The organism is Streptomyces sp. CoH27, assembly GCF_020181035.1.
GTDB lineage: Bacteria > Actinomycetota > Actinomycetes > Streptomycetales > Streptomycetaceae > Streptomyces > Streptomyces camelliae.
On the sequence record NZ_JAIQYY010000001.1, the window covers coordinates 1 to 95,706 of the forward strand.

Annotated in this window: 80 protein-coding genes and 5 pseudogenes; 50 read left to right on the forward strand and 35 right to left on the reverse strand. The window is 70.7% G+C overall.

What is annotated here, in order from left to right:
- The first annotated feature begins 79 nt into the window (after positions 1-79).
- Positions 80-1,189, forward strand: coding sequence for an NAD-dependent epimerase/dehydratase family protein (locus tag LE548_RS00005; RefSeq protein WP_225094481.1), 1,110 nt, complete (start codon positions 80-82; stop codon positions 1,187-1,189).
- 193 nt (positions 1,190-1,382) lie between these two features.
- Positions 1,383-1,835: pseudogene (locus tag LE548_RS00010) on the forward strand (flavoprotein); the annotation flags it as partial.
- 1,396 nt (positions 1,836-3,231) lie between these two features.
- Here the strand turns inward: LE548_RS00010 and LE548_RS00015 are convergent.
- The 3 genes from LE548_RS00015 to LE548_RS45880 all read right to left on the reverse strand — a co-directional run bounded on the left by LE548_RS00015 (position 3,232) and on the right by LE548_RS45880 (position 4,248).
- Positions 3,232-3,435: a hypothetical protein gene (locus LE548_RS00015; RefSeq protein ID WP_225094482.1), complete on the reverse strand. Its 204-nt coding sequence runs from the start codon at positions 3,433-3,435 to the stop codon at positions 3,232-3,234.
- 39 nt (positions 3,436-3,474) lie between these two features.
- Positions 3,475-3,753 carry a hypothetical protein gene (locus tag LE548_RS00020; protein WP_225094483.1) on the reverse strand — a complete coding sequence of 93 codons (279 nt, stop codon included), beginning with the start codon at positions 3,751-3,753 and terminating at the stop codon, positions 3,475-3,477.
- A gap of 171 nt (positions 3,754-3,924) precedes the next feature.
- Positions 3,925-4,248 carry a hypothetical protein gene (locus LE548_RS45880; protein ID WP_308029575.1) on the reverse strand — a complete coding sequence of 108 codons (324 nt, stop codon included), beginning with the start codon at positions 4,246-4,248 and terminating at the stop codon, positions 3,925-3,927.
- 313 nt (positions 4,249-4,561) lie between these two features.
- Between LE548_RS45880 and LE548_RS00030 the strand changes: the two genes are divergently transcribed.
- A complete protein-coding gene (locus LE548_RS00030; protein ID WP_225094484.1) occupies positions 4,562-6,175 on the forward strand; it encodes a glycosyltransferase family 2 protein in 1,614 nt (537 codons plus the stop codon).
- A 12-nt stretch (positions 6,176-6,187) separates the two neighbouring features.
- Here LE548_RS00030 and LE548_RS00035 read toward each other — a convergent pair whose 3' ends face one another.
- From LE548_RS00035 to LE548_RS46375, 3 genes and pseudogenes are all read right to left on the reverse strand, one after another.
- Positions 6,188-8,413 (reverse strand): bifunctional glycosyltransferase family 2 protein/CDP-glycerol:glycerophosphate glycerophosphotransferase, encoded by a 2,226-nt coding sequence (locus LE548_RS00035; protein WP_225094485.1) that lies wholly within the window; start codon positions 8,411-8,413, stop codon positions 6,188-6,190.
- A gap of 929 nt (positions 8,414-9,342) precedes the next feature.
- A complete protein-coding gene (locus LE548_RS00040; RefSeq protein ID WP_225094486.1) occupies positions 9,343-10,929 on the reverse strand; it encodes a Na+/H+ antiporter in 1,587 nt (528 codons plus the stop codon).
- A 340-nt stretch (positions 10,930-11,269) separates the two neighbouring features.
- A pseudogene (locus LE548_RS46375) lies at positions 11,270-11,575 on the reverse strand (hypothetical protein); the annotation flags it as partial.
- 147 nt (positions 11,576-11,722) lie between these two features.
- Here LE548_RS46375 and LE548_RS00050 point away from each other — a divergent pair.
- Together LE548_RS00050 and LE548_RS00055 are read left to right on the forward strand one after the other, a co-directional pair.
- Positions 11,723-13,333, forward strand: a complete 1,611-nt coding sequence (locus LE548_RS00050) for a hypothetical protein (RefSeq protein WP_225094487.1) — start codon at positions 11,723-11,725, stop codon at positions 13,331-13,333.
- Between the two features lie 277 nt (positions 13,334-13,610).
- Positions 13,611-14,288: a hypothetical protein gene (locus LE548_RS00055; RefSeq protein WP_308029747.1), complete on the forward strand. Its 678-nt coding sequence runs from the start codon at positions 13,611-13,613 to the stop codon at positions 14,286-14,288.
- Between the two features lie 407 nt (positions 14,289-14,695).
- On the opposite strand, the gene LE548_RS45265 is transcribed toward LE548_RS00055, so the two are convergent.
- The 4 genes from LE548_RS45265 to LE548_RS00075 all read right to left on the reverse strand — a co-directional run bounded on the left by LE548_RS45265 (position 14,696) and on the right by LE548_RS00075 (position 17,040).
- On the reverse strand, positions 14,696-14,761 hold the full coding sequence (locus LE548_RS45265; RefSeq protein WP_263635565.1) for a hypothetical protein: 66 nt from the start codon (positions 14,759-14,761) through the stop codon (positions 14,696-14,698).
- Positions 14,762-14,899: 138 nt separating this feature from the next.
- Positions 14,900-15,472: a hypothetical protein gene (locus tag LE548_RS45885; protein WP_225094489.1), complete on the reverse strand. Its 573-nt coding sequence runs from the start codon at positions 15,470-15,472 to the stop codon at positions 14,900-14,902.
- Positions 15,473-15,701: 229 nt separating this feature from the next.
- Positions 15,702-15,968, reverse strand: coding sequence for a hypothetical protein (locus LE548_RS00070; RefSeq protein ID WP_374115998.1), 267 nt, complete (start codon positions 15,966-15,968; stop codon positions 15,702-15,704).
- Positions 15,969-16,065: 97 nt separating this feature from the next.
- Positions 16,066-17,040 carry a magnesium transporter CorA family protein gene (locus LE548_RS00075; protein WP_225094490.1) on the reverse strand — a complete coding sequence of 325 codons (975 nt, stop codon included), beginning with the start codon at positions 17,038-17,040 and terminating at the stop codon, positions 16,066-16,068.
- Between the two features lie 141 nt (positions 17,041-17,181).
- Here LE548_RS00075 and LE548_RS00080 point away from each other — a divergent pair.
- The 3 genes and pseudogenes from LE548_RS00080 to LE548_RS00090 form a co-directional block, all read left to right on the forward strand.
- A pseudogene (locus LE548_RS00080) lies at positions 17,182-17,289 on the forward strand (MOSC domain-containing protein); the annotation flags it as partial.
- Positions 17,290-17,363: 74 nt separating this feature from the next.
- Entirely contained in the window at positions 17,364-17,720 is a 357-nt protein-coding gene (locus tag LE548_RS00085) for a hypothetical protein (RefSeq protein WP_225094977.1), read from the forward strand.
- A gap of 565 nt (positions 17,721-18,285) precedes the next feature.
- Positions 18,286-19,350, forward strand: a pseudogene (locus LE548_RS00090) (arabinofuranosidase catalytic domain-containing protein); the annotation flags it as partial.
- Between the two features lie 198 nt (positions 19,351-19,548).
- On the opposite strand, the gene LE548_RS00095 reads toward LE548_RS00090, so the two are convergent.
- Positions 19,549-20,814: a hypothetical protein gene (locus LE548_RS00095; RefSeq protein WP_225094945.1), complete on the reverse strand. Its 1,266-nt coding sequence runs from the start codon at positions 20,812-20,814 to the stop codon at positions 19,549-19,551.
- Between the two features lie 865 nt (positions 20,815-21,679).
- Entirely contained in the window at positions 21,680-22,771 is a 1,092-nt protein-coding gene (locus LE548_RS00100; RefSeq protein ID WP_374115999.1) for a LacI family DNA-binding transcriptional regulator, read from the reverse strand.
- Between the two features lie 303 nt (positions 22,772-23,074).
- Between LE548_RS00100 and LE548_RS00105 the strand changes: the two genes are divergently transcribed.
- Positions 23,075-24,133, forward strand: coding sequence for a glycoside hydrolase family 5 protein (locus LE548_RS00105; protein WP_225094491.1), 1,059 nt, complete (start codon positions 23,075-23,077; stop codon positions 24,131-24,133).
- Positions 24,134-24,155: 22 nt separating this feature from the next.
- Positions 24,156-24,281: a hypothetical protein gene (locus LE548_RS45275; RefSeq protein ID WP_263635549.1), complete on the forward strand. Its 126-nt coding sequence runs from the start codon at positions 24,156-24,158 to the stop codon at positions 24,279-24,281.
- Positions 24,282-24,644: 363 nt separating this feature from the next.
- Here LE548_RS45275 and LE548_RS00110 read toward each other — a convergent pair whose 3' ends face one another.
- Both LE548_RS00110 and LE548_RS00115 read right to left on the reverse strand, forming a co-directional pair.
- A complete protein-coding gene (locus LE548_RS00110) occupies positions 24,645-26,024 on the reverse strand; it encodes an MFS transporter (protein ID WP_225094492.1) in 1,380 nt (459 codons plus the stop codon).
- A 1,089-nt stretch (positions 26,025-27,113) separates the two neighbouring features.
- Positions 27,114-28,391: a permease gene (locus tag LE548_RS00115; RefSeq protein WP_225094493.1), complete on the reverse strand. Its 1,278-nt coding sequence runs from the start codon at positions 28,389-28,391 to the stop codon at positions 27,114-27,116.
- Positions 28,392-28,830: 439 nt separating this feature from the next.
- Between LE548_RS00115 and LE548_RS00120 the strand changes: the two genes are divergently transcribed.
- Together LE548_RS00120 and LE548_RS00125 are read left to right on the forward strand one after the other, a co-directional pair.
- Positions 28,831-30,051, forward strand: coding sequence for a metallophosphoesterase (locus tag LE548_RS00120; protein WP_225094494.1), 1,221 nt, complete (start codon positions 28,831-28,833; stop codon positions 30,049-30,051).
- 526 nt (positions 30,052-30,577) lie between these two features.
- On the forward strand, positions 30,578-30,940 hold the full coding sequence (locus tag LE548_RS00125; protein WP_225094495.1) for a DUF1304 domain-containing protein: 363 nt from the start codon (positions 30,578-30,580) through the stop codon (positions 30,938-30,940).
- Positions 30,941-31,433: 493 nt separating this feature from the next.
- On the opposite strand, the gene LE548_RS00130 is transcribed toward LE548_RS00125, so the two are convergent.
- The gene (locus LE548_RS00130; protein WP_225094496.1) at positions 31,434-31,604 is read right to left on the reverse strand and encodes a hypothetical protein; all 171 of its coding nucleotides are present in this window, start codon (positions 31,602-31,604) and stop codon (positions 31,434-31,436) included.
- Between the two features lie 371 nt (positions 31,605-31,975).
- On the opposite strand from LE548_RS00130, the gene LE548_RS00135 reads away from it, so the two are divergent.
- The 6 genes from LE548_RS00135 (at position 31,976) to LE548_RS00160 (ending at position 42,775) form a co-directional block, all read left to right on the forward strand.
- On the forward strand, positions 31,976-34,033 hold the full coding sequence (locus LE548_RS00135) for an alpha-L-fucosidase (protein ID WP_225094497.1): 2,058 nt from the start codon (positions 31,976-31,978) through the stop codon (positions 34,031-34,033).
- Positions 34,034-34,152: 119 nt separating this feature from the next.
- Positions 34,153-35,592, forward strand: a complete 1,440-nt coding sequence (locus LE548_RS00140) for a hypothetical protein (protein WP_225094498.1) — start codon at positions 34,153-34,155, stop codon at positions 35,590-35,592.
- On the forward strand, positions 35,504-36,976 hold the full coding sequence (locus LE548_RS00145; RefSeq protein WP_374116009.1) for an RICIN domain-containing protein: 1,473 nt from the start codon (positions 35,504-35,506) through the stop codon (positions 36,974-36,976). The genes LE548_RS00140 and LE548_RS00145 overlap by 89 nt, the downstream gene beginning before the upstream one ends.
- 905 nt (positions 36,977-37,881) lie before the next feature.
- The gene (locus LE548_RS00150) at positions 37,882-38,502 is read left to right on the forward strand and encodes a hypothetical protein (RefSeq protein WP_225094499.1); all 621 of its coding nucleotides are present in this window, start codon (positions 37,882-37,884) and stop codon (positions 38,500-38,502) included.
- The gene (locus LE548_RS00155; protein ID WP_225094500.1) at positions 38,499-40,634 is read left to right on the forward strand and encodes a bifunctional serine/threonine-protein kinase/ABC transporter substrate-binding protein; all 2,136 of its coding nucleotides are present in this window, start codon (positions 38,499-38,501) and stop codon (positions 40,632-40,634) included. Before LE548_RS00150 ends, LE548_RS00155 begins: the two co-directional genes overlap by 4 nt.
- 2 nt (positions 40,635-40,636) lie before the next feature.
- Entirely contained in the window at positions 40,637-42,775 is a 2,139-nt protein-coding gene (locus tag LE548_RS00160) for a bifunctional serine/threonine-protein kinase/ABC transporter substrate-binding protein (RefSeq protein ID WP_225094501.1), read from the forward strand.
- A 115-nt stretch (positions 42,776-42,890) separates the two neighbouring features.
- Here LE548_RS00160 and LE548_RS00165 read toward each other — a convergent pair whose 3' ends face one another.
- The 4 genes from LE548_RS00165 to LE548_RS00180 all read right to left on the reverse strand — a co-directional run bounded on the left by LE548_RS00165 (position 42,891) and on the right by LE548_RS00180 (position 45,566).
- Positions 42,891-44,069 (reverse strand): MAB_1171c family putative transporter, encoded by a 1,179-nt coding sequence (locus tag LE548_RS00165; RefSeq protein WP_225094502.1) that lies wholly within the window; start codon positions 44,067-44,069, stop codon positions 42,891-42,893.
- Entirely contained in the window at positions 44,062-44,598 is a 537-nt protein-coding gene (locus LE548_RS00170) for a ParH-like protein (RefSeq protein WP_225094503.1), read from the reverse strand. Before LE548_RS00170 ends, LE548_RS00165 begins: the two co-directional genes overlap by 8 nt.
- Positions 44,599-44,647: 49 nt before the next feature.
- Positions 44,648-45,106 carry an XRE family transcriptional regulator gene (locus tag LE548_RS00175; RefSeq protein ID WP_225094504.1) on the reverse strand — a complete coding sequence of 153 codons (459 nt, stop codon included), beginning with the start codon at positions 45,104-45,106 and terminating at the stop codon, positions 44,648-44,650.
- A gap of 121 nt (positions 45,107-45,227) precedes the next feature.
- Positions 45,228-45,566 carry a hypothetical protein gene (locus LE548_RS00180; protein ID WP_225094505.1) on the reverse strand — a complete coding sequence of 113 codons (339 nt, stop codon included), beginning with the start codon at positions 45,564-45,566 and terminating at the stop codon, positions 45,228-45,230.
- A 98-nt stretch (positions 45,567-45,664) separates the two neighbouring features.
- On the opposite strand from LE548_RS00180, the gene LE548_RS00185 reads away from it, so the two are divergent.
- From LE548_RS00185 to LE548_RS00200, 4 genes are all read left to right on the forward strand, one after another.
- The gene (locus tag LE548_RS00185) at positions 45,665-45,940 is read left to right on the forward strand and encodes a hypothetical protein (protein WP_225094506.1); all 276 of its coding nucleotides are present in this window, start codon (positions 45,665-45,667) and stop codon (positions 45,938-45,940) included.
- 30 nt (positions 45,941-45,970) lie between these two features.
- On the forward strand, positions 45,971-46,654 hold the full coding sequence (locus tag LE548_RS00190) for a hypothetical protein (RefSeq protein WP_225094507.1): 684 nt from the start codon (positions 45,971-45,973) through the stop codon (positions 46,652-46,654).
- A gap of 210 nt (positions 46,655-46,864) precedes the next feature.
- On the forward strand, positions 46,865-47,704 hold the full coding sequence (locus LE548_RS00195) for a hypothetical protein (protein WP_225094508.1): 840 nt from the start codon (positions 46,865-46,867) through the stop codon (positions 47,702-47,704).
- A gap of 108 nt (positions 47,705-47,812) precedes the next feature.
- Positions 47,813-48,358, forward strand: a complete 546-nt coding sequence (locus LE548_RS00200) for a PH domain-containing protein (protein ID WP_225094509.1) — start codon at positions 47,813-47,815, stop codon at positions 48,356-48,358.
- Between the two features lie 151 nt (positions 48,359-48,509).
- Here LE548_RS00200 and LE548_RS00205 read toward each other — a convergent pair whose 3' ends face one another.
- On the reverse strand, positions 48,510-49,280 hold the full coding sequence (locus LE548_RS00205; RefSeq protein ID WP_225094510.1) for a 3-hydroxybutyrate dehydrogenase: 771 nt from the start codon (positions 49,278-49,280) through the stop codon (positions 48,510-48,512).
- Positions 49,281-49,494: 214 nt separating this feature from the next.
- On the opposite strand from LE548_RS00205, the gene LE548_RS00210 reads away from it, so the two are divergent.
- Together LE548_RS00210 and LE548_RS00215 are read left to right on the forward strand one after the other, a co-directional pair.
- A complete protein-coding gene (locus LE548_RS00210; protein ID WP_225094511.1) occupies positions 49,495-50,970 on the forward strand; it encodes a PHB depolymerase family esterase in 1,476 nt (491 codons plus the stop codon).
- Between the two features lie 199 nt (positions 50,971-51,169).
- The gene (locus LE548_RS00215; protein WP_374116010.1) at positions 51,170-52,501 is read left to right on the forward strand and encodes a phosphatase PAP2 family protein; all 1,332 of its coding nucleotides are present in this window, start codon (positions 51,170-51,172) and stop codon (positions 52,499-52,501) included.
- A 33-nt stretch (positions 52,502-52,534) separates the two neighbouring features.
- Here the strand turns inward: LE548_RS00215 and LE548_RS00220 are convergent, their stop codons facing one another.
- The 6 genes from LE548_RS00220 to LE548_RS00245 all read right to left on the reverse strand — a co-directional run bounded on the left by LE548_RS00220 (position 52,535) and on the right by LE548_RS00245 (position 60,449).
- Positions 52,535-54,367 carry an RICIN domain-containing protein gene (locus LE548_RS00220; RefSeq protein ID WP_225094512.1) on the reverse strand — a complete coding sequence of 611 codons (1,833 nt, stop codon included), beginning with the start codon at positions 54,365-54,367 and terminating at the stop codon, positions 52,535-52,537.
- 82 nt (positions 54,368-54,449) lie between these two features.
- On the reverse strand, positions 54,450-56,186 hold the full coding sequence (locus LE548_RS00225; RefSeq protein WP_225094513.1) for an amylo-alpha-1,6-glucosidase: 1,737 nt from the start codon (positions 56,184-56,186) through the stop codon (positions 54,450-54,452).
- A 50-nt stretch (positions 56,187-56,236) separates the two neighbouring features.
- The gene (locus LE548_RS00230) at positions 56,237-57,061 is read right to left on the reverse strand and encodes a carbohydrate ABC transporter permease (RefSeq protein ID WP_225094514.1); all 825 of its coding nucleotides are present in this window, start codon (positions 57,059-57,061) and stop codon (positions 56,237-56,239) included.
- Positions 57,058-58,038: a carbohydrate ABC transporter permease gene (locus LE548_RS00235; protein WP_225094515.1), complete on the reverse strand. Its 981-nt coding sequence runs from the start codon at positions 58,036-58,038 to the stop codon at positions 57,058-57,060. Before LE548_RS00235 ends, LE548_RS00230 begins: the two co-directional genes overlap by 4 nt.
- 10 nt (positions 58,039-58,048) lie before the next feature.
- Complete coding sequence (locus tag LE548_RS00240; RefSeq protein WP_225094516.1) at positions 58,049-59,296, reverse strand: sugar ABC transporter substrate-binding protein; 1,248 nt, start codon at positions 59,294-59,296, stop codon at positions 58,049-58,051.
- 139 nt (positions 59,297-59,435) lie between these two features.
- On the reverse strand, positions 59,436-60,449 hold the full coding sequence (locus LE548_RS00245; protein ID WP_225094517.1) for a LacI family DNA-binding transcriptional regulator: 1,014 nt from the start codon (positions 60,447-60,449) through the stop codon (positions 59,436-59,438).
- Positions 60,450-60,746: 297 nt separating this feature from the next.
- Between LE548_RS00245 and LE548_RS00250 the strand changes: the two genes are divergently transcribed.
- Entirely contained in the window at positions 60,747-64,409 is a 3,663-nt protein-coding gene (locus LE548_RS00250; protein ID WP_225094518.1) for a LamG-like jellyroll fold domain-containing protein, read from the forward strand.
- 289 nt (positions 64,410-64,698) lie between these two features.
- Positions 64,699-66,393, forward strand: coding sequence for a hypothetical protein (locus LE548_RS00255; RefSeq protein ID WP_225094519.1), 1,695 nt, complete (start codon positions 64,699-64,701; stop codon positions 66,391-66,393).
- Positions 66,394-66,408: 15 nt separating this feature from the next.
- Here the strand turns inward: LE548_RS00255 and LE548_RS00260 are convergent, their stop codons facing one another.
- Positions 66,409-68,022 carry a PLP-dependent aminotransferase family protein gene (locus tag LE548_RS00260; protein ID WP_225094520.1) on the reverse strand — a complete coding sequence of 538 codons (1,614 nt, stop codon included), beginning with the start codon at positions 68,020-68,022 and terminating at the stop codon, positions 66,409-66,411.
- A gap of 21 nt (positions 68,023-68,043) precedes the next feature.
- Between LE548_RS00260 and LE548_RS00265 the strand changes: the two genes are divergently transcribed.
- Positions 68,044-68,982, forward strand: a complete 939-nt coding sequence (locus LE548_RS00265) for a DMT family transporter (protein WP_225094521.1) — start codon at positions 68,044-68,046, stop codon at positions 68,980-68,982.
- Positions 68,983-69,353: 371 nt separating this feature from the next.
- On the opposite strand, the gene LE548_RS00270 is transcribed toward LE548_RS00265, so the two are convergent.
- Together LE548_RS00270 and LE548_RS00275 are read right to left on the reverse strand one after the other, a co-directional pair.
- Complete coding sequence (locus LE548_RS00270; protein WP_225094522.1) at positions 69,354-69,635, reverse strand: hypothetical protein; 282 nt, start codon at positions 69,633-69,635, stop codon at positions 69,354-69,356.
- Positions 69,636-69,726: 91 nt separating this feature from the next.
- Positions 69,727-70,902: a hypothetical protein gene (locus tag LE548_RS00275; protein WP_225094523.1), complete on the reverse strand. Its 1,176-nt coding sequence runs from the start codon at positions 70,900-70,902 to the stop codon at positions 69,727-69,729.
- A 167-nt stretch (positions 70,903-71,069) separates the two neighbouring features.
- Here LE548_RS00275 and LE548_RS00280 point away from each other — a divergent pair, with 167 nt between their 5' ends.
- Positions 71,070-72,710: a rhamnogalacturonan lyase B N-terminal domain-containing protein gene (locus tag LE548_RS00280; RefSeq protein ID WP_225094524.1), complete on the forward strand. Its 1,641-nt coding sequence runs from the start codon at positions 71,070-71,072 to the stop codon at positions 72,708-72,710.
- A gap of 156 nt (positions 72,711-72,866) precedes the next feature.
- Here the strand turns inward: LE548_RS00280 and LE548_RS00285 are convergent, their stop codons facing one another.
- Positions 72,867-74,174, reverse strand: a complete 1,308-nt coding sequence (locus tag LE548_RS00285; protein ID WP_225094525.1) for a nitrous oxide reductase family maturation protein NosD — start codon at positions 74,172-74,174, stop codon at positions 72,867-72,869.
- A 121-nt stretch (positions 74,175-74,295) separates the two neighbouring features.
- On the opposite strand from LE548_RS00285, the gene LE548_RS00290 reads away from it, so the two are divergent.
- The 19 genes and pseudogenes from LE548_RS00290 to LE548_RS00375 all read left to right on the forward strand — a co-directional run bounded on the left by LE548_RS00290 (position 74,296) and on the right by LE548_RS00375 (position 90,313).
- Entirely contained in the window at positions 74,296-75,387 is a 1,092-nt protein-coding gene (locus tag LE548_RS00290) for a Dyp-type peroxidase (RefSeq protein WP_225094526.1), read from the forward strand.
- Positions 75,388-75,538: 151 nt separating this feature from the next.
- Positions 75,539-77,539, forward strand: coding sequence for an ATP-dependent zinc metalloprotease FtsH (ftsH, locus tag LE548_RS00295; RefSeq protein ID WP_225094527.1), 2,001 nt, complete (start codon positions 75,539-75,541; stop codon positions 77,537-77,539).
- A gap of 145 nt (positions 77,540-77,684) precedes the next feature.
- Positions 77,685-77,930 carry a hypothetical protein gene (locus LE548_RS00300; protein ID WP_225094528.1) on the forward strand — a complete coding sequence of 82 codons (246 nt, stop codon included), beginning with the start codon at positions 77,685-77,687 and terminating at the stop codon, positions 77,928-77,930.
- A 73-nt stretch (positions 77,931-78,003) separates the two neighbouring features.
- Complete coding sequence (locus LE548_RS00305) at positions 78,004-78,750, forward strand: PP2C family serine/threonine-protein phosphatase (protein WP_225094529.1); 747 nt, start codon at positions 78,004-78,006, stop codon at positions 78,748-78,750.
- A 199-nt stretch (positions 78,751-78,949) separates the two neighbouring features.
- On the forward strand, positions 78,950-79,234 hold the full coding sequence (locus LE548_RS00310; protein WP_225094530.1) for an SHOCT domain-containing protein: 285 nt from the start codon (positions 78,950-78,952) through the stop codon (positions 79,232-79,234).
- Between the two features lie 133 nt (positions 79,235-79,367).
- The gene (locus tag LE548_RS00315) at positions 79,368-79,763 is read left to right on the forward strand and encodes a hypothetical protein (RefSeq protein ID WP_225094531.1); all 396 of its coding nucleotides are present in this window, start codon (positions 79,368-79,370) and stop codon (positions 79,761-79,763) included.
- Positions 79,764-79,900: 137 nt separating this feature from the next.
- Positions 79,901-79,990: pseudogene (locus tag LE548_RS00320) on the forward strand (transcriptional regulator); the annotation flags it as partial.
- Positions 79,991-80,013: 23 nt separating this feature from the next.
- Entirely contained in the window at positions 80,014-81,750 is a 1,737-nt protein-coding gene (locus LE548_RS00325) for a SulP family inorganic anion transporter (protein WP_225094532.1), read from the forward strand.
- 28 nt (positions 81,751-81,778) lie between these two features.
- Entirely contained in the window at positions 81,779-82,192 is a 414-nt protein-coding gene (locus LE548_RS00330; protein ID WP_225094533.1) for an ATP-binding protein, read from the forward strand.
- A gap of 67 nt (positions 82,193-82,259) precedes the next feature.
- Positions 82,260-82,610: a zinc ribbon domain-containing protein YjdM gene (locus LE548_RS00335; RefSeq protein ID WP_225094534.1), complete on the forward strand. Its 351-nt coding sequence runs from the start codon at positions 82,260-82,262 to the stop codon at positions 82,608-82,610.
- A 100-nt stretch (positions 82,611-82,710) separates the two neighbouring features.
- Complete coding sequence (locus LE548_RS00340; protein ID WP_225094535.1) at positions 82,711-83,061, forward strand: metalloregulator ArsR/SmtB family transcription factor; 351 nt, start codon at positions 82,711-82,713, stop codon at positions 83,059-83,061.
- Between the two features lie 137 nt (positions 83,062-83,198).
- Positions 83,199-83,681, forward strand: coding sequence for an NADH-quinone oxidoreductase subunit B family protein (locus LE548_RS00345; protein WP_225094536.1), 483 nt, complete (start codon positions 83,199-83,201; stop codon positions 83,679-83,681).
- A complete protein-coding gene (locus LE548_RS45280) occupies positions 83,678-84,583 on the forward strand; it encodes a proton-conducting transporter membrane subunit (RefSeq protein ID WP_308029595.1) in 906 nt (301 codons plus the stop codon). The genes LE548_RS00345 and LE548_RS45280 overlap by 4 nt, the downstream gene beginning before the upstream one ends.
- On the forward strand, positions 84,544-85,710 hold the full coding sequence (locus tag LE548_RS00350) for a proton-conducting transporter membrane subunit (protein WP_308029597.1): 1,167 nt from the start codon (positions 84,544-84,546) through the stop codon (positions 85,708-85,710). Before LE548_RS45280 ends, LE548_RS00350 begins: the two co-directional genes overlap by 40 nt.
- Complete coding sequence (locus LE548_RS00355; protein ID WP_225094537.1) at positions 85,707-86,666, forward strand: respiratory chain complex I subunit 1 family protein; 960 nt, start codon at positions 85,707-85,709, stop codon at positions 86,664-86,666. The genes LE548_RS00350 and LE548_RS00355 overlap by 4 nt, the downstream gene beginning before the upstream one ends.
- The gene (locus LE548_RS00360) at positions 86,663-87,340 is read left to right on the forward strand and encodes a hypothetical protein (protein WP_225094538.1); all 678 of its coding nucleotides are present in this window, start codon (positions 86,663-86,665) and stop codon (positions 87,338-87,340) included. The genes LE548_RS00355 and LE548_RS00360 overlap by 4 nt, the downstream gene beginning before the upstream one ends.
- Entirely contained in the window at positions 87,340-88,104 is a 765-nt protein-coding gene (locus LE548_RS00365) for a hypothetical protein (protein ID WP_225094539.1), read from the forward strand. The genes LE548_RS00360 and LE548_RS00365 overlap by 1 nt, the downstream gene beginning before the upstream one ends.
- Entirely contained in the window at positions 88,011-88,826 is an 816-nt protein-coding gene (locus LE548_RS00370; protein ID WP_225094540.1) for a proton-conducting transporter membrane subunit, read from the forward strand. Before LE548_RS00365 ends, LE548_RS00370 begins: the two co-directional genes overlap by 94 nt.
- A 5-nt stretch (positions 88,827-88,831) precedes the next feature.
- Positions 88,832-90,313 carry an NADH-quinone oxidoreductase subunit C gene (locus LE548_RS00375; RefSeq protein WP_225094541.1) on the forward strand — a complete coding sequence of 494 codons (1,482 nt, stop codon included), beginning with the start codon at positions 88,832-88,834 and terminating at the stop codon, positions 90,311-90,313.
- On the opposite strand, the gene LE548_RS00380 is transcribed toward LE548_RS00375, so the two are convergent.
- The 3 genes from LE548_RS00380 to LE548_RS00390 all read right to left on the reverse strand — a co-directional run bounded on the left by LE548_RS00380 (position 90,282) and on the right by LE548_RS00390 (position 91,853).
- Positions 90,282-90,752, reverse strand: coding sequence for a pyridoxamine 5'-phosphate oxidase family protein (locus tag LE548_RS00380; protein WP_225094542.1), 471 nt, complete (start codon positions 90,750-90,752; stop codon positions 90,282-90,284). The two genes, LE548_RS00375 and LE548_RS00380, sit on opposite strands and share 32 nt — an antisense overlap.
- The gene (locus LE548_RS00385) at positions 90,749-91,246 is read right to left on the reverse strand and encodes a hypothetical protein (RefSeq protein WP_225094543.1); all 498 of its coding nucleotides are present in this window, start codon (positions 91,244-91,246) and stop codon (positions 90,749-90,751) included. Before LE548_RS00385 ends, LE548_RS00380 begins: the two co-directional genes overlap by 4 nt.
- Before the next feature lie 109 nt (positions 91,247-91,355).
- Positions 91,356-91,853 (reverse strand): HPP family protein, encoded by a 498-nt coding sequence (locus tag LE548_RS00390; RefSeq protein WP_225094544.1) that lies wholly within the window; start codon positions 91,851-91,853, stop codon positions 91,356-91,358.
- A gap of 215 nt (positions 91,854-92,068) precedes the next feature.
- Here LE548_RS00390 and LE548_RS00395 point away from each other — a divergent pair, with 215 nt between their 5' ends.
- The 3 genes from LE548_RS00395 to LE548_RS00405 all read left to right on the forward strand — a co-directional run bounded on the left by LE548_RS00395 (position 92,069) and on the right by LE548_RS00405 (position 94,179).
- Positions 92,069-92,863: a hypothetical protein gene (locus LE548_RS00395; RefSeq protein ID WP_225094545.1), complete on the forward strand. Its 795-nt coding sequence runs from the start codon at positions 92,069-92,071 to the stop codon at positions 92,861-92,863.
- 177 nt (positions 92,864-93,040) lie between these two features.
- The gene (locus tag LE548_RS00400; protein ID WP_225094546.1) at positions 93,041-93,499 is read left to right on the forward strand and encodes a cyclic nucleotide-binding domain-containing protein; all 459 of its coding nucleotides are present in this window, start codon (positions 93,041-93,043) and stop codon (positions 93,497-93,499) included.
- A gap of 26 nt (positions 93,500-93,525) precedes the next feature.
- A complete protein-coding gene (locus LE548_RS00405) occupies positions 93,526-94,179 on the forward strand; it encodes a CBS domain-containing protein (protein ID WP_225094547.1) in 654 nt (217 codons plus the stop codon).
- Positions 94,180-94,266: 87 nt separating this feature from the next.
- Here the strand turns inward: LE548_RS00405 and LE548_RS00410 are convergent, their stop codons facing one another.
- Both LE548_RS00410 and LE548_RS00415 read right to left on the reverse strand, forming a co-directional pair.
- Positions 94,267-94,854 (reverse strand): hypothetical protein, encoded by a 588-nt coding sequence (locus LE548_RS00410; RefSeq protein ID WP_225094548.1) that lies wholly within the window; start codon positions 94,852-94,854, stop codon positions 94,267-94,269.
- Positions 94,855-94,890: 36 nt separating this feature from the next.
- A complete protein-coding gene (locus tag LE548_RS00415; RefSeq protein WP_225094549.1) occupies positions 94,891-95,592 on the reverse strand; it encodes a CBS domain-containing protein in 702 nt (233 codons plus the stop codon).
- Between the last annotated feature and the right edge of the window lie 114 nt (positions 95,593-95,706).

A 95,706-nucleotide genomic window follows, 5' to 3' on the forward strand; every position in this document is an offset into this window, starting at 1 on the left:
GCGGCGCCGCCGATGTCGTTCTACGGTCGTGTATGGGGGACTTTCCACCTCCTCAGCCCCGGAAGGGCAGGCGAGATCCATGGCAGCTACCGGCATACGGGTCGTGGTCGTCGGAGCCACCGGAAACGTCGGAACCAGCGTTGTCCAGACGCTCGGCGCAGATCCGCAGATCGCATCGATTCTTGGGTTGGCCCGCCGCCTTCCGCAGTGGTCTCCGCCGAAGACCCGGTGGGCGAGTGTCGACATCGCGGACGACACCACCGATCTGGCCGGTCACTTCGCCGGCGCGGACGCCGTCGTCCACCTGGCATGGCTGTTCCAGCCCACGCATCACCCGGCGACGACCTGGCGCACGAACGTGCAGGGCAGCATCCGGGTCTTCGACGCCGCGGCCGCGGCCGCCGTTCCCGCCCTGATCTACGCGTCCTTCGTGGGGGCCTACTCGCCCGGGCCCAAGGACCGCGCCGTGGACGAGCTCTGGCCCACCGATGGCTGGCCGGAGTCGACGCTCTGCCAGGAGAAGGCCTACGTCGAGCGCGTCCTGGACACTTTCGAACTCCAACACCCCGAAATCCGGGTGGTGCGGATGCGGCCCGGCTTCATGTTCAAGCGGGAGGCCGCGTGCGAGCAGCACCGCTTGTTCCGCGGCCCGCTGATCCCCAAGCGCCTGACCCGCCCGGAGCGTATGCCCGCGATCCCAGCCATCCCGGGCATGCGGTACCAGGCCCTGCACACCGACGACGCGGCCGAGGCGTTCCGGCAGGCCATCGTGCGCGCGGTGCACGGGGCCTTCAACCTGGCCGCAGAACCCGTCGTGGACGCGCCCATGCTGGCAGAGATGTTCGACGCACGGACCATCCCGATGCCGGGCCGGCCGGTGAAGGCAGCGGTCTCCGCCGCCTGGCGGACGCATCTGCTACGTACTCCCCCGTCGCTGTTCGACGCCGTACTGCACTTCCCGATCATGGACACGTCGCGAGCACAGCGCGAACTGGAGTGGACTCCCCGCCACACCGTCCAGGAGGCGCTGCGGGAGTGGCTGGCCGGCCTCCGCGAAGACGCGGGCATGCCCACCCCGCCGCTGGCCTCTCCAACAGGACGCGCCGGTGAGGCCAAGACCACGGTCGGCNCGCGAAGACGCGGGCATGCCCACCCCGCCGCTGGCCTCTCCAACAGGACGCGCCGGTGAGGCCAAGACCACGGTCGGCACCTGATCCTGAAGCCGGGCCGACCCGGATATCAGGCCGAACCATCGATTCGACGGGCGTCGGCGGTAGGCGCTGAACGGGACCGAGGCGCGCAGCTGATTCGCGTATTCGGCCTGGGCATCTCGCTCTGTTCAGGAAACGAGGAAGTCGGCGCTGCTGGACAGTGGTGTGTACAAGGCCGCCGTCGAGGCCGGCCACGCCTCCACCGCAACCGGCTTCCGCATCCAGGCCGTGGAATGCGACGGCGATCGGCTCGTCCTTGTCGCCGAGGACGGCCACCAACGGGACCCGGTCGACAAGATCATCGTGCTCACCCGCTTCCGCCCCAACCTGTCCTGACCTCTCCGAGGTCCGCCTCGGCCCCGACGAACGCTTCCAGGCACCGGCCGCTCTGACCCGCCCCGACCTTCCTCGCCATGACCGGCTACGAGCAGGTCCGCTCCATCACCGCAGCCCTCGCCGCGTCGACCGCGAGGCCGCCGAACGCGTCGAACTCACCCTGCCGAGACCGGCGTATGCGACGACACCCCCGACGCCGCCCAGAGCAGCGACGGCGGAGGCTGCTGTGCGGCCCCGGCCACTCTGCAGATCGGTATCGGCGCTCCCGCCTCTTCGGGTGGCTGCTGACCCGCCGATGGACACCGTCCAAGCCAGCGAAGCTGCGATCGGTACGGGGACCAGTCACGGCCTCGCGCCGCCTTGCCTGCGCTCCGCGCCACGCAGAGCGCAGGGTAGCTTGGGCTTGGTCACCATCCCGGCCCACGCGCTCGCCCTGCGGGCCCCGTGGCCAGCGGCCCCGGCGCACCGCACCCGACACACCAGCGACAGCAGGTCAGCGGCCCGCAGCCGCACCTTCCTTCTGCTCGCCGCCACCTCACCCTCAACGGCTTCGCGATGTACTCCGTCGTCACCGCCCTTGTCCCGCTCCTGACTTGAACGCGGCGCGAGGTCGACGCCGCGGCTTGGGCTCTCGGTCTCGGAGGCGCGGGCCAGACCCCGGACCGTACGCCACCGCCGTACCGGCGTCACTCTCCGCACGGCCACGCTGATCACCGCAGGTGGCGCCACCACAGACGCCCTCGCGGCATACCGCGCCATCATCGCTTCCGGGCCCACGCCAGCACGGACGACGCGTCCCGTCTGATGGATCCAAGCCAGCTCAGAGACATCCTCTGCTCCCTGTGCACCAGGGACTTTTGCAGGGCAGCGGCCGGGTCCTCTGGATCAACGACCTTCTTCAGGAAACTGGTTGATCGCAACATCACGCTGGCCACAGCTGGCGTTTGACGGAAGCGCCGTGGCTATCAGCCCCCCGTCGTTTCACCCGTCGCTGACGCTCACGGCAGTTCGCCTACGGCAGACGGCCATGACTTGAGACCTGCGCGGACACCATGTCAACGTACGGGTGCTGGCAAAACCGCAGCTCAGCGAGAGGAGGATCGAGCGCGATGGACTGCTAAGCCCGAAATCGGCAGTCGCACATCAGCACCCCTGATGCAGCCAAAAACGCGCACTCCCACAATTTCCCGGTTTCACCAATGCTGGACTTCCCTGGACGCAACCGAAGACACTGAAGATCATGCAGTGGCCGCAGGTCACAGCATAGACCCTGTCCGCTGGCAGGATGCGTTCGAGGTCCTGATGTCCCGGATAGAGGTTCGGTTCACACGGTCGAGCCTGGCCTGCATCTGCATAGCCGTCATCCGCAGCCGGCCTCAGAGCCCACGCCTCCCAGTACACGGGCGCCCCCGGCCCGCCGCTCCCCGACAGACTCCGCGACGCTGCTGCGCGAGGCACTCGACTTGGTCCGCGACGCCGTGTAGGCCTGATTCGGGTGCAGCGCTGCCTTCCGTACCCTGGAACTCGGGGCGGTGCCGGCTCTGATCGTGCGGTCCGAAGGGCAGCCCCAATAGCATGCGAAGGTGGTCGGCAAGGGTGCCGGTGGCCCTGCCCGAAGCTGCACTGCCAGGAGTCCGTCCGGGACACACCGGCACACTCTGCGACCGGAGCCGTACGTCCTTCTCTACTCGCTGTAGGGAACGATGTGTTCGCCTGTGGCGTCGATTCTGTGCTTCCCGGTCGCCAGCTCACGTACGAGTTCTTCGTCTACTTCCATCTCCAGCACAGACTCCCCTTTGCCGCTCAGCACCGTTACCCGTGCATCGGGTGCGGGGCGCGCTACTGACACAATGCGACCGACCTCATCGTGCACGATCTTGACCTTCACAGTCGACATGATCGCCCTCCGCCTTCCGGAGATCCACGTTCACAGGGAATCGACTTGCGCGATTACGTGCACGTCGCATGAGTTAAACGGCGCGTTGTTCTGTATGTAGAACTTGTAGGCTTTCGTGCCATCGACGTGCTCAAACGACTCGCCTTGCGTGAGTGTCGCGTGTCCCAGCGGATTGGGCACGCCTTCGCCCTGCCCCGGGAAGACTATGATGCTGTACACGACTGATTGATTGGAATCCCAGCCGTGATTGAACCATGAGAGGGAGCCGTTGGCGGCTATGGTGGCCCACCCTATGTCTACCGCTGACATTTTCCCCAACCTCTCCGAGAGAGCTCTCGGTTGACCATTAAAACGCCCAGGAAGGTAACACCTTCCGAAAACGGCTGCCCGGCGCCACATATCGTGGGTCCATTGCATGCTCGCCTCTATGGCGGTGACTCCTCTACCGCCGAGCGGCAACCCCCATACCTTCCTCCATGGTTACTCCAGATGCAGGGCTACGCCACTTGGGGTTTCTGACCTGATTGGAATCTGGAAGAACTCCTCTTCTCTCGACAAGCCCTGCACCATATCCGAGACACCACGTTCGCCGAGGACGCCTCCCGACTGCGCGGAGGCAACACCCCCCGCGCCGGTCCCCCGGTGAGAGAGCATGACGTTCGCCGGTTTGATGTCCCGGAGGACGATGCCGTGGCGGCGGACATGATCGAGCGCCTCCACCACTCCGGCGGTGAGTTCCAGGGCGTGCTCGGGTCCGGTGTGGTCGCCCGCGTCGTGGACGGCGACGACGGACGGGAGCCCCAAACAGGGCCGCCGAGACGACCTCACGGCGGAAACGCGCCCAGACCCAGGACCTGTTCCGGCCGGTAGCGTCCGCCCAGACGATGTGAACGATCCAGGGTGCTCCCCCTCGTTGCCGACGTCCGCCGAGGCGCTGTAGGGGCGGTTCATGTGGGATCTCTGTGATCCGGGCAGACCCTGTTGCGGTGCCTTTGCCGAAAGTCGCTGGGTACGCCGATTCCTACGTAATGTAGGAGTTCATCGGGTGCCGCCCACCGGGTCCTCCGTTCCTCGACGGCGCGGGGTGCCTGTCACGACCGCGCGAACGGGAGCAGAGTTGTCCAGCGAGAACGACGGGGCGGTTACGGTGGTGGTCATCGCCTACAACGACGTGGAGCACGTCGCGGAAGCGGTGGCCTCGGCTCTCGCACAGGGCGATGTGGTCGGCGAGGTCGTCGTCGTGGACGACGCTTCCACCGACGGGACAGCTCACCTACTGGGACAGCTCGCAGCCACCGAGCCGCGCGTGCGCGTCGTACACCGTGCGGTCAACAGCGGCGGCTGCGGCACCCCGCGCAACGACGGTATCGACGCGGCCCGCCACCCATGGCTCGTCTTCCTCGACAGCGACGATGTGCTTCCGCCGAAGGCTGTGGACACGCTCCTCGCCGTCGCGCTCCGGCATGGCGCCGATGTGACGGCAGGCCTGTGCGTTCGGCGCGAGCTGCCCGGCGGACGTGAGATCCCCTGGCAGGAACACTTGTTCACGACGGAGTCGGTGCACGACGGGGTGGCCGGGCGCCCGCAGACACTGTGGGACACGCTGTCGGTGAACAAGATCTATCGCCGTGACTTCCTGCTGTCCCGGCGGATCCGATTCCCCGACGGCGCGGCGCACTACGAGGACTTCGTGTTCACCGCGCGGGTCTACGCGGCCGGGCCACGCTTCGCCGTCACTCCCGAAACCGTCTACATCTGGCATGTGCGCTATGGCACCGGCCGGGCGTCGATCTCGCTGCGCCGGGACCGGATCCAGAACTGGCAGGACCGGGTCACCGCCCATCAGCAGGTGGTGGAGATCATGCGGGACAGCGGCGACCAGGATCTGCTGATCGCCGCGCAGACCAAGTTCCTGGAGTTCGATCTCGCCGTTTACCTGAGCGAACTGCCGCAGCGTACGCCGGAGTACCAGGACGTCTGGTGGCGGATCACCCGCGAGCACGTGGGCGCCTTCGAGGCGGAGGCCGTGCGCCGGGCCACTCTCGCCGCCCGTTGGCGCACTGAGGTGCTGCTCGGACGCGAGCGACATGCCGTGGACATCCGGCGGCTCGCCGAGCTGGCGGCCGACCCGCCGCGGCTGACGCCGCCGTACGCCGGAGACGCGCGGCGACCGCTGTGGGACGAGGCGGATTCCATGCCCGAGGGAACAGGCGAGATCGTGCTCGACGGTCTTGCCGACGCCCCTGTCGCACTGCTGCCCTTCTACGTCCTCGGGAACGTCGGTGCGGGCCGCCGACTCGTGCTCGAACTCCGACTGGCCGACCTCTACGGCAGGACCGCGCACGCCGGCCCGGAGCGGGCGACCGTCGAGTTGCGGCACCGGGTGACGGGCGCGGCACACCGGTACGAGGCCGAGTGGGACGCCGAGCCGGACGGACACGGCTGGCGTGCCGTCATCACCGCGGACGTGGCGCCGCTCTGTGAAGGCGGCACGATCACCACCTGGGATGCCTGGGTGATCCTGACCTTCCGGGACGGCGAGTCGGCCACGAGGCCACTTCGTGCGGGATCCGGCCTCAGGCGGCTGGTGCGGATGGGCCGTCGGGGACGGGTGCTGTTGCTCCAGCCGTACGCCACCAACAGCGGCTGCCTCGCCGTGCGTGTCGCGGATGGCCTTTCCGGGGTGCGCCGCGTCGTCGCGGGACGGGTCGCCCGCCGCGTGCGGAGTTGACCGGCGGCGAGGTCAACTGCCCGCCTGCGATGGCCGGTTCTTGTCGGCCGACTCTCCCAGGAAGACGCTGCGCACCACGCGTTCGGCCGCGTGCCCGTCGTCGTAGGGGCAGAAGCGTGCCCGAAATCCGGAGCGCCGCTTGTCCATGTGCGGCCCCGTGTACTCGCCGCTGAGGAAGACCTCGGCGAGTTGCTCCTGCGTGGTGGCGACCACTCCGGGCGCCTCGGCGAGGAGGTCGAAGTAGACGCCTCGTGCGCGGCGGTACGCCTCCCAGTCGGGCGCGTAGATCACGATCGGCCGGTCCAGGGCGGCGTAGTCGAACATCACTGAGGAGTAGTCGGTGACCAGCACGTCGGCAGCGATGCACAGGTCTTCGATCGACGGGTGGGACGAGACGTCCACGACGCCCCGCGACGGGACGGCCTGTGGGGTGTCGAAGTAGTGCGCACGCACCAGCAGGACATGATCGTCACCGAGCTGATCGGCGAACCGCTGCACGTCGAGCAGGGGCGCCGCCTGGTCCTGGTGGTCGCGGTGGGTGGGCGCATAGAGGACGGCGGTCTGCCCAGGGGTGATGCCCAGTTCGTCCCGCACCCGGTTCACCTCGTCGAGCGAGGCGTTGACCAGCCGGTCGACGCGAGGATAGCCCGTCTGGAGCACCTCGTAGCCGCCAGGGTAGACCCTGGTGAACACCTCGGTGGTGTGCGGGTTCGGCGAGACCAGGAAGTCCCATCGCCCGCACTGCTCCACCAGCCGGTCGAAGTTCATGCCGCGTGCGGCTGCGGGATGTTCCCGCAGGTCGGTTCCCATCTTCTTCAGGGGGGTGCCGTGCTGTGTCTGCACCAGCACCGCGCCGCGCCGCTTGGGCAGCTCATAAGGGAAGTTGACGTTGTTGACCAGATACTTGGCCCGCGCCATGGTGCGCAGGCATCGAGCCGATCCGTCCACCACGTACTCGACCCCCGGGGGGATGGATCCCGTCCGGTCCTTGGCGACCACCCACACCCCGCGGATGCCGGGCGCGAGCTCGCGGGCCTTCTCGAAGACGGCCGCGGGGTTGCAGGCGTAACCGCGGCTCCAGTAGGCGGCGTAGACGGCAAGGCTGTCGTCGACGGGAAGCAGCAGACAAGCGCGGTGGTACGCCCGCCGCAGCGCCGTCGCCGCGAGCCGGGGTGCCCGCCGCGCCGCGCCGCGCGCCCGGCCGAGGCCGGTACGAAGTGACAGACGAAGCCTGTTCACCGGTTCCAGGGCCGCGTACGCGGAGTAGGCGCCCCGCTCCACCAGCCGGTACTGCAGGCCGCGCAGCCCGGACGGGTGGGAGTAGCCGCGTGGCCGGAATCTCCGGAAGTGTTCCGACGTCTTCCGGAAGAAGTCGCGCCGCATGTTCTCCGGCACGAGTCCGGGTGTGGCGAGCACCGTCGTCGCATGTCGTACGGTCCGGTCGAACACCGCCCTGCGGAAGGGCTCGGCGGTCTCGGCCTCACGGTCGATGAAGGCGAAGATCCGCTCGTACTGGCCGAAGAGATCGAAGTGCTTCGGGCTGGAGGTGTTGGTGATCGCTCCCGCACGCCCGCGCCGGTAGTGGTAGCAGACACGGTCGAGCATGCCGAGCCGGCGCGCGGCGAGCAGGACGGGGTAGGTGACGGAGATGTCCTCGTAGTACCCGTGCCCGAACTCCACGTCCAGGCCCAGCAGGAAGTCGCGGCGCAGTACCCTGCCCCACGCGGTCATGATGAGGTCCAAGGTGCCCGGGCGCTCCGCGAGCGTGAACGTCTCGGGTGCGTCCCGGAAGAGAGGCGCACGCACATTGCGCTCCATGCCCCCCTCCGGGTCGAGGAGGGCGTGGTCGACGAGAAGCACGTCAGGCTCGGTCCGCTTCAGCCGCTCTGCGACCGCAGCGAGTGCCCCGTCGGCCAGCCGGTCGTCACTGTCGACGAACCACACGTAGTCGCCGCGGGCCCGAGCCAGTCCCTCGCCGCGCGCTCGGCCGAGGCCGACGTTCTGCGGCAGGTGGACCACGCGCAGCCGCTGGTCCTGGGCAGCGTACTCGTCGAGAAGGGCGCCGCTGGCGTCAGGGGAACAGTCGTCCACGGCCACGACCTCAATGCCCTGAAAGGACTGCGACGCCCCGAGGACCGAGTCGAGGCACTCCGGCAGATACTCCTGCACCTGGTAGACGGGCAGGACAATACTGATGAGTACCTCTTCGGGCGGTTGCATGGCCGGGGTGTCAGTCATTACCACATGGTCTCCAGTCAAATGTCGGTGTGTCTGTGTTCCACGCCCGGCACCGATCCGATGACAGCGTTCCGCCGTACGCCTGAGGTCATGTCGCGCCACTTCGTGCCATGAAGGAACCAACCATCCTGGCCGGCGGCCCACCAAGGCGCCCTTCACAGGGGAACGCGGCTGCTCGTCTGGCACACAGTAGTCCTACATCATGTAGGACTACCAGTGCAGTCGTTCGTACGGGCTCTACGACTCACCCGCCGTCCGCACTGTCGCCCGCACGAGGCGAGGCGCCACTGTGGCGGCTCCGATCGTTGACGGTTTCGCGGAATTTCTCGGCGTCGGTCGTGCAGCAGCCGACGGTCCACACCCCTCTCACGCCGGCCGACACCATCGTGCGAGTCCGCCTACTGCCGGCCACTGCCACGGCCGGCCCGTCTGCAGCCGACTCGGCTGGGTGCCTGAGGCCCGGATGCTCACTCTCGGGTGGCGAGGAGGGACCGGTTGAGCAGTGGGCCCAGGGACGACCGCCTCGTGGACAGCGAGCCGGTGAGAGCTGAGCCCGGATTCGCCCACGGCGACGGCTCCGCCGACCGCAACCTCGCAGTACCCGGGAGACCGGGATGCTCGCCGAGCCCCGCTGCTCCGGCCGGCAGGTCTGGAACCGCCGGCGCACCGACCACCACCTGGTCGACCCCGCCGACACCACTCTCGGCCACCGTGACGTCGTGCGCTGCAACATCCCCCGCCGGGAGGCGCATCCGGACGCACCTACCTCCTGGCGGAGTTGCTGTGCTGCGGCGTCTGCGGGCGGCGCATGGAATCCCGGTGGACCCCCACCACCGTCCCGGCTACCGGTGCCGCCACGGCCACATCGGAGCCAACCGGCCCGACCCCGGCCGCGCTGCCCACGCCTGGCGGGGCTTCGGTGCAGCCCGTCAGTCGCGGGGGCGGAGGCTGGCTTCTTCGAGGTCGAGTTCGTGCTGGATCCGGCGCCGGGTGGCGTTGCTGATCTTGTTCGCTTCGTAGAGGCGCTGGAGCTCGGCCGCCTCGATGGCGATGAGTGTCCGGCGTATCTCGCGGTAAGCGTCGGCAGGACGGGCGTCCGGGTCGCTGTAGTGGGCGTCTTCGACCTGGTGGATGCGTGCTTCCAGATGACGACGGGCCTGTTTCAAGGCGGCCTCGGCGGCGGTACCCAGATCGGCGAGCTGATCCAGATCGCCCAGGAGTTTGAGCTCGTCGAGAGCGGCGTGGGCGATGTGTCGGCGGGTCTGGGCCTCCTCGCGGGCGGTGTGCTCCGGTTCCAGAGCGATGCCGGAGCGGCGGACGACGGTGGTCAGGGTGAATCCCTGGAATATGAGAGTGAGTGCGATGGTCCCGGTGGTGAGCGTGAGAATGAGCGCCCGGTGCGGCAGCGGCGCCCCTGTGTGGGTGACCAGGGGGATGGAGAGCGCGGCTGCCAGCGGCATGACGCCTCGGGTGCCCGCCCAGGACAGGACGGCCGGGACGCGCCAGGACAGGCGGTTGTCGCCCTCCCTGTGCCGGTGGTGGATCAGGGCGGACAGCGGGAAGATCCACAGCAGACGGATCGCCAGCAGGGTGAAGGCGATCACCGGCACCCACAGCGGCCAGCCGTGCTCGTCGCGCGCGAGATGTCGGACGGCCGAGGGAAGTTCGAGGCCGATCAGGGCGAAGACGACGCTCTCCAGCAGGAAGGTCACGGTCTCGTAGACGGCGTGGACCTGGAGGCGGACGGGGGCGTTGCCGAGCTTGTGGCCGGTGCTGCCGAGGACGACCCCGGCGACGATGACAGCGGTCACGCCGGAGGTGTGCGACTGCTCCGCTACGACGTACGAGGCGTAGGGAGTGACCAACGCGACGACGGTCTCCAGCATGGGGTCGTCCGTCCGTCTGCGAATCAGGGTCACCACCGCGGCGACCGCCGCCCCGATCAGGGCTCCTCCGCCCGCAAGGATCAGGAATTGCAGGACGGTCCCGGACACACTGATGGCGCTGCCGGACACCGCGGTGGCCACGGCGACCTTGTACAGGACCAGTGAGGTGGCATCGTTGAACAGGCTTTCCGCCTGCACCATGGCCTGCACACGCGGTGGAAGAGACAGGCGCCGGCCGAGCGCGGTCACGGCCACGGGGTCGGTACTGGCCAGGACAGAGCCGAGGATGAACGCGGTCGCGGCCGTGAGCGGGGTGATCGCGTGGGCCACGTACCCGACGGCGATGGCCGAGGCGAGGACCAGGCCGAAGACCAGGCCGGTCACAGGCCGCCACACGGTGCGCAGGTCGCGGACGGAGATCTCCCCAGCCGAGGCGTAGAGCAGCGGTGGCAGCACCAGCACGCTGATCACGTGAGGCGGCAGGCGCACCTCGGGAACCCAGGGCATGAGCCCCACGACCAGCCCCACGACCACGAGGAGCGAGGGGGCGGGCAGGCTCCAACGCCGGGCACCGGTCGCCACGGCTGTGGCCACGACCACCAACAGCAGGACGACGATCAGGCCGGTCATGGAGCGTCCTCGATGGGTTACGGCATGTTACCCCCCTGTGACCAGGTGCTTTACCAACGTAACCGACGTACGGCGGTGACGCAGCCGACGGTGAGCAGCGACCGCCCGGTGTCCCGGCCCCTTGTCCGAGCCCCGGAGGTGTCACCGGCAGCCCCGGCCGGCGATCCGGTGCAGGGTCAGCGCGGCGCCGAAGAGTTGGACGCTGCGGGCGGTGTGCGGGCCGGACGCCGGTCAACTCCCGCGGCGGCGGTGAGCCGCACCGAACGGGTGGCGCGGCCGAAGAGCTTGACCCCAGGTCCCGTTCGGGCAGCCGGATCTGCTGGCTGAACGCCGGCTGGGCGATGTGCGGACGCTCGGCGGCCCGCCCGAAGTGCAGTGCCTCGGCGACGGCGACGAACTGAGCCGCTGCGCCACGCAGCCCGGCCACGCGGCGTACCCCTGAGACCGCCGCCCAGCAACGCCGTGCGTGAGTTCCCCAGCCGGCGGACCACCTCGCCCGTGCAGTCACCCGGTGCCGCTCGGGACTCTCCTCCTGCCCTGCGACGAGACCAGCGTCGACATCGGCGGCTGTCACCAGGCCGGACTCCCGCTCGTTCAAGGTTCGGCAATGCCTGTGCGGCGGTTGAACATCCCGTGGGCTCGGCACGTACCGCAAGTGGATCCGTCTTGCCGGGTGATCGGGTTGGTCGTCCCTCCGTCGCGCCGAGAAGGGTCCGCGCTGTCATGACCGTCGTTGCGCCCGCGCCGCCATGGGTTACTCCCTGCGGAGGGGCGCACAGTGAGGAGCAGCTCAGTGGCCCGCAACACCTTGACACAGTCGTCGCGTACGTCGCGGCGGGAGCACGCCCAACGCTGGAAGCGGTCGAAGGTGTCACTCGCGTTCATCGGCGGGCCGATGATTCTCGCCGTCGTCGCGGGTTCGGTGTTCGCGGCCGAAGGCCGTGATCAGCACCGCCCGCTACAGCACCAGGAGGCCGCCGCGCAGCCCGCGGCGGCCCGCAAACCTGATCCGAACTGCACACTGCTGGTGCCGGACAACCCGCTCACCGCCAGGGGCCTGGCCACGCCGTACAGGCTCGTCGCGACCGATTCGGCACAGGGACCCTGCCACGAGGCCAACCCCGAGCAGTCGGCGTTCGTGGAAGCCGCGATCGTCACCCCGAGCGGCAAGCTGACCGTCTACAACCCATTGGTGATCGACAAGGGCACGAGACCGGCCGCGCGTACCGCACGGCCCTCGGTGCCACGCGGCTCGACCGTGGGCATCTGGTTCGGTTTCAACAGCTCAAATCTGACCTTGCGGACAAGCGGTCGTCCGGACAGTCTCACCCAGGGCAAGTGCGTCAACGGCCTGCCGGGATCGGTCTTCGGCCAGTTCGCGTACTGCAATGCGCCGGCCTTCTTCCGGGCCGCCAACGCCCAGATAGCCAAGAGGCACCTCAGGGTACCGACGCTCGGCACCGCCAAGGACGGCTTGCCCTGCCCGACCACTCGGGACTTCTCCGTCGTGGACCAGGACGGAAGCGACAACGTGGTGACCCACTACCTCACCGACGCGCACGGCCGTACCGCACAGAACAACGCCGCCGGCAGGGCCGCACTCAAGAAGGCCGCTCGTCTGACCAACCGCGGCGACCGGCACCACTGGCACAACGGCAGGGCCGCGTCGGCGACCACCAGCGCCCCCAGGGATCTGGCCAACGGCAGCGACAACCTGTTGCTGACCCAGTTCATGGACCCCGCTCTTGGCTGCAAGCCGTTCACCGCGCCCGACCAGTCCGGCGACGGCCGGGCCACGTCCGCCCTCGCGCTGGACGAACTGTCCGCCGCGGCGGACCAGAAGGCGCCGATCGCGCTGGTCCCGCGGAACGACCCGATGACGCTTGTCGACGGCCGTAGCAGTGTCGCGAAGACCGACGCGTACCGCACCGGGGTCGACATGCCCGCGGTCGGTGCCGGCGCCGATGGTGACGGAGCGGCCTTCTGTGCCACCCTCTTCCGCGATCCGGCCGGCGTCCAGCGCGTCTTCAAGGACAAGGCGCTCTTCGAGAAGGCGCCCTCGCCGGACCCGGCCATGGCGCCGGACCTCTTCGGTTTCCTCGCGGCACGGGCCAACCAGACGTTCACCAACCTGGGATGCGATCGGCTTCTCGGCACCGCCGACCCCGTCGCCCTCACCACGAACGCGGACGGCCTGGTCACCGACGCGGTGCTGACAGCGCTCGGCCGGAGGCCTTCCTCGGCCGCTCCCACGGCCGGCACGTCCCCATCAGTATCGCCGAGCACCCCGTCGGCCGGCACAAGCGCCAGTCCGACCGCCGCCGCCACCTTGCGGAGCAGCGCCTCCGCCTCCCCGTCCCCGAAAGCACAGCAGTCCCATGGAGGCCACCGCTCCGGCTCCTGACAGCGACGCCCGCCTTCATGTCGCCCGGCCGCACGGCTCGTGATCGTCAGATTGCCGTCGGGGCCGGTGGTGGCCTTGTCGCGGGCTGTTGCCTGCACGTCGGGGGCGGATGGGTGGCCAGGACGCCTCTGGCCCGGCCGTGGCCATGGTGCACCGCTTGCGCAGCGGGCATCCGGTGCGCAGGTCATGGAGAGAGCGGCCTTGCGTCACTGGCGCTTCCCGCTGAAATCGCGGAGGACGGCTGCTCAAGTCGCGGGCGGCGAATCCGGCCTTGAAGATGGAGGGGCGAATTTCATTCATCCCCTGGGACGGCAGCATGCTCGTAAGACGACTCACCGGCCCTGTAAAGGGCCAGCGCCGGATCGTGCTGCGAGGCGCTCTCGGAAGCCTTCTCGTTGCCAGTGCACTTGCCGGCTGCGGCAGCGGAACTGGTCAGCACGCCGGTTCCTCACCCCAGCCCAGTGCTTCCAGTATGCCGAATGCCTCATCCTTCTCCGGAACACCACCGTCGGCGCTGGCCTCAAAAGCGTCCGCAGCGGTCAGCTCGGCCCGGGCTTCCGCATCTGCGGCAGCGTCGTCGGCCTCGGCACGCGCCTCCGAATTCGAAGCATCGGTGGACGCCGAGACCCAGCGAAGGAGCGCGGCAGCGGAAAAGGAACTGAAAGGCGTCAAGGATCGAGGCAACGCACTCTCCGAGGTCGCCATGACAGGTATACCGAGAGCGCAGACCGGCGGAGTACTCGCTGTCCTGGTCACAATCACCAACAAGACCCGCAGCGAAGCCTCCTACGCCGTGCAGATCAACTTCACGAACTCGGCCGGCGACGTCGTCGAGACGCGGTACGTCGGCGCGGAACATCTCCAGCCTGGAAAGAAGGAACAGCCGATTGCCTTCAGCCACGAACCGCCGGAGCCGAAACTGACGGCTGTCCTGGCCAAGGCACAGCGTTACTGAGGCCGCCCCCTGGGCGGCTGGTCCCAGCGCTGCGAAGGTGAAGCCGGGGCCGGTAGTGGCCGATGGAGGAGGATGTGCCGGGATGCGACGGGGACGGCGGGCCGCCGGGCTGGTGGAGATCGGGATGCGTTGCGGCACCGACATACAGTCGCCCTCACCTGCCGATGGCTCGCAGGGGCCCTGGCCTGCGTTTTCGGTAGGGCCGGGGGCATCGCATGCACGTGCGCACGCGGAAGCGACCGAGGAGGGCCAGGCGGATGCAGTGGCACAGGCGGCCATGCTGCGATCGGCCCGGTGCAGCGGGAGCGTCATGCCCAGTTCCCGCGTGGCGGTGGCGGGCGGGAAGCCTTCGGAGCGTTCGGTCTTGCAGCCCCTGACATGGGCTGCGCGGGCCCGGGGCGGTGGCTTCAGCGGGGGTGCCGTTGGCGTAGAAGGCCATGGGGCCGGCTGTCGCGGTCGTGAGGCGGGAGCAAGAAGACGCGGCGGCGGAAGGTGCCGGAAGCGCGGGAGAGTGCCGGGCCCAGGAGGGAGCACCGACCCTGCGGCCGTCGCGGTGGTGGGCAAGGCGGCTCTTGCGGGTGGGCAAGTCGGCCCAGGCCAGGATCTGCCTGTCAGCCCGTCATGGCGGACTTCTGGCCGGTCGGGGTGACGGCGTACCACTGCCTGCCCTTGCCCTGGCCGTTCATCTGCCCGGCCTTGGTGTCACCCATGTACCGGTAGAGCGGCCAGCCGCCGAGGGTGACCTGTTTCATGCCGTTGCGGTGAACCGTGCCGAGAAGCCTTTTCTCCACGCCCATGGTCCGTACGGAGTCCTGCACCAGGACGGGCATCCACGTCTTCGTGCACTCACCGGCGCACGTCCACTTGGAGGGGTGCGCCTGGTCCTTGTCGGAGCGGTAGAGCGTCAGCCCCTTGTCGTCGGTGACCACAGTGCCCATCCCCTTCACCGCCTTGGCCATCAGCATGGTGGTCGTGGCCATGTGCCCGCTGCCGGAGTTGCCGCTGTCCGCAGGTGCGGAGGCGGCCGGTGCGGAGGTCGCGGGATCCGACGCAGCCGTGGCGACGGGGGCGGCGTTGCCGGGGTTCGTGCTGGAGGCGTTGTTGTTCGAAGAGCTGCATGCCGCCAGCAGGAACGCGGACACGAGCCCTGCGACCGAGGCGAGGACGATGCGTTGCGGGATCACGAGGTTGCCCTTCGTCAGGAGTCGCCGTCTGCTTCCTCCCTCAGTACGACGGACAACTCCCGCCCTCTCAGCCACCGATGCCACATGGCGAAGTCTTGACCATCGGCCGGACTCGGGGCACCGAACCGCCGCCGATACAGCAGCCCAGGTTGCCATCATGTTCCCCGGTTGCATCCGCGCGGCCATCCCTCACGCGGGGCAGCCTGCCCGTCGGGCACGGCGAGCTGCGTCAGGTGGTCGTGGTGGCGGACGACCATCGGGCCTTCCGGCTCTCCCGCCACCCACGCCCGGAACAGCTCGGCGGTTTCTGCCTCGTCGTGCGCCGTGCGCGGCCGGTCGCCGTGACCGGCCGCATCCATGACCGCGCGCCGTGGAAGCCGCTGCGGGCCACGAGGAGGCGGGCGCGGCCGACCATCGCCGCATGCTCCTGGGCGGGGAACTGTACCTCGCTCTCCCCGAGTTCGACCTGCCCGTCGATGTCCTCAGTCGCCTGCAATTTCCGGACACCCCACTGGTCTCGTCACGCGACGCCGGAAGCGGCAACTACATAAGCTTCCCGTACGTCCGGAAGTGGCTCCCACGAGGGTGAGGGATCATATCCAGTCCTTACGTTTGAAGGCCCAGTAGAGCAGCACGGATGCGACGACCATGACACCGGTGGAAGTGAGGAAGCCCACCTGGGTGTTGACACCCGGATAGGGCACGTTCTGTCCGTAGAAACCGGTGACGGCCGTGGGCACGGCCACTATCGAGGCCCAGCTGGTGACCTTCTTCATGATCAGGTTCAGGCGATTGCCCTGAACGGTCAGATTGGTCTCCATGATGGACGTGATCATGTCCCGAAGTGACTCGGTCCACTCGGTGGCCCTGAGGACGTGGTCGTACACGTCCTGGTAATAGGGAAGCAAGGGCTCGGCGACGATGTGGAGGTCGCGTCGGAGAAGGCTGTTGACGATCTCCCGCATCGGCAACACCACGCGGCGCAGCTTGGTGAGGTTCTTGCGCAGCGCGTAGGAGTCCCGCTGGACGGAGTCCATCTGCTCGCGCCCCTCGTCGAAAAGCAGATCTTCCACCGCTTCGATACGGTCGTCGAGGTCCTGCACGGCGGCGAAATGCCCGTCGACTATGTGGTCCAGCAGTCCATGCAGCAGGAATCCCACTCCGTACTTGGCGAGATCGCTGTTGTTGTCCCACCGTTCGACGACCTTCTCGATATCGAACCGATGGTCGGGACGGATGGTAATCAATGCCGTCGGCGTTACAAATACGGATAGTTCACTCGCGGTCAGCTGCCCATTGATCTCGTCCGCGCTGACAGCATAAGCACTGAGGAAGGCATGGGTGCGGTAGCGGTCCAGCTTTGGCCGCTGATGCTCGTGACGCGCGTCCTCCACCGCGAGCTCATGCAGACCGAACTCCTCGCTGATCATCGCGAAGTCGGCGGAGCATGGATCACACAGGTCGAGCCAGACCGCCACGTCCGGATCGTTCACGTATTCCGAGATGTCAGCGGTCGGAAAGTCCTCCAGGATCAGGGAGCCGTTGCGGTAGAGCCGTGTACGAGTCATGGCGACGCACCATAAGCCGCCTCGGTAAGAAGCCCCCTCGTCTGTCCTTGCCGACCATCGGCCGGAGGCGTTTGCAGACACGATCGATGCTGCCGGCGCCGACGGTGCAGGCGTCCGCAAGGCGCGTTGCGGTGGTGAGTGAGCCTGCTGCACATCGGCGCCGAGGCCGTGGCCGAGGTGACCGGCCTGCGGAATCCCTGTCTGCGGATCGACAACTTCCAGGACGGGCTGCTGAAGCGGGTCGTTGGTTGGGGCCTGGACAGAGGGGTGTCTCCGATGTCCTTCAGCGTGCTGCCACTGAAGAAGCCGAGCCCCACGGTGGAATGGTCACCAGCCGAATGCCGATCCTGCGGCTGTCGCACTGCCAACCGCCGCCCTCCTGCGCCGGGTGCGCGGGCCTGACCGCTCCCACCGGCCGAGGCTTCAAGGGCTCCGTGGCCGGCCAGGTGCGCGAGGGCCTCGGCTACGTGGCCCGCACCGCGGCGCTGCGGGCCATCACCTGCTGCACGGCCACCGCCAACCTCTTCAGCGGGGTCCTCGGCGCGGTCAACGTCCTCTTCCTGACCCGCACCCTGGGCCTGTCCGAAGCGGCCGTCGGCCTGCTGCTGAAGGTGCTCGGCACGGTCGGTGTCCTCGCCGCCGCCACGCCGGCCGGCGGTTCCCGCGGGGCTGCATGGTGACCGTCTCCTCGCGGCACTCGGCGGCGGCACGGTTCAGCGCAGCCCGTAGCTCTTCCAGGCTGGGGATGACCTCCGCGCAGCTCTCACCGCCGCGGGCGCGTAAGAAAGGGTTCCGTAGCAGGTCGAAGTCGTGCAGCAGGAGGCTGAGTTGGGCCTGTTCACGCCGGATGGCTCCGCGCCAGCCGCTTGAAGGCGGTCGCCGCCTGCCGCTGATCCCGAGGTCTCGGGCGGCTCTGCCGAGATCGGCATGCCTGTTGTCCAGAATCCACCCCTACCCAATCCCCATGACTCCCTCCAGTGCCCTGTCTTTTGTTTTCTTGACAGAAGATTAAATTTCACCTCTACCGATAATTCGGCCATAAAGTTCCTGAATCGGAGTCGACAACGGCCGACCGACGACTGCCGGATTCGACCGTCACTCGAGACCGATCACGTCACAGGCATTGACGATCGGGGCGGGATTTCTATCATCCTGAGGGTCCGAAGTGCCGAGCACTGTTCGGTATTCCGGACGTGTGATGACGGAAAAGGTGAGGCACCCCCCACCCGCCGAAGGAGCTCACTCATGCCCATCCGCTCACTGATACGGCCCTGGCAACGCGCACTGCTCGCGACCGGAGCGGCCGCCGCGCTCAGCGTCGGCGTGCTCACCGGCGCGGCACCCGCCGCCCCGGCGGCCACCTCGCTGCCGTGCGACCTCTACGCCGCCGGCGGCACCCCCTGCGTGGCGGCACACAGCACCACACGCGCGCTGTACTCCTCGTACAAAGGCCCGCTGTACCAGGTCCGCCGGGCCTCCGACAACGCCACCCGCGACATCGGCGTCCTGAGCACCGGCGGATACGCCAACGCCGCCGCCCAGGACTCCTTCTGTGCCGGTACGACCTGCCTCATCACCGTCATCTACGACCAGTCCGGCCACGGCAACCGCCTCACCCAGGCACCCCCCGGCGGCTTCTCCGGCCCGGCGGCCGGCGGCTACGACAACCTCGCCAACGCCACCGCCGCACCGATCACCATCGGCGGCCACAAGGCCTACGGCGTCTACGTCGCCCCGGGCACCGGGTACCGCAACAACAGCACCAACGGCGTCGCGAAGGGCGACCAGCCCGAAGGCATGTACGCCGTGCTCGACGGCACCCACTACAACGGCGGCTGCTGCTTCGACTACGGCAACGCCGAGACCAACAGCCGGGACAACGGCAACGGCACCATGGAAGCCATCTACTTCGGCAACATCAAGGTCTGGGGCTACGGATCGGGCAACGGCCCCTGGATCATGGCCGACCTCGAAAACGGCCTGTTCTCCGGCGTGAACCAGCACTACAACGCGGGCGACCCCTCCATCAGCCACCGCTATCTGACGGCCGTCGTCAAGGGCGAGCCCAACCACTGGGCCATCCGCGGCGGCAACGCCCAGTCCGGCGGCCTGTCGACCTTCTACAGCGGCACCCGTCCCAACGTCTCGGGCTACAACCCGATGAAGAAGGAGGGCGCCATCATCCTCGGCATCGGCGGTGACAACAGCCACGGCTCCGCCGGCACCTTCTACGAAGGCGTCATGACCTCCGGCTACCCGTCGGACTCCACCGAGAGCGCGGTCCAGGCCAGCATCACGGCCGCCGGCTACGGGAAGTAGACCGGGCGCTCCCCGAACACACCGAACGGGCCCGTGCCGGCGTGGCGCGGGCCCGTTCGTCCTGAGTGTCACCAGGTGACGGGCAGTTCCCGTACCCCGTGGACCGCGCGCCCCTCGAAGGCCGGCTCCTCCGGGGCAGGGTCGGCGAGGCGTAGGTCCGGCAGTCGGTCGATGGTACTGACGGCCTCGTCAGGCGGGCGCCTGGGCGGGGGGTGACTCGTCGGCCGGCGCCGCGGCCAGGAACTCCACCACGGCCAGCACGAACAGCAGACACAGGGCGATGCCGACGACGACCCAGCCGGTGGGGTACGTCCACAGGAGGTAGACCACCAGCGACGCGGCCACCAGCAGCCAGGTGATCCAGGTGCGGTAGCGGCGTACGAAGGGACCGACCGGGCCGGTGCGCAGACCGGCGTGGTCGGCGGTGGCGCGGACCGCGCCGATGCCGGAGGTCCACAACCGCCGTACGAGTCCGGCGTACCGGCCCGGGCCGGTGAGCCAGGCGCCCAGGGCCACGACGACGGCGAGGGCCACGACCATGCGCACGGCGGTCTGGAGGAAGTGGGTCAGCGCGTCGTACACGGCACCGGCCGCCTTCGGGGAGACATCGGCGGGCAGCCGGTCGAGATAGATCACGCGGAACACGCGCAGTCCGATGCCGAGGACGCCGGTGGCGACGGCGACACCGAGGCAGCCCGCGACCAGGGCCCGGCGCCGCCGGACCGAGAGCAGTACACCGGCGGCGACCAGCAGCACGGCCAGCACCGGAAGCCAGTTCCCGGCGAGTTGGAGCAGCCGTACATACGTCTTGACCTTGCCGACCTCGTCCGATCTGACGAGGGTGATGTCGGTGTGCACCGCGGGGATGTGCCCGGCGACGGTCATGCCGGCGTCGACGAGACGCTGCTTGACGCGGTCGATGACCGGGCCGAGGTCGAGGGTGACGGCGTTGTTCTTCAGCTGGATCGCGCCGCCGCCGCTGCCGGTGAGGGCTTTGTCGAGGGTGCTGTGGATCCGGCGGTTGCCTTCGAACCAGACGGTCTTGAAGGCGTCCGACGCGGCGACCTTCCGGGCCTGGTCGTGGACGAAGCTGCGTACGGCGCCTTCCAGGGCGTCGCCCAGCCTGCCGCCCAGCGCCCGCTTCAGGCGGGGCAGGTCCTGGGGTACCACGCCCGACAGCAGGGAGGGCAGGTCGAGGTGGGTCATGAGCGCGTCGGTGGCCCGGTTGGCGATGGCGTTCTGCACATCGGGGTTCGAGGCGAGCGGGGCGACCGTGGCCACGTAGCGGCCGGTGTCGTCCACCTCGTCGGCCGCCCACGCGGCGACGACGGAGAGCGGGGCGAGCACACAGCCGATGACGATGAGCACCGCGGCCACGAAGGATGAGACGCGGTGCCGGGGCGGCCGGGCCCGCGCGTTTTCGAGAGCCGCCACCCGTGCCCGCAGTGCGGCCATCTCCGACCGTTCCGGGCGTTCGTCCGCGTCGCCGCCGCTGCCTTCCGTCACCGTGCCTCCCGTTCGTCTCCGACCCCTCTGCCTGCCAGCCGACCCGCTTCGGGGCAGCGGCGCGAGCAGGAGTGAGCCGTCCGGGTCACCGCCACGGACGACCGGGCGGAAGCCGCCAGGCGCCCGCCGTTCCGGCGCCGGAAGCAGGCGCAGGCGCAGGCGGGGAGAGGCTGGCCAGTGGTGTCCGGCTGCCCGGCGCCGACGGCCCGTCGCCATGCCTCCGACTCCGCCGGGGGCGAGGACGCGGGCCATTCGGGGGCACGGCTGGCCCGGGCTCGTATCGCGAGCAGCGGCAGGACGAGCACCGGGAGCATCGCGGCACCGACCAGCGCCGCGGCCTCGTGCCGAGCACCTTCTGGTCCACGCCGATGGTCGTGATGGCCACGCCGAGGGGCAGGCAGGTGGCGGCGAAGAGCGTGAGCGCCGTACGGCCGCCGCGGCGCATGCCACGCGGGGCCAGGGGGTGCACCGGGCCACCTCGCACGAGGAGGGACAGCAGCAGGAACACGGAAGGGGCAGGAGGGCACGGCCGAGGGAGCAGGGCGAGCAGGTCGAGCGGCGTACTCGTCAGCGCGGTGCCGGTGACGAACGCCTTGAACGTCTGGCCTCCGCTGACGGCGAAGCCGAGGCCGGCGGCGAGGGAGAGCAGACAGGCTCCCAGGGCACGGCGCAGGGTGCCGCCCTGGATCCGTGCGAACTCGGTCTCGTATCCGGCGAGGAAGATCGGCGCCGCACTCGCGGAGATGCCGCCGCTGCGACGGTACGTGCGGCGGTAGCGGACCGCGCCGGCACGGATGCCCCCGCCGGCGCCCGGTCAGCCGCGAGGCGGGGCGGTGCTGTGCCTGATCACCAGCCGGACCGGGACGAGGTCGGTGCCGGGCCGGGAGTCGTCACGGGTGCGGATCTGGCGCAGGGCTCCCTGGACGCAGCGGCGTCCCACCTCCGCGAAGTCCTGGTGGACCGTGGTGAGGGGCGGGATGAAGAAGGCGGCGTCGGGGGTGTCGTCGAAGCCGACGACGCTGATGTCGGAGGGGACGGACAGGCCGCGTTCGTGGAAGGCGCGCAGCAGCCCGAGGGCCATCTGGTCGTTGGAGGCGAACACGGCGGTGCAGCCGGGTTCCTGGGCGAGGGCGAGTCCTGCCGCGTGGCCGGACTCGGCCGACCAGTCGCCGTGCAGGGGCGCGGGGACCGGGCGTCCTGCCTCCTGAAGGACCGCGCGCCAGGCCTCGGTGCGGCGTTGCCCGGCGTAGGAGGTCTCGGGGCCGGACACATGCCATACGGTCCGGTGACCCAGGTCGAGCAGGTGCCTGACGGCCTGGCGGGCGCCGTCGGCCTGGTCGGTGTCGACCACGCTGTAGCGGTCGCCGGCATCCGAGTCGACGACGACCACGTGGACGCCCGGGGGCAGTTGCACGGTGCCGGTGTCGAGCAGGTGGCTCTCCATGATGACGATGACGGCGTCGACGGCCAGCTCGCCCATGCGGGTGAAAGCGCCCAGCACGTTGTCCTGCGTGGGGATGTCGATGGGGATCAGCGTGATGGCGTATCCCTCGGCCGCGGCGTGGGTGGCGATCGCCTCGACGGTACGGCTGTTGCCCGTGGTGGACAGGTTGAAAAGGATCACGCCGATGGTGTTGAACTGGCCGTACCGCAGGGCGCGCGCGGCACTGTTGGGCCGGTAGCCCAGCTGTCGCATGGCGGCGAGCACCTGTTCGCGGGTGGAGTCGATCACCCCGGCGTGGCCGTTGGCGACCCGGGAGACCGTCTGCGACGAGACGCCCGCCAGCTTGGCCACGTCCGCCATGGAGACACGCTGTCTGCGGCGCCCGCCGGGCACGCCGGAGCCGCCTCGCCACACACCGCCCGCCGGCGGCGGGACCCGCTGCTCCGCCTCGTTCGGGTTCATCGCGCCACCACTCCCACCTGATCCACGCACCCGGATGTTACGCGTGGGAAAACCTTGACGACCGCTGGAGCGGGTGCCACGATTCCGACGCCTTCGTGTTTACGTAAACATTCTGCCTGCGACCGGTACGGACGGAGATCCCGTCCCGGTTCTGGCGCACCAGGATGTTTACGTGACCATCATGCCGTGCCGCAGCCGGCCCGAGGAGCCTCCGGGGAGGTCCCGGTGCGCCTGGCCCGGCATCCCTGCGACCTGTCCCGCGCGCCCGTCCCCGAGCCGCACTCTCCCGAAAGGGCACGTCCGATGCGCAAGTCCCCCGCCAGAGCCCGTTTCGCGCCCCGCCTGCGCGCCGCCTTCGTCGCGGTCGCGATCGCCGCGGTCAGCGGTACGACGCTCGCCGGCAGTCCCGCCTCCGCCGCCGTGCCGGGCACCGGAACGACCCAGTTCAAGGGCGTCAACTGGGCCGACCCCCGCGACAACTACGCCGACGACTACCTGCACCTGTCCGGTCTGTCGCTCTCCGACGACTACGCGCAGACCTACGCGAAGTCGAGCCGGATCATCGAGGCCTTCCGTGCGAACCTCGGCGCCAACACGGTGCGGCTGCCCGTCAACCCGTACACGGTCAACGGCGCCTACTGGAAGTCGTACCGAGCCGTCATCGACGCGGCGACGGCCCGCGGCTTCAAGGTGATCCTCTCCTACTGGGAGGGCACGGGCGCCCAGAAGGACGGGTTCATCGACGACCCCAGCACCTTCTGGCCCATGTGGGACACGGTGGTGAAGACCTACACGGGCAATCGGCTCGTCTATTTCGAGCCGATGAACGAGCCGCACGGATACACCGACAGCCAGTGGGCCGACATCGCCGCGAAGTGGCTGGCGACCTACCCCTCGGTCCCGCGCGACCGTGTCTTCGTCAGCGGCGCGGGCTACAACGACCACGTCACCTCGGTGTGCGCCGACCCGCGTCTGAAGGGCACCTACCTGTCGCTGCACCACTACGGGTTCTGGAAGAGCTACGCGACCTACGACCAGTGGGTGGCCGACCTCAAGGAACGCCTCGGCGACTGCGCGAACCGGACGGTCGCCGACGAGTTCGGCGCCCCGATGACCACGGGCCTCGACTACGACAAGCCGGCTCCCGACAACAACTCGGTCAACTTCATCCAGGCCGACACCGACACCTTCCGCAAACTCGGGATGGGGTCGGTCTACTGGCCCGGCCTGCGCACCGACGACACCTACTCGATCCAGACCCTGACCGGCACCACGGCCCGCCCCTGGCTCGCCACCACCAACCAGTCCGGTGCCGACCGGCTCGCCTGGGGCTGGGGCCGGGGCAGGCCCGTCGGCCACTGAACAAGCCTCGTACGCGAAGGACTTGGCGGAGCGTCTGATCGTCCGCAGCCGGTCCCTGGCCGCCCTCGCGGGTACCGGGGGCCGGCTTCCCGCGTACCTCCTGCTGACCGGTGGCGCGACCCCGCAGACCACCACCGCCGAAGGCTAGCCGGATACGGCGAGGTGTCAGGCGTCCGACAGCAGGTGCAGGCACAGGACGAGTTGGAGTTCCAGGGCCTGCTCCGGGATGTCCCAGTCCGGGCCGAGCAGGGCCTGTGAGGTCCTGGGCCGTGGCGCCGCCGCGCCGCGCCTCGACGGCCATGGCTCCGAATTCCTCGGCGGGCGGCGCCCGATGCGAGGAGTTCGGCGAGGCGACGCAGGTGAGGGGCGGCGGACGGGGGTTTCGGTGACACGGCGAGCCATCGTCGGGAGTGGGCGAGGCGACGGGACCGAGTCAGGGCGCGGGGCGGGGCCGGGTCTCCTGACGGAAGGAGACCAGGCCCCTCCCGTCAGGAGACCGGGGCCTCGCGGGTCAGGCGGAGGCGGCCCGCTGCTGGTCCGTGGCGGGCCGTGGGGCGGGGCCGTCCGGCTCGATGGCCGCGAGGTCGCTGCCGCGGGTTTCCCGGGCGGCGAGGACGGCGATCACGGTGATCAGGGCAGCAAGGCCGACGTACACCGAGATCGGGGTGGCGGTGCCGTAGGAGCCGAGCAGGGCGGTGGCGATCAGCGGGGCCGGGGCACCGGCCGCCACCGAGGACAGCTGGGCGCCGATGGAGGCGCCGGTGTACCGCATCCGGGTGGCGAACAGCTCGGAGAAGAACGCCGCCTGCGGGGCGTACATGGCGCTGTGAAAGACCAGGCCGACGGTGACGGCGAGTACGAGCGCGGGGAAGGAGCGGGTGTCGAGCAGGCCGAAGAACGCCCAGGACCACAGGCCCACGCCGACGGCGCCCACCAGGTACACCGGCTTGCGGCCGACCCGGTCGGAGAGGGCGCCGAACAGCGGGATCAGGCAGAACTGCACGGCGGAGCCGATCAGTACGGCGTTCAGTGACGTCTGTTTGCCGAGCTTGAGGTGCTCCACGCAGTAGGTGAGGACGAAGGCGGTGATCACGTAGTAGGAGATGTTCTCGGCCATCCGGGCGCCCATCGCGACCAGGACGTCGCGCCAGTGGCTTCGCAGCACCGCGACGAACGGCGGCTGCTCGGCCCGTTGTTCGGCCTTGCGCTGCTCGGCCTTGGCCAGTGCCTCCTTGAACAGCGGGGACTCGTCGACGGACAGTCGGATCCACAGGCCGATCATGACGAGTACGGCCGAGAGCAGGAACGGCACGCGCCAGCCCCAGGAGTTGAACGCGTCGTCGCTCAGCAGGCTGGTCATCAGGGAGAGGACGCCGACGGCGAGCAGGTTGCCGGCCGGTGCGCCGCCCTGTGGCCAGGAGGCCCAGAACCCGCGCCTTCGCGGATCGCCGTGTTCGGACACGAGCAGGACGGCGCCGCCCCACTCGCCGCCTAGGGCGAAGCCCTGGATCAGGCGGAGGGTGGTGAGCAGCAGGGGTGCCGCGGCGCCGATGGAGTCGTAGCCGGGGACGCAGCCGATCAGAGCGGTGGAGCCGCCCATCATCAGCAGGCTGATCACCAGCAGTTTCTTACGGCCGAGACGGTCGCCGAAGTGCCCGAAGACCACAGCGCCGATCGGTCGGGCCGCGAAGCCGATGGCGTAGGTGAGGAAGGAGAGCAGGGTGCCGGTCAGCGGGTCCGACTCGGGGAAGAACACCCGGCCGAAGACCAGGGCGGCCGCCGAGCCGTAGAGGAAGTAGTCGTACCACTCGATGGTGGTGCCGATGAGGCTGGCGGCGACGATGCGGTGGAGCTTGGACGGGGCTGGTGGAGCGCTTGCGGGCGACGACATCGGCACCACTTCCTGGCGTTCGACGGGGACGTTTGCGTGTCGCCACACCGTAGGAACGCACAGGTCAGAGGCGTATGTGGTGGGACACCATAGTTCTGGGCGTCGGAGTGCGTGTGGCCACCATGGAGGCGCTGCCAGGTCCCCGGCGACGGCCGCAATGGGGCCGCGAAGGGCGCAGTCCGAGTTGCGTTGTTCGGGCATGATTCGGGGGCGCCGTGCTGACTCCCGTGCTGGTTTGGTGCTGACTACGCAGCGTAGAACTCCGACATGAGCCGCAGATCGGGCGTCGCAGTGCTGGGAGTGACACGCCGACCCGCATCACAACACTCGCCACGGCGGGGCAGCCGCGTCTGCAAAACCCGCGCACCTACACTGCGGCCCGGGTGCGCGCCCCGCAGTCAACCCGGCCTGCGTCAGGCCTCCTCGACGACTGCCTCGAACTCAAGAGGCAAGTTGAGCTCCGCATGCATCGTGAAGACGGTACCCATCAGAGACCTCAAACGCTCCGGAGCGTCAGGCATCACGTGCGCGTAGGTCTGATGGGTGATCCTCGGCTGGAGGCATACCGGGCGATGGGCGCCGAGGCCCGCCGGGGGTCCCTGCTCTCCTCGTACGCAACCGCCGACCCCCTCGCGGCCGTCACCGACCAGAGCGCTCTCGTGCACCAGTGGCTCGGCACCAACGACTGGGGCGACAACGGCACTGCGGACCAGTCGGTCTCCCAGCAGCCCACCGACACGTGGCGCGGCAGCGCCAACGGCCGCACCTGTACGCCATCGACGGCCTGCTCCACGCCTATTCCGGCGGGGCGCCACCGAGCTTCACCGACATCACGACCGACCCACCGGGCCGAACATGCGCGCGGTGGCATGGCAGTTCATGCTCGGACAGGCGGGTGCGGGAGGCGCACCGTGCGGGGAATGAGTCTCACAGCTTGCGGCTGACAATCCTGCAGGGCGGGACCGATCCGGGCTCTTCTCGTCGACGTTCGACATGGTTGGCACCTTCGAATGCAGAGAGAAGAGCCCCGACTGGATGGCTGTCCGCAGCGCCAGGTCCGGGTCACCATCGTTGGGACTGCGCCGATCATCAGTTGTGGTCGGGATGCCCGTGATGGTCGCCGTGGGCTTCGTGCCCGTGGTGGTCCATTCCTGAGTGGTCCATCGTGCCGTGCTCGACCTGGTGCGTCCCGATCCCGGCGTGCGCACTGTGGTCGTGGGTGTGGTGGGCCATGTCGTCGGGGCCGCCGCCCATCATCTTCAGCATGGGCCCGCCGCCGGTGCGCAGGAACCGGACGACCAGCGCAGCCGCCAGGATCAGGAACGCGATGTTCAGCCAGGTGGTGTAGTTCCAGGTGATCCCGGCTTCCATCACCTTTGCGGTGCGCTGCGACGGGACCAGCCCCAGTGGCTTGAAGACCAGCTCGACGACGTAGCCGGCGCCGACCATCGCCAGGTAGAAGAAGCCGAAGATGCGCAGTGCCATCGCGGTGCCGTAGTAGCGGCGGTAGATCAGCAGGATCGGGATGATGAGCAGGTCGGCGAAGATGAATGAGGCCACGCCGCCGAAGGAGATACCGCCGTTCCACAGCACCGCGGCCAACGGAACGTTCCCGATGGAGCAGACGAACGACACGATCGCGATAACGAGTCCGACGATCGGTCCCCAGACGGCGGAGGCAACCGGGTGACCGGTGAGGAAGAAGTGCCGCCAGAACGAGTCCGGCACCCACGCAGCCACGGCGCCGGCGATCAGTAGCCCGATGATGATGTCGCGCAGGATCGCGGCCCATTCCATGACGAAGATGTGCGACACGGCGGTGAATCCGCGCGCGGATGTCAGCCGCTTGAACAGCGAGCCGTCGGCGGGGACGGACATGTCCATCGCCGCGTGGCCCTCTATCGAACCGGCCAGCCCCTGCTCGGCTTGCTCCTTGGCCGCGTTCAGGATCCGGCCCTTGATGAAGCGGCGGAACAGCAGTGCCACGATGAGGATCATCACCGGCCCGCCGAAGAACTCGGCGAGGGTGAACTGCCAGCCCATCAGCAGCGCCAGGATCACCCCGAGTTCGATCACCAGGTTGGTGGAGGCGATCTCGAAGGCCATCGCCGAGGTGAAGTTCGCGCCCTTGCGGAACAGCGAGCGGGCCAGCGCCACCGCGGCGTAGGAGCAGGACGACGATGCCGCGCCCAGTAGCGAGGCGACGCCGAGGGTCTTGGGCGAGTCGTCCGGCAGCAGCCGTCGGATCGTCTCCTTGGACACCAGGGCCTGCACGATCGCGGACAGCAGGAAGCCCAGGATCAGGGCCCAGGTGATCTCCCAGGTCATCGACCCGGCGGTTCTCAGCATGTGCAGCAACGCGTTCATCGGTTCACCCGATCCCTTCGCTCGGTGGTCATCAGTTCGGCTCAACATACCCCCTGGGGGTATGTATCCCAATGGGGGATCCAGACGGCAGCAGGAGGCAACGATGTCCTGCTGCTCGACGAATGGCACACCCCCATCTACGACGAGTTCATCCCCAAGGCCGACGTCGACTCCGCCCTCGACGGCTTCAACGACTTCCACCCTCTCGGCCGCACCGGCACCCCGACGACACCGAATGTGAGACAGGGCCGCTCGTTTGACAGACCCGGCAGGAGCGCCCTGTTCGCGGCTTATGCCAAGGGAGTCGTCTGCGGCGGAGTCTTGCCACCCCGCGGAGAACCCTTCGTCCCAAGGGCCGTGCCCATGACCGCCGGTCCGGCCGGCCCGAGGGCGACCGGATACAGTGCGCGAGACGGCAGCCCGGTCAGGGAGGGGAAACGTGACCGACACCAGCAACACCCGGCCCGCGGAAAGTGAGGTGCAGGCGCCGCAGCAGAGCCGACTGCACCGCCTGATGCGCTACATCCCCCTGATCGCCCCCGTCCTGCTGTGGGCCGTGCCCTGCTGGGTGCTCCTGCACAGCGGCCAGCACTGGCCGCTGCCCGTCACGCTGGCCGGCACCGCCCTGTTCGCCCTTGGCCTCATCGGTATGCCGCTCGCGATGGTGCGCGGCCACGGCCGGCGTCAGCAGGACCGGGCGGCGATCGTCGGTGACACCCTGCTGGGCACCAGCTGGGTCCTGTTCACCTGGTCCGTTCTGCTCGGCGTCCTGTTGCGGCTCGCCCTGACCATGGCCGGCGTCGGCGACAGCCAGGACCGGGCCCGAATCGTCACGTGGGCCGTCCTCGGCGTAACCGCCGTACTGCTCGGCTGGGGGTACGCCGAGGCCCGCCGCGTACCGCGCGTGCACCGACTCGACGTGCAACTTCCGCGACTGGGTGCCGGGTTGGACGGCACCCGCGTCGTCCTCATCACCGACACCCACTACGGCCCACTCGATCGCGCCCGCTGGTCGGCACGGGTGTGCGAGACGGTGAACACCCTGGAAGCCGACCTGGTCTGCCACACCGGCGACATTGCGGACGGCACGGCCGAACGCCGCCGCGCCCAGGCCGCCCCACTCGGTACCGTGCGGGCCACCCGGGCCCGTGTATACGTCACCGGCAACCACGAGTACTACAGCGAAGCCCAGGGCTGGGTCGACCTGATGGACGAGCTGGGCTGGGAGCCGCTGCGCAACCGCCATCTGCTGCTCGAACGCGGAGGCGACACCCTCGTGGTCGCCGGCGTGGACGACGTCACCGCCGAGTCCTCCGGCCTGGCAGGCCACCGCGCCCACCTCGCCGGAGCCTTGAACGGTGCCGACCCCGACCTGCCCGTCCTGCTCCTGGCACACCAGCCCAAGTTCGTCGACCGGGCCGCAGCCGCCGGCATCGACCTCCAGCTCTCCGGCCACACCCACGGCGGCCAGATCTGGCCCTTCCACCACCTGGTCCGCATCGACCAGCCCGCCCTCGCCGGCCTCAGCCACCACGGCGCCCGCACCCTCCTCTACACCAGCCGCGGCACCGGCTTCTGGGGCCCGCCGTTCCGCGTCTTCGCCCCCAGCGAGATCACCCTGCTCGTGCTCCGCTCCCCGCACCCGCCCACCTCGTCGTAGACGGGGCGGGCCACACATCCGTCTCGCCGACGACATCGGCACCACTTCCTGGCGTTCGACAGGGACGTTTGCGTGTCGCCACACGGTAGGAACGCACAGGTCAGAGGCGTATGTGGTGGGACGCCATAGTTCTGGGGGTCGGGAGTGCGTGCGGCCACCATGGAGGCGCTGCCAGGTCCCCGGCGACGGCCGCAATGAGGCCGCGAAAGGACACTGTCCGAGTTGACGCTCTGCGGTCTGCGGTCGCGGGTTCGTGACGTCGCTGCCCCAGGAGGCGCGGGAGCTCCCGGTTCCCATGCCGTCGGCGTTTGAGCAGTACGCGCATGGTCGAAACATGTGCAACTGACCGATTGAGGGAGAAACACCAGGTCGGGCGCCATTACTGACCCTAAAGGCTCTCCAGGCCCACGTACGTGAAATATTGCGGTCCTTTGGCGGACTTCTCGAACCGGCAGTGTGTGACGCAGCTCCCGGGTCGTGGCCTCCCGCGATCGAGGGGAGCGGACCGGTCTGCGATCCTGTTGTCATGTCGATCATCGCGACCGTCGCAGTGCTGACCATAGCCGCCTTGCACGCCTACATCCTGGTTCTGGAGATGTTTCTGTGGACCACCCCGCGGGCTCGGGCCGCCTTCGGGACCAGTGCCGAGTTCGCCTCGCAGACGAAAGTGCTCGCGGCCAACCAGGGGCTGTACAACGGCTTCCTCTCCGCTGGTCTGGTGTGGGGTGCCGTGGCGTCCGACCCCGTGGGATTCCAGGCGAGGGTCTTCTTCCTTGTCTGTGTGGCCGTGGCGGGTGTGTACGGGGCCGTGACCTCCAGCCGGAAGATTCTCTTCGTGCAGACTGTTCCGGCGCTGGTCGGGCTCTTGCTGGTGCTGACGGCCCACTGACCGGGATGGTGCAGAAGCAGCCCACCCGGACCCACGGGTCCGACGTGCCGGCTGGTCCCGTCGCCGTACGACATCTCGAAGGCCGGCTCGCATAGTGCCCTCTTCACACTCCTGGGCCGCGAGAGCCGGGACCAGTCGAACGTGAGGGCGTTGTGGGCGCGGAAGAGGACGAGTTCGCGAAGAGAGCGTCAATGGCCCCTCGGCGCCGGACATGGCGGGCTGCGCGCGGACGGCGAATCGGGCGTCGCCGAACACGACGAACAGCATGGCCAGGAACCAGACCACGCCGACCATGGTCAACAGCGCGGCGTTGTTCACGATCCCCGCGCCAAAGCGGGGGCAAGGTTTGCCTGCGCCACATGACCGGCCCCACATTGGCCCCTTTTCCAAGGTCCGGGAAGTGTGCCCGATCGCCTCTCGCAAGCCCCAGGAGAAGTGTGCGGCTGCGCCCTCGGCGGACCGAACTGCACCCGGTACCAGGAGCCTACCTTGATCACTCCGCCGCCGTGGGCCTGGACCACGGCGGCGGAGTGCCGGCGAACTGGGTGGCGTTGGTGATGGTGACCTGGGCGACCTTGGCCGCCTGAGCGGGAGATCCGGCGATCAGCAGGGCGAGCACACCCATGGAGGCGGCCGGCACATACGTCAGGGCACGTCCGGGCATCAGAGGTCCTTCGAATCCACTCCCACCCTCAACAAGGGTTGGGATTTGGGGGATTGCGTGCGACTCCGTTGAGGACCGTAGACGCCAAGCATGCCGTCGTCAAGGCTCGGAAGACGATGACATCCGATGTTTCTGGAAGATGCACTCTCCAGCGATGCAACAGCATGGCTATTTCAGCCGATTGTGTCCGCCCACTAGACGCGGCACGGATTGATGGCCATTAATACATCCGATGTCATCCCGGCGAGACATGCACCTCCGTGCGGCTCCCCGTATCTCGCCGATGGCAGATGACTCATCCCATCCATTCGGTCCGGATGCTCAGCCGCGTCACCGCCCGGGCTCTCCTGTGGACAGTCAGGAGTCTCGTCTTGTCGTATTCCCTCAGCCGCCGAAGAATGCTCACCGGCGTGGCCGCCCTGACGGTCGCCGCCGCTGTCGGGCCCGCCCTGGCCGCTCCCGCCCGCGCCGCCGCCTCCACCGGGCCTCAGCCGTTGCCGCTGCCTCCGCTGCGCATCCCGCAGACGGACATGGGTGTGGAGCAGCAGCCGGACGCCAAGATCCAGTGGATGCGGGACGCCAAGCTGGGCATGTTCATCCACTGGGGCGTCTACTCCGGCCCGGCCAAGGGCGAGTGGTACATGCACAACGCCCCCGTCACGCCGGAGAACTACAAGAAGTACGTCACCGAAGCCACCGGCGAGCAGTTCACCGCCGACGCCTACAAGCCGGCCGACTGGGCCCAGTTGGCCAAGGACTTCGGCGCCAAGTACGTGACCCTCACCACCCGTCACCACGACGGCTTCGCCCTGTGGCCGCTGAAACACCCCAACAGCTGGAACTCCGGCCAGGCGCCGCTGAGCCGTGACTTCGTCAAGGACTACGTCGCGGCCGTGCGGGCGGCCGGGCTGAAGGTCGGGCTCTACTACTCGCCGATCGACTGGCGCTACCCCGGCTACTACGACGTCCACGGCACCAACTGCGCGGCCAATCCCTGGGGTTACACCACCGACCCCTCCCACAAGGAGAACGCGCGGATCATGAAGACCGAGGTGTACGAGTCCGTCAAGGAACTCGTCACCCAGTACGGCGTCATCGACGACCTGTGGTGGGACGGCGGCTGGCTGGCGGAACAGGGCACGGACGCCGACGCCGCGTTCTTCTGGGAACCCGGCCGGTACCGCGACACCTCCAATGCCTGGCCCGTGGACGCCACCTACGGCGAAACCGACTCCGACGGCAAGCCGCTGGGCCTGATGGGCATGGTCCGCAAGCACCAGCCCGACATCGTCGCCACCTCGCGCTCCGGCTGGATCGGCGACTACGCCAGCGAAGAGGGCGGATCCGTGCCCACCGGCAACATCCGCTCCGGCAAGCTCGCCGAGAAGGTCTTCAGCGTCGGCAGCACCTGGGGCTACAACTCCGACGGCAAGGTGATGAGTTACGGCACCGCCATGGACATCCTGGTCAACTCATGGGTGCGCGACATCACGGTCATGGTCAACGTCGGCCCCGACCGGCACGGCACCGTCTCCGACGCACAGGCGAGTCTGCTGCGCCGGATCGGCACCTTCATGACCACCTACGGCGAGTCCGTGTACAAGACGCGCGGCGGTCCCTGGCAGCCTGTGGACGGCCAGTACGGCTTCACCTACCGGGACCGCACCGTCTACGTCCATCTGCTGCCCGGCCACAGCGGAACCGGCTTCACCACACCGTCGATCGGCGACGCCCAGGTCGAGCGGGTCTTCGACGTGGCGACAGGCCAGTCGCTGCCGTACGCGTCCGGCGCGGACGGCACCGTGACCGTCGAGGGCATCAACCGCACCCGCCACGCCGAGGACAGCGTGATCGGCATCAGGCTGGACCGGAACGTGCGGCAGCGGGACATCGCCCTGCACAGGAGGGCCACGGCCGCCGGCGCCGCCAAGGGTCACCCGGCGGCGAACGCCGTGGACGGCTCCACCGCCACCTACTGGATCGCCGGCGACAGCGGTGCGGGGCAGTGGCTGAAGGTGGACCTGGGCTCGGTGAAGTCACTCACCGGGGCCCGTGTCGCCTGGGAGAAGGACAACACCAACTACCAGTACAAGATCGAGGGTTCCACGGACAACAGCACGTGGACCACCCTCGCCGACCTCACCACGACCGCCGCCACCGGCCAGGTCCAGGTCTCCGCCTTCAGCTCCACGGCCCGGTACGTGCGGGTGACGGTGACCGGGGTGCCGGCGGGCGTCACGGCGGGCATCCGCAGCCTGGAGGTCTACGACCGGCCCTTCGCCACGGATCTCGGTGTCTTCAAGCTGGTCAACCGCAAGAGTGGCAAGGTCCTCGACGTCAGCGGCGCCTCCACCGCCGACGGCTCCCCTGTCGTCCAGGGGACCGCCACCGGCGAAGCCAACCAGGACTGGCAGCTCGTCGCCCTGTAGCGGCGACTTGGCGACGCGGGCACGGCAGGCAGGCCATGCCCGCGTGCGCCCCTGTCCGGCCGCCGGTTCCGGTCGGCCGGCCCCTCGTCCCGCCGTCGCTCACAAGGAAGTGGTAGCGCATGGCCGTACTCCGAAGAAGCGCGGCGGGCAGCCTCGCCTGCGCCTTCGCGCTGGCCGCGGCTCTCACCGTCGCACCGGCGTGGCAGACCGCCCACGCCGCCACCGCCACGACCGCGTGGGAGTCAGGCAGGTTCACCGTCAACGCGCCGAACCTGGTGCGTCGCTCCAACGTGGTGCTGCGCCGGCCGAACGCCGCGCAGTCACAGTTCATGCCGCTCGGCAACGGCAGGCTCGGCGCCGCCGTCTGGGCCGCCGGCGGTTTCACCGCCCAGCTCAACCGCTCGGACACGTATCCGGACCGCAAGTCGCCGGGATGGGTGACCATCCCGGGACTCGCCAAGCTCACCGGCGCCTCCGACTACCAGGCCCACCTGGACCTGTACAACGGGACGTTCACCGAATCCGGCGGCGGCATGACCGCCACCGTCTACGTCCGCGCGGACAAGGACGAACTGGTCGTCGACGTCACCGGGGCCGATCCCACCACCCCGCAGACGGCCCGGCTCGCCCTGTGGTCCGGGAGGTCACCGCAGGCGGAGGCCGACGGCGTGATCGGCACGCTCGCCGAGACCTGGAAGGACACCGGCCGGCCCGGATCGGGCGGTGGCCCGTTCGGCTCGCTGGGCACGATCACCGCAGGCGGACAGGATGTCACCGCGAGCGTCGTGGACTCCCGCACGGTGCAGGTCTCCTTCACCCCGCACGCCGACGGCAGCTTCCGTATCGTGACGGCCGCACCGCACTGGACCGGCCGGGATGCCCGGCGCACCGCCGCAAGCCTGCTGGCGAAGGACACGGCCAAGACGTCGTCCGGCCTCTTCGCGGCGCACCTGTCGTGGTGGCACTCCTTCTGGAACCGGGTCGGGCTGATCAAGTACTCCTCCGCCGACGGCACCGCCGACTACCTGGAGAGCCTGCGCACACTCGACCTGTACGACGCGGCGGCGCAGAGCCGCGACCTCTATCCCGGTTCCCAGGCCGGCGTCGCGGACCTGTTCTCGGCGTACAAGGACTTCCACCGGTGGGATCCGGGCGCGTACTGGCACTGGAACCTGCGCATGCAGGTCCAGGCGAACCTGTCCGCCGGCGCCTTCGACCTCAATGCACCCTACTTCCGCCTCTACCGGCGCAACCTGGCGAACATCCAAGCATGGACCAAGGCTCACCTGGGCAACCGCACGGGCATCTGCGTCCCCCGAGACCATGCGCTTCAACGGACAGGGCTTCGAGCACGAGACGTGGCTGTCCTCGCCGGGCCTGAACTGCGACTCGGCTTCCAGCCCGTACTACAACGCGCGCACCATATCCACCGGGGCCGAGGTCGGGCTGTGGGTCTGGCAGCAGTACCTCATGACCGGCGACCGGTCCTTCCTGCGCGCCAACTACCCCCTCATGGCCGAGGCGAGCCGGTTCCTGCTCGCGTACTCGACCACGGGTGAGGACGGCCATCTGCACACCGCCCCGTCCAACGCGCATGAGACCCAGTGGGACGTCAAGGACCCCACCACAGACATCTCGGCCATGCGGGCCCTGTACCCGGCGACCGCCAAGGCCGCCCGAGTGCTCGGCAAGGACGCCGGTCTCGCCGGACGGCTGAACACGGCCCTGGCGAAGATCCTCCCACTCCCCCGCACCGACGCGGCGACACAGTCCAAGCTGCTCACCGAGGCCGCCGACGCCGACGGCACGGATGTCATCGCGCCCTCCTACGAGCCGTCGGCCACCAAGCACAACACCGAGAACATCGGGCTGGAACCGGTGTGGCCCTACAACCTGATCGGCGACTCGGGAGACTTGTCCGGCCTGGCCAGGCGGGCGTACACGAGCCGCCCGAACAAGCAGGTCAACGACTGGAGCAACGACCCGATCCAGGCCTCCCGCCTCGGTCTCGGCGACGAGGTCGCCGCCACCTTGACCGGGCTGACCAAGAAATACCAGACGCTGCCCTCGGGCCTGGCGACCTTCGTCGGCAATGAGCCCTACTTCGAGCAGCAGGGTGTGGCGGCCGCCGCACTCGGCGAGGCGCTGGTGCAGGACTACGACGGGCTGCTGCGCATCGCGCCCGCGCTGCCCTCCGGTTGGAACGCCGACGGCACGGTGTTCATCCAGGGCGGCAGCAAGGTCTCGGTCCAGGTCCACGACGGGACGATCGGCACCGTAGGCGTCAACGCGGGGTCCACCGGGACCATCAGGGTCCGCAACCCCTGGCCGGGGAGTCAGGTCGAGGTCGTCGACGGCAAGGACGGGCACACCGTAGTGGTCCGTGCGACCGACGCCGCGCAGATCTCCGTCCCGGCCGTCAAGGGCAGGTCCTACCTCATCCAGCAGCCCTCCGACCCGGTCGGCGCCCGGCCGTTCGCCGCGGTGACCGCGACCCCGGCGGCCGACGCGCGCAGGCTCGGATCCGCGTCGATCGGCCTGGCAGCCATCAAGGTGCCCGCCGACAGCCCCCTCGTCGGTGGAGCCTCCGGACGCTGCCTCGACGATCCGGGCGCCCGTACGATCCCGGGCACCCGGGTCGGCATCTGGGACTGCGACGGTTCGGCGAACCAGAAATGGACGTACACCTCCGCGGGCACCCTCACCACCAAGGGCCTGTGCCTGGACGCGAAGGACGGTTCGACCGCCCCCGGTACCCCGGTGATCCTGGGGACCTGCACCGGCAGCGACGACCAGCGGTGGACCTTCAACTCGGACGGCACCGTCCAGAGCGTCCGGTCGGGCCTGTGCCTGGACGTGTCGGGCGGCGCCACAGCCAACGGCTCCCCCGTCATCCTCTGGACCTGCACGGCCGCCGCCAACCAGCGATGGACGACCGAATGAGAAGCCGTTCGCCGTCCGAGCCCCGACAGGGCCGACACACGTGGTTCCACATGAACCCGGACAAGGTGGCGCACTACCCCTTCGGCATGCAGCTCGCGGCGTGACGCCGCTTGAGCAGGTCGCGGTGCCGGCGCGGGATCGTGTCCGGGCTTGTCAGCAGCAGGAGATGCTGCTGCTTCTCCCCCGGCACGTGGTGGAGCAGGCTGGCGAGGACTGCGCGCGGTCGGTGCCGGTGAACGCGGGCCTGCCGACTTGGCGCGACAAAACCGGTAACTGGTGGCGAGGCCAGAAGCAGCACCACAACCGATCATGATGCAGTCCGTCCTTGCCCAGGTGAAGACAGCGTGCGGCCGACAGCCCGCAGACCCACAGCAGTGACGCTCTCCTCGCCGAAGCGCACCAGGAACCGGCGCTTGAGCACGGGCTGCAGCAGGATGGTGACAAGTACCGGAAAGCCGAAGACCCCCCAGGACCGGCCCCACGGGAACCACTCGCCAGGCAGACAGGCCGCTTCCCGCCACCGCCCGTTCATCGTGCCTCCTGCGCACAACACTCGCGCTCACCTCACACCATTCGACGCGAAGCAAACTGATGTGAATGATTCAGATTGCATATAAGCTCATGTGAACCAGATCCAGATGCTCCGACTCCCGATCAGCGCGAGGGAGCCGGATGGGACGGAATGGAGAACAGTGAGACACGCAGGGGGAAGACGGCAGGGCGGGCGCGCGGGCGCCGCACTGGCCGTCTGCGGGGTGTTGCTCGCGGGATGCTCCGGCGGCCACGGATCCGGCCCGAAGGACGCGAAGCCCACGACGGGCCCGGCCGCGACAAGTACGGCGTCCGTGCAGGCCGGTGCCGGCGGCGGCACCAGTGGGACGCCCTTCCGGACCGACCCCGCACGGATGCCGAAGACACGGTCGGCCGCCCTGGAGTTGCTGAGGGCTGTCACCGCCGGTCCGGAGAGCTTCGGCCCCGGCTATGGGCGGCGCACCCCGTACGAGAGCGACCCGGCCGACTGGCCGGTGCTCGGCACCGACTGCGTATGGCAGCAGCAGGCGCTGCCCAGTGACGTGCTGGGCAGTCTCAGCCGGTACGGCAGACTTCCGGCGACCGGCGGCAAGGGCGAGGTCCACACCGCGGCGACCGTCACCGTGCACCGCACCGCGCAGCAGGCCGGCTGGGAGATCGCCGAGACGCTGGAGGAGGCGCTGCGCTGCCCCGACCAGCAACTGCGGGACACGGAGCGGATCTCCCAGCTGGACTCGGTCGGCTCCGGATACGGCACCAACGACAACCTGTCCGCCGACGACTTCGTGATGGAGCTGGGCAACTACTTCAATCCCGCCCTCTCAGCGGGCGCGCTGTACTACGCGTGGGACCAGGCACGGCTCGGGCCCGTCACCATCGCCGTCGCGGTCGAGGGCGGCAGGGGATACACCCGGAACGACCTGATGACCGTGGCGGCGCAGGCAGTCGCGGACATGGAGACGAAGGTGCGCAACGCACTGGGGGTGAAGAAGTGACCGACCGTTCGCTGCGGCCGTCCGACCCGTCCTTCGTCGGCGGTCACCGGCTGCTTGCCCGGCTCGGCGAGGGCGGCATGGGCGTCGTCTATCTGGGGCGGACGGAGTCGGGGGCCCTTGCCGCCGTCAAGGTGATCCAGGCCGGTTACGGGGACGACGAGGAGTTCCGCGCCCGGTTCAGCCGTGAGGTGCGGGCCGCGCAGGGGGTGGACAGCCCGTGGGTGGTGAAGGTGACCGGAGCCGACCCGGAGGCCGGACAGCCGTGGCTGGCCACCGCGTTCGAGCCGGGCCCCTCCCTCGCCGAAGCGGTCGGCCGGCTCGGTCCGCTGCCGCCGCGGGCGGTACGGGTGCTGGGCAAGCTGCTGGCGCGGGCGCTGACGGCCGTACACGAGACCGGTCTGGTGCACCGGGACGTCAAGCCCGGGAACATCCTGCTGGCCGCCGACGGGCCGCGGCTGATCGACTTCGGTATCGCGCGCTCGCCGCACGACACGGCCCTCACCTCCACCGACCTCGTGATCGGCACGCCCGGCTTCCTCTCCCCCGAGCAGGCGGCCGGCGGCGATTCGCTCTCGCCGGCGAGCGATGTGTTCTCGCTGGGTTGTGTGCTGGCATACGCGGCGACGGGACGCCTGCCGTTCGGCAGCGGGGCGGCCGACGCGCTGCTCTACCGGACCGTGCACGACGAGCCAGACCTGGACGGCGTGGAGCCGGAGCTGGCCGCGGTCCTGCTGCGCTGCCTCGCCAAGGACCCGGACGATCGGCCGACGCCCGCCGAGCTGGACACGGCATTGGTCGAGGACGTCCCGTCCGGCACCGCGAACTGGCTACCGCCGGAAGTGGTCCGGATGGTCGCCGAGCAGTCGGCGCAGATGCTCGCCCTGCCCGAGATCGAGGCCACCCTCGCCGAGCCCGCGGCGGCCACCGGCCGGTCCCGCCGGGGCTTTCTGACGGCCGCGTCCACCGGGGCGGCCGTCCTGGCCGTCGGCGGCGGGGCGGCGGCGTGGGCCGCGCTGCGCGGGACCCACGGCGGCGGCTCGGGCAGACCGGCCGCGCCCGGCTGGGCGATCGGTGTACAGGCCGACCTCAGCGGCCCCGGAAAGGTGGCCGGGCAGGCGCAGCTCCAGGGCGCGCAGCTCGCCGTCGAACAGTTCAACGCGCGCCGTGACAAGCCGTTCACGCTGCAGCTGCGCACGGCCGACGACAGCGGCAGCACCGGCCGCGCGCCCAACGCGGCGCGCCGGCTCGCCGGCGACGACAGCGTGCTGGCGGTGATCGGGTCCAGCACGGACCTGACGACCAAGGCCGCGCTCCCGGTGTATGACGCGGCGTTGCTGCCAGTGCTCACCATGTCCGCCGGGCAGAACCTGTACCAGAACATCCGTTCGTTCGTGCGCGGCCGGCCGCTGCACAACACGGTCGCGATGAAGCTGGTGTTCCTGTGGGCGGCGACGAGCGCGGCATCACCCGTCGGCCTTCTGATGGACCGCAGCGGCGGTGACCTCTCCTGGATGACCATCCAGATGGCCAACTTCGTCATCCGACAGTACGGACGCGCCACCCACCCCCGGGTCGTGCCGCCCGGGACGACCGATCTGCGGCCCGTGCTGGACGAGATGCGCTCGGCCGGCATCCAGGCCTTCGTCTACGCGGGCCCGCGAGACGGCGCGATCCGTGCGGCCCGCGGCCTGGCCGGCTTCACCGGGCCCAAGTACGCGATGGAACCCGCCCTCGACGCCCGGTTCGCCGCCGAACCGGCCGCGGACGGCTGGACGGTGCTGGCCAGCGCCATCGGCCCCGGAGCGGCCTCCGTCCGCGATTTCGCACAGGCGTTCCGCGCCCGTAGCGGCCACGCGCCCGGCTTCTGGGCGGCCGAGGGCTACGACGCGGCGAACCTGCTGATCAGCCGGCTAACGGCGAGCGGAGGCAGACGGCCGGCCCGCAGGGATCTCATCGCCCCGCTCCAAGCAGCCAAGTACCACGGCATCACCCGGACCTTCGCCTTCGACTCCAAGACCGTCGGTACGCCCATGCTTGCCACGCCCGCCAGCTTCGTCCACCAGGTGCGTGACGGTGCCTTCGACTATCTGGGCCCAGCCCCGGACATAGCCCTCCCGCTGAAGGGCAAGTGACGGTGCGTCCGCTTCTCACCACCGACCCGGAGGCCATCGGCCCGTACCGGCTGCTCGCCCGGATCGGAACCGGCGGCATGGGCGTGGTCTACCTCGCCCGCTCCGAAGGCGGCACCCTGGCCGCCGTCAAGGTGATCCGGGCGGAACACGCCGCCGACCCCTCCTTCCGGGCCCGCTTCCGGCGCGAGGCACGGGCGGCGGCGCGGGTCGACGCCCGCTGGACCACTCCGGTGCTGGCCGCCGACCCGGAAGCCCCCGAGCCGTGGCTCGCCACGGCGTTCGTGCCCGGCCCCTCCCTCGCCGAGATCATCGCCGGGCACGGCCCACTGCCGCCGGGCACCGTACGGGCACTGGGCGCCCGGCTGGTCGAAGCACTCACCGCGGTACACGCGGCCGGGCTCGTGCACCGCGACATCAAACCCGGCAACGTCCTGCTCGCCCTCGACGGACCACGCCTGATCGACTTCGGCATCGCCCGCACGGGCGGCGCGACCGCCCTGACCGCGACCGACGTCGTGATCGGCACACCCGGCTATCTGTCCCCCGAGCAGGCACGGGCCCGCGGCGGCGAGCCGGGCCCGCCGAGCGATGTGTTCTCACTGGGCTGCCTGCTCGCCTACGCGGCGGCGGGCCGCCCGCCGTACGGCACGGGCATGGCGGCATCGGTGATCTTCCGCACCATCCACGAGGCCCCGGACCTCACCGGCGTCCCGGACGACCCGCTGCGCACGCTCATCGCCCGCTGCCTGGCGAAGTCCCCGGCCGCCCGCCCCACACTGCCCGAACTCCGGGTGGCGCTGGGCCACTTCGGCACCGACGACTGGCTGCCACCCGGCCTGCCCGCGCTCATCGCCGAACGCTCCGCCCAAGTCCTGGACCTGCCCGAGCCACAGCGCACCGAGCCGCCGACACTCGTGGACGCGCCGCCCACGCCGACCAGACGCCGCTTCCTGCTGCTGGGCACCTCGGCCGGCGCCGCCCTGGCGGCGGGCGGGGCCACGGCGGCCTGGTACGCCACCACCCGCTCCACCCCGCACGCCCCTGCTGTCCCCACCCGGGCGATCGCCGTCCACGCCGACCTGACCGGCCCCGGCAAGGCACTGGGCACGGCGATAGAGCAGGCCGTCCGGCTCGCCGTGTCCGACCACAACGCGCACGAGGACCGCGGCTTCGACCTCGCGCTGCAGGTGCACGACGACCACGGGGAGGCTGCTCGGTCGCAGGCGGTGGCACGGCAGCTCACCGCCGACGGCCGGGTGTGCGCGGTCATCGGCCCCTCCTCGGACACCACCGCGCTCGCCACCCGGGACATCTACACCAAGGCGTCGTTGCCGATGGTGACCGCCTGGGCCGGCTCCGACGACCTGTACGCCACCGTGTCGTCCACCCACCCGGCCGTGTTCCAGCTCCGGCCGGCCGACTACGCGATGCCCACTCCCCTGTTCCGCTACCTGACCGGGATCCGCCCGGTCAGCCGCTGGGCCCTGATCCAGGACGACGCGGCCCGCGACTTCAGCTGGCTGATCGCCAAACCCCTGACGGAGAATGCCCCGGCCCATGGCACGGTCACCACCCACACCGTCCCCGCCGACAGTGACGACTTCGCCCCGGCCGCTGCCGCCGCCATCGCCGCCCGCGCCCAGGCCGTCGTCTACTGCGGCAACTCGCCCCAGCGGGCCGCCGCCTTCGCCCGGGCGCTGCGGACGGCCGGGTTCACGGGTACGGCCGCGGCGGCCCAGCCGGTGCTCGACCCGTCCTTCCTCGCCGCCGCAGGAGCGGCGGCCGAGGGATGGGTGTTCTCGTCCACCTGGGTGGACCCGGCGCGCCTGGCGCCGGCCGCAACGTTCGTACGGGACTTCACCCAGCGGTACGGAGTGAGGAGCATCCCGCCCGGCGCGGCCGAGGCCTATGACGCCCTCGGCATGGTCGCCCACATCCTCACCCAGTCCGGGACAGGCCCGGTGGACCCGGGCTCCCTGATCCACCCGCTGAGGTCCCTGTCGTACCGGGGCATCACCCGCACGTTCGCCTTCGACGCCTCGACCGGTGCAGTGCAGTTGAACCCAGGCCTTTTCCTGTGGCAAGTACGGCAGGGAAGGCCGGACTTCCTCGGGCAATACCAGCAGGTCAAAGCAGCGTGACGCGCCGATCTCGGTACTTCCGCGACCAGGCGGGCGGCCCCGGGGCAGGTCCCGCAGGCGCTGCGGGGGATGCCACCGTCCGGTGGCATCTGCCGCGCCCTCCGAGGCCTCGGCCTCATCTTCTGGGTGAAGTGGCGGGTGGGGATGCCAGGATGTCCAGCCTGGTGTGGCGGAACGCTCGGGCGACTTGGGCCAGCCACGCGGCCTCCGCCTCCACCGTGCCCGGTACCGGGCTGGGGCCGGGATCGACCTCGGGGGCGGGGGTGCGGCGGCGACCGTGTCGGTGGTTCTCCAGTGCGGCGGCAAGCGCCTCGGCCTCACGTTCCGCGTCGGTGTGGACCATGGTTGCGGGGGCGGCCGGGCCGGCGTAGGGGCGTAGTGCGAGCTGGCCGTCACGGATCTCGATGATGCGCCGGTAGAGGGCGAACTCGGCCTGCCACAGCGGGAGTCTGCCGCCCGGCTCAGCCAGGGGCAGGGCGATCTCCGGCAACGCCTCGTGCAGGGCGACCCACAGTGGCTCCAGGTTCCGGTAGCTGCGGTACGCGCGCAGCCAGCGCAGCGGTGCGGCCAGCCGGCTGCTCCACAGCGTCACGGTCGCCGCGGCGACGGCCAGGGCCACGCAGATCATGCCGAGGGCGTTGGAGAGCGTGTCCTCGCCTCCGTCCTGGGTGCCCCGTGTCAGGACGGCGACGATGTCGTCGAGGGACCAGAGTGTCCACAGGGTCCCGGCGGCGACCGCGGCGAGCGCCAGGCGAAGTCCGATCCGCAGCAGACCCCGCCCCGCCGAGCGCAGGTGGCGGACGAGGACTCGGCCGAGCACGGTCAGGCACCAGAAGGCATAGCCGGTGAACAGCGCGTCGTAGCCCGCCATCAGCAGCCGCCCGGCGGTGTCGTGCAGTACGGCGGCGCCGCCGCTCCAGGCGGGACGGGCCGCAGGCAGGAGGGCGGCGGAGGTGAGCTGGACGGCCCACGCGGCGAATCGGTGACGCCGCATCCGGTGCCGGCCCGGGTCGTCGGGCTCCGAGGACAGGGCGAGGGCGAACAGCATCAGAAAGCTCAGCGACGCCGTCTTCAGCGCGTCGCCGGCCAGGACGGCCGCCGTCTGCGGTACCAGGTGGGCGAGTCGGGTCAGGTTCGCCGGGGCGAGGAGGACCAGCGAGGCCCCCATGCAGAACGCGAACCCGCACAGGTACCCGTGCACCGGGTCGGCTCCGGTCTGCCGGGCCGTCATGATGCGGCGTGCACCGAAGCCGAGGAGGAGTGCGGCGGCGAGGAGGGCGGTCGCCTCAACCACGGGCCACCCACCGGTGCGGGGCGGTGAGCAGCGTGGCCAGCCGGGAGCCGTCCGGCACTTCTGAGGCCGCCGTGCGGCTGTCCTCCCGGGCGGCCCGGCAGCGGATGAGGGAGGCGACGAGTTCCGCCTCTCGCTCCTGGGGTTCGGTGTACACGGTTCTGCCCAGGACCCGTTCGACCAGCGAGGGCGGGAGGTTGGGCAGCAGGACGCGCGCGGCGGCGGAGAGCGGGGGCGGCGCATCGTGGTGGCCGCAGATGAGGTGGGCCGCTTCGTGCAGCAGGATGTGCTGCTGGTGCAGTGCGGTGGTGTCGGCCGCGTAGACGATGCAGTCAGCGCGGTCGGTGGTCACCAGCAGGCCGCACGGTGTGTCGGTCCGCCCGGCCACGGGCACCAGGTCGATGGGCCTGCCCCGTTCGGCGGCGAGCGCGGCGATGAAGCCGAACGCGTCGAACGGCCGCGGCAGCGACAGGGCCTGGACCCTGCGCCGGTGCTGCTGCGTCAGCGCTCCGCGGCGCCGGTCGGTCCACACCTGCGATACCTCTTCCGCTTCCCCTGCGCGCGTGGTGGGTCGGTGCGCGTCAACTCTGCTTACCGTGCCCGGCGGTCCCCTGCTCCCTGCGTGCGAGGACGTCGATGATGTCGCTGATGGTGCTCACACCCTCCGGGGAGAGGTTCACCGCACGCAGGGCGACACTGCGCACCCCGGCGTCACGCAGCGCCCCGAGCAGCTCCAGCTCCCTGGAGATGGCCGCGCCCTGGTCGTCGTCGAAGAAGTATGCGACGGGTACCTGGAAGAAGCCCGCGAGCGCTTCCAGATGACGCTTGGTCGGATTGTCCCGTCGGCCGGTGCGCAGCTGCCACAGATAGGTCGCGGAGAAGGACTCACCGCTGGCCTCACGGCAGGCCCGCGCGACCTCCTCGTGGCTGTACGGCTCATGGTCGGGCCGACGTACGACCCTGAAGAGCGCGTCGATCTTCTCGGCCAGCGTCGATCCCCGCTGGTCCTGTTCCGCCGCGGACTCACGCTGACTGGCCATCCGACGTGTCCCCCTTCCTCTGCTCGCTCATTCATCCTAGCTGAGGCATTCATCCTGGCTGAGACGGAAGATGCGCCTCAGACCCTCCACTCGTGACCGGCGCGGCCTCCGCAGGCCGGGGTCAGCCGAACAGCACCAGATACGTGATCTCGCAGGCGGTCAGATAGATCGCCGCTCCGGTGAGCAGCAGGTACCACGGCGACAGCCGCTGACGCACGGCCCAGATGCCGCCCAGCAGTGCGACGAGCGCCGCCGCCACGAGCCCGAGCCATGGCAGCGCCAAGAGGATCAGCCACACCCCTGCATCGCAGACCGGCGCGGAGCCGCCGGGGCCGCTGGTGCCGCAGCTGTCCCCCGCGAAGAGCATCCCGAACGAGAAGAGCAGGTCGGCGAGGACGCCGACCGCCGCGAACACCGCCAGGACCACGATGAACCCGGCGGGCAGCCGGGGCGGTCGCACGGGGCCGTATCCCGGCAGCTGCCGATGCCCATATGAATGGAATGAGTCCATTCATTCATGCTAGCTTATGCTCCTCGACTGTAGGGGAGGTCATGACCATGGGGGACACGAACGCACAGGTCGTCCTGCGCCCGAGCACGGGCAAGCGCAGAACGGTGATCGCACTCCTGGTGGCGGGAGACCTGGCTTTCGTGGCGCTCCCGATCGTCGTGGCCTCGATGCAGAGCCTCACGACGGTCGCCGTACTGGCCGTGTTCTGCGCCTTGTCCATGGCCGTCATGACGTTCCTCCTGCTGCGCCTGGCCAACAGCCGGGTCGAGATCGGGCCGGACAGAGTCCTCGTCCATGCCTTCCTTCCCAGGCACTGGAGCTGAGCAACAGCTGAGATGAATGACAAGAGAGACATGACCGAGCACAACGATGTCCCCGCGCCTCCGTCCGGACCGCACCGCGGCCCCCTGCTCCTGCTGCGCCACCCCGCCGTCACCGGCGCCCTCGGCCTCCTCCTGGGACTGGCCGCGGTCGGCATACCCGTTCTGGTCGGCGGCAACGGTGACTCCGCTTTCGGCACGACCAGCAGCGGCCCCCTCCACGCGCCCGCCGACCTGAACGGGTTCACCTCCTTCCCCGACATGGAGCGCGCCCAGGCCACCAACGCGTACCAACGAGTATCGGCGAAGCGGCATGCCATCGAGGACGTCCGCAGCGGACAGCGGTTGTCCGACGACTACGGCGGTGCGGTGGCGGTGGTGCGCTCCTATGCCGACAAGCCGGAACTGAACTTCCTCGATCTGCGGGCGGTCCGCAGCGACTCGCCCAAGCCCTACGTCCCCTACGAGGACCCGGTCGACACCGACACCGCCGTACCGTTCGACCAGTTGCTGACCTACGGGAACGTGTCCTGCGTCGTGATCAACGCATTCACGGCCGCCGGAAGGAAACCCGCCCCGGACAGCGTGACCACGTCCTACTGCCAGCGCAGCGGAGGCGGCCTGACCGTCCAGATCCGCATGCACGGCGGGCCTCTGATCCACCACCCGGACCAGGTCGCAGCACTGGTCGACAAGGCCTGGAGCGACCTGTCCTGACCGGAACCACGCCCTGGCAGCATCCACGAGGGGAGGGCCGAGGCCCAGCGCCGACGGACCATCAGAACGGCCCGCCGACGTCCGCCGATCCCCCGGATCACCGGATCCGCCAGGCTCTCCGACCATCCCCGTTCGGCCGGTGGTGCAACTCTCTCGGTCGAGCGCTGTTCGCGACCGTGGCCGGACAGAACACCTCAGGAGGGGCTCAGGATGACCACAGTGCGGTTGGCCTTCATGCGGCGGACGGGGGAGATGGTCTTCTACGGCTGCATACTGGCCTTCCTGACGGTGATCGTGCTCAGTGAGACCGGCACCGCAGGTCCAGGCACCTGCATGCTGATCGCGGCCGTGATCGTCGCGGTCATCGCCGCGGCGACGCCTCACACCTACTGGCTCCGGGCAGACGCGAACGGCCTCACCATGACGCGGCTGCTCGTCCGGCGCACCTACCCGTGGCCAGCCGTCCATGGACTCACCATGTGGTTCCAGGAGGAGGCGGAAACCGGCGCCCACCGTGTCACCCTCCGGCTACGCCTCACCGATCCCCCGGGACTGAACTGGGGCCCGCTCCTCGGCAAGCTCACAGTCACCGATGACGACCTCCCGCGCGGCACCGAACCCCGCGCCCTCGCCGATCTCTTCGCCCTGTTCGGCACGTACGGCCTGCACGTCGACCGCACCGAGTTCGCCGACGCCGTCCTCGCCGCACACGGCCTCCCCCCTCTCCCGCCCCAGCCCGCCAGGCACGTGCCGACCGGCCCGGTCCCCACACCGCAACAGGCCTACGCCGACGCCCCGAGTATCGAGGATGAGCGTCGCCACCTCCGCACCAGGCCGGCGTTCCCTCGCAAGCAGCGCGAGTACCTGCTGCGCTACGCCGCGATGTCCGACCGGGCGTCGCTCCAGACCGACGACACCGTCTCCAAGGACGTCGTCCGCGCACTCCGGACGGCCGGCCAACTGGCCGAGCACGACCAGGTCGTGGCCGACGGCGACCCTCGTGGATACGTCCGTCAGCAGTACCTGGTCTGGCGCAGCAGGAGGCCGTAGGCGTGCACGAGTCCATGGGCGCGGCGAAGGTTTTCGGAGCCGCCGGGTGGTCCTCCGTTGTCGGTCAGGCAGAGGCGCCGGTCGCATGGCCGGACGTGAGAGCCGGACATGACCGTCCGGCGGTTGCGCCCAGCCGGTCGGCCGACGGCGGAAAGGGAGAGAACAGTGGGCGATGAACATGTCGGGCAGCAGCGCTTCGAGGCGCCGTTTCGGTACCGACGGACGGGCTGGAGAATCCTGATCCTCAGCTCGGCCGCTCTGGTCGGTCTCATCGCCTTCATCGACGCCACATCGACCGACGGCCGCGATCCGGCGTGGATCGCGATCAGCACGATCGGCGTGATCGGTGCCTGCTGCTACTTCGCCGCCTTCGTGGGCCCGATGTGCGGCAGCACCACGGTGGACGCCAAGCGTCTCACCACGCGCACCCTGCTGAGAACGCGCGTGGTCACCTGGCAGGAAGTGCAGTCCTTCAGGTTCTCCCGCAGCAACGGCCTCCACCTCGTTCAGGCGCACCTCCGCAAGGGGCGGCCGCTCACGCTGCCGGGTCTGGTCGCCGAGAGTGCCGGCGACCCGGAACTGAGCTCGCGCCTCGACGAGCTGGCCGCATGGATCGCGGCCCAGGCCGATGCGGCGACCGAGCAGTCCGGTTGAACACCGGCCCGCGCCGCCGAGGGCAGTTCCGCTTTGCCGGTGACGGACGACAAAGACCTGCTCCAGCCGGCCTCGTTGTCCCAGGCGAGCATCCTGGGCACGGCACCCCAGGCCGTCGACAGGGAACGGGACAGGGAACGGATCGGCCCTGTCAGCGGGCAGTCCAGCCGCCGTCCAGGGGGATCGAGCTGCCCGTGACGGAGCCGCTGTGCTCGGTGCAGAGCCACAGGGCCGCCGCGGCGACCTCCGCCGGTTCGATCAGGCGCTTGATCGCGGTGCGGTCGAGGAACACCTGGTCCATCACGTCCGCCTCCGGTATGCCGTGGGCGAGCGCCTGCTGGGCGATCTGTTCCTCGACCAGGGGTGTGCGGACGTAGCCGGGGTTGACGCAATTGCTGGTCACGCCGTGTGCGGCACCCTCCAGGGCGACCACCTTGCTCAGCCCCTCCAGGGCATGCTTGGCGGCGACGTACGCCGATTTGTAGGCGCTGGCCCGCAGGCCGTGCACCGAGGAGATGTTGACCACCCGACCCCATCCCCGCGCGTACATGGCGGGCAGGGTGCGGCGCAGGATGCGGAACGGGGCCTCCACCATCACCCGCTGGATCAGCGCGAAGCGCTCCGGCGGGAACTCGTGGACGGGTGCCACGTGTTGCAGCCCCGCGTTGTTGACGACGATGTCGGAGTCGTCCGGCAGCGTGTCCACGGCCTCGGGTTCGGAGAGGTCGGCCACGACGGCGATGCCGCCGATTCGCTCCGCCACCTCCTTCGCGGCCTCCGCGGCCCGGTCCACCACGTAGACCTCGGCCCCGGCCGCGGCGAAGCCCTCGGCACAGGCGCGGCCGATGCCACTGGCCGCGCCGGTGACCAGGGCCTTGCGGCCCGCGAGGAAACTCTCAGCGGAGTGCTTGGTGCTGTCCATGGCGGAACACGGTAGGGAGGAAGCCCGCCGCGAGACACATGGGTCGGTCACATATTTCCGAGCCATGAGGTGGGTGGCGACACCATGTATGCCCCGACTACATCGGCTGCCGCCTTCCTGGGCGCCCTTCACATATCGCGGTCCGGTCACCGGTCGTACGGTCCGCATCCAGCAAGCCCGTACGCCCCTCTCCCCCACTCATCGGAGCCGCCCCATGCATGCCTCCACCGTGCGCAGAATCTTCAGGCGCACCGCTGCGACCACCGCGCTCGGTGCCCTCGCCGCGGGCCTCGGCCTGGTCACCCCCCTCGCACCCGCCACCCCGGCCGCCGCGGCCTCCGGCACCTTCCAGCAGGTCACGAGCTTCGGCTCCAACCCCGGCAATCTGGCGATGTACGAGTACGCGCCGGCGAACCTCCCGGCCGACGCCCCGCTGGTCGTCGCCCTGCACGGCTGCACCCAGTCGGCGAGCGACTACCACACGCACTCCGGCTGGCAGAAGTTCGCCGACGAGTGGGGTTTCGCCGTGGTCTACCCGCAGACCAGCACGGCCAACAACAGCCTGTCCTGCTTCAGCTGGTTCGACTCCGCCAAGGACACCCGGGACAAGGGCGAGGCGGCCTCGGCCAGGCAGATGGTCGACACCGCCGTGGCGCAGTACGGCTCGGACCGCGGGCGGGTCTTCGTCACCGGCCTGTCCGCCGGTGGCGGCATGACGGCCGACCTGCTGGCCGACTACCCGGACGTGTTCGCCGCCGGCGCCGTCGACTCCGGGCTTCCCGCCCAGTGCGCCACCACGCAGAGCGCGGCCTCCGGATGCCAGTACAGCAGCCAGAACCTCACGCCTCAGCAGTGGGGCGACGAGGTCCGCAATGCATACCCCGGATACACCGGGTCATGGCCGCGGGTGGCGATCTGGCAGGGCACGTCCGACACCACCGTCACCCCGGTCAACGGCACCGAGCTGCGCGATCAGTGGACCGACGTGTGGGGCATCGGCCAGACGGCCTCCAGCACCCGGGCCGTGACGGGCGGCACCACCGAGAGCATCTACGACGACTCCTCCGGCAAGCCCGCTGTCGCCCTCTTCTCGGTCTCCGGCATGACCCACGGCCTCGCCGTGAACCCCGGTTCGGGTGCCGACCAGTGCGGCAGCGCGGGTACCTATTACCTCACCTCCATCTGCTCCAGCTACTACACCGCGAAGTTCTGGGGCCTGGACGGCTCCGGCGGCGGCTCCGGCAGCAGCGGCCTGCCGGCGCCGACCGGGGTGACGGTCACCGGCACCACCGACACCGGCGCGTCACTGTCCTGGACCGCCGTCGCCGGCGCCGCCTCCTACGACGTCTACCGCGACGGCACCAAGACCGGCTCCGCGACGGGCACTTCGTACACCGACACCGGTCTGTCCCCCGGCACCTCCTACCGGTACAGCGTCGCCGCGGTCAGCTCCACCGGCGCCGCCGGCACCCCTTCGACGCCGGTCACGGCGACCACGACCGGCGCCGCACCCCGGTGCTACACCGGCAACAACTACACCCAGGTGGCGGCCGGCCGCGCCCACCAGAGCGGCGGCTACACCTACGCCAACGGCTCCGACCAGAACATGGGCCTGTACAACGTCGCCGTCACCCACACCCTGAGGGAGACGTCCCCGGGCTACTTCGTCCTCGCCGACAGCGGCTGCTGAGCAGACGCCCCCGGGTGAGTCCTGGTCGGCGCAGTTTTCCGCGTCCCAGGGATGTCCGATGCCGCTCGGGGCCCGCTGTCGTGCCGCTCCGATAGCATGATCGACCCCACGACGGGCGTCCTCACCGCTCGTCCTTCACACATCGGCTAGAGAATTGACATCCATAACATCGCGGTTGTTTTCGCGAATCGACAGCAGAATCAAGCCCGCCGGGTGGCGTCAGCCACGAACGCTGCTGTGGGCCACGGCGGGTGCGACGACCGTCGGATTCCTCGTCACGTTGGAAATCGCCGCGCGTCACTACGGGTTGCCCGGGCCGATCACCAATCAGGTGAAAGAGGTGATATTCCCGCCGAAATCGGGTTTCCTCCTGTACGCCAGCATGGCGTTGACGATGGTGGTACTCACCTGGCGGGAGCGGTTCATCGCGGCGGGTGCCGCGATCGGCATCGACCTCGTTGTCTTCCTGGTGCGGTGGGCGCTGGGCATCAGAGTCGCCGACGGCCACCCCTTCGGCAACGGCGCGCTGTGGGTGATCCTTGGCTGCGCTGTCATCGCGGTCACGCGCCGCGCGGGGCGGGAACGGGTCCTGCTGTTGAAGGGTGTCGGGCTCGGCCTGCTGCTGGTGGCCGGCCGCAAGGCCGGCGACATCTGGCTGCTGATCACGTCGAGGACCCGCCCTACGGTGCTCGACCAGTACGCGGCGACCGCCGATCACGCGCTGGGCAACCCGTCATGGCTGGCCGGCCGGATCGTCAGGGCCAGCGGTCCGATCGGCTCCCACGTGCTCGACTACGTCTACATCCAGCTCGCGGTGGCCGCGGTCGTCGTCGCGATGTACCAGCTGCGCCACGTGGCGGTCGAGCGCCGATTCCCGCGCCACCATCTGGTGCGCACCTTTCTGGTCATCGGCCTTCTCGGTCCGGCCGTCTACATGATCTTCCCGGTGGTCGGTCCGGTCTTCGCGTACGGCACCGAAGGCGGGCACTGGGCGGTGGCCGAGGTCTGGCCCCACACACCGCCGCCGGTGCATGCTCCGCACCCCATACCGTTCGACGAGATCACCCCGCGCAACTGCATGCCCAGTCTGCACACGGCATGGGCCACCACCATCTTCATTCATTCCCGCAAGGGCCCGCGCATTCTGCGGTTCGCGGGCACGTTCTGGCTGATCGCCACGCTCGGCGCGACGCTGGGATTCGGGTACCACTACGGCGTGGACCTCGTCGCCGGCGCCGTCTTCGCACTCACCGTCGAGGCGGCTCTGCGCGCGCTCGAACGTGGCTGGGACCGGTCGGGAACACAGCTGGTCGCCCACGGCGCGACGGTCTTCGCCGCGCTCCTGGCGTCCTATCGCTTTCTGCCGTTGGAGATGGCCCACCATCCGTGGGTGTCCGGACCACTCGTCGTTCTGGCGATGACCTCGGTGGTTCACGGCTACGTACGGACCACCACCCTGTGGGAAGCCACGGCACGCGCCACCGGCCCCCGGGGTGCGGTCCTCGTCACCCCGGAGACGGTGTCCCCGTGACGTCACCGAGGGAGAGGTAACCGGCCACGGGCGTCAGCTCTTGCCGGACAGCCGCCAGATCTGGTTCTTCTTGGCGCTCAGGGCACTGGCCGGGTCGCAGGTCCACTGGTGGACGAGGGCGCCGGCCGAGGTCGAGATGCCGCTGACGTCGACGCACTTGCCGCTGTGCACGGCGGTCAGCTGGTAGTCATTGCTGTTGCCGAGCGCGGTGACGGGGTTGAGGGTGAACTGCTGGTTGGTGCCGCCGTTGCAGGTGTACTGGATGACGGCGGCGCCGTCGGCGGTGGATGCGCCGGAGACGTCGAGGCACTTGCCGCTGAGCTCGTTGACGACGGTGTAGGTGTTCGTCTTGCCGCTGACCGGCTTGAGGTCGAGCATCTGCTGGTAGCCGCCCTCGCAGTACCACTGCTGGTACTGGGTGCCGTCGGCGGTGCTCAGATTGGTGTCGTCCAGGCACTGCCCGCTGTTCTCGCTGACCGCGACCGTCGAGACGGTGGTGTTGGACGGCGGGAGCAGGGTGATGGTGTAGCCGTCCGTGGCGTTGGTGTAGGGGAGGGTCACCGAGGCGGCGTTGCTGCTGACGGTCAGGTCGGTGTCGGAGACGGTGGTGGGTCCGGCGACGCCGTTGCCGTTGGGGAGGCGCTGGATGACGGCGCGGACCTTGCCGTTCTCCACGACCGAGGTGGTGTCGAGCCGGTTGAGGTTGACAGTCACGTTGCCGGTGTTGCCGTTGCTGCCTATGAGGATCTTGGCGTTCTCGGCGGTGTTGTCCTTGGTCGCCAGGCCGTCGGTGTTGGTGCCAGGCACGAGCTTGACGACATTGCCCGTCTGGGAGCCGTAGTAGCGGTACATGAACCATTCACCGCGCGGCAGGTACTGGCCGGCGCTGTTCTTGGTGAGCAGGTTGGCCTCGTAGTCGTGCAGGGCGGTGCCCGACGCCCAGTTGCCGCGCAGGCCGTCGACGCCGGCCCGCTCCAGACGGCTGATGTACCAGGCGCCGCCGCCGGGGGTCTGCTGGACGCGCGTGGCGTATTCGTTGATCTGGTACGGCCGTTGATTGGTGAGGCCGTAGGAGGCGAGCAGGCTGTCCATGGCGCTCGCGTCGGCGACGGGGTCGCCCGCCTCGGCGTGCCAGCTCCAGATGTCGGGGACGGCCTTGTTGGTCTTGACGTAGGGCAGGTACGCCTGCCACCAGGTGTTGTTCTCGGGGTGCTGGGAGTAGCTGGGGCCGACGATGAGCTGGCCGGGGAAGTTGGCGCGGACGGCGGCGTAGAAGCGGGACCACATCTGGAGGTACTGGCTCTCCGGCCGCGGCCAGAATCCCTGGCCGTTGGGCTCGTTCCAGAGGTCCCACTGGACCGTCATGTTGTTGGCCTTGACGTCGGAGAAGAGCTGGTTGACGAAGTTGTCGAACTGGGTCCAGTCGCCGTTGTCACCGGGGAAGGGCTGGGTCGTGGTGCTGTCAGCGCCCCACAGGTCGTGCGGGAGGAGGATGAAGGTGCCGCCGAGCGCCTTGGTGCGCTTGTACTGGGCGAGGGTGGCGTTCCAGCGGGTCTGGTAGTCGGCGAGGCTGGTGCCGTAGCCGCCGCTGTTGAGCTGGGCGCCGCCGGCCCGCATGAAGTGCCACTTGATGTCCTTGAAGAAGTGATCCTGCGGGAGCGAGCCGTTCGGCGTCATCCCGTAGATCATGCCGGAGGCCCGGTAGGTGGGGGCACCGCCGGCGGTGGCGAAGTCGACGGTGACGCTGGTGTCCGCGGCCTGGGAGGGGGCGGCGGGCACCAGGGTCGAGGCCAGGGCGGCCATGAGGACGGCGACGGAGGAGATCGCTCGGCAGCGAGTGCGGGTCGTGGATCGTGGAGGGGGCATGGGCGACTTCATTGTGCGGCTCCTGGGGGGAGGAGGTTGACCGGGGCCCGTCCGGCCCCGGGGCTTCGTGGGAGGCGGCCGCTCAGCGGCTCTCTCGGTGTGCGTGTGCTTCGGCCAGCAGGAGGTAGCTGCTGGCGGTCCAGGTGTAGGCGCGGTCACGCAGGCCCGTACCGGTGAGTGCGTCGAAGTTCTCGGCGAAGCCGTGGGTCTCGCACAGGGAGCGGAACCGGGCGCTGATGTCGTCCGCCAGCTGGTGGTGGCCGGCGCGGCGCAGGCCGTCCTCGACGAGGACGGTGGCGGGCGCCCAGACCGGGCCGCGCCAGTAGCCGTCGGCGAGGTAGTGCGGCGAGGTGGTCAGCTCGGTGGCCAGGCCGTACGGCGTCAGATGGGCCGTGATGCGGTCGGCCAGCGCGCTGCCCACCTCGTCGGGCAGGAGCTCGCCGAGCACTACGGGCATCAGGTCGAGGAGGCCGGCACTGCTCCAGGTGTCCCCGGTCGCGACTCCCCGGGCGACGAACCTGTCTGTGGACCAGAGCTGGTCGAGCAGTGCCGTCAGCAGTTCCTGGGCCGCTCGCGTCCATCGGCTCGCCTCGTCCGGTCTGCTCAACTCTGTTGCCAGTTCGGCGAGTTCCCGGAGCTGGAGGACGAGGAAGGCGGACAGGTCGGCCGTGGCGACCACCCGCTCGGGGTCGAAGACCGTGGCGTTGTCCCAGCCGCTGTCGTTGCCGTGCTGGTAATGGGCCAGTTCGGCCCCGGGCGCTCGTCGTGCGGCGAGCCAGAAGGCGGTCCAGCGCTCCAACCGGTCGTACGTCCGGGCCAGTTCGGCCTGGCTGAGGGGCGTCGGCAGGCGGCGGCGCAGGTGGCCGAAGGCCCAGCCGTGGATGGGGGGTTTGACGAAGTTGTACAGGACCTCGGAGTGGGTGACGGAGTCGGGCAGGGCGCCGCTGTCCTCCTGGTGGTCGAAGGGGAGCGCGAACTGGTCCAGGGCCAGTTCGGGGCAACCGGGCGCAAGGGCGAGGGCGTTGAAGCAGTGGTCCCAGCTCCAGACCTTGTCCATCCAGTGCTTGGACATCAGGACGGCGGGCCGGGTGACCAGCCCGGTCGGTCGTACGGTCGCCGACCAGAGGACGTAGGCGGCGAGTTCGGCCGCCGGGGTGGCGGACGAGCGCCAGGGGGCCACCGCCTCGACGAAGTCCGCGAACGCGCCCTGTGCGGACGCCGCGATGTCGTCGAAGGTCGCCGAGGACGTGTACGGCGGGCGGGCGGTGTCGAGCTCCTCGATCGCGATCTCCCAGGCTCCGTCCGTCTCCGCGGTCACGGCGATACCGCGGTCGGCACTGCCCAGGGACTGGGCTCCGGCCGCCTCGGCGATGGCGCCGGACAGCACGGTGACGCGGTAACGGCGTCCGGTCTCGTACGACGTGAACACGTGCGCGTCCGCCACCGGATCACGGAAGAAGTACGTTCCGCTGAACGGGGTGAGGGTCCGCGCGGCGGCGAAGACGCCGATGTCCAGGCCGCTCCCCCGCAGGCGTACGGTGTCCGGTGACGCGTAGGCGAGGTCGATGTGTCCGCTCGTGCCGGTCCAGCTGAGCAGTCCCGGTGTCGCCTCGATGCCGGTCTCGGCGCGGTCGCCCGCCGTCGGGTGCAGGGCGACCAGGCGCAGGACGGCGTGCATGCCGTTCTGGTGCGAGACGAGGTGGAGGTCGTCGGCGTACGTCTTCTCGGCCACCACGGGCGAGATGCCGAACCAGGATCCGTACGTGCTGAACGGGATGTCGTGGACGGAGAAGGCCGGGCCGGATCGGGCGGCGGTCATGAAGTGCAACTCGTTTCCCGAGCACAGGGACTCGAACGGAGGAAGGGAACTCAGTCCTTGACGGCACCGGCGGTCACGCCGGCGGCGACGTAGCGCTGGGCGAGGACGAGGATGACCGCGGCCGGCAGCGAGGCCACGACGGCGGTGGCCATGATGGCGTTCCACTCCTGGTTGTTGTTGCCGATGTAGTGGTAGATGCCGAGGGTGATGGGCTCGTGGGCGCCGCCGTTGACGAGAGTGCTGGCGAAGACGAAGTCCGACCAGGACCACAGGAAGGCGAACAGGGACACCGTGACGACGGCGTTGCGGCTGATCGGCAGCACGACGGACCAGAAGGTGCGCAGGGCCCTTGCCCCGTCCACCTGCGCGGCCTGGAGCAGTTCCGCGGGGATGCCGGACATGAACGCCGTGAAGATCAGGACTGCGAACGGAACGGCCAGGGTGGAGTCGGCGACGATCAGGCCGGGGACGGACTGGAGCAGGCCGAGCTGGAGGTAGATGGCGTAGAAGCCCATCGCCATGATGATGCCGGGGATCATCTGGGCGGCCAGCAGGACGAAGTTCAGGATGCCGGCGCCGCGCGGGCGCAGCTTGGCCAGGGCGTAGCCGGCGGGGGCGGAGAGGGCGACGGTCAGGGCGACGGTGCCCAGGCCGATGACGAGGCTGGTGCCGAGGTAGGGCAGCTGCTCGTCGAGGACGGTGCGGTAGCCGGCCAGGGTGCCGTGCAGCGGCAGCAGGTCCGGCGGGCTTTTCCGCATGTCCTGGTCGCGGGTGAGGGAGACGTTGAGCATCCAGTAGACCGGGAAGAGCATGATCCCGGTCAGCAGGACGCCGATCGTGGTCTTCACCCACGTGCGCTTGCCGCTTCGGCTCATGACAGCGCCTGCCTTCTCTGCGCCCGGACGTAGACCAGGCCGAAGACCAGGGCGGCGACGACGAGCAGGTTGCCGACGGCCGCGCCGGGGCCGAAGGCCGGCAGGAGGTTGCCGAAGCCGAGCTGGTAGGACCAGGTGGCGAAGGTGGTGGACGAGTCCGCCGGGCCGCCCTTGGTCATGATCCAGATGATGTCGAAGACCTTGAGCGTGTAGACCAGCCCCAGGAGCAGGGTGATCGCCGACACCGGGCGCAGCAGCGGGAAGGTGACGCGCCGGAAACGCTGCCAGGCGTTCGCCCCGTCGAGGGCGGCTGCCTCGTACAGGCTCGCGGGGATGGACTGCAGGCCGCTGTGGAGCACCACCAGGTTGAAGGGGACGCCGATCCAGATGTTCGCGATGATCACGGAGGTCAGCGACCACGAGGGCGAGGTCAGCCAGTTCACCGGTCCGATGCCGACGGCGTGCAGGACGGCGTTGACGACGCCGGATTCGCTGTTGAGCATCCACGACCAGGTGGAGGCCGAGACGATCAGCGGCAGCAGCCAGGGCACCAGGAACAGGGCGCGCAGGGTGGCCGACAGCCGGAAGTGCTGGTTGAAGAAGACGGCGAGGGCGAGCCCGATGGCGTACTGGAAGGCGAGGCACACGGCGGTGAACACCGTGGTGTGGAGCAGGGCCGGGGCGAACGTCGGGTCGTCGAGGACGGTGCGGTAGTTCTTCAGGCCCGTGAAGGGCGCGTCGCCCTGGACGAAGGAGCGGACGGTGTAGTTCCGCAGGCTCAGGTCGATGTTGCGGTACAGCGGATAGGCGTAGAAGAGGACGAGGTAGAGGGTCACCGGGGTGAGGAATCCCCAGGCGGCCCACTGTGTGGAGGGGCGCCGGCGGCGCTGCTCGCCGCGGGCCGGGGACGGGGCGGCGACCGCCCCGTCCCGGGCGGGCGTGGAACGGTGATCCGGCAGATGTGTCGTCTGTTTCATCGGGCCCACGTCACTTGACCGCGGCCTGCGCCGAAGTGAGCGCGTCCTTGGGCGACTTGGATCCGCTGAGTGCGGACTGGACGGCCTTCCACAGCTGCTCGGAGATCGTGGGGTACTTGGTGCCCAGGTCGTCACTGGTGCGGCCCTTGGCCGTCCTGACCGCGGCCACCCACGGCTTCAGCCCGGAGTCCGCGGCCACCTGCCGGTCCTGGACCTCGCTGGTGGGGGCCACGTAGGACAGGGTGGTGTCCGTGGTGTAGAGGTTGTCGGTGCTGGTCAGACAGGTCACGAGCTTCTGGGAGGTGGTGTAGCGGCCGGTGTCCTTCTGGACCGGGACGGTGACGAACTCGCCGCCGGTCGGGGCCGCCGCGGTGCCGCCGTCGGTGCCGGGGATGGGCAGCACCCCGTAGTCGAGGCCGGCCTTCTTGGCCCCCGCGAGCTGCCAGGTGCCGTTCTCGCTGAACGCGTAGTCGCCACTGGCGAACTCCTGCCAGCTGGTGGTCTGGGTGTTGTTGAGCACCGAGTTGGGGGCGTAGCCGTTCTTCAGCCAGCCCTGCCAGAGGGAGAGGGCGGACACGGCCTGAGGGGAGTCGAGTTCGGTCAGCTTGGCTCCCGAACCCCAGAACCAGGGCAGGAACTGGAAGCTGCCCTCCTCGGTGCCGATCGCCGAGAACGTGATGCCCTTCTTGCCCGCCTTCTTGACCTTCTCCAGCGCCGCTGTCAGCGACGTCCAGTCCTTGACCGTGGCGATGTCCACCCCGGCCTCCTTCAGCACCTTCTTGTTGTAGTAGAGGGCGAGGGTGTTGGCGCCGATGGGCGTGCCGTAGGTCTTGCCGCCCGACTGGCCGGCCGCGAGCAGGTTGGGGTCGGTCTTCGAGGTGTCCAGCTTGTTGTCCTCGGTGGTGGTGAGCACGCCCGCCTCGGCGAGGGTCGAAACCACCGGGTTGTCGACGATGAGGACGTCCGGGGCGTTGCCCTGCTGCGCCGCCAGCAGCGTCTTGTTGCCCAGGTCGCTGGTGTCGAAGGCGGTTCGCTTGATCGTGACTCCCGCCTTGGTGCCGCACTGGTCCAGCAGCTTGGCCCACGCCGAGCCCTTGTCGAACTGCGGGTACGGGTCCCAGACGGTGTACGTACCGCTGTCGGCGCCCGCGGTGCCGCTGCTGCCCGAGCCGGAGGAGCAGGCGGTGGCGCCGGCGGCCACGGCCAGAGCGGTGAGGGCCGCCGCGGTCAGACGGCGGTGTCTGGAGGAGCTGTTCATCGCGGGTTCCTTTGTTCTTGGCATGCGGGTGCCGAGGACACGGGGTGGTGGGGCGGAAAGGGCACGCCGAACAGCGCCGGTGAGCGAACGGGTGATCGGCGGGTGACGTAGGTGCGAGGGGGTTGCTCGTGCGGTGCGGTCAGGACTCCGTAGCGGGCCCGGTGCTGGCCCGCAGCGAGATGGGGGGTGCCAGGAGGTGGTGCCGGGGCGGGGCGTCGGGATGGCCGAGCCGTTCCACGAGGAGTTCGACGGCGCGCCGGCCCATCTCCGCCGCCGGTACGTCCGCCGCCGTGAGCTGGGGGGTCACCGTCTCCGCCCAGCGGCCGGCCACGACCCCGGTGACGGAGAAGTCGCGCGGCACATGGCGGCCCGCCTGGGCGAGCCCTCGGTAGAGTCCGCCCAGCGCGGCCTCGTTCAGCGTGACCAGGGCTGTGGTGGCCGGGTCGTCGTGCAGGATCCGCTCCAGGCAGGCCTCGCCCGACGCGGCATCGTCCCCGCAGCAGTACGTCCGCACCGTCAGCCCGCGCTCGGCCGCGGCCTTGGTGAAGCCGTCCAGGCCCCGGTGCGCGGACTCGTACCCCGCCCGCAGCAGCTGTTCGGGACGGTTGACGAAGGCGACCCGGCGGTGGCCGAGGTCCGCCAGGTGGTGGACGCACGCCGCCGCCAGCGCGGTGTGGTCCAGGCCCACCCACCAGCCGTTCTCCGGACGGGCGGTACGTCCGATGGCGACGGCGGGGAAGTCCAGCGCGGCCAGGTGATCGACCCGGTCGTCGGCCAGCCTGATCTCCATCAGGATGGCACCGTCGACCCGCCGCTCCCCCAGCAGCCGCTGGAACGAGCGGTCGCTGTCCACGCCGCTCGGGGACAGCAGCACGTCGTAGTCGTAGGCCGCGGCGGCCTCCACCACGCTGCCGATGAAGTCGAGCTGCATCCCGGTGTAGTGATTGCCGGCCGGCGGGAACACCAGGCCGATCGTGCTGGTCCGGCCGTTGGCCAGGGCACGTGCGCTGGCGTTGGGACGGTAGCCCAGCTCGTCGATGACCTGCTGGATCTTCCGGCGGGTGTCGTCCGAGACCGGGCGCTTGCCGCTCAGCGCGTAGGACACGGTGCTGCGCGAGACACCGGCCCGCCGGGCGATCTCACCGATGTTCACGGTGACTCCTTGCTCGAACCGGTTCGACACTTCGGAAGGGGAGAGGCCGCCGGTCGTGTGGATGCGGGAGGGGATGAGAAGCGAAGGTAGGAACTGCCCGGGCACCTGTCAACACCCCCTGGTAGAAGACTTCTTCACCCGGAGGGGAGATCGCAAGAACCTCCCGTCGAAGGGATTGCTCGTCGGAGTGCCCGGTGCTAGCTTCGCGAACCGGTTCGACGCAATGATCCTTCGACGCCCGTGTTCCTCCGCCACCCCGGCCACGCCTTCCGTACTCAAGGATCGAGGACCTCATCCATGGCATCCGCTGACAGATCCGCCCGGCGCCGGGCCCCGGCCGCGGTGGCGCTGGCTCTCGGCACGGGCCTGCTGGCCGCACCGGCCGTCCCCGCGCAGGCGGCCGAGGTGCCCCGGCCCGCCGCCCACTACACCTTCGACCAGGACGACCTGACCTCCGGCACCATCAGCGACAGTTCCGGCAACGGCCTGACGGCGACACTGGTGAACGGCTCCACCGCCCGGTCCGTCGAGGGCGCGGACGGCGGCAGGGCGCTCGCCCTGCCCGGCGGGGCGTCCGCCTCGGACGGCGCATATGTCCGGCTGCCCCGCCAAGTGCTGGGCGACGCAAGCGACTTGACGGTCTCGGCCCGCGTGAGGTGGAGCGGTGACACATCACCCTGGCAGCGGATCTTCGATCTGGGCACCGACACCACCAAGTACCTCTTCACCACCCCGTCCAACGGCGACGGGGTTCTGCGCACCGCCGTGACCACCGGCGGAGGGGGCGCGGAGGCCCAGGTCTCCGGGTACGCGCCGCTCCCCGCCGACGCCTGGCGGACCGTCACCGTCACCCTCGACACCGCCGCCCGCCGCGTCACCATGTATCTCGACGGCGTGGCGGTCTCCTCCGCCGAGACGTCCGTCAGGGCCAAGGACCTGCTGGACGACGCGGCCACGGCGGGCGGCTACATCGGCAGGTCCTTCTACCAGGACCCGCTGCTCAAGGGCGCGATCGACGACTTCACGGTGTGGCACGCGGCGCTCAGCCCCGAGCAGGTGGCCGGTACGGTCGGCGCCGTGCCCACGCTGCGGCAGCTCTCGCAGACGTCGTTCGAGGCCCGTACGACGACGGGGACCGCCCCGCCCCTCCCGGCGGCCGTCCGCTCCTCCTTCTCCGACGGCTACGACCGTGACACGCCGATCGCCTGGGACGCCGTACCCCCCGAGAAGTACGCCCGGCCGGGAACCTTCACCGTGGCCGGAACCGCGGCCGGGCGCGCGGTGCAGGCGACCGTCACCGTGGTCCGCGAGGGCGAACTGACCGTCGACCTCGGCTCGGACACCGGCGCGTTCCACGGCGGCGCCTCCGGCACCCTGTACGGGGTGTACGGGCCGGGCGTCCCCACCGACAACCTCATCGAGGGCATGGGCCTGCGCACGGTCTCCACGAAGGCCCAGGACGGCCCGCAGCACCCCGGTGCCGACGCGCTGGAGGTGGTGAAGCCGCTGGCCGACTCCACCGACGGCGACGTGTACATCTACATGACCGACATCCACCGGGGGTTCCCGTACGAGTGGCCGGGCGGCACACCCCAGGAGAAGCTCAAGCTCTACGAGGAGAAGATCGCCAAGCAGGTCGACCAGGTACTCCAACTACCCGCGCGATACCGGAAAAACATCGTCTTCGTGCCGTTCAACGAGCCCGAGGGCAATATGTTCGGCACCGGCGAGTGGAGCTACGACAAGGTCAGCTGGCTCACCGACCCCCACGAGTACTTCGCGGCCTGGGACGAGGTCTACAAGCTCATCAAGGGCAGGATGCCCGGCGCCCGCATCGCCGGGCCCAACACCAGTGTCCTGTACGACCAGGTGAAGGGCTTCCTCTCCCACACTCTGGCCGCGGGCACCCTCCCGGACGTCATCACCTGGCACGAGCTGAGCCACCCGGAGGCGGTGCGCCAGAGCGTCGCCAAGTACCGGGCGTGGGAGAAGGAGTTGTTCAAGGGCACCGACAAGGAAGGCACGCGACTCCCCGTCAACATCAACGAGTACGCCTTCAACTACCACACCTCCGTCCCCGGCCAGATGATCCAGTGGGTGTCCGCGATCGAGGAGTCCAAGGTGGACGCCGACATCGCGTACTGGAACATCGACGGCAACCTCTCCGACTCCGCGGTGCAGTCGAACCGCGGCAACGGCCAGTGGTGGCTGCTGCATTCGTACGCCTCGATGAGCGGCCACACCGTGAAGGTGAACCCGCCGTTCCCCGGCGAGAACTACACCATGCAGGGCGTCGCCACCCTGGACGAGGACAAGCGGCAGGCCCGGCTGCTCTTCGGCGGCTCCACCGGCCGAGGTCACATCACCTTCGCGGGCATCCCCAGGAAGCTCTTCGGCGACCGTGTGCACGCCTGGGTGAAGGAGATCGAGTGGACCGGGCAGATCGGCGACAGCTCGGGCCCGAAGCTGCTCACGGAGACGAACCTGAAGGTCGGCGAGGACGGCACGGTGAGCGTCGGCTTCGGCGACGGCGCGCTGCCGAGGCTGAAGGAGTCCTCGGCGTACGAGATCGTCCTCAGCCCGGCCGGACAGGCCAAGGGCACACAGGCCCCGCCGGTGCGCTGGCAGGCGTCGTACGAGGCGGAGGACGCCGCCCACACCGGGTCCGGCTACTCGAAGAACGGCCCGGAGGGCTCGACGCGCGACGTGTCGAAGTTCTACACCTCGGGCGGTTACGACGTGGGCGGCCTGCGCACCGGCTCGGACGTCACCCTCGACTTCACCGTGGACGTGCCCGAGGCCGGCACCTACGACCTGAGCGTCTTCGCCAACTCCCTCAACACCTACGACAAGGTCAAGGAGCAGGGCCCCACCAACGTCTTCCTGCGGGTGGACGGCAAGACGGACAGCGAGCAGGAGCTGTATCTGCCGCTCGGCTACAAGTGGGTGGTCTGGGACCACACCGACACCGAGGTCCGCCTCGCCAAGGGCACACACACCCTCACGCTGGCCGCCAAGAGCCTCGACGGCAGGCGTGCCACCCAGGGCGACGCCATCGTCGACCGCCTCACCCTGTCCTTGCCGGACGCGGCGGCGGCCACCCAGGTCTACGAGGGCGAACTGGCCTGGCTGGGCGGCGGGGCACGGCCCGTCTACGACCTGCCGAAACACATCGGAACCCCGGCGACCGGCTCGGGCGCGGCAAGGCTCCCGAAGAGGGGGACCGCCACGTTCTGGGTCTACTCCCCCGCCGACCGCGAGGCCACCCTCAGGGTCGACACGCTGGGCACCGCGGACGCCCGGCTCTCCGTCAACGGACACGACGTACTGCACGTCACTCACGGCCGGCACGCGGTGGCGGTCTCGCTCTCCGGCGGGATCAACAAGGTGACGGTGACCGGCGGTTCGTCCACCACCCTCGTCGACCGTCTCACGGTCACACCCACCGGGGGCACGCTCACCACGCGGACGTACGAGGCGCAGGACGCCGAACTCACGGGCTCGGCCACCCTCACCCCGCTGTCCCTGGCCACCGGCGGCACGGCGATCACCGGTATCGGCGGCGACCCCGGCAACGACAACACCGCGGCCTTCACCGTCGCCGCGGACCGCACCGGCCTGTACGCGCTGCGCATCCGCTACTCCAACCCCGAGCAGTCCCAGGCCACCCACTACAACCCCGACCCGCTCGCCCGGCACGCCGACATCAGCGTCAACGGCGGCGAGACGCAGCGCGTCAGCTTCCCGCACACCTTCCACCAGAACGACTTCTGGGAACTGACCGTCCCGGTCCAGCTGAAGAGGGGCCGGAACACGATCGCCTTCCGCTCCGAGGAACTGCCGAACTTCGACGGCACCACGTACGCCTCGGACTCCTTCCCCGGCATCCTTCTCCGCTCCCGCTACGCTCCGCTGATCGACCGGATCACCGTGGCGCCGTATGCGCGGGAGGCGGGATGAGGTGAGGCCGGCGCGGCTCCCTTTCCACGCGAGCAGGGAAGGTCCGCGCCGGCCGCCCCTTGAGCCGTCGGACGGTGCCGGTCACGCGGTCCTCCGGAGGACCGGCTCACCTGTCCCGGACGGTCACGACGGCGGCGTAGGTCATGTCGAAGGGGCCGTCGTTCTGCACCAGGCGGCCGGCGTCGGCAAGGGCACGGCCGACACCGCACCGCACAAGTGCGTGCCCGCCCTGCAAGACGCCGCGCGAGCCGGGTGGTGTTCGCGCCGCCCTCCGCTAGGGTCGGTTCGTATGCGCTACTACGACCTCGGCAGCCACGGCCGGCGCGTGACGACGTCGTCCGCCGAGGCACAGACATGGTTCGACCGCGGGCTGAACTGGACCTACGCCTTCAACCACGAAGAAGCCGTCCGCTGTTTCGAGGCCGCCGTCGCGGCGGATCCCGGCTGCGCCATGGCCGAGTGGGGCCTGGCCCACGCGCTCGGTCCCAACTACAACAAGCCCTGGGAGTTCTTCGACGAGCAGGACCTGGGGCGGACGGTGGAGCGTGCGCACGCCGCCGTGCAGCGGGCCCAGGCGAAGGCCGCCGGTGCCACCCCGGTCGAACAGGCCCTCATCGGCGCGTTGCGGGCCCGCTACCCCCGGGCCCAGGCACCGCACGCCGAGGACTGTTCGGTGTGGAACGTCGCCTACGCCGACCGCATGCGAGCCGTCCATCGCACGGCCCCCGACGACCTCGACGTGGCGAGCCTGTACGCCGATGCCCTGATGAACCTCACGCCCTGGCGGCTGTGGGACATCCGCACGGGCGGGCCGGCCCCGGGCTCGCGCACCGCCGAGGCCAAGGCGGTCCTTGAGCGGGCCATCGCCACGGAGGCGGGCACTCGGCACCCGGGCCTGCTCCACATGTACATCCACCTGATGGAGATGTCCCCGACGCCCGAGGCGGCCCTGCCGGCGGGCGACCGGCTGCGCGGGCTGGTGCCGGACGCCGGCCATCTCCAGCACATGCCGTCCCACCTGGAGGTGCTGTGCGGCGACTACCGCCGTGTCGTCTCCGACAACACCGAGGCGATCGCGGCCGACGAGAAGTTCCGCACCAGGGCCGGGGCGATGAACTTCTACACGCTGTACCGGTGTCACAACTACCACTTCAAGATCTACGGCGCCATGTTCCTCGGCCGCTTCCAGGTCGCGATCGACACGGCGGACCGGCTCGAAGCGGCCGTACCCGAGGAACTGCTGCGCGTGGACAGCCCTCCCATGGCGGACTGGCTGGAGGGCTTCCTCGCGATGCGGGTGCACGTGCTCATCCGCTTCGGCCGCTGGGACGACATCCTGAGGCTTGCGATGCCGGCCGACGCGCGGCTGTACTGCGTGACCACGGCGATGCTGCGGTACGCACGCGGGGTCGCTCTGTCGGCCCTGGGCAGGATCGAGGAGGCCGCCACCGAACGTGCGCTCTTCCGCGATGCGGTCGCCCGAGTCCCCGAGTCCCGGACGTTGTTCAACAACACCTGTGCGGACATCCTCGCGATCGCCGCGCACATGCTGGACGGCGAGCTGGAGTACCGGAAGGGGCGGCACGAAACGGCCTTCGCGGCACTGCGCCGGTCGATCGAGCTGGACGACAGCCTTCCGTACGACGAGCCGTGGGGGTGGATGCAGCCCACCCGGCACGCATACGGCGCACTGCTCCTCGAACAGGGGCTGGTCGCGGAGGCCGAGGCCGTCTACCGCGCCGACCTCGGGCTCGACGACACCCTGCCCCGCCCGCTGCAGCATCCGGGCAACGTCTGGGCCCTGCACGGCCTCCACGAGTGCCTCGTGCGGCTCGGCAAGGAGGGAGAGGCACAGATCGTGGCCCAGCAGCTGAAGATCGCCTCAGCGATGGCGGACGTACCGATCGAGGCGTCCTGCTTCTGCCGTCAGGACACCGATGCGGGTGCCCCGGCCCGACACGGGTGTTGCGCCGGAGAGCAATAGCCTTCGAGGCCGGTCTCATGGGAGAAGGCCGCGCAGGGCCGTGCCGATGGTGGCGATGCCTTCGTCAATCTCGTGGACGGGGCCTGCCGCATAGCCGAGGACCAGGCCTGGCGGTCCGGGGTTGATCCGGTGCCAGGACAGTGGGTGCGCCTTGACGCCCCGGGCGAGCGCGGCCGCGGCCAGATCGGTGTCGCGGAGGCCGCCGCCGTGGGCACCTCGCCGCGCCTCGCCGAAGGTGACCATCAGGTGCAGGCCGGCGGCCGCCCCGTGGACGCGGGCGCCGGGCAGGTGCTTCTCGATCGCTCGCAGCATCGCGTCCCGGCGTCTGCGGTGGCGCAGCCGGACATGGCGCAGGTGCCGTTCCAGCTCACCCGAGTCCATCAGGCGAGCGAGGACGAGCTGGGTGAGGATGCCGTTGCCGAGGTCGGCGTAGCGTTTGGCCGTCACGAGGGCGTCCAGCCGGTCCGCCGGTACCAGGAGCCAGCCCACCCGGAGTGCGGGCGCGAGCAGTTTGGAGACGCTGCCGGCGTAGCAGACACCGTCGGGCAGCAGCGAGCGCAGCGCCGGCACCGGCGGGCGGTCGTAGCGGTGCTCGGCGTCGTAGTCGTCCTCGATCACGACCCCGCCGTCGGCCGCCCAGCTCAGCAGTTCGCGGCGGCGTTCCCCGTCGAGGACGACTCCGGTGGGGAACTGGTGTGCCGGGGTCAGCACCACCGCCCGGGCGCCTCCGGCACGCAGCGCCGCGACGTCCAGGCCGCCCGCGTCCACGGGGACGGGCACGATCTCGTGTCCGCTGTACTCCAGTTGCTGGCGCGCCCCGAGCGAGCCGGGGTCCTCGACGGCGATGCGCCGGATCCCGTCCGCCCGCAGGAGCTGCCCGAGCAGGCCGAGGGCCTGGGCCACACCCGCGACCACCACCACCTCGTCCGGGTCGGCGCGGATGCCGCGGTTGCGGGCCAGCCAGCCGACCACGGCCCGGCGGAGGGCGGGGGCACCCCGGGGGTCCCCGTAACCGAAGTCGGCAGGGGTGACGGCCCCGAGGACAGCGCGTTCGGCGCGCAGCCAGCCGGCGCGGGGGAACGCGGCGAGGTCGGGGACGCCCGGGGAGAGATCGATGCGGCAGGGCAGGGCGCGCAGCGCGTCGACGACACCCTCGCGGTCGACGTTGCCGAAGAATGCGGGGCCGGCCCCGGACTCCTTGGGCGCGGAGCCGGCTGCGGGCCCGGGTTCCGCCGTGTCGCGGGCCCGTTCACGGGGCGTGGCGGGGGCCGCCACGACCACCGTGCCGAGCCGGCCGCGACCGGCGATCTGACCGGACTCGGCGAGCCGCCGGTAGGCCTCGGTGACCACGCCCCGGGTGACGCGCAGTTCCCCGGCGAGCACGCGGCTGGCGGGCAGCCGCGCTCCGACCGGCAGCCGGCCGTCGGCGATGGCCGACCGCAGCCTGTCGGCGAGCCAGGCGGTGCGCCCGCCGGGCGGCGCCTGACCGATGTCCAGCTGGAGGAAGTCCGAGCCGACGGCCGCTCCTGAGGCCCGCGTGCGGTCCCCCGAGCTGTCCGCCGCCGTCGCCGGGCGTGGATTTTTGGACCCCTGGGCCGGGGGCATGGTGGACCTGTCCATGACGTCCATGGTGACGGCAGCGTAGGCGGTATGGAAACACCTTCCGCATCGTTCGCCCGGCTCGTGCCGGGCATGGCCGGGATGACGCTGGTCGGCAGCAGCGTCACCGTCTCGCGCACCCTCGTCGACGCCCCGCTGTTCACCGGTCAGGCGATCCGGTACGCGGCCGCGACCGCGATCCTGCTGGTCATGGCCCGGCTCACCGGTGCCCGCCTGATGTGGCCACGCGGCCGGGAGTGGCTGTGGCTGGCCGGGATCGCGGTCACCGGACTGGTGCTGTTCAACGTGGCCGTGGTCCGCGGTGTCGCGCACGCGGAGCCCGCGGTGGTCGCCGTCGCGGTGGCATGCGTACCGGTGGTGCTCGGGGTGGTGGGGCCGGTGCTGGAGCGGCGCAGGCCGAGCCGGCAGGTCCTGCTGGCCGCACCTGTCGTCATGGCCGGCGCGGTACTGGTGGAGGGCACGGGCCGCACCGATGCCGTCGGGGTGGCCTGGGCGGTGCTGGCCCTGGGCTGCGAGGCCGCGTTCACCCTGCTCGCGGTGCCGGTGCTGCGCCGGCATGCGCCGTGGGGCGTGTCCGTGCACGCGACGTGGCTGGCCGCCGTGCTGCTGGCCGTTCTCGGCGTGACGTCGGAAGGACCGTCGGCCGCACGGGAGTTGACCGGTGCTCAATGGGCGGCCGTCGGTTATCTGGCGTTGATGGTGACGGCGGTCGCCTTCGTCCTGTGGTACTCGACGGTCCGCGCCGTCGGGGCCGGGCGAGCCGGGCTGCTCACCGGCATCGCGCCGCTCGCCGCGGCGGTCGTCGGCGCCGTCTCGGGCAGCGGTGCGCCCAGGCCGTCGGTGTGGCTGGGCATCGTCGTCCTGGTCCTCGGCCTGGTCGTCGGCCTGCGCCGGCGCCCCCGTCCCGCGCAGGAGGTCCCGGCCATGGAGCGCCCGGCCACGGCCACGGCCGCTCCCCCACCCCTGTAGCGACTCCGGGACGAGCCCTTCGAACGCCGGCGGCTTCGAGCACTCCGGTGACGTGAGTGCGTCGCACATCGGGCCTCACCTGCGGTGCCTGGCCCGGCAGCGGCTCCGATCCCGGCCATGTGGTGGTGGCACGCGCGGCAGGGTGTCCGACGTGGCACCCCCGCCCGTCGGCCCGCCGGTGCCCGTCCTCGTCGTGCACACCGGACGGTCGGCGATCCGCGATGGCCGGCGGACGGGGCCGCGTGGCCGGAGCCGTTTCATGCCGGGGAGGCGCTGGTCGCTCCGGCCGGCTGCGCGGCCGCGCCGGCAGGACGACGTGGAACTGCTGCTGCGGTCAGACGCTCTTCCCCCACAGCGGCTGCACCGCCCGCTCAGCCGCGACCACGGCCCGGCCGGGTGGACACCGGCGGCAGCGGCCGCCCGCCGGGCCGCCGCCGTCCGTCTCCGACGTCCCCAGCACCGCCCTCGCCCGCGGGTTCGGTCCTGCGCAGGGCCGGTTCGACGTCGCGGAGCGTCTGGCCGAGCACGCTCGCCCGGCGCAGGACGTCCGCGCGCGGACCCGCCCCGCAGGCCTGCCTGTCCTCCCGGGTGATCTCCCGGGTGCGGCCGGTGACCCGGCCGAACGGGCCCTGAGCCGCCGGACGTCCTGCCACAGCACGTGGTACGGCAGCTGGTCGGGATGCAGGTCCATGTGCGACAGCCCTGCGCGCCGTCGCGTCGGCCTCTTGGTCCGGTGGCGGAGACCTACCCGGTGATGGTTCCGTAGCCGCCGTTGTCCAGACCGGTCTGGCTCTGCGACGACCACAGCCGTCCGCTGGTGCCGAGCGAGGTGACGTCGGCGATCACCAGGGAGTCGACGTCGTCCCGGGGCAGATCGCCTGCCTGGGCGATGTCGTACGCGTAGGCGTGCTGCGCAGTGCCCGCGGCGGCCACGAGGGGTGCGGTGGCGGACGACCAGGGGGACGTGAGGGCGGTGGCGCCCGCGCCGACGCCGAGTGGCGTGCCGCCGAGCTGGCCGTCGGCGTCGCCGTCCAGGACGTTGCCGCTGTTCCAGACCTGCTGATGGGCCATCTGGTAGTAGGCGTTGGACGCCGTGCCGGTGACGGGTCCCGCGATGAAGGCGTTGTCGGCCACGTCGTGCCGGAAGGTCCCGCCGGAGTTCCCGGCCGTGTAGCCGCCCTGGTAGTCGTAGACGACGTTGCCGATGAACTGGGTGTCGGCCTTGGCCAGCGGGTTGCGGTTGTGCGCGTTGGCGAAGACGTCGTGGTACCAGGTGAACGGTCCGCCCTCGGTGTGCGCGGCGAACCGCTGCCCGATCGGGTCGGCGATGATCGAGTTCTGCACGGTGATGTTCTTCGCGCCCACGGCGTCGATGTCGTCCCACTTGGCGAACTCCACCGACACATGGTCGAAGATCATGTCGCTGGCGTCGGCGAGCGCGACGCTCGCCTTGCCGTTCGCCGGGTCGAGTGTGCCCTCCCGGAATCTGACGTACCGCACGATGTCGTTCGAGGAGTGGGAGAACGACACCTCCCTGCCGCGCAGGCCGATGCCCTGGCCGGGCGCGGTGTCTCCCTCGATGGTGATGTCGTCGGCCACGGACACCGCGGAGTTCAGCGTGATGTAGCCGCCCACGTCGAACACGACGGTACGGTGCGGCGCGCTCACCGCGTCCCGGAACGAACCGCTGCCGGAGTCGCTGAGGTTGGTCACGTGGTACGTGGTCCCGCCCGCTCCCCCGGTGGCCGACGCGCCGTAGCCCACCGCGCCGTCGAACGCCACCGCCGCCCGGGCGGCCGGGGCCGGGCCGGCCGGATCCGCCCAGGAACCGGGCGCGAGCACGGCGACAGCGGCCGCGCCCAGGGCGGCGGCCGCGGCGATGACGGTACGGCGTGTGGTGCGGCGTCTGCGTGAAGTCATGTCTGCCTCCGACTCGTTGATGCCGTGCAGTTGCCGGCCGCCCCGCAAGGGTTGCCGCCGATTGACGTGCGTGACGGGCGTTGCTACGTTGCCCCGCTGACAGTAAGCGCTTTCCCCATCGTTCTCTGCGCTCCCCCGGATTCCAACCCCCATGAAAGGAACCGGAATTGGCCATCAGTAGACGATCCGTGCTCGCGGCCTCCGCCGCTCTCGTCCCCCTCGGCGGCGCGGGCGCGGCCGTCCTCACGGCCGCGGTGCCCGCCCAGGCCGCGGGCTTCGGCTACACCAGCAGCGGCGGCTATTACACCGTGAACACCGGCGCCGGGCTGAGCTTCAAGATCAGCCAGAGCAACGGCGACATGACCTCGCTGAACTACAACGGCACCGAACTCCAGCCCTCCGGCACCAAGGGCTCCCACGTCGAGTCGGGTCTCGGCAGCACGGCGACCGTCACCGCCACGCAGACCGGCAACCACATCATCGTCACCGAGTCGGTCACCAACTGGTACGGCAGCGGCACCCTGATCCACTACTGCGTCGTCGTCAGCGGCCAGAACACGATCTACATGGCCACCTACGTGGACTCCGCGGGCGGCGGCGAACTGCGCTGGATCCAGTACCTGAACCGCTCCGTCCTCAGCGGCATCACCACCTCGTCCGACATCAGCGGCGGCACGGCCATCGAGTCCTCGGACATCTACCAGGTCGGCAGCCAGACCCGCTCGAAGTACTACTCCAACCGCCGCGCCCTGGAACTGACCCCGCGCGGCGTCACGGGCAACGGCATCGGCGTCCACATGGTGTACGGCAACCGGGAGAGCAGCGCCGGCGGCCCCTTCTTCCGTGACATCGAGCAGCAGGGCACGGACTCGTCGATCGAGCTCTACAACTACCTGTTCTCCGCCCACAATCAGACGGAGAGCCAGCGACTCGGCGTCCTGTACGGGCCGTACGCGCTGATGGTCGGCGGCACGAGCACGCCCAGCGCACCCGACATGAGGTTCCTGTACGGGCTCGGCCTGCGCGGCGCGGTTGCGGACTCCGGGCGCGGCTATGTGAGCGGCAAGGCGTCCGGGGTGGCGAGCGGCTCCACCGCCCTGGTCGGTTTCGCGAGCGCCACGGCGCAGTACTGGTGCACGCCCGACGCGTCGACCGGCAACTTCAGCAGCCCGATGATGAAGCCGGGGACATACACCCAGACGCTGTACCAGGACGAACTCGCCGTCGCCACGCGCACCGTGACGGTCAGTGCGGGCGCCGCCACCACCGGGCAGAACATCACCTCCGCCTGGACGACCCCGACCGCCCTCTTCCGGATCGGCGAGTGGAACGGCACACCGACGTCGTTCAAGAACGGTTCCCGGCTGACGTCCATGCACCCGTCCGACGCCCGGATGAGCAACTGGGGCCCGACGACCTACGCGGCGGGCAGCAACACAGCCGCCGACTTCCCGGCGTACCAGTGGAAGGACGTCAACGACCCCACCAAGGTCGTCTTCACCCTCACCTCCGCCCAGATCGCCGCCCGCACGGTCCGCATCGGCATCACCGCCGCCTACGCCGGCGGCCGCCCCCAGATCACCGTGAACGACTGGACCTCCGCCGCGCCCGGCGCCTCCGGCCAGCCGAGGTCCCGCAGCCTGACCATCGGCACCTACCGCGGCAACAACACCGTGTTCACCTACTCCGTCCCGGCGGGCGCCTTCGTCGTCGGCACCAACACGCTGACCATCAACGTCATCAGCGGTTCGAGCGGCAGCGCCTGTCTGAGTCCGGGCCTGAGTTACGACTGCGTGGAGCTGTACTGATCCCGGCGCTCACCCTCGGAAGGGTTCCAGGTGGCGGCGGGCGCTGACGCGGGACAGACGGTGATGCGGACGGCCCGCGCGGGCGGCGCTGGTGATCAAGGGCGACGCGACCGGCAAAGCCGGCCGGCCGAGTTCGGCGGCGTACGACGGTGCCGGTCAGCCGGACCTCGGGATGCGGTACGACTGGGCCTCCACCGTGCCGGGCAGTCCGACGGCCGGCTGGGGTGGCTGGGTGGCCGCCTGGGGCATCGGCTGCTGCGCCGGCGGTGCGGGGACGTTCTGGAAGGACACGCCCGGCGGCTCCGGTACCGCCGTCAGCCGCCGGGCGACCACTGCCCTGCCGTTGCCCGACAGCCGGTTGCCGGTCCTGTCGGCCGCGCTCAGGACGAGGTCGGTGCCGTTGAGGGTGACCGAGTTGTCCCTTACGACATTGCCGGTGGCGGGGTAGCCCTGCACGTCGCTGATGGCGATCCCGGCGGCGCGGTTGCCGGAGACCAGGTTCTGCTGGAACAGGTTGTCGCGTCCGCCGCCGGTGCCGATCCCGATGCCGAAGCCGACGTCTGCCTGGTTCGGGCTGTCGGCGTCGTTGTTGTCGGTGAAGGCGTTGCCGGCGACGACCGCGCCGTGCTGGGGGCCCAGGGTCCCCACGTCGTTGGAGTTGACGGTCAGTCCGATCCGGTTGCGGGATGCCCGGTTGCCCAGCAGCCACAGCTGTTCGGAGGCGTTGGTGACCTCGATGCCGACCGCGTTGTGCTCGGTGACGTTGTCCCGCACGACCGTCCAGCAGGGCTGGCACCGACCGACGTAGATGCCGGAGCCGGCCTGTCCGGAGGCGTAGGAGTGGTCGATGACGCCGGCCTGGGCGTCAGAGACGTAGATGCCGTGCAACGCGTTGTCGTACGCGGTCACGTAGGACGCGCGGAAGCCCTGCAAGGGCGGGAACTTCTCGGTGTCCTGGAGGTCGTGGGCGGAGCCGCCCGCGCGGCCGGCCTGGAGGCGGGCGTCGGTGACGCCGGTGAACAGCACGCCGTCGGCGAGGTGGTTGCGCACGGTCAGGTTCTCCACGACCGAGCCGGCCCCGGTGACGGTGACGCCGTTCGGGCGGCGGAACTCGCCGTCCACGACGACACCCGAGCGGTCCGTACCGCGCAGCACGACACGGGGCTTGGCGATGGTGACGCTCTCGCGGTACACGCCCGGCGAGACCAGGACGAGGCCGCCCGGACGCACCCGGTTCATCGCCTTCTGCAGGGAGCGGGTGTCCTGCGGCACGCGCACCACGCCCGCTCCCCCGGCCCCTGCCCGGGCCGCGCCGCCGGTCGCGCCGCCGGCCGGACCGGCTGCCGGGCCAGCTGCCGGCTGCCGCCCACTGCACCCGGCCGCCCCGGCGAGGCCCAGCAGCAGCACCATGGCCGGCCACACCACGCGGCGCGCCATGCCTCGTTGGATGAGATTCGATCGCATGACACGCAGATGTATCGTCCCTTTCATGCCGATGAGGAGGTTTGCGAATTTCGACACGCCAGCTGATGCGGAGCCGCGCGGCGAGCCGGGTGGCGAACCGGGCGCGCTCTCCCGTCGGACGGTGGTCCGGTCGGCCGGAGCCGCCGCACTCGGCGCCGGTGTGTCCGGGTGCGGCAAGGCGCCGGAGGGCCGGGCTGCCTCCACGGGGGGCCTGCCGCGGTCCGGCCCGGACGGGTCCGCGGTGGCCCGACGGGCGCGGGAAGCCGCCCGCGTCCGGCCCTTCGCGGGCGACCGCCAGGCCGGGGTGAGCACACCGCAGCAGAGCCACGTCCTCCTCCTCGCGTACGACCTCGCCGAACCCCGGCCGGCCGCGCTGCGCACCACCCTCGGCCGTTTCGCCAGCGCGTTGCCCGGCCTCGTGGAGGAGGCCCGGCGGGCGGCGCTCACCGTGACGGTCGCCGTCGGACCGGGTCTGCTCCGTACCGCCCGCGTCCCGCACCTCCCGGTCTTTGCCGGGGACCGGTTGGACCCCGCCGGCTGCGGTGGCGACCTCCTCGTCCAGTTCTGCGCGGCCGACCCCGCCACCGTCGCGGGTGCGGCGGGCGAGCTCACCCGCCGCACCGCCGGAGGCGTCCGCTGGCGCCAGCCGGGCTTCCTGCCGCCCACCCCGCCCGGGCAGACCCCGCGCAACGTCCTCGGCTTCAAGGACGGCACCGCCAACCCGGCTCCCGAGGAGTGCGAACACTGGGTGTGGGACTCCCGGGGCGGCACCTACCTCGTGGTGCGCCGCGTCCATGTCGGCGTGGCAGACTTCGCCGCGCTCCCCCTGTCCCGCCAGGAAGAGGTCATCGGGCGGCACCGGGCCGACGGCGCGCCGCTCGGCGGCAGCCGTGAGCGCGACCGGCCGGACATGTTCGCCAAGACCCCGCAGGGCCGCTACGTCATCCCGCCGCACGCCCACATCAGGGCGGCCGCGCCGCACCTCGACGGCGGTGCCCGCATGCTGCGGCGCGGCTACTCCTACGACAACGGAGCCGACGACCGCGGCCTGCTCTTCCTTGCCTACATGCGCGACCCCGCTCTCTTCGTCCGGGTCCAGCAACGGCTCGCCGAGCGTGACGAGTTGAGCCGTTTCATCGAGCACCGGGGTTCGGCGGTGGGGTACGTGCTGCCGGGGGCGGCCGGTCGTCCGCTGGGGGCGGGGCTCGTGTGACCGGGGCGGGAGGACGGCGCACCGGCCGGGCCGAGCCGGCCCGTGCGGGTCCGGGGTGCGCCTCATCAGGGCCGTTCGACCCCTGCCGTCCGGGGACGGCAGGGTGGAGGCTGGTGGATGGGGATCGATGTCGTCGAAGGGCGTGGGATCGGTGATCACACGAGTGCGGATGCCGCACCGGCATCTGACGCCGCCCGCCCGGTCCGGGCCGCCGCGCGAACCGCCCACCCCTCCGTCCCGGCCGCCGCAGCCGCTCGGCGGGCGGTGGATGTTCTGGTGGGTCCTGATGACGCTCGTCATGGTCCTGCTGCTCTCGCGCGCGCGGTCCGGAACGCACGCCACCGCACTCTCCTACAGCGACTTCGTCGGCAAGGTGGGCGCCAGCCAGGTGCAGATGGTCGACATCAGCGACAAGGGCGCGGTCAGCGGCACCCTGAAGAACGGCACGAAGTTCACCACCCAGATCCCCACCGCGCTGGGCACCGGCGCCCAGCTCCAGCAGCAGCTGACCTCGCACCATGTGCGGATCACCGCCCGGCAGAGTGGCAGCGGCGGCTCGCCATGGCTGTCCGTGCTCGTCGCGTTCCTGCCGTTCCTGCTGCTGGCCGGCTTCCTCGTGTGGATGGGACGCCGCGCCGCGGGGTCGGTGACCGGCGGGCTGAGCGCCATCGGGCGCTCACGCGCGAAGATCATCGAGGCGGAGCGGCCCACCACCGGCTTCGACGACATCGCCGGGTACGACGGGGTCAAGCAGGAGATCAGCGAGGTCGTCGACTTCCTGCGCAATCCCGCCCGGTACACCGCCGCCGGGGCCAAAGGCCCCCGTGGCGTGATCATGGTGGGGCCGCCCGGGACCGGCAAGACGCTCTTCGCGCGGGCGGTCGCCGGCGAGGCGGACGTGCCGTTCCTGTCGGTGACCGGCTCCGCGTTCGTGGAGATGTTCGTCGGGGTCGGCGCCTCCCGGGTGCGCGATCTGTTCGGCGAAGCACGCAAACGCGCCCCGTCGATCGTGTTCATCGACGAGATCGACGCGCTCGGTTCGCGTCGCGGCGGCGGGACCCGGCTGGGCGGCAACGACGAGCGCGAGCAGACCCTGAACCAGCTGCTGTCCGAGATGGACGGCTTCGACCAGTCCAGCGGCATCGTCGTCCTCGCCGCCACCAACCGGCCCGAGAGCCTCGACCCGGCCCTGCTGCGTCCCGGGCGGTTCGACCGGCAGGTCACCGTGCCGCTGCCCAACCAGGCCGAGCGGGCATCGATCCTCGCCGTTCACACCCGGGACAAGACCCTGGCCCCGGAGGTCGATCTGGACGCGGTGGCGCGTGCCACCCCGGGGTTCTCCGGCGCGGATCTCGCCAACCTGGTCAACGAGGGCGCCATCAACGCCGTACGGAACGACCGCACCCGGATCGAACCGCACGACCTGGACGCCGCCCGCGATCGCGTGCTGCTGGGACGCCGGGAGTCCTCCAACGCGCTGCTGCCCGAGGAGCGCCGCTCGGTCGCGGTCCACGAGTCGGGTCACGCCCTGGTCGCGGCACTGTGCGAGCACGCCGATCCGGTGGCCAAGGTGACCATCCTGCCCGCCGGCGTCACCCTGGGAGTCACCGAGCAACTCCCCGAAGCAGAACGTCACTTGTACAGCGAGAGCTATCTGACCGACCTTCTGGCGGTGCGCCTGGGCGGGCGGGCGGCCGAACTCGTGGCCTTCGGAGAGGGATCGACGGGAGCCGCGAACGACCTGGCCGGAGCCACCCAGATCGCCACCCGCATGGTCCGCGAGTTCGGCCTCTCCTCGGCACTCGGCCCGATCGGGTACGCCTCGGCCCAACCGCACTTCCTCGGTGAGACGGCCGACGAGCCGGGCCGGCCGCCGTACTCGGAGCAGACCCAGCGCGTCGTCGACGAGGAGGTCGCCCGTCTGCTCCGCCAGGCCGAGGAACGCGCGACCGCGCTGCTGCGCGACCACCGGACCGCCCTGGATGACCTGGCCGGACAACTGGTCGCCCACGAGACCGTCGACGGCTCCGTCGTGCTCGACGTCCTGTGCCGGGAAAGCGACCGGGCTGACGGGACAGGCGATGCCCTCGCCGTCGATGCGTCGCCGACCCCTGACCGCCGCGAGCCGGGAACACACGACCCGCCGCGGTGATCACCGGCATCATCGGTGAGCCACGGCGCCTCGGGCCAGGTGCCGCCGCTCGCCGACAGCGCGGCAGGCACGGGCAGCCACCGCAGGAGTCCGTGAGCCGTGACGCGCGATTGCGACCTTGTGGCGCCGCCGCCACGATGAGGGCATGGTTCCCACGGGCCCTGTGGACCGCTTCGACGCGTTCCGGGCCCTGGCCGAACGGCGCGGCCGGCCGGGACAGCGGCTGCATCAGCGAACAGGCGCCCCCGGCCAGGTCTTCTGCTCCTGCCGCTTCCCCGCGAGCGGGGTGAACCGCGCCACCTCCGAGCACGCGGACACCGCCACGTCGTGCCCCGAGTACCAGGTCACGGCGGTACGTGTCCACGACGCGTCGACGGGCGGCGCACGATGAACCGCACGAACGCCGGCGCGCCACGGATCGTGGCCGGGACCGACGACTCCGAGCTGGGAAGGTGCTGGCTTCCATGACGTATGTCGCCGTTACCGCGCTGAGTCATCCAGGGCTGATCCGCGACAGCAACGAGGACAGTCTGGTCGTCGGGCCGTGGACCGTGTGCTCCACCGTGACCGAGAATCCGCAGACGCTGGTGTTCCGGCTCGGCACACCGCTCGTGGTCGCGGTCGCCGACGGGCTCGGCGGCCAGCCCGGCGGCGAGGTGGCCAGCGCCCTGGTGGTCCGCCGGCTCGCCGCGAGCGGGCCCGGTCTGGCCGGTGAGGACGAGGTGCGCCAGGACCTCGACATCTGCAATCGCGAGGTGTACGCGGCCGCCCGTGCGAGCGGTGGAGCGCTGGCCACGATGGGCACGACCGTCGCGGGAGCCGTCGTACTGCCGGGGTCGCTGCTGGTGTTCAACGTCGGGGACAGCCGGGTCTTCGCCGTGCCCCGGGACGGGGTGCTCCAGGTCAGCACGGACGACAGCCCGACGCCGGAACCGGGGCGGCGCACCACCTCCCTCGTGACGCAGTCCCTCGGCGGCACCGCGGAGTACCGCCCTGTCGCCCCTCATATGACAACCGTGTCCCTCGCCCCCGGCGACCGATACCTGATCTGCACCGACGGACTGACCGACCCGCTGCCGAACGACGTCCTCGACGACGTACTGCGCGAACACGACGACGGACGGGCCGCCTTCGAACTCTGGAAGGCGGCCATGGCCGCCGGCGGACCGGACAACATCACGCTCGCCGTGATGAGTGTCGTGGAACGATGACGGCGGTCGCCGGGAGCTGAGCGGCCCCTGCGGTACGGCAGCTGCGGCTCGGCGGCCCGAGCGGCCCGTCAGCAGGACCGGCTCACGAGAAAGGCGTGCGAGAGGTGCCGACCGGCCCCGGACCGGGCCCGAAGAGCCCTTGGCCCGGGCCCCCGGCCGAGGCCCACCATGAGGGCAGAAGCTGTTCGAAACTTCGCTGGTGGAGGTGGATGCGGTGATGTACTGGGACGGCGGCTGGGCCTGGATGGCCTTCATGCCCCTGCTGTGGATCGCGCTGATCTGCCTCGCCGTGTGGGCCGTGATCCGCCTGACGCACAGCTCGTCCGCGGGCGCGTCCGGCCGCGGTCACGGCTGGGAAGGCCAGCAGCACCGCGAGACCCCGGAGGAGATCCTCGACCGGCGCTACGCCTCGGGAGAGATCGACACGGACACATACACCGAGGCGCGCGAACGCCTCGCCGCCCACCGGCAGAGGCCGCAGTGAACCGTCTGCGTACGCGGGGGCTGCCACTGGCCGTGCTGATCGCCGCGGTGGCCGCGCCGATCGCCTCACTCCTCTGGGCCGCCGCCACGACTCCCCGTCGTGGCGGCCACGGGCCGGGATGACGGCGGGCGAGGTGACGGCGCGGCGGGAACCGGTGCGGAACCTGGCCGACGCGGACCGCGCCGCTGCGCGCTTCGCCGGCCACTGGGGTCTGCACGTCGGGGAGGTCATGCGGTTCAGCAACGGGTTCTGGGCCCAGCTCCTCGTCTCCTCCGGCAAGGGCGCCACCGAGGTGCTCGTCGACCCGGGCAGCAGCCGGGTCCGGCTGGAGTTCGGGCCGGCGATGATGTGGAACACCGCCTACGGCATGATGCCCGCCGGCACCCGGCTCGGTGCCGCGAAGATCGATTCCGGACAGGCGGTGCGGATCGTCGGAATGCTCTCGGTCAACGCGGCCACCGGCGCCGTCCGGTATCACTCGTGGCACGGCCGCTTCCTGCAGATTCAGAAGCACGGATCCTCCACCTGACCGAACACCCACAGCCGGCCATCTCCCGCAAACTTCTATAGATCGGATAGTAGAATTGCGAAAATCGGCAATTGCTTAGATGCTGTCTTCGTTGTGCTTGCAGATGGCCGCGGGCACAGCTCTGCGAGGAGAACTGGGTGCTGGAGTTGCTGCAGGACGGGCCGATGCCGGTGCGGGATCTGCCGGCCGCCATCGAGGTGGAGCGGAACAAACTGCCGGCCGAGCTGCGGGAAGCCGAGGTCGGCGCCCGATGAGCACGACGGCCGTCCGGGCGGTTCTGGCCCGCCTCACCTCCTTGCTGCCCGCCCGCTCCGATCTGGCGCAGATACGGCGCGATCCACGCCGTGATCTGCTCGCCGGGCTCACGGTGGCGATCGTGGCGCTACCGCTCGCCCTGGGCTTCGGGGTGTCCTCCGGGCTCGGCGCCGAGGCCGGTCTGGCGACCGCCGTGGTGGCGGGTGCGCTGGCCGCGGTGTTCGGCGGGTCGAATCTGCAGGTGTCGGGGCCGACCGGCGCGATGACGGTGGTCCTCGTGCCGATCGTCGCCCAGTACGGTCCGACCGCCGTTCTCACGGTGGGGCTGATGGCCGGCGTCATGCTCGTCGCCCTCGCCCTGCTCAGGGCCGGACGCTACATGCGGTACGTACCGGCGCCCGTGATCGAGGGCTTCACACTCGGCATCGCCTGTGTGATCGGACTTCAGCAGGTGCCGAACGCGCTCGGCGTGCCCAAGCCGAAGGGCGACAAGGTGCTCGTCGTCACCTGGCACGCGGTCCGGGAGTTCATGACGGCGCCGAACTGGACCGCCGTCGGGCTCGCGGTCGCCGTGGTCGTGCTCATGCTGGCCGGTGCCCGGTGGCGGCCGACCGTTCCGTTCTCCATCGTCGCCGTGATCGCCGCCACGGTCGTCGCCCAGGTCGCCCACCTGGACGCGAAGCCCATCGGCGACCTGCCCGCGGGACTGCCCGCGCCGTCGCTCTCCTTCTTCCAGCCCGGCGCGCTCGGCTCGCTGCTCGCCCCGGCCGTGGCGGTGGCCGCCCTGGCGGCGCTGGAGTCACTGATGTCCGCGGCCGCCGCCGACGCCATGACGGTGGGACAACGGCACGACCCGGACCGGGAGTTGCTCGGCCAGGGTCTGGCCAACATCGCCGCCCCGCTGTTCGGCGGCGTCCCGGCCACCGGAGCCATCGCCCGGACCGCCGTCAACGTCCGTACGGGTGCGGGTTCCCGGCTGGCCGCCCTCACCCACGCCGCCGTCCTCGCGGTGATCGTCTTCGCCGCGGCTCCCCTGGTGTCGAAGATCCCGCTGGCGGCGCTGGCAGGCGTCCTGCTGGCCACGGCGGTCCGCATGGTCGAGGTCGGCTCGCTGAAGGCGATGGCGAAGGCGACGCGGTCCGATGCGGTGATACTCGTGCTGACAGCGGCGGCGACGCTGGCGCTGGACCTGGTGTACGCGGTGATCATCGGCCTGGTCGTCGCCGGTGCCCTGGCCCTGCGCGCGGTGGCCAAGCAGGCCCGTTTCGACCAGGTCCCGCTCGACCCGGGCGATCACACCGCCGAGGAGCACCGGCTGCTGGCCGAGCACATCGTCGCCTACCGCATCGACGGCCCGCTGTTCTTCGCCGCCGCGCATCGCTTTCTGCTGGAGCTGACCGAGGTCGCGGACGTACGGGTCGTGATCCTGCGGATGTCGCGGGTGTCCACGATGGACGCCACCGGCGCCCTCGTGCTGAAGGACGCGGTGGAGAAGCTGAACCGGCGCGGCATCCTCGTCCTGGCCTCCGGCATACGTCCCGGCCAGCGCCAGGTCCTCGACTCCGTCGGCGCCCTCGGTCTGCTGCGGCACGAGGGCCGCGAGTACGCCGGCACGCCCGAGGCGATCCAGGCCGCCCGCGACCACCTGGAGTCGGCCGGCGTCCTGCCCGCCGTACCGGCGCGGAAGACGAGCCGGGAGAGCGCCGGTACCAGCGAGGAAGCAGCCCGATGAGTGATCTCGTCCAGGGGGCGGTGCGGCGATGACCACGCAGTCGGAGGCACTGCCGCACCGGCACGTGCTCACCCTGCCGGCCGTGCCGTCGGCGGTCCGCGTGGCCCGCGAGACCGCTGAACAGACCCTGGTGGAATGGGGCATCGGGCTGCGGCACCCGACCGTGGACCCGGCCCTGCTGATCCTGAGCGAACTGGTCACCAACAGCGTCCGGCACGCGGCCGCACTCTCCCCGCAGCTCACCGTGGTCTACGCCGCGGGCCGGGACTGCCTGGCCATGGGCGTCCACGACCGTCACCCCGGCCGGCCCCCGCTGTCGGCGTCCGGCGCCGGCGGCATGGGCACCGTGATGGAGTTCGTCCTCGGCCTGGGCGGGACCGCGGTCGTCCGCGACGACGCCGACAGCGCAGGCAAGACCGTCTGGATCACCCTGCCCCTGTGACCCCGGCCCGTCCGCCCTGCTACCTGACCCATTCGTATCCGCTCACCGAGAGAAAGACACTGGTTCCATGAGCGACAGCCTTCCCGCCTGCCCCGAGTGCTCCGGCACGTACACGTACGAGATGGGTGCCCTCCTCGTCTGTCCCGAGTGCGGCCATGAATGGTCGCCGTCCGACGCGTCCGCCGGCGCGGGCGGGGACAAGGTCGTCAAGGACTCGGTCGGCAACGTGCTCGCCGACGGCGACACCGTCACCGTCGTGAAGACCCTCAAGGTCAAGGGCAGCCCGACCGGGATCAAGGCGGGCACCAAGGTGCGGGGCATCCGGCTCGTCGACGGCACGGACGGCCATGACATCGACTGCCGGATCGACGGATTCGGTGCCATGCAGTTGAAGTCCAGCGTGGTCAAGAAGGCCTGAACCGGCCCTGCCACCGGGCCGGCGGCCGGGTGCGGAGTTCGGCTCCGCCCGTGTCGCACGCGAGGATGGGTCACATGTTCTTGACGAGTGGATGGATGCGATGAGCGCGCCGCTGTACCAGCTGAAGGCCGAGTTCTTCAAGACGCTCGGCCATCCGGCCCGCATCCGCGTCCTGGAGTTGCTGAGCGAGCGCGAGCACGCGGTCGCGGAGATGCTGCCCGAGGTGGGCATCGAGCCGGCGCACCTGTCCCAGCAGCTGGCCGTACTGCGTCGGGCGAACCTGGTCCGGACCCGCAAGGAGGGGTCGAACGTGTACTACTCCCTGGCCAGCCCCGAGGTCGCGGAACTGTTGCGGGTGGCACGCTCGATCCTCTCCGGCGTACTGGCGGGGCAGGCGGAGCTGCTCGCCGACCTGCGGGCGGCCCAGCCGGAGGGGAAACCGCCGGCGTAGCGTCGGCTATCGAACGCCTACGAGAGGGGCAAAGTATCCCCAACTAGGCAAAGCACCGGGAAACCCTCGTAACTCCGGCCCCTGGTCGCCTTGTTTGTCACTGGCGGAAGACCTCACCACCAGTACGAAGAGGTTTCATGGGCCTGTTGCGCAAGATCCTGAGCACCGGCCGCGTCGCCGAACCGGCCCCGCCTCCCCCGGCGGGCGACGTACCCGAGGCGGCACGGGAGTTGCGTGGTTCGGCGCAGGTGCGCTGTGTCGACGCGGGTTCCTGCAACGGCTGCGAGATCGAGATCGCCGCGGCCTTCAACCCGGTGTACGACGCCGAGCGGTACGGGGCGCGGCTGGTGGCCTCGCCCCGGCACGCGGACGTGGCGCTGGTGACCGGACCGGTGACCCGGAACATGGCCGGGCCGCTGCGCCGCACGGTCGCCGCGATGAGCGCGCCGCGGCTGGTGGTCGCGGTCGGTGACTGCGCGCTCGACTGCGGGGAGTTCGCCGGCGGGTACGGCGTCGAAGGCGCGGTCGCCGATGTCGTACCGGTGGATGTGACGGTGCCGGGGTGCCCGCCGGAGCCGGCGGCGATCGTGGCGGCGCTCAGGACAGTGACCGGACGGTGAGCGCGATTCCGGCCGCCCTCGCGACGGCCGTGGCACTGGGCGGCGCGGGGGCGGCGGCGGGTCTCGCACTGCCGTACCGGCCGCGTGTCCCGGTCGTCGGAGTGCTGACGGCCGGTGTCGGCGTGGCGGGTGTCGTGGCGGGTGCGGCCGCACTGAGCGGCAGCCGCTGGGCGGCCGTCTGCTCCGGGCTGGTGCCGCCGGCCGGAGCGCAGGTGGCGGTGGACGCGCTGGCGGGGCTGTTCATGGCGGTGGCGGGGGCCGTCGTGGCCGCGGTGGCGGTGTACGGCATCGGGTACGCGGCCGGGCGGGGCGCCGGGGGGCTCGGCTCCCGGACGGCGCAGGCGGTGCTGCCGCTGTTCGCGCTCAGCCTGGTTCTCGTACCGGTGGCGGCGTCGGTGTCCACGTTCCTGTTGCTGTGGGAGGTGTCGGCGCTCGGCTCGCTGCTGCTGGTGCTCGGCGAGCACCAGCAGCATGCCTCGGTACGGCAGGCGGGCGTCTGGTACGCGGTGCTGACCCACCTGGGCCTGGTTCTGCTGCTGGCCGGATTCTCACTGTTCGCCGCGCGGGCCGGTGGAGAGACCTTCACCGCGCTGCGGGCGGGCGCACCCGGCGTCCCGGCGGGCGTACGGGGGCTCGTCTTCGCCCTCCTGGCGCTGGCCTTCACCTCGAAGGCGGGGGCGGTGCCGCTGCACGCCTGGCTGCCACGGGCGTATCCCGAGGCCCCGGGCCCCGTCGCGGCGCTGATGAGCGCGGCCACGGTCAACCTCGGCATCTACGGCCTGGTGCGCACCGCGTCGATCTGCTCGGCGGTGGCCCGGCGTGGTGGTGGCTGGGGCTGCTGGCGGTGGGCGGGGCGAGTGCCGTGTACGGCGTCCTCCAGGCGGCGATGGCGTCCGACCTGAAGCGGCTGGTGGCGTACTCCAGCAGCGAGAACATGGGCCTGGTCCTCATCGGTGTCGGCGCCTGTGGGCTGTTCGCCTCCCACGGTGACCGGCCACTGGCGGCGTTGGCGCTGGCGGCGGCGCTGCTGCACGTCGTCAACCATGCCGCGTTCAAGGCCCTGCTGTTCTGCGCGGCAGGGTCCGTGCAGCGCTCCACCGGCCTGCGCGATCTGGACCGGCTCGGCGGGCTGCGGTCCCGCTTGCCGGTCACCGCCGGCTGCTTCGCGCTGGCCGCGCTCGGCGCGGTGGCACTGCCGCCCGGCAACGGCTTCGTCAGCGAATGGCTGCTCCTCCAGTCCCTCGTCCACGGCCGGAAGGTGCCCGGTGTGGCCGTCGCGGTCGCGCTGCCCCTGTCGGTGGCGTTGATCGCGTTGTCGGCCGGTATCGCCGCTGCCGTGTTCGTGAAGGCACTCGGCGTCGGCTTCTTCGCCCGGCCGCGCGACCGGCGCGCTGCCTCGGCGCGGGAGGCGCCGCCGCTGATGCTCGCCGGGATGGCCCTGCTCGCCGTGGCGGTCGTGGCGCTGGCGGTGGTGCCCGGACTCCTGGGTGACGGCCTCGACCGGGCCGTGGGCGCGGTCGGGCTGCCGGGCACGGGGGCGGTGTCGGGGGGCGGAGCGCGGGTGCGGCTCGCCGGCATCTCCGCGTCGCTGTCCCCGCTGTGGGTGGTGGCCGCCCTCACGGCCGCGATCCTGCCGGCCACCGGCCTGCCCCGGCTCCGCGGCCGGCGCGGGCGCCGGGTGAACGCCCGGCTGTGGGACTGCGGGGGCGGGGCTCCGACGCCGCGTATGACGTACACGGCGACCTCGTTCGCCGAGCCGTTGCAACGCGTCTTCGACGATGTGCTGGCCCCGGAGCAGCATGTGGACGTCACCCCGGTGCGGGAGTCGGCGTACCTGGTGCGACGGGTCCGATTCCGGCACCGGGTGCCCGACCGCATCGAGCACCGGCTGTACGACCCGGTGCTGCGCGCGCTGGCCGGGGCCGGGCAGGCGGCCCGCGGGCTGGCGGGCGGCAGCGTCCATCTGTATCTCGGCTACGGCTTCGCCGGGCTGGTCGTCCTGCTGCTGGCACTGGCGGTGGGCTGGTGACGCACGGACTCGGGTACGTGGCCGTCGCCGGTCAGGTCACGGTCGTGGCGGCCGGGGCGCCGCTGCTGACCGGGTGGATGCGGCAGGTCCGGGCCCGCCTGGAGGGGCGGGCCGGGGCCGGGGTGCTGCAGCCCTGGCGGGACGCGCGCAAACTGCTGCGCAAGGAACCCGTCACGCCGATGGGGACCGGCCCCGCGTTCCGTGCCGCCCCCGCCCTGCTGGCCGCCACCGCCGCCGTGGCCGCCGCGCTGCTGCCGCTGCTGTCCACGGACACCCCGGTGAGCGGGCACGCGGACCTGATCGTCGTGGTGGCGCTGATCTCGCTCGGCACGATCGGCCTCGCCCTGGCCGGGCTGGACTCGGGCACCGCGTTCGGCGGGATGGGCGCCTCGCGTGAGATGACGGTCGCCTCCCTGGTGGAGCCGACCCTGCTGCTGTCGGTGTTCGCGCTGTCGATCCCGGCCGGGACGACCAACGTCCCCGCGATCGTCGCCGGCGCCGTCCACCAGCCGGCCCGCCTCGCCTCCCCGGCCGGGCTGCTGGCGGTGGCCGCGCTCGCGGTGGCGGTACTCGCGGAGACCGGCCGGATCCCGGTGGACAACCCCTCCACCCACCTCGAACTGACCATGATCCATGAGGCGATGGTGCTGGAGTACGCCGGACCCGACCTCGCGCTGGTCGAGTTCGGCGCCCAGATGCGGCTGACCCTGCTGCTCGGCCTGCTGTCCTCGCTGTTCATGCCGTGGGGCATCGCCACCGGCCCCTCCTGGACGGCTCTGGCGGTGGCGCTGGTGCTGTTCGTGGTGAAAGTGACTGTCCTGGGGGCGCTCCTCGCGGCAGCCGAGGTGTTCTGGGCCAAGATCCGCCTGTTCCGCGTGCCCGAACTGCTCGCGGGGTCCTTCCTGCTGGCGCTGCTGGCGGTGACCGCGTCGTACTTCCTGAACGGAGCGCCATGAGCGACGGCCTCTACACCCAGCTCCTCGACCTGGCCTGCGGTGTCTTCCTGCTGGCGGCCGTGCTCGTGCTGTGGCGGCACGAACTCGCCGCGATCGTACGGGCCTTCGCCCTCCAGGGGGTCGCCCTGGCCGCGATCGCCCTGCTGCTCGGCGCGCACGAGGAACGCGGGGACCTGACCGCCGTGGGCGTCGCTCTGGGGCTGCTGAGGGCGGGCGTCCTGCCGTATCTGATGCGGCGCGCGACGGCCGTGCCGGCCGATGGCCGCGGCGGCGAAGAGGTCCGCGAGACCCAGCCCCTGGTCACCGTCGCCGCCTCGCTGCTCACCGCGGCACTGCTGACCCTGCTCGCCTACGCGGTCAGCCGGCCCCTGACCCGGCTGGCCCCGACGCCGGCCACCCATGCCCTGCCGGTGGGGCTCGCCGTCGTCCTGATCGGCTTCTTCGTCCTGGTCACCCGCAGACGCGCGCCGGCTCAGGTGGTCGGCTTCCTGCTGCTGGACAACGGCATCACCGCCACCGCCTTCCTGGCCACCTCCGGTGTGCCGCTGATCGTCGAACTCGGGGTCTCCTTCGACGTGTTGCTCGCGGTACTGGTGCTGCAGATCCTCACCACGCGGATGCGGGAGGCGTTCGGCACGACCGACATCGACGACCTGAGGGAGCTGCACGACTGATGCTGCATCCATCAGAAGGGTCCGCGCTGCTGATCACCCCTGTCGCCGCACCTCTGGTCGTCGCCGCGGCGTACGCGCTCATGCCCCGCCGGTGTGCGGCCGCCTGGCCGGGGCTCGTCCCGCCCGGCACGATCCTGCTGTGCGGCAGCCTGCTGGCGGCGGACGTCGTCGGCGCCGGGCCCGTCTCCGCGTGCGCGGGGCTGCTGCGCGCCGACGCCCTCACCGCGTGGATGCTGCTCGTCATCGGCGCCGTCGCGCTCATCGCCTGCGGCTCGGCGCCCGCATACCTGGCGGGCGAACGCGCCGCCGGACGGGCCAGCGAGCGTACGCTGCGGCACTACCACGTCCTCGTGCAAGCCTTCCTGGCCGCGATGTGCCTGGCCGTCGTCACCGCCAACCTCGGTGTGCTGTGGGTCGCCGTCGAGGCCACCACCATCGTCACCGCCTTCCTCGTCGGCCACCGCCGCACCCGCACCTCGGTGGAGGCCGCCTGGAAGTACGTCGTGATCTGCTCCGCCGGCATCGCGCTGGCCTTCCTCGGCACCGTGCTGATCTACTACGCGGCCCGGCAGGCCGGCATCGCCGAGGCCCGGGCCCTGGACTGGCCCATGCTCGTCGCCCGCGCCGGCGGGCTCGACCCGGCGGTCACCCGGCTCGGCATCACCTGGTCGTGCTCGGCTTCGGCGCCAAGGCCGGTCTGGTCCCGCTGCACGCCTGGCTGCCCGACGCCCACAGCCAGGCGCCCGCGCCCGTCTCCGCGCTGATGTCGGGGGTGCTGCTGTCCGTCGCCTTCGCCGCGATCCTGCGCTACCGGGTCATCGCCGACGCCGCCCTCGGCGCCGGCTTCACCCGCGTGCTGCTCGCCGGAATGGCCCTGCTCACCCTCGCGCTCGCTGCCGGGCTGCTGCTCGCCCAGCGCGACCACAAGCGGATGCTGGCCTACTCCAGCATGGAGCACATGAGCCTGATCGCCCTGGCGGCGGCGATCGGCAGCCCGCTCGCCCTGTCCGCCGCCCTGCTGCACATCGCCGGCCACGGGCTCGCCAAGTCGGCCGCGTTCTGCGGTGCCGGCCGCATCCTGCAGCTGACCGGCACCGCCAGGATCGGCCGGATGCGGGGGCTGCTCGCCCGGGCGCCGGCCCTGGGCGGGGCGTTCGGCTTCGCGGTGGTGGCACTGACGGCTTTCCCGCCGTTCAGCCTCTTCGCCTCAGAACTCGGCATCGCCCGCGCCGGGTTCGCCGCCGGGACCGGCCTGGCCTGGGCGACCTCCGGGGCCCTGCTGCTGGTGGTGGCCGCCTGCGCCGCCCTTGCCGCCCGGACCGCGCGGATGCTCCTCGGCCCCGCTCCGTCCCGGCCCTCGGGCCCGGCGGAGCCGGGGATCTGGCCGCTGGTCCTCGGCCTGGTCGCCTGCGCCGCCCTGGGCACCACCACCGGCCCCCTCACCGGCCTGCTGCACGCCGCCGCCACGACGCTCGGAGGCCACTGACATCGATGCGCACCACAGAAGAGCTCACTGCGACCGAACTTCCGTACCGCTTCGAACAGTTGCTGACCGGTGGACACCGGCTCGCCCTGATCGCCGCCCACCACGACGACCACGGCATCCGCGTGGTGTACCTGTTCGTGGCGGGCCCGCCCGACACCCGCACCGAACTGCAGGTACGGCTCGACGCCGACCGGCCCGTACTGCCGACGCTGGCCCATCTCTCCTTCCCCGCGGGCCGGTTCGAACGCGAGATGCGGGACCTGTTCGGCATCGTCCCGCTCGGCCACCCCCTGCCCCACCGCCTGGTGCGGCACTTCCACTGGCCCCGCGGCTGGTACCCGATGAACCCCGCCGCCGGCCCCCCGCCGCGCTTCGCCGAACAGGAAGGCCCCTACCCCTTCCTGGAGGTCGAAGGCGACGGCGTGTACGAGATCCCGGTCGGCCCGGTGCACGCGGGGCTCATCGAGCCCGGCCACTTCCGGTTCTCCGTCGTCGGCGAGACCATCCTCAGACTCAAGGCCCGCCTCTGGTTCGTCCACAAGGGCATCGAGAAACTCTTCCAGGGCCGGACCGTCGCCGCCGGTCTGCCGCTGGCCGAACGCATCAGCGGCGACACGGCCGTCGGCCACGCCCTGGCCTACTGTCTGGCCGTCGAGGAGGCCACCGGCACCGACGTACCCGCCGAGGCCCGCCGGGCCCGAGCCCTGCTGCTGGAGCTGGAGCGGATCCACAACCACGTCGCCGACCTCGGCATGCTCTGCAACGACGCCGGCCACGGCGTCCTCAACGCCCACGCCCAGCGCGTCCGCGAACAGCTCCTGCGCCTCAACCTGGAGACCACCGGCCACCGGCTGCTGCGCGGCGGCGTCGTACCGGGCGGTGCCGTCCTGCGGCGCGTACCCGACGTACGGCGGCTGAAGGCCATCGGCGAGGACATCCGTGAGATCGCCGCTCTCGCGCTCGGTCACTCCACGGTGCGCGACCGCTTCACCGGCACCGCCGTCCTGAGGACCGACGCCGCACGGGAGATCGGCTGCCTCGGCTACGTCGCCCGCGCCAGCGGTCTCACCGACGATGCCCGCGTCGCGCACCCGTTCACCGGCCACGGCACCCGGCTCGGCGTCCCCGTGCACACCGACGGCGACGTCCTGGCCCGCTTCCTGGTCCGCGCCGAGGAGATCGACGCCTCCCTCGCCCTGATCGAGCACCTCGCCGACGGCCTCACCGCCCCGCGAACCGTCCGGGGGCCGACGGCCACGTCCGGGTCGGCGGGCAGGAGCGGTGTCGGTCTGGTGGAAGGCTGGCGCGGCACCATCGCCACCCGTGTGGAACTCGCCGCCGACGGCACCCTGGCCTGGGTCAAGCCGGTCGACCCGTCGTTCTTCAACTGGCCTGCCCTGCCGGTCGCGTTGGCGGACACGATCGTCCCGGACTTCCCCCTGACCAACAAGAGCTTCAACCTGTCGTACGCCGGCAACGATCTGTGATGCCGGGACGGGACCGCTCAAGACGGTATCCGGTGACCAGTTCGGCGTCGATGCGGACCACGTACTCCATGTCCCTGCTGACCCAGGGCGTGAGTTCGGCGTGGTAGCGGGACAGCGTCGTCGGGTCGGTCACGCGGCTCGCGACACCCGTGACCATGACGCTCCAGCCGGTGTGTGTGTCCCCGTCGATGTGGTCCGCCTCGTACACCACCACCTCCGAAGCCGTGGCGCTGGTCAGCAGGGCGGCTCCGGCGTGCGTGCGGATGACGACGTCGCCGGTGTCCGTGACGAGGTGGTTGACCGACCGGATCACCGGCAGTGCCTGGTGGGTGAAGCCCACCCGTCCCATCGGCACGCCGGCCAGCAGCCCGAGGGCCTCCTCCCGGCTCAGCTCGACCAGGCGGGCGACAGGCGGAGAGGAAGGCGACGGGCCGGTCATGACGGTTCTCCGCCGACGGCCCTGCGCTCGGCTCCCCGGGGCCAGAGCACCTCGACGTCGGCACCGTGACCGCGGGCACAGGCGACCAGGTGCGCCGTGGTGTCCCTGCCGGACGAGGGCGAGCCGTCCCCCACGGCCAGGACCCGGGCGCACGAGCGCGGCAGGCCCTCGTCGGCCGTGCTGCACGCGGTGCGCTCGCCGGGGTCGTACTCCAGCAGCCGCACCTGCTGCGACAGCGACAGCAGCTCCCCGGCCGCCTTGCGGTCTCTCTCGCCGAGCCACGCGGGCAGGCCGTCGCGGGACGGCAGCACCGTCACCAGGGCCGGCCCCGTCCTGCGCGCGGCCCGCCCGAACGCCACGGACCGTCCGTGTCCTGCGCGGACGAGCCCGGCCCGGCCCGCGCGGGCCAAGCCGGCCGGACGGGAGCGCGGCTCTTCCTCCGGCAGCGCGAGTGCCGACGCGGAGAGATCCGTGTGCCCCACGACAGCGATCACTTCTGGTTCTCCTTTCCGTGCATCCCTTGATCATCGTCATGGGCGACCGGCACGCGCAGGGACCCGTCGGCCCCGGGACCGGGGCCGTTCGGCTCTCGCGAACCGTCCGCTACGGGATGACGATGCCGTGTTCCCGTACGGCGCGACGCGGTGGCAGTGCGGGCAAGGTCACCCGTGCGGGAGCCGCCTGGCCGACGGGCTCGGCGCCGCTGGGCAGGCCCGCCGCGGCGGCGACGTAGTCCCGGGCCGTCAGCAGTCCGATCAGTCGCCCGTGCGCATCCGTGACCGGCAGGGCGTCGAGATGCTCCTGCGCCATCACGGACGCCGCGCGCGGCACGGGGTCCTCGGGGTGGACCGTGACGGTCCGGCGGGCGTGCACGAGGTCGCGCACCCTGCGGCGGGACAGCGTCGTGGCGGCGGCAGCGCAGACCACGGCGAGTTCGGCCCGGTCCAGGAGTCCGGCGCAGCAGCCGTCCCCGCGGACCACCGGGAGCTCGCGCTGCCCGGACCTCTCCATGATCTCCCAGGCCATCAGCACGCTCTCGTCCTCGCTGATCGCGTACGGGGCGGCGTCCATCAGACTCCGCACCACGGGTTGCTCGTTCACGGTTGCCCTCCTTGTGCCGGGCGCCCGGTGGGGTGGTCCACGCACAGGCGCCGCGTCGCACGTCGCCGGCGGTCGGCATCGTCGTCGCGCCCCGCGTGCCCTTCCACGCTCGTCCATCCGACGCCGGCTGTCATGGGCCGCATGGCCTCGCCGCCCGCCATTGGCCCCATGTCCGGGCTGCGGGACGGGGCCGCGCGGCCCCGTCCCGCAACCCGATGAGCCCCTGTCCGCGCCGGTCACCCGCCCGGACGCCGAGCAGGCCGACCGCTGATGCGGGCCTGCCGCCGCCACGGCGCGGGTCTGCTCGGCCCGGACTGCCCGGTCCCGGCCGCCACCGAGCCCGGCGTCCGGCCGGACGCCACGCCGCCCGGCATCCCGGCCTGGGCACCGCCGGAGTCGCCGTACCGTCGGGCGCTGTCGGCACGAACCTGGCGCTGCTGCATCCGGAGTCGTTCGGCATTCGTGCCTTCGCGCGTACTGCCCGCCGGGCGGCCCGCACGACGCCGGTGCTCTCCGGGGACGACAGCCGCTCGGAGGCTGGCCGGCGGGCAGCCGCCGCGAACACGGCCGCCGCGGCCACCCCGGACATCACCCGGCAGGCCCTGTTCACGCAGGCCGGCCTCATCGCCACCGGCACGCCCGGTGAACTTCTCGACACCGCGGCCGATCTCGTCGACAACCTCCTCGCTCTGCTGCGCCACCCGCGCCCTGGCCCATGCCGCCACCCGGGCCCGTCGGCTCAACCGGCCCTCCGGCACCGTGGCGGAGCTGCCGGACATGGAGACCGGGCGGGCGCGGGACGCCGACGCCACGTTCCTGGGCCGGAATCCCGAGGGGCCTGCTCGATGCCCGGCAGAGCACCGAACTCCTGGGCTGCTACGGCATTCTGCGGCTTCCCTGGGCGTGGGCGTGGGACGCGGCCGAGGCGGTGGCGGTGTTCGATCGGGTGCGGGTCCCGAAGGACGGATGGTCATGAAGGCGTACCGGCCCGGGACCGCTGCACAAGCTGAAGCAGCCCTCCCCGGTCCGGAGCAGATGGTGCACCGGTCGTCCCGGATGGCGGCCGACCTGCCCCAGCTGTCCGTATCCATGGGCCGAAGGGCCCCGCGCCGGGTCCTGGCGGCCCGTGGTGACGGGTGCCGGACGCGACCAGGCTGGGGGTACACACCATGAAGGGAGCCGGTGCGATGACTTCCGCCACCACCTTGACCTCGGCCCTTGAACCGGCGCACCGCGAACGGCTGATGCGTCTCGCCCGCGAGGTCTCCTTCGAGGCCGGGATCCGCCTGTTCGAGGAGGGGCGGCGCGCCGACCGCTTCTGGATCGTGCGCACCGGAACCGTCGCCCTCGACCTGCACGTGCCCGGCCGCCGGCCCGCCGTGATCGAGACACTCGGCCACGGCGAACTCGTCGGCTGGTCCTGGCACTTCCCGCCGCACCTCTGGCACCTGGGTGCCCAGGCGACGAGCCCGGTACGGGCCTGGGAATTCGATGCCGACGCGGTCCTGCGGCTGTGCGCCGAGGACGCCGAGTTCGGCCGGGCGGTCGCGATCTGGGTCGGACAAGTGGTCGCCCAGCGGCTGCACGCCTCCCGGGTCCGGCTGCTCGATCTGTACGCCCCCTACGGAAGCGGCAGTCTGATGTGACCCCTCGGCCCTGTGAGGAGGAGAGCATGGAGAGCAGCCCGCACCACGTGTGTGACGTGATGACGCATGCCGTCGTCGCCGTGGGCCGCAAGGCTCAGTTCAAGGACATGGTCGAGCGCATGGAGCAGTGGCAGGTCAGCGCCCTTCCCGTGCTGGAGGGCGACGGCCGGGTGATCGGGCTCGTGTCCGAGGCCGATCTGCTGCCCAAGGAGGAGTTCCGGGGCAGCGATCCGGACCGGTTCACCCAGCGGCACCGGCTGGCCGACCTGGCCAAGGCCGGGGCGGTCACCGCCGAGGAGCTGATGAGCACGCCGGCCGTCACCGTGCACGCCGACGCCACGATCGCCGAGGCGTCGCGCATCATGGCGCTGCGGCACGTCAAACGGCTGCCCGTGGTGAACACCGAAGGCCTGCTGGAGGGCGTGGTCAGCAGGGCGGACCTGCTGAAGGTGTTCCTGCGCCCGGACAACGACCTCGCCGACGAGATCCGGCGTGACATCGTCGACGTGCTGTTCCCGGCGCCGGTCGAGCCCGTGCACATCACGGTCGCCGACGGCGTGGCCACGCTGACCGGGCGGGTCCAGGACGCCGCCCGGATACCGCTCGCCACCCGGCTGGTGCGTGGCGTCGAGGGTGTGGTGGGCGTGGACTGCCGGCTCACCGCGACCGAGAAGGACTGAGACCAGGCGAGAAGGACTGAGAGCAGAGCCGAGAGCGCGGACGAGCAGCACCCGACACGGCCCACAGGACCGTGTCGGGTGCTGCGTTCAGCCTCTGCCTCCGCTCAGGTTCCCCCACCGCGGTCCGACCCGCCGCCACTCCGCGTCCCACTCGGCCATGCGCCGCCGGATGAGCCGGCCGCGGACGACCCGTCCCATGCCCCAGACCGCGGCCCCGGCCGCGGGGGCGACCAGGGCGCCGGCCATGGCCGCCTCCAGCGTCGCCGCGGCACCGGTGACCGGAGCGAACACCACCCGGTGGCCTCGGGTCGTCCACACCGTGACATGGGTGCCCACCGGTGCGCCCGGGAAGACCTTCGCCTGACCCGTGTGCACCGAGCCGTCCGCGTCCGTCCAGCGGACGGCGGCCCACACCCGCCCGTCGTCGTATCCACCGGTGTCGGCCGGGGTGCGCGCCGCCGCGTCGGTGAGGACGGCGGACACCGCGTGCACCTGGATCGACCGGCCCACGGCCTGTGCGGCCATCGCACCGGCCACGACTGCGGCGAGGATCGCGAACATCCAGACGGCGAGCACGATCCAGCCCTCGACGACATCGCTGTGCCGGCGCAGCGGATTGCGCCGCCAGTGCCACAGCCGCACCGGGGTGAGCTTCGCGGGAGCCGGCCCCGCCACCGTCGCCGCCTCCTGTCTCCGGCCGACGGCTCCGCGTCAGGCCGTACGGGTCCGGCCGGCACCGTGGAGGCCGGGGGCGAGGCCCGCGCGGCGGGGCGGGCCGGTCAGTGCGCACTCCACGTCGACCACGCCCGGCACGGCCCGGGCGAGCCGGGCGGCCAGGGGGATCAGGACGGTTTCGCGGACCTGCCCGGAGAGTGCGACGACGCCGTCGTGCACCGCTACTTGGACCGTGTCGGAGTGCGGGCCGAAGAGCCGTAGGACGATCTCGTGCCGCACGTCCGCGGCGATGTCGGCGTCGTCCCGCAGGAAGACCTTCAGCAGGTCGGAGCGGCTGACGATGCCCTTCAGGGTGCCGTCGCGGCCGACGACCGGAAGCCGCTTGACCCCGGTGCGAGCCATGATGCGGGCGGCGTGCGCGAGAGTGGCGTCGGGACGCACGGTGACGGCCGGGGCGGTCATGAGCTCGCCCGCGGTCACCGCGTCCGCCTTGTGCACGTCAGCGAGGTGCCCCAACTGCCCGTACCGCCCGATGTCCGCGTCGCTGTACTCCTCCTTGGGCAGCAGATCGGCCTCGGAGACCACGCCCACGACCACCCCGGTGTCGTCCAGCACCGGCAGGGCGCTGACCCGCCACTGCCGCATGGCCTTCACGATGTCCTTGAAGAGCGCGCCGATACGCAGGGCGACGACCCGGTGGGCCATCACGTCGTTCACGACGGTCGGAGTGCCGTTCATGGCGTCCTCCAAGGGCTCGGCTGCGTCGTCGGACACCTTCAGCCTGCGACCCCGGGCCGTCGGCGTCATGGGCCGAGTGGGCCCGAGACACCACCCCCGTCGGCCCCGCACCCC

Coding starts and splice junctions, on each gene's coding strand:
- LE548_RS00185 (WP_225094506.1), top strand. CDS start 45,665: ATGGGGGACACGAACGCACAGGTCGTCCTGCGCCCGAGCACGGGCAAG.
- LE548_RS00035 (WP_225094485.1), bottom strand. CDS start 8,413: ATGACTGACACCCCGGCCATGCAACCGCCCGAAGAGGTACTCATCAGT.
- LE548_RS00395 (WP_225094545.1), top strand. CDS start 92,069: ATGAGCCCCTGTCCGCGCCGGTCACCCGCCCGGACGCCGAGCAGGCCG.
- LE548_RS00140 (WP_225094498.1), top strand. CDS start 34,153: ATGGCCGTACTCCGAAGAAGCGCGGCGGGCAGCCTCGCCTGCGCCTTC.
- LE548_RS00100 (WP_374115999.1), bottom strand. CDS start 22,771: ATGAACCCGAACGAGGCGGAGCAGCGGGTCCCGCCGCCGGCGGGCGGT.
- LE548_RS00230 (WP_225094514.1), bottom strand. CDS start 57,061: ATGAGCCGAAGCGGCAAGCGCACGTGGGTGAAGACCACGATCGGCGTC.
- LE548_RS00335 (WP_225094534.1), top strand. CDS start 82,260: ATGAGCGACAGCCTTCCCGCCTGCCCCGAGTGCTCCGGCACGTACACG.
- LE548_RS00405 (WP_225094547.1), top strand. CDS start 93,526: ATGGAGAGCAGCCCGCACCACGTGTGTGACGTGATGACGCATGCCGTC.
- LE548_RS00285 (WP_225094525.1), bottom strand. CDS start 74,174: ATGCGATCGAATCTCATCCAACGAGGCATGGCGCGCCGCGTGGTGTGG.
- LE548_RS00110 (WP_225094492.1), bottom strand. CDS start 26,024: ATGTCGTCGCCCGCAAGCGCTCCACCAGCCCCGTCCAAGCTCCACCGC.
- LE548_RS00210 (WP_225094511.1), top strand. CDS start 49,495: ATGCATGCCTCCACCGTGCGCAGAATCTTCAGGCGCACCGCTGCGACC.
- LE548_RS00300 (WP_225094528.1), top strand. CDS start 77,685: ATGGTTCCCACGGGCCCTGTGGACCGCTTCGACGCGTTCCGGGCCCTG.
- LE548_RS00375 (WP_225094541.1), top strand. CDS start 88,832: ATGCGCACCACAGAAGAGCTCACTGCGACCGAACTTCCGTACCGCTTC.
- LE548_RS00345 (WP_225094536.1), top strand. CDS start 83,199: ATGGGCCTGTTGCGCAAGATCCTGAGCACCGGCCGCGTCGCCGAACCG.
- LE548_RS00115 (WP_225094493.1), bottom strand. CDS start 28,391: ATGAACGCGTTGCTGCACATGCTGAGAACCGCCGGGTCGATGACCTGG.
- LE548_RS00200 (WP_225094509.1), top strand. CDS start 47,813: ATGACCGTCCGGCGGTTGCGCCCAGCCGGTCGGCCGACGGCGGAAAGG.
- LE548_RS00040 (WP_225094486.1), bottom strand. CDS start 10,929: ATGACCGGCCTGATCGTCGTCCTGCTGTTGGTGGTCGTGGCCACAGCC.
- LE548_RS00020 (WP_225094483.1), bottom strand. CDS start 3,753: ATGTCAGCGGTAGACATAGGGTGGGCCACCATAGCCGCCAACGGCTCC.
- LE548_RS00235 (WP_225094515.1), bottom strand. CDS start 58,038: ATGAAACAGACGACACATCTGCCGGATCACCGTTCCACGCCCGCCCGG.
- LE548_RS00340 (WP_225094535.1), top strand. CDS start 82,711: ATGAGCGCGCCGCTGTACCAGCTGAAGGCCGAGTTCTTCAAGACGCTC.
- LE548_RS00250 (WP_225094518.1), top strand. CDS start 60,747: ATGGCATCCGCTGACAGATCCGCCCGGCGCCGGGCCCCGGCCGCGGTG.
- LE548_RS00190 (WP_225094507.1), top strand. CDS start 45,971: ATGACCGAGCACAACGATGTCCCCGCGCCTCCGTCCGGACCGCACCGC.
- LE548_RS00225 (WP_225094513.1), bottom strand. CDS start 56,186: ATGACCGCCGCCCGATCCGGCCCGGCCTTCTCCGTCCACGACATCCCG.
- LE548_RS00195 (WP_225094508.1), top strand. CDS start 46,865: ATGACCACAGTGCGGTTGGCCTTCATGCGGCGGACGGGGGAGATGGTC.
- LE548_RS00125 (WP_225094495.1), top strand. CDS start 30,578: ATGTCGATCATCGCGACCGTCGCAGTGCTGACCATAGCCGCCTTGCAC.
- LE548_RS00275 (WP_225094523.1), bottom strand. CDS start 70,902: ATGACTTCACGCAGACGCCGCACCACACGCCGTACCGTCATCGCCGCG.
- LE548_RS00330 (WP_225094533.1), top strand. CDS start 81,779: ATGACCACGCAGTCGGAGGCACTGCCGCACCGGCACGTGCTCACCCTG.
- LE548_RS00380 (WP_225094542.1), bottom strand. CDS start 90,752: ATGACCGGCCCGTCGCCTTCCTCTCCGCCTGTCGCCCGCCTGGTCGAG.
- LE548_RS00205 (WP_225094510.1), bottom strand. CDS start 49,280: ATGGACAGCACCAAGCACTCCGCTGAGAGTTTCCTCGCGGGCCGCAAG.
- LE548_RS00305 (WP_225094529.1), top strand. CDS start 78,004: ATGACGTATGTCGCCGTTACCGCGCTGAGTCATCCAGGGCTGATCCGC.
- LE548_RS00325 (WP_225094532.1), top strand. CDS start 80,014: ATGAGCACGACGGCCGTCCGGGCGGTTCTGGCCCGCCTCACCTCCTTG.
- LE548_RS00150 (WP_225094499.1), top strand. CDS start 37,882: ATGCCGAAGACACGGTCGGCCGCCCTGGAGTTGCTGAGGGCTGTCACC.
- LE548_RS00175 (WP_225094504.1), bottom strand. CDS start 45,106: ATGGCCAGTCAGCGTGAGTCCGCGGCGGAACAGGACCAGCGGGGATCG.
- LE548_RS00145 (WP_374116009.1), top strand. CDS start 35,504: ATGACCGGCGACCGGTCCTTCCTGCGCGCCAACTACCCCCTCATGGCC.
- LE548_RS00085 (WP_225094977.1), top strand. CDS start 17,364: ATGGTCACCAGCCGAATGCCGATCCTGCGGCTGTCGCACTGCCAACCG.
- LE548_RS00255 (WP_225094519.1), top strand. CDS start 64,699: ATGCGCTACTACGACCTCGGCAGCCACGGCCGGCGCGTGACGACGTCG.
- LE548_RS00240 (WP_225094516.1), bottom strand. CDS start 59,296: ATGAACAGCTCCTCCAGACACCGCCGTCTGACCGCGGCGGCCCTCACC.
- LE548_RS00360 (WP_225094538.1), top strand. CDS start 86,663: ATGAGCGACGGCCTCTACACCCAGCTCCTCGACCTGGCCTGCGGTGTC.
- LE548_RS00400 (WP_225094546.1), top strand. CDS start 93,041: ATGACTTCCGCCACCACCTTGACCTCGGCCCTTGAACCGGCGCACCGC.
- LE548_RS00075 (WP_225094490.1), bottom strand. CDS start 17,040: ATGACTCGTACACGGCTCTACCGCAACGGCTCCCTGATCCTGGAGGAC.
- LE548_RS00095 (WP_225094945.1), bottom strand. CDS start 20,814: ATGGCCGCACTGCGGGCACGGGTGGCGGCTCTCGAAAACGCGCGGGCC.
- LE548_RS00365 (WP_225094539.1), top strand. CDS start 87,340: ATGCTGCATCCATCAGAAGGGTCCGCGCTGCTGATCACCCCTGTCGCC.
- LE548_RS00055 (WP_308029747.1), top strand. CDS start 13,611: ATGGAGGGGCGAATTTCATTCATCCCCTGGGACGGCAGCATGCTCGTA.
- LE548_RS00415 (WP_225094549.1), bottom strand. CDS start 95,592: ATGAACGGCACTCCGACCGTCGTGAACGACGTGATGGCCCACCGGGTC.
- LE548_RS00260 (WP_225094520.1), bottom strand. CDS start 68,022: ATGGACGTCATGGACAGGTCCACCATGCCCCCGGCCCAGGGGTCCAAA.
- LE548_RS00105 (WP_225094491.1), top strand. CDS start 23,075: ATGCGCAAGTCCCCCGCCAGAGCCCGTTTCGCGCCCCGCCTGCGCGCC.
- LE548_RS00220 (WP_225094512.1), bottom strand. CDS start 54,367: ATGCCCCCTCCACGATCCACGACCCGCACTCGCTGCCGAGCGATCTCC.
- LE548_RS00130 (WP_225094496.1), bottom strand. CDS start 31,604: ATGCCCGGACGTGCCCTGACGTATGTGCCGGCCGCCTCCATGGGTGTG.
- LE548_RS00265 (WP_225094521.1), top strand. CDS start 68,044: ATGGAAACACCTTCCGCATCGTTCGCCCGGCTCGTGCCGGGCATGGCC.